The sequence below is a fragment of the Pseudomonas viridiflava genome, from assembly GCF_003702045.1.
GTDB classification, from domain to species: Bacteria; Pseudomonadota; Gammaproteobacteria; order Pseudomonadales; family Pseudomonadaceae; genus Aquipseudomonas; species Aquipseudomonas viridiflava_C.
On record NZ_RBTP01000069.1, the window covers coordinates 57,672 to 170,040 of the forward strand.

110 protein-coding genes, 1 other RNA gene and 1 pseudogene (2 of these 112 only partly in view) are annotated in these 112,369 nt (G+C 59.7%); 52 read left to right on the top strand and 60 right to left on the bottom strand.

Annotated elements, in window-relative coordinates:
* A protein-coding gene (locus ALP40_RS20945) for an inorganic triphosphatase (RefSeq protein WP_122210092.1) crosses the window boundary here: on the top strand, positions 1-1,275 show its 3' portion. 93 nt of this gene lie to the left of the window's left edge; 1,275 of the gene's 1,368 nt are visible here — the last part of the coding sequence; the start codon falls outside the window, past its left edge; its stop codon occupies positions 1,273-1,275.
* A gap of 145 nt (positions 1,276-1,420) precedes the next feature.
* On the opposite strand, the gene ALP40_RS20950 is transcribed toward ALP40_RS20945, so the two are convergent.
* Complete coding sequence (locus ALP40_RS20950; protein WP_122210093.1) at positions 1,421-1,888, bottom strand: Lrp/AsnC family transcriptional regulator; 468 nt, start codon at positions 1,886-1,888, stop codon at positions 1,421-1,423.
* 127 nt (positions 1,889-2,015) lie between these two features.
* On the opposite strand from ALP40_RS20950, the gene ALP40_RS20955 reads away from it, so the two are divergent.
* From ALP40_RS20955 to ALP40_RS20965, 3 genes are all read left to right on the top strand, one after another.
* Positions 2,016-2,363, top strand: coding sequence for a hypothetical protein (locus tag ALP40_RS20955; protein WP_122210094.1), 348 nt, complete (start codon positions 2,016-2,018; stop codon positions 2,361-2,363).
* 110 nt (positions 2,364-2,473) lie between these two features.
* A complete protein-coding gene (locus ALP40_RS20960) occupies positions 2,474-4,258 on the top strand; it encodes a GspE/PulE family protein (protein WP_122210095.1) in 1,785 nt (594 codons plus the stop codon).
* A gap of 140 nt (positions 4,259-4,398) precedes the next feature.
* On the top strand, positions 4,399-4,719 hold the full coding sequence (locus tag ALP40_RS20965; RefSeq protein ID WP_122210096.1) for a DUF2388 domain-containing protein: 321 nt from the start codon (positions 4,399-4,401) through the stop codon (positions 4,717-4,719).
* Positions 4,720-4,773: 54 nt separating this feature from the next.
* Here the strand turns inward: ALP40_RS20965 and gcvH are convergent, their stop codons facing one another.
* From gcvH to ALP40_RS21005, 8 genes are all read right to left on the bottom strand, one after another.
* Positions 4,774-5,160 (bottom strand): glycine cleavage system protein GcvH, encoded by a 387-nt coding sequence (gene gcvH, locus ALP40_RS20970; RefSeq protein ID WP_122210097.1) that lies wholly within the window; start codon positions 5,158-5,160, stop codon positions 4,774-4,776.
* Positions 5,161-5,207: 47 nt separating this feature from the next.
* Positions 5,208-6,290: a glycine cleavage system aminomethyltransferase GcvT gene (gene gcvT, locus ALP40_RS20975; protein WP_122210098.1), complete on the bottom strand. Its 1,083-nt coding sequence runs from the start codon at positions 6,288-6,290 to the stop codon at positions 5,208-5,210.
* Between the two features lie 154 nt (positions 6,291-6,444).
* On the bottom strand, positions 6,445-8,061 hold the full coding sequence (locus ALP40_RS20980; protein ID WP_122210099.1) for an iron ABC transporter permease: 1,617 nt from the start codon (positions 8,059-8,061) through the stop codon (positions 6,445-6,447).
* A gap of 165 nt (positions 8,062-8,226) precedes the next feature.
* Positions 8,227-9,228 carry an extracellular solute-binding protein gene (locus tag ALP40_RS20985; protein WP_122210381.1) on the bottom strand — a complete coding sequence of 334 codons (1,002 nt, stop codon included), beginning with the start codon at positions 9,226-9,228 and terminating at the stop codon, positions 8,227-8,229.
* Positions 9,229-9,444: 216 nt separating this feature from the next.
* Entirely contained in the window at positions 9,445-10,665 is a 1,221-nt protein-coding gene (locus ALP40_RS20990) for a 2-octaprenyl-3-methyl-6-methoxy-1,4-benzoquinol hydroxylase (protein WP_122210100.1), read from the bottom strand.
* Between the two features lie 51 nt (positions 10,666-10,716).
* Positions 10,717-11,904, bottom strand: a complete 1,188-nt coding sequence (gene ubiH, locus ALP40_RS20995; protein WP_122210101.1) for a 2-octaprenyl-6-methoxyphenyl hydroxylase — start codon at positions 11,902-11,904, stop codon at positions 10,717-10,719.
* Entirely contained in the window at positions 11,901-13,235 is a 1,335-nt protein-coding gene (pepP, locus tag ALP40_RS21000) for a Xaa-Pro aminopeptidase (protein ID WP_122210382.1), read from the bottom strand. Before pepP ends, ubiH begins: the two co-directional genes overlap by 4 nt.
* Before the next feature lie 74 nt (positions 13,236-13,309).
* Entirely contained in the window at positions 13,310-13,864 is a 555-nt protein-coding gene (locus ALP40_RS21005; RefSeq protein ID WP_122210102.1) for a YecA family protein, read from the bottom strand.
* A gap of 147 nt (positions 13,865-14,011) precedes the next feature.
* Between ALP40_RS21005 and ALP40_RS21010 the strand changes: the two genes are divergently transcribed.
* From ALP40_RS21010 to ALP40_RS21025, 4 genes are all read left to right on the top strand, one after another.
* Positions 14,012-14,221 carry a TIGR02449 family protein gene (locus tag ALP40_RS21010; protein ID WP_073170818.1) on the top strand — a complete coding sequence of 70 codons (210 nt, stop codon included), beginning with the start codon at positions 14,012-14,014 and terminating at the stop codon, positions 14,219-14,221.
* Positions 14,218-14,547 (top strand): cell division protein ZapA, encoded by a 330-nt coding sequence (locus ALP40_RS21015; RefSeq protein WP_004886792.1) that lies wholly within the window; start codon positions 14,218-14,220, stop codon positions 14,545-14,547. The genes ALP40_RS21010 and ALP40_RS21015 overlap by 4 nt, the downstream gene beginning before the upstream one ends.
* A 30-nt stretch (positions 14,548-14,577) precedes the next feature.
* Positions 14,578-14,756, top strand: a non-coding RNA gene (gene ssrS, locus ALP40_RS21020) — 6S RNA.
* A 103-nt stretch (positions 14,757-14,859) separates the two neighbouring features.
* Positions 14,860-15,471, top strand: a complete 612-nt coding sequence (locus ALP40_RS21025; RefSeq protein ID WP_122210103.1) for a 5-formyltetrahydrofolate cyclo-ligase — start codon at positions 14,860-14,862, stop codon at positions 15,469-15,471.
* A 66-nt stretch (positions 15,472-15,537) separates the two neighbouring features.
* On the opposite strand, the gene ALP40_RS21030 is transcribed toward ALP40_RS21025, so the two are convergent.
* Positions 15,538-15,690 carry a hypothetical protein gene (locus ALP40_RS21030; RefSeq protein ID WP_122210104.1) on the bottom strand — a complete coding sequence of 51 codons (153 nt, stop codon included), beginning with the start codon at positions 15,688-15,690 and terminating at the stop codon, positions 15,538-15,540.
* Between the two features lie 184 nt (positions 15,691-15,874).
* On the opposite strand from ALP40_RS21030, the gene ALP40_RS21035 reads away from it, so the two are divergent.
* The gene (locus ALP40_RS21035) at positions 15,875-16,324 is read left to right on the top strand and encodes an EVE domain-containing protein (RefSeq protein ID WP_122210105.1); all 450 of its coding nucleotides are present in this window, start codon (positions 15,875-15,877) and stop codon (positions 16,322-16,324) included.
* Between the two features lie 6 nt (positions 16,325-16,330).
* Here the strand turns inward: ALP40_RS21035 and ALP40_RS21040 are convergent, their stop codons facing one another.
* A complete protein-coding gene (locus ALP40_RS21040) occupies positions 16,331-16,735 on the bottom strand; it encodes a flagellar basal body-associated protein FliL (protein WP_122210106.1) in 405 nt (134 codons plus the stop codon).
* 142 nt (positions 16,736-16,877) lie between these two features.
* Here ALP40_RS21040 and ALP40_RS21045 point away from each other — a divergent pair, with 142 nt between their 5' ends.
* The 4 genes from ALP40_RS21045 (at position 16,878) to ALP40_RS21060 (ending at position 20,997) form a co-directional block, all read left to right on the top strand.
* Positions 16,878-17,864 (top strand): NADPH:quinone oxidoreductase family protein, encoded by a 987-nt coding sequence (locus ALP40_RS21045; RefSeq protein WP_122210107.1) that lies wholly within the window; start codon positions 16,878-16,880, stop codon positions 17,862-17,864.
* A gap of 66 nt (positions 17,865-17,930) precedes the next feature.
* The gene (locus ALP40_RS21050) at positions 17,931-19,865 is read left to right on the top strand and encodes an S-type pyocin domain-containing protein (protein WP_122210108.1); all 1,935 of its coding nucleotides are present in this window, start codon (positions 17,931-17,933) and stop codon (positions 19,863-19,865) included.
* Positions 19,862-20,140 carry a bacteriocin immunity protein gene (locus ALP40_RS21055; RefSeq protein ID WP_122210109.1) on the top strand — a complete coding sequence of 93 codons (279 nt, stop codon included), beginning with the start codon at positions 19,862-19,864 and terminating at the stop codon, positions 20,138-20,140. Before ALP40_RS21050 ends, ALP40_RS21055 begins: the two co-directional genes overlap by 4 nt.
* Positions 20,141-20,205: 65 nt before the next feature.
* A complete protein-coding gene (locus tag ALP40_RS21060) occupies positions 20,206-20,997 on the top strand; it encodes a hypothetical protein (protein ID WP_122210110.1) in 792 nt (263 codons plus the stop codon).
* A gap of 67 nt (positions 20,998-21,064) precedes the next feature.
* Here the strand turns inward: ALP40_RS21060 and ALP40_RS21065 are convergent, their stop codons facing one another.
* Both ALP40_RS21065 and ALP40_RS21070 read right to left on the bottom strand, forming a co-directional pair.
* Complete coding sequence (locus ALP40_RS21065; protein ID WP_122210111.1) at positions 21,065-21,706, bottom strand: energy transducer TonB; 642 nt, start codon at positions 21,704-21,706, stop codon at positions 21,065-21,067.
* On the bottom strand, positions 21,707-22,399 hold the full coding sequence (locus ALP40_RS21070; RefSeq protein WP_043306748.1) for an energy transducer TonB: 693 nt from the start codon (positions 22,397-22,399) through the stop codon (positions 21,707-21,709). It abuts the gene before it with no gap.
* A 273-nt stretch (positions 22,400-22,672) separates the two neighbouring features.
* Here ALP40_RS21070 and glpT point away from each other — a divergent pair, with 273 nt between their 5' ends.
* On the top strand, positions 22,673-24,022 hold the full coding sequence (gene glpT, locus ALP40_RS21075) for a glycerol-3-phosphate transporter (protein WP_122210112.1): 1,350 nt from the start codon (positions 22,673-22,675) through the stop codon (positions 24,020-24,022).
* Between the two features lies 1 nt (position 24,023).
* Here glpT and ALP40_RS21080 read toward each other — a convergent pair whose 3' ends face one another.
* From ALP40_RS21080 to ALP40_RS21105, 6 genes are all read right to left on the bottom strand, one after another.
* Positions 24,024-24,692, bottom strand: coding sequence for a gamma-glutamylcyclotransferase (locus ALP40_RS21080; protein ID WP_122210113.1), 669 nt, complete (start codon positions 24,690-24,692; stop codon positions 24,024-24,026).
* A gap of 208 nt (positions 24,693-24,900) precedes the next feature.
* Positions 24,901-25,869 carry a CDP-6-deoxy-delta-3,4-glucoseen reductase gene (locus ALP40_RS21085; RefSeq protein WP_122210114.1) on the bottom strand — a complete coding sequence of 323 codons (969 nt, stop codon included), beginning with the start codon at positions 25,867-25,869 and terminating at the stop codon, positions 24,901-24,903.
* Positions 25,869-27,335 (bottom strand): 4-hydroxy-3-polyprenylbenzoate decarboxylase, encoded by a 1,467-nt coding sequence (gene ubiD / locus ALP40_RS21090; protein WP_122210115.1) that lies wholly within the window; start codon positions 27,333-27,335, stop codon positions 25,869-25,871. Before ubiD ends, ALP40_RS21085 begins: the two co-directional genes overlap by 1 nt.
* A gap of 129 nt (positions 27,336-27,464) precedes the next feature.
* Positions 27,465-28,724 carry a transcription termination factor Rho gene (rho, locus tag ALP40_RS21095; RefSeq protein ID WP_083181804.1) on the bottom strand — a complete coding sequence of 420 codons (1,260 nt, stop codon included), beginning with the start codon at positions 28,722-28,724 and terminating at the stop codon, positions 27,465-27,467.
* Between the two features lie 232 nt (positions 28,725-28,956).
* On the bottom strand, positions 28,957-29,286 hold the full coding sequence (trxA, locus tag ALP40_RS21100) for a thioredoxin TrxA (RefSeq protein ID WP_004886824.1): 330 nt from the start codon (positions 29,284-29,286) through the stop codon (positions 28,957-28,959).
* 119 nt (positions 29,287-29,405) lie between these two features.
* Positions 29,406-30,113: a FadR/GntR family transcriptional regulator gene (locus ALP40_RS21105; RefSeq protein ID WP_122210116.1), complete on the bottom strand. Its 708-nt coding sequence runs from the start codon at positions 30,111-30,113 to the stop codon at positions 29,406-29,408.
* 252 nt (positions 30,114-30,365) lie between these two features.
* Here ALP40_RS21105 and ALP40_RS21110 point away from each other — a divergent pair, with 252 nt between their 5' ends.
* The 5 genes from ALP40_RS21110 (at position 30,366) to ppx (ending at position 35,041) form a co-directional block, all read left to right on the top strand.
* Positions 30,366-31,151: a transporter substrate-binding domain-containing protein gene (locus tag ALP40_RS21110; RefSeq protein ID WP_122210117.1), complete on the top strand. Its 786-nt coding sequence runs from the start codon at positions 30,366-30,368 to the stop codon at positions 31,149-31,151.
* Positions 31,152-31,181: 30 nt separating this feature from the next.
* A complete protein-coding gene (locus tag ALP40_RS21115; protein WP_122210118.1) occupies positions 31,182-31,847 on the top strand; it encodes an amino acid ABC transporter permease in 666 nt (221 codons plus the stop codon).
* On the top strand, positions 31,844-32,494 hold the full coding sequence (locus ALP40_RS21120) for an amino acid ABC transporter permease (protein ID WP_181115387.1): 651 nt from the start codon (positions 31,844-31,846) through the stop codon (positions 32,492-32,494). The genes ALP40_RS21115 and ALP40_RS21120 overlap by 4 nt, the downstream gene beginning before the upstream one ends.
* Entirely contained in the window at positions 32,481-33,215 is a 735-nt protein-coding gene (locus ALP40_RS21125) for an amino acid ABC transporter ATP-binding protein (RefSeq protein ID WP_122210120.1), read from the top strand. The genes ALP40_RS21120 and ALP40_RS21125 overlap by 14 nt, the downstream gene beginning before the upstream one ends.
* Positions 33,216-33,538: 323 nt before the next feature.
* Positions 33,539-35,041 (top strand): exopolyphosphatase, encoded by a 1,503-nt coding sequence (gene ppx, locus ALP40_RS21130; RefSeq protein WP_122210121.1) that lies wholly within the window; start codon positions 33,539-33,541, stop codon positions 35,039-35,041.
* Here ppx and ppk1 read toward each other — a convergent pair.
* Both ppk1 and hemB read right to left on the bottom strand, forming a co-directional pair.
* Positions 35,028-37,178, bottom strand: a complete 2,151-nt coding sequence (gene ppk1, locus ALP40_RS21135; protein WP_236438423.1) for a polyphosphate kinase 1 — start codon at positions 37,176-37,178, stop codon at positions 35,028-35,030. The genes ppx and ppk1 overlap by 14 nt on opposite strands.
* A gap of 76 nt (positions 37,179-37,254) precedes the next feature.
* Positions 37,255-38,265 (bottom strand): porphobilinogen synthase, encoded by a 1,011-nt coding sequence (hemB, locus tag ALP40_RS21140; RefSeq protein WP_004886850.1) that lies wholly within the window; start codon positions 38,263-38,265, stop codon positions 37,255-37,257.
* Positions 38,266-38,495: 230 nt separating this feature from the next.
* On the opposite strand from hemB, the gene ALP40_RS21145 reads away from it, so the two are divergent.
* Positions 38,496-39,155, top strand: a complete 660-nt coding sequence (locus tag ALP40_RS21145; RefSeq protein WP_122210123.1) for a DedA family protein — start codon at positions 38,496-38,498, stop codon at positions 39,153-39,155.
* A gap of 153 nt (positions 39,156-39,308) precedes the next feature.
* Entirely contained in the window at positions 39,309-39,977 is a 669-nt protein-coding gene (gene elbB, locus ALP40_RS21150) for an isoprenoid biosynthesis glyoxalase ElbB (protein WP_122210124.1), read from the top strand.
* Positions 39,978-40,132: 155 nt separating this feature from the next.
* On the opposite strand, the gene ALP40_RS21155 is transcribed toward elbB, so the two are convergent.
* From ALP40_RS21155 to ALP40_RS21170, 4 genes are all read right to left on the bottom strand, one after another.
* Positions 40,133-42,043 (bottom strand): FTR1 family protein, encoded by a 1,911-nt coding sequence (locus ALP40_RS21155; RefSeq protein WP_122210125.1) that lies wholly within the window; start codon positions 42,041-42,043, stop codon positions 40,133-40,135.
* 104 nt (positions 42,044-42,147) lie between these two features.
* Entirely contained in the window at positions 42,148-42,780 is a 633-nt protein-coding gene (locus ALP40_RS21160) for a LysE family transporter (protein WP_122210126.1), read from the bottom strand.
* Between the two features lie 67 nt (positions 42,781-42,847).
* Positions 42,848-43,441: a mechanosensitive ion channel family protein gene (locus tag ALP40_RS21165; protein WP_122210127.1), complete on the bottom strand. Its 594-nt coding sequence runs from the start codon at positions 43,439-43,441 to the stop codon at positions 42,848-42,850.
* Entirely contained in the window at positions 43,441-45,351 is a 1,911-nt protein-coding gene (locus tag ALP40_RS21170) for an ATP-binding cassette domain-containing protein (protein WP_122210128.1), read from the bottom strand. Before ALP40_RS21170 ends, ALP40_RS21165 begins: the two co-directional genes overlap by 1 nt.
* Before the next feature lie 46 nt (positions 45,352-45,397).
* On the opposite strand from ALP40_RS21170, the gene ALP40_RS21175 reads away from it, so the two are divergent.
* The gene (locus ALP40_RS21175; protein ID WP_122210129.1) at positions 45,398-45,868 is read left to right on the top strand and encodes a TIGR02444 family protein; all 471 of its coding nucleotides are present in this window, start codon (positions 45,398-45,400) and stop codon (positions 45,866-45,868) included.
* On the opposite strand, the gene ALP40_RS21180 is transcribed toward ALP40_RS21175, so the two are convergent.
* Positions 45,865-46,893 carry an AlgP family protein gene (locus ALP40_RS21180; RefSeq protein ID WP_122210130.1) on the bottom strand — a complete coding sequence of 343 codons (1,029 nt, stop codon included), beginning with the start codon at positions 46,891-46,893 and terminating at the stop codon, positions 45,865-45,867. The two genes, ALP40_RS21175 and ALP40_RS21180, sit on opposite strands and share 4 nt — an antisense overlap.
* Before the next feature lie 216 nt (positions 46,894-47,109).
* Between ALP40_RS21180 and ALP40_RS21190 the strand changes: the two genes are divergently transcribed.
* Positions 47,110-47,784: an FKBP-type peptidyl-prolyl cis-trans isomerase gene (locus ALP40_RS21190; RefSeq protein WP_122210132.1), complete on the top strand. Its 675-nt coding sequence runs from the start codon at positions 47,110-47,112 to the stop codon at positions 47,782-47,784.
* Positions 47,785-47,858: 74 nt separating this feature from the next.
* On the opposite strand, the gene rsd is transcribed toward ALP40_RS21190, so the two are convergent.
* The 8 genes from rsd to ALP40_RS21230 all read right to left on the bottom strand — a co-directional run bounded on the left by rsd (position 47,859) and on the right by ALP40_RS21230 (position 55,452).
* Complete coding sequence (rsd, locus tag ALP40_RS21195) at positions 47,859-48,332, bottom strand: sigma D regulator (RefSeq protein ID WP_122210133.1); 474 nt, start codon at positions 48,330-48,332, stop codon at positions 47,859-47,861.
* 174 nt (positions 48,333-48,506) lie between these two features.
* Positions 48,507-49,034, bottom strand: coding sequence for a disulfide bond formation protein B (locus tag ALP40_RS21200; RefSeq protein ID WP_122210134.1), 528 nt, complete (start codon positions 49,032-49,034; stop codon positions 48,507-48,509).
* Positions 49,035-49,265: 231 nt separating this feature from the next.
* Complete coding sequence (locus ALP40_RS21205) at positions 49,266-50,516, bottom strand: heme biosynthesis protein HemY (protein WP_122210135.1); 1,251 nt, start codon at positions 50,514-50,516, stop codon at positions 49,266-49,268.
* The gene (locus ALP40_RS21210; RefSeq protein ID WP_181115205.1) at positions 50,513-51,634 is read right to left on the bottom strand and encodes a uroporphyrinogen-III C-methyltransferase; all 1,122 of its coding nucleotides are present in this window, start codon (positions 51,632-51,634) and stop codon (positions 50,513-50,515) included. The genes ALP40_RS21205 and ALP40_RS21210 overlap by 4 nt, the downstream gene beginning before the upstream one ends.
* Positions 51,635-51,685: 51 nt before the next feature.
* Positions 51,686-52,462 (bottom strand): uroporphyrinogen-III synthase, encoded by a 777-nt coding sequence (locus ALP40_RS21215; protein ID WP_122210137.1) that lies wholly within the window; start codon positions 52,460-52,462, stop codon positions 51,686-51,688.
* Positions 52,459-53,400: a hydroxymethylbilane synthase gene (hemC, locus tag ALP40_RS21220; RefSeq protein WP_122210138.1), complete on the bottom strand. Its 942-nt coding sequence runs from the start codon at positions 53,398-53,400 to the stop codon at positions 52,459-52,461. The genes ALP40_RS21215 and hemC overlap by 4 nt, the downstream gene beginning before the upstream one ends.
* Positions 53,401-53,626: 226 nt before the next feature.
* Complete coding sequence (locus ALP40_RS21225) at positions 53,627-54,373, bottom strand: LytTR family DNA-binding domain-containing protein (protein ID WP_122210139.1); 747 nt, start codon at positions 54,371-54,373, stop codon at positions 53,627-53,629.
* Positions 54,370-55,452, bottom strand: coding sequence for a sensor histidine kinase (locus tag ALP40_RS21230; RefSeq protein ID WP_122210140.1), 1,083 nt, complete (start codon positions 55,450-55,452; stop codon positions 54,370-54,372). The genes ALP40_RS21225 and ALP40_RS21230 overlap by 4 nt, the downstream gene beginning before the upstream one ends.
* Before the next feature lie 134 nt (positions 55,453-55,586).
* Here ALP40_RS21230 and argH point away from each other — a divergent pair, with 134 nt between their 5' ends.
* Complete coding sequence (gene argH / locus ALP40_RS21235; RefSeq protein WP_122210141.1) at positions 55,587-56,981, top strand: argininosuccinate lyase; 1,395 nt, start codon at positions 55,587-55,589, stop codon at positions 56,979-56,981.
* 134 nt (positions 56,982-57,115) lie between these two features.
* On the opposite strand, the gene ALP40_RS21240 is transcribed toward argH, so the two are convergent.
* Positions 57,116-57,790, bottom strand: a complete 675-nt coding sequence (locus ALP40_RS21240) for a glutathione S-transferase family protein (RefSeq protein ID WP_122210142.1) — start codon at positions 57,788-57,790, stop codon at positions 57,116-57,118.
* Positions 57,791-57,986: 196 nt separating this feature from the next.
* Here ALP40_RS21240 and ALP40_RS21245 point away from each other — a divergent pair, with 196 nt between their 5' ends.
* The 3 genes from ALP40_RS21245 to ALP40_RS21255 all read left to right on the top strand — a co-directional run bounded on the left by ALP40_RS21245 (position 57,987) and on the right by ALP40_RS21255 (position 61,761).
* Positions 57,987-58,262 (top strand): hypothetical protein, encoded by a 276-nt coding sequence (locus ALP40_RS21245; protein WP_122210143.1) that lies wholly within the window; start codon positions 57,987-57,989, stop codon positions 58,260-58,262.
* A 217-nt stretch (positions 58,263-58,479) separates the two neighbouring features.
* Positions 58,480-58,728, top strand: a complete 249-nt coding sequence (locus ALP40_RS21250) for a TIGR02647 family protein (protein WP_122210144.1) — start codon at positions 58,480-58,482, stop codon at positions 58,726-58,728.
* 186 nt (positions 58,729-58,914) lie between these two features.
* On the top strand, positions 58,915-61,761 hold the full coding sequence (locus ALP40_RS21255; RefSeq protein WP_122210145.1) for a class I adenylate cyclase: 2,847 nt from the start codon (positions 58,915-58,917) through the stop codon (positions 61,759-61,761).
* Positions 61,762-61,910: 149 nt separating this feature from the next.
* On the opposite strand, the gene rnk is transcribed toward ALP40_RS21255, so the two are convergent.
* The 3 genes and pseudogenes from rnk to cyaY all read right to left on the bottom strand — a co-directional run.
* Positions 61,911-62,318, bottom strand: coding sequence for a nucleoside diphosphate kinase regulator (rnk, locus tag ALP40_RS21260; RefSeq protein WP_122210146.1), 408 nt, complete (start codon positions 62,316-62,318; stop codon positions 61,911-61,913).
* Positions 62,319-62,457: 139 nt separating this feature from the next.
* Positions 62,458-62,637 (bottom strand): DUF1289 domain-containing protein, encoded by a 180-nt coding sequence (locus ALP40_RS25900; protein ID WP_259640741.1) that lies wholly within the window; start codon positions 62,635-62,637, stop codon positions 62,458-62,460.
* 60 nt (positions 62,638-62,697) lie between these two features.
* Positions 62,698-63,024: pseudogene (gene cyaY, locus ALP40_RS25630) on the bottom strand (iron donor protein CyaY); the annotation flags it as partial.
* A gap of 236 nt (positions 63,025-63,260) precedes the next feature.
* Between cyaY and lptM the strand changes: the two are divergent.
* The 6 genes from lptM to ALP40_RS21295 are packed head-to-tail and all read left to right on the top strand — an operon-like array spanning position 63,261 to position 67,837.
* Entirely contained in the window at positions 63,261-63,410 is a 150-nt protein-coding gene (gene lptM, locus ALP40_RS21270) for an LPS translocon maturation chaperone LptM (RefSeq protein ID WP_122210148.1), read from the top strand.
* A 9-nt stretch (positions 63,411-63,419) separates the two neighbouring features.
* Complete coding sequence (gene lysA, locus ALP40_RS21275) at positions 63,420-64,667, top strand: diaminopimelate decarboxylase (RefSeq protein ID WP_122210149.1); 1,248 nt, start codon at positions 63,420-63,422, stop codon at positions 64,665-64,667.
* Between the two features lie 4 nt (positions 64,668-64,671).
* On the top strand, positions 64,672-65,502 hold the full coding sequence (dapF, locus tag ALP40_RS21280) for a diaminopimelate epimerase (protein ID WP_122210150.1): 831 nt from the start codon (positions 64,672-64,674) through the stop codon (positions 65,500-65,502).
* Between the two features lie 13 nt (positions 65,503-65,515).
* Complete coding sequence (locus tag ALP40_RS21285; RefSeq protein ID WP_122210151.1) at positions 65,516-66,250, top strand: DUF484 family protein; 735 nt, start codon at positions 65,516-65,518, stop codon at positions 66,248-66,250.
* Between the two features lie 2 nt (positions 66,251-66,252).
* Positions 66,253-67,152 (top strand): tyrosine recombinase XerC, encoded by a 900-nt coding sequence (gene xerC / locus ALP40_RS21290; RefSeq protein ID WP_122210152.1) that lies wholly within the window; start codon positions 66,253-66,255, stop codon positions 67,150-67,152.
* Positions 67,145-67,837 carry an HAD family hydrolase gene (locus ALP40_RS21295; RefSeq protein WP_122210153.1) on the top strand — a complete coding sequence of 231 codons (693 nt, stop codon included), beginning with the start codon at positions 67,145-67,147 and terminating at the stop codon, positions 67,835-67,837. The genes xerC and ALP40_RS21295 overlap by 8 nt, the downstream gene beginning before the upstream one ends.
* 78 nt (positions 67,838-67,915) lie before the next feature.
* On the opposite strand, the gene sutA is transcribed toward ALP40_RS21295, so the two are convergent.
* The 4 genes from sutA to glnK form a co-directional block, all read right to left on the bottom strand.
* Positions 67,916-68,239 carry a transcriptional regulator SutA gene (sutA, locus tag ALP40_RS21300; protein WP_122210154.1) on the bottom strand — a complete coding sequence of 108 codons (324 nt, stop codon included), beginning with the start codon at positions 68,237-68,239 and terminating at the stop codon, positions 67,916-67,918.
* Positions 68,240-68,338: 99 nt separating this feature from the next.
* Positions 68,339-68,764: a secondary thiamine-phosphate synthase enzyme YjbQ gene (locus tag ALP40_RS21305; RefSeq protein ID WP_122210383.1), complete on the bottom strand. Its 426-nt coding sequence runs from the start codon at positions 68,762-68,764 to the stop codon at positions 68,339-68,341.
* Positions 68,765-69,006: 242 nt separating this feature from the next.
* Positions 69,007-70,344: an ammonium transporter gene (locus tag ALP40_RS21315; protein ID WP_122210155.1), complete on the bottom strand. Its 1,338-nt coding sequence runs from the start codon at positions 70,342-70,344 to the stop codon at positions 69,007-69,009.
* A gap of 34 nt (positions 70,345-70,378) precedes the next feature.
* Positions 70,379-70,717 (bottom strand): P-II family nitrogen regulator, encoded by a 339-nt coding sequence (gene glnK / locus ALP40_RS21320; protein ID WP_002555808.1) that lies wholly within the window; start codon positions 70,715-70,717, stop codon positions 70,379-70,381.
* Between the two features lie 419 nt (positions 70,718-71,136).
* Here glnK and ALP40_RS21325 point away from each other — a divergent pair, with 419 nt between their 5' ends.
* Positions 71,137-71,403, top strand: coding sequence for an accessory factor UbiK family protein (locus tag ALP40_RS21325; RefSeq protein WP_122210156.1), 267 nt, complete (start codon positions 71,137-71,139; stop codon positions 71,401-71,403).
* Positions 71,404-71,426: 23 nt separating this feature from the next.
* Here ALP40_RS21325 and ALP40_RS21330 read toward each other — a convergent pair whose 3' ends face one another.
* Positions 71,427-71,732, bottom strand: coding sequence for a HigA family addiction module antitoxin (locus tag ALP40_RS21330; protein WP_122210157.1), 306 nt, complete (start codon positions 71,730-71,732; stop codon positions 71,427-71,429).
* A 252-nt stretch (positions 71,733-71,984) separates the two neighbouring features.
* Between ALP40_RS21330 and ALP40_RS21335 the strand changes: the two genes are divergently transcribed.
* Together ALP40_RS21335 and ALP40_RS21340 are read left to right on the top strand one after the other, a co-directional pair.
* Entirely contained in the window at positions 71,985-72,608 is a 624-nt protein-coding gene (locus ALP40_RS21335) for a hypothetical protein (protein WP_122210158.1), read from the top strand.
* Positions 72,609-72,784: 176 nt separating this feature from the next.
* Positions 72,785-74,278: a YifB family Mg chelatase-like AAA ATPase gene (locus ALP40_RS21340; RefSeq protein WP_122210159.1), complete on the top strand. Its 1,494-nt coding sequence runs from the start codon at positions 72,785-72,787 to the stop codon at positions 74,276-74,278.
* Positions 74,279-74,764: 486 nt separating this feature from the next.
* On the opposite strand, the gene ALP40_RS21345 is transcribed toward ALP40_RS21340, so the two are convergent.
* A complete protein-coding gene (locus ALP40_RS21345) occupies positions 74,765-76,741 on the bottom strand; it encodes a methyl-accepting chemotaxis protein (RefSeq protein WP_122210160.1) in 1,977 nt (658 codons plus the stop codon).
* Positions 76,742-76,922: 181 nt separating this feature from the next.
* On the bottom strand, positions 76,923-77,843 hold the full coding sequence (locus tag ALP40_RS21350) for a LysR substrate-binding domain-containing protein (RefSeq protein WP_122210161.1): 921 nt from the start codon (positions 77,841-77,843) through the stop codon (positions 76,923-76,925).
* Between the two features lie 155 nt (positions 77,844-77,998).
* Here ALP40_RS21350 and ALP40_RS21355 point away from each other — a divergent pair, with 155 nt between their 5' ends.
* Entirely contained in the window at positions 77,999-79,381 is a 1,383-nt protein-coding gene (locus ALP40_RS21355) for a NorM family multidrug efflux MATE transporter (protein ID WP_122210162.1), read from the top strand.
* Between the two features lie 3 nt (positions 79,382-79,384).
* Here ALP40_RS21355 and ALP40_RS21360 read toward each other — a convergent pair whose 3' ends face one another.
* The gene (locus ALP40_RS21360; protein WP_122210163.1) at positions 79,385-81,058 is read right to left on the bottom strand and encodes a bifunctional diguanylate cyclase/phosphodiesterase; all 1,674 of its coding nucleotides are present in this window, start codon (positions 81,056-81,058) and stop codon (positions 79,385-79,387) included.
* 206 nt (positions 81,059-81,264) lie between these two features.
* On the opposite strand from ALP40_RS21360, the gene rep reads away from it, so the two are divergent.
* Together rep and ALP40_RS21370 are read left to right on the top strand one after the other, a co-directional pair.
* Complete coding sequence (gene rep, locus ALP40_RS21365; protein ID WP_122210164.1) at positions 81,265-83,274, top strand: DNA helicase Rep; 2,010 nt, start codon at positions 81,265-81,267, stop codon at positions 83,272-83,274.
* Between the two features lie 52 nt (positions 83,275-83,326).
* The gene (locus ALP40_RS21370) at positions 83,327-83,896 is read left to right on the top strand and encodes a xanthine phosphoribosyltransferase (RefSeq protein WP_122210165.1); all 570 of its coding nucleotides are present in this window, start codon (positions 83,327-83,329) and stop codon (positions 83,894-83,896) included.
* 6 nt (positions 83,897-83,902) lie between these two features.
* Here the strand turns inward: ALP40_RS21370 and ALP40_RS21375 are convergent, their stop codons facing one another.
* Positions 83,903-85,222 carry a sigma-54-dependent Fis family transcriptional regulator gene (locus ALP40_RS21375; RefSeq protein ID WP_122210166.1) on the bottom strand — a complete coding sequence of 440 codons (1,320 nt, stop codon included), beginning with the start codon at positions 85,220-85,222 and terminating at the stop codon, positions 83,903-83,905.
* 278 nt (positions 85,223-85,500) lie between these two features.
* Here ALP40_RS21375 and ALP40_RS21380 point away from each other — a divergent pair, with 278 nt between their 5' ends.
* Genes ALP40_RS21380 through ALP40_RS21390 form a run of 3 tightly spaced genes read left to right on the top strand, consistent with a single transcriptional unit; the run spans position 85,501 to position 88,476 of the window.
* Positions 85,501-86,385, top strand: a complete 885-nt coding sequence (locus ALP40_RS21380) for an MBL fold metallo-hydrolase (protein ID WP_122210167.1) — start codon at positions 85,501-85,503, stop codon at positions 86,383-86,385.
* Positions 86,386-86,411: 26 nt separating this feature from the next.
* Positions 86,412-87,665, top strand: a complete 1,254-nt coding sequence (locus ALP40_RS21385) for an FAD/NAD(P)-binding oxidoreductase (protein WP_122210168.1) — start codon at positions 86,412-86,414, stop codon at positions 87,663-87,665.
* Positions 87,658-88,476: a sulfite exporter TauE/SafE family protein gene (locus ALP40_RS21390; RefSeq protein WP_122210169.1), complete on the top strand. Its 819-nt coding sequence runs from the start codon at positions 87,658-87,660 to the stop codon at positions 88,474-88,476. Before ALP40_RS21385 ends, ALP40_RS21390 begins: the two co-directional genes overlap by 8 nt.
* Positions 88,477-88,535: 59 nt before the next feature.
* On the opposite strand, the gene ALP40_RS21395 is transcribed toward ALP40_RS21390, so the two are convergent.
* From ALP40_RS21395 to dadA, 6 genes are all read right to left on the bottom strand, one after another.
* A complete protein-coding gene (locus ALP40_RS21395; RefSeq protein WP_122210170.1) occupies positions 88,536-90,458 on the bottom strand; it encodes an acetyl-CoA hydrolase/transferase C-terminal domain-containing protein in 1,923 nt (640 codons plus the stop codon).
* 171 nt (positions 90,459-90,629) lie between these two features.
* On the bottom strand, positions 90,630-91,052 hold the full coding sequence (locus ALP40_RS21400; protein ID WP_122210171.1) for a cytochrome c5 family protein: 423 nt from the start codon (positions 91,050-91,052) through the stop codon (positions 90,630-90,632).
* A 184-nt stretch (positions 91,053-91,236) separates the two neighbouring features.
* The gene (locus ALP40_RS21405) at positions 91,237-91,785 is read right to left on the bottom strand and encodes a cupin domain-containing protein (RefSeq protein ID WP_122210172.1); all 549 of its coding nucleotides are present in this window, start codon (positions 91,783-91,785) and stop codon (positions 91,237-91,239) included.
* Positions 91,786-91,909: 124 nt separating this feature from the next.
* Positions 91,910-92,983 (bottom strand): alanine racemase, encoded by a 1,074-nt coding sequence (gene alr, locus ALP40_RS21410; RefSeq protein ID WP_122210173.1) that lies wholly within the window; start codon positions 92,981-92,983, stop codon positions 91,910-91,912.
* Positions 92,984-93,061: 78 nt separating this feature from the next.
* A complete protein-coding gene (locus tag ALP40_RS21415; RefSeq protein ID WP_122210174.1) occupies positions 93,062-93,415 on the bottom strand; it encodes a RidA family protein in 354 nt (117 codons plus the stop codon).
* Entirely contained in the window at positions 93,387-94,688 is a 1,302-nt protein-coding gene (gene dadA / locus ALP40_RS21420; RefSeq protein ID WP_122210175.1) for a D-amino acid dehydrogenase, read from the bottom strand. The genes ALP40_RS21415 and dadA overlap by 29 nt, the downstream gene beginning before the upstream one ends.
* 157 nt (positions 94,689-94,845) lie before the next feature.
* On the opposite strand from dadA, the gene ALP40_RS21425 reads away from it, so the two are divergent.
* Positions 94,846-95,334, top strand: coding sequence for an Lrp/AsnC ligand binding domain-containing protein (locus tag ALP40_RS21425; protein WP_122210176.1), 489 nt, complete (start codon positions 94,846-94,848; stop codon positions 95,332-95,334).
* A 9-nt stretch (positions 95,335-95,343) separates the two neighbouring features.
* On the opposite strand, the gene ALP40_RS21430 is transcribed toward ALP40_RS21425, so the two are convergent.
* A complete protein-coding gene (locus ALP40_RS21430; protein WP_122210177.1) occupies positions 95,344-95,697 on the bottom strand; it encodes a YkgJ family cysteine cluster protein in 354 nt (117 codons plus the stop codon).
* Between the two features lie 106 nt (positions 95,698-95,803).
* On the opposite strand from ALP40_RS21430, the gene ALP40_RS21435 reads away from it, so the two are divergent.
* Positions 95,804-97,117 carry an FAD-binding oxidoreductase gene (locus ALP40_RS21435; protein WP_122210178.1) on the top strand — a complete coding sequence of 438 codons (1,314 nt, stop codon included), beginning with the start codon at positions 95,804-95,806 and terminating at the stop codon, positions 97,115-97,117.
* Positions 97,118-97,123: 6 nt separating this feature from the next.
* Here the strand turns inward: ALP40_RS21435 and ALP40_RS21440 are convergent, their stop codons facing one another.
* Positions 97,124-97,375, bottom strand: a complete 252-nt coding sequence (locus ALP40_RS21440; RefSeq protein ID WP_122210179.1) for a DUF1127 domain-containing protein — start codon at positions 97,373-97,375, stop codon at positions 97,124-97,126.
* Between the two features lie 289 nt (positions 97,376-97,664).
* On the opposite strand from ALP40_RS21440, the gene ALP40_RS21445 reads away from it, so the two are divergent.
* On the top strand, positions 97,665-99,086 hold the full coding sequence (locus ALP40_RS21445) for a PLP-dependent aminotransferase family protein (protein WP_122210180.1): 1,422 nt from the start codon (positions 97,665-97,667) through the stop codon (positions 99,084-99,086).
* A 70-nt stretch (positions 99,087-99,156) separates the two neighbouring features.
* Positions 99,157-100,737, top strand: a complete 1,581-nt coding sequence (locus ALP40_RS21450; protein WP_122210181.1) for a phospholipase D family protein — start codon at positions 99,157-99,159, stop codon at positions 100,735-100,737.
* On the opposite strand, the gene ALP40_RS21455 is transcribed toward ALP40_RS21450, so the two are convergent.
* Positions 100,734-101,879 (bottom strand): MFS transporter, encoded by a 1,146-nt coding sequence (locus ALP40_RS21455; protein ID WP_122210182.1) that lies wholly within the window; start codon positions 101,877-101,879, stop codon positions 100,734-100,736. The genes ALP40_RS21450 and ALP40_RS21455 overlap by 4 nt on opposite strands.
* Positions 101,880-102,303: 424 nt before the next feature.
* Positions 102,304-103,797 carry an aldehyde dehydrogenase gene (locus ALP40_RS21460; protein WP_122210183.1) on the bottom strand — a complete coding sequence of 498 codons (1,494 nt, stop codon included), beginning with the start codon at positions 103,795-103,797 and terminating at the stop codon, positions 102,304-102,306.
* Between the two features lie 242 nt (positions 103,798-104,039).
* Here ALP40_RS21460 and ALP40_RS21465 point away from each other — a divergent pair, with 242 nt between their 5' ends.
* The gene (locus tag ALP40_RS21465; RefSeq protein WP_122210184.1) at positions 104,040-104,399 is read left to right on the top strand and encodes a cupin domain-containing protein; all 360 of its coding nucleotides are present in this window, start codon (positions 104,040-104,042) and stop codon (positions 104,397-104,399) included.
* Between the two features lie 109 nt (positions 104,400-104,508).
* Here ALP40_RS21465 and rpmG read toward each other — a convergent pair whose 3' ends face one another.
* Together rpmG and rpmB are read right to left on the bottom strand one after the other, a co-directional pair.
* Positions 104,509-104,664, bottom strand: coding sequence for a 50S ribosomal protein L33 (rpmG, locus tag ALP40_RS21470; RefSeq protein WP_004887154.1), 156 nt, complete (start codon positions 104,662-104,664; stop codon positions 104,509-104,511).
* 11 nt (positions 104,665-104,675) lie between these two features.
* A complete protein-coding gene (gene rpmB, locus ALP40_RS21475; RefSeq protein ID WP_002551514.1) occupies positions 104,676-104,909 on the bottom strand; it encodes a 50S ribosomal protein L28 in 234 nt (77 codons plus the stop codon).
* Positions 104,910-105,273: 364 nt separating this feature from the next.
* Between rpmB and ALP40_RS21480 the strand changes: the two genes are divergently transcribed.
* Positions 105,274-106,860: an ABC transporter substrate-binding protein gene (locus tag ALP40_RS21480; RefSeq protein ID WP_122210185.1), complete on the top strand. Its 1,587-nt coding sequence runs from the start codon at positions 105,274-105,276 to the stop codon at positions 106,858-106,860.
* Positions 106,861-107,116: 256 nt separating this feature from the next.
* On the opposite strand, the gene radC is transcribed toward ALP40_RS21480, so the two are convergent.
* On the bottom strand, positions 107,117-107,791 hold the full coding sequence (radC, locus tag ALP40_RS21485; RefSeq protein WP_122210186.1) for a RadC family protein: 675 nt from the start codon (positions 107,789-107,791) through the stop codon (positions 107,117-107,119).
* Between the two features lie 133 nt (positions 107,792-107,924).
* Here radC and coaBC point away from each other — a divergent pair, with 133 nt between their 5' ends.
* The 4 genes in view from coaBC to argB are tightly spaced (at most 52 nt apart) and all read left to right on the top strand, a layout consistent with a single transcriptional unit that may run on beyond the window.
* Positions 107,925-109,133 (top strand): bifunctional phosphopantothenoylcysteine decarboxylase/phosphopantothenate--cysteine ligase CoaBC, encoded by a 1,209-nt coding sequence (coaBC, locus tag ALP40_RS21490; protein ID WP_122210187.1) that lies wholly within the window; start codon positions 107,925-107,927, stop codon positions 109,131-109,133.
* 6 nt (positions 109,134-109,139) lie between these two features.
* The gene (gene dut / locus ALP40_RS21495; RefSeq protein WP_122210188.1) at positions 109,140-109,595 is read left to right on the top strand and encodes a dUTP diphosphatase; all 456 of its coding nucleotides are present in this window, start codon (positions 109,140-109,142) and stop codon (positions 109,593-109,595) included.
* A gap of 52 nt (positions 109,596-109,647) precedes the next feature.
* Positions 109,648-112,233 (top strand): phosphomannomutase/phosphoglucomutase, encoded by a 2,586-nt coding sequence (locus ALP40_RS25985; RefSeq protein WP_122210189.1) that lies wholly within the window; start codon positions 109,648-109,650, stop codon positions 112,231-112,233.
* A gap of 28 nt (positions 112,234-112,261) precedes the next feature.
* A protein-coding gene (argB, locus tag ALP40_RS21505) for an acetylglutamate kinase (protein ID WP_122210190.1) crosses the window boundary here: on the top strand, positions 112,262-112,369 show its beginning. 798 nt of this gene lie beyond the right edge of the window; 108 of the gene's 906 nt are visible here — the first part of the coding sequence; the start codon lies at positions 112,262-112,264; the stop codon falls past the right edge of the window.

Below are 112,369 nucleotides of genomic sequence, written 5' to 3' on the forward strand. Positions count from 1 at the left end.
GGCTGGGAGCGCCTCGAGCTGTCGAACCAGTATTTCGATACGCCAGAGCGTGAACTGGCCCACGCCAAGGTGGCCCTGCGCATTCGTCGCGATGGTGATCAGATCATCCAGACCCTGAAGACCAAAGGTCAGAGCGTTGCCGGCCTGTCCGAGCGCAACGAGTACAACTGGGACCTGCCCAAGGCCAAGCTGGACCTCAAGAAGCTGGAGGGCGATTGCTGGCCCGAGCAGTTGACCGGGCTGGACAAAAAAACCATCAAGCCGCTGTTCACCACCGATTTCGTGCGTGAAAAAGCCGAGATCGCCTGGGGCCGTGGCAAGGCCAAGGTGGTGATCGAAGCCGCTCTGGACCTGGGCCAAGTGGTGGCGGGCAAGCAAAAGGAAGAAATCTGCGAGCTGGAGCTTGAGCTGCGCGAAGGCGAGCCTGCCGCGCTGCTGGAGCTGGCTGCCGAACTGGCCGCAACCCTGCCATTGATGCCGTGCGACATCAGCAAGGCCGAGCGCGGTTATCGCCTGCTTGACGCCAGCAGCTACTCGCTGAGCCTTGCAGCGCCCGAGTTGACGGCTGAAACACCACTGGACGACGCCTACTCGGCGCTGGCCTGGCACCTGCTGAGCAGCAGCCAGCGTCTGGCCGAGCAATACCGCTTCAATGGCCACTGGCGTTTGCTGCAGGACTGGGTCGAATTGCTCGCCGAACTGCGTGCGCTGACCAGCAGCCTGGGGCAAGCCGCACCACGCGCATCGACCGCGCAACTGCGTACTGCGCTGGACGCCTTGCTCGAAGACTGGCGTCCGCTGGTTCTGGCCGGTCAGGAAGATGGCGACATCCGCGCCGCCGCCCACGAGCAGTTCCTTGAAGAGTTGCAGGACACCCGCTGGGGCGAGTTCTCACTGAACACTTCGCGCTGGTTGCTGGAGCGCAGCTGGGCCGCCGAGCGTAACAACCGTGGCAATCGTCAGGGCGCAGCACTGCTGGCCAGCTGGCTGCCGCGTTTGCTGGCCGACGAAGCCACTGCACTGCAGCTGGGTCGTTATCAGCAACAACCCGAAGACCTGGCCGAGCAACTGCCACGCATCGAGCGCATCCAGTCCTGGCTGCACTGGGCTCGCGGCGCGCTGGACCTGCCGGACCTGGATCGCCTGTATGGCGAGCTGAGAAAACTGGAAGAACTGGCTCATCAGGACATCAGCGACGAAGTGCTGGACGCCCGTGTGCATCAGGCGCTGACCGTGTTCCAGGGTCGTGCGTGGAAGACGTTGCTGCGTCTGTAACAGCGACGCGGGCTTGATTGCCTCCACGCTCTGCGTCCACTGCGGATGTGACGCAGAGCGTCACGGGCTGCATGCCAACGCGGAGCATGGCACGATCATCGACCGTGTTCCGCGTCCGACCGTGAGATGACGCGCAGCATTGTGCTCAACGCAACGGCAAACTCGTTGTGGATTTGATTTCCGATAGCGCTACGGTCGAGTTCACCTCCTGAATCCCGGGCACCAGCGACAGTTTCTCGAAGAAAAACCGCTCGTACGCCTCGATGTCGGAGGTCACGATGCGCAACAGAAAGTCGACCGACCCCATCAGCACATAACACTCCAGCACTTCAGGAAAGCCGCGGATCGAATCCGTGAATTCAGTGAAGTTGGAGCGGCCGTGGGCGTTGAGTTTCACCTCGGCGAAGATCTGCGTGTTCAGCCCGATCTTTTTGCGATCCAGCAGCGAAACCTGACGACGAATCACGCCTTCATCCTTCAGACGCTGAATACGCCGCCAGCAAGGCGATTGCGACAGCCCCACCTGCTCAGCGACCTGCGCGCTGGACAGTGACGCATCCTCCTGCAGCAAGGCCAGAATCTTGCGATCGTACGCATCCAGCTCAATTGACATAAACAATTCTCCATAGCTGTCAGCTGCGCATTAATAAGTCGAAACAAGCCTAATCCAATCCATCATCGACCAGATATTTCTTTTTTTGCATGCAAGAATTTCTCTCACTCGCACAGGAGAACCCGGCATGCCCAATCTCGAAACCGTCCTCACCCCTGCCCATCGTCCTGACCACTGGTCGTCTGCCAGCCATACCTGCTGTGTGCGCTATCAGATCCTGGCTGAGGCGGAGCCTGCGCTGTTGTGCCAAGTGCTGAACCTGTTTGCGATGCAGTACCTGACGCCTTGCCATATCCAGGCCACGCGCCAGAACGAACTGCTGGCCATTGATGTGCAGGTAGATGACCTGAGCTGGCATCGGGCCGGAGTCATTGGTGAAAAAATGCGCAATTTGATCAATGTGTGCTCGGTCGAATTGACCCACAGCGAATCGCTGCAGCCCGCAGAAACGTTCGTTGCGCTGGCGGCTGGCTGAACGCTGGAAAGCCTTTTGGAAATTCCCGGTCGCATAGACGGCCCAACACTGGCACGCTTGGCAGCTAGTCTTGTTCATCTTCCGATGATGAACTGCCTCAAGGAGCGTGCATGGCATCCCTGGCCCCTTCTTCACAGGATCGCTGGCTCGATCTGAACGATGTACTGCGTGATCTGGTCGCCCAAGGCGTGCTCAGTCAGGACGACGCTGAAGCAGCCGTTGCCCAGCGCCGCAGTGCTGCGAACATTCAGCTGCACCCGCTTGAGTTTCTCGCGGCCCAGCAATTCGATGACCTGAAACGTCCCGGTAAAAAGCTTGATCTCGAAACATTGACTGCTTGGCTGGCAAACGCCTGCGGCCAGCCCTACATGCGCATCGACCCGCTGAAGATCAATGTCGCAGCGGTCACACCACTCATGTCCTACGCCTTTGCCCAGCGCCACAAGATTCTGGCCGTGGCGGTGGACCGTGAGTCGGTCACCATCGCCAGCGCGCAGCCATATGTGCGGGCGTGGGAAGCCGACCTTGCCCACGTGCTGAAGCTGCAGATCAAACGTGTGGTCGCCAACCCGGCGGACATTCAGCGGGTCGCGGTGGAGTTCTTCAGGCTGGCGAAATCGGTCAGCGGTGCCAGCGCCACCGAACAGAAAGTCAGCAACATGGGCAACTTCGAACAGTTGCTCAAGCTGGGCGCCAGCGATCAGGAGCCCGACGCCAACGACGCGCACATCGTCAACATTGTCGATTGGCTGTTCCAGTACGCGTTTCAGCAGCGCGCCAGCGATATCCATATCGAACCCCGGCGCGAACAGGGTACGGTGCGGTTTCGGATCGACGGCGTGTTGCACAACGTTTATCAGTTCCCTGCCCAAGTAATCATGGCGATTGTCAGCCGCCTGAAAAGCCTGGGCCGCATGAACGTTGCGGAAAAGCGCAAACCCCAGGACGGCCGGGTAAAAACCACCACACCTGAAGGTGGCGAAGTGGAACTGCGCCTGTCGACGTTGCCGACGGCATTCGGCGAAAAAATGGTCATGCGGATCTTTGACCCCGAAGTGCTGTTGAAGGACTTCGATCAGTTGGGCTTTTCCAGCGATGACCTGCGCCGCTGGCGGGAAATGACCCGCCAGCCAAACGGCATCATTCTCGTCACAGGCCCGACGGGGTCCGGCAAGACCACAACGCTGTACACCACACTCAAGAAACTGGCGACTTCGGAGGTCAACCTCTGCACGATTGAAGATCCGATCGAGATGGTCGAGCCTGCGTTCAACCAGATGCAGGTGCAGCACAACATCGACCTGACCTTTGCCAGCGGCGTGCGGGCATTGATGCGACAAGACCCGGACATCATCATGATCGGCGAGATCCGCGACCTGGAAACGGCCGAAATGGCGATTCAGGCGGCGTTGACCGGTCACTTGGTGCTGTCGACACTGCACACCAACGACGCGCCGAGCGCCATCAGCCGGATGCTGGAACTGGGCGTGCCGCACTACCTGCTCAAGGCGACGATTCTGGGTGTCATGGCCCAACGGCTGGTGCGCACGCTGTGTCCGCACTGCAAAGCACCGATCAACCTGAACGAAAGCGACTGGCAGACCCTGACACGCCCGTGGCAGGCACCGGTTCCGGCCGGGGCGCACCAGGCCGTGGGCTGCGTGGAATGCCGTGACACCGGCTACCGGGGCCGCGCAGGTGTCTACGAGATCATGGTCATGTCGGACGCAGTGAAATCGTTGATCAGCGCTGATCTGGACCTCACCGCCATGCGCCGGCAGGCGTTCAAGGAAGGCACACGCAGCCTGCGCCTGTCAGGCGCGCAAAAAGTTTCTGCAGGATTGACTACGCTTGAAGAGGTATTACGCGTGACGCCGCAAAGTGAACAGCGCTGAAGGCAGTGTTCCAGCGCTTTAAATTCGGGCTGGCGGGGTTGCGCCACGGCTAAAAGTGAACAAGCTGGTACATTTATTGAACTAGTTTGTCACTTTGCCTATCCAACCCGTCAGAACAACCACAGTTGGAGTACCTCACCATGCGTCTCAAGTTTGCTGTCGCCACCGTAGCCTTGCTTTCCATCCCGATGGGTTCAGCGATGGCTGACACCTTCTGGCGTAACGTGATTTCCTCGGGTGCCACCACCGGCTCGACTTACCTGACCTTCAAGGATCACAAGCTGATCGTTGCTGCACAGGATGATGCGGGCAGCTACGTTGCCAGCAACGGCGATATCCGTGGTCCGTTTCTGGAAGCTGCCATCCAGCAGGTCCGTCAGGACAACCCAGGTCTGAAAGCCACCGACATGGAATTGGCCAACGCGATCCTGGAAAAGAACCTGGTTGCTGAAAATCAGTAATCACCGTTCATAAAAAAATGCCGCTCGATTGAGCGGCATTTTTTTGTCCGGGATTTACTCGCCGATGGCGCTCTTATAGCCCGCAGCGTCCAGCAACTTGCTCAGATCGGCTTCAGCGGCAGATGGCTTGAGCTTGAAGATCCAGGCACTGTAAGGCTCGCTGTTCAGACTCTCAGGCGAGTCGCCTAGCGCTTCGTTGGCAGCAATCACTTCGCCAGCCACCGGCGAATAGATATCCGACGCGGCCTTGACCGACTCGACAACGCCTGCAGCATCACCGGCAGCGAAGGTTTTGCCGATTTCCGGCAACTCGACGAAAACGACATCGCCCAGTGCTTCCTGTGCGTGATCCGAGATACCAACGGTGACCGTACCGTCGGATTCCAGACGCGCCCATTCATGGCTTTCGGCGAAACGCAGTTCGGCGGGAATATTGCTCATTTAGTCATCCTCAACATCGGGGTCAGCGGAAAACCCGCCAGATTAGGTTAGATCAGGGCTTTGCCATGACGCACAAACGCTGGCTGCACGACCCGTACCGGATACCACTTGCCGCGGATTTCGACCTCAGCGCGGTCAGCGGTGGCGATTGGAACGCGTGCCAGGGCAATCGACTTGCTTAGCGTAGGGGAGAAACTACCACTGGTGATCTCACCTTCGCCAATTTCTGCGACGCGTACCACCTGCCGGGCGCGCAACACGCCGCGCTCTTCAAGCACCAGCCCGACCAGTTTGGAGGCGATGCCCTCGGCTCGTTCAGCCTCAAGCGCCTCGCGCCCGATGAAATCGCGCTCTGCAGGCTCCCAGGCGATGCTCCAGGCCATGTTGGACACCAGCGGCGAAGCGTTTTCGTCGATGTCCTGACCGTACAGGTTCATACCGGCTTCGAGTCGCAGCGTGTCGCGTGCGCCCAGACCGATAGGGGAAATGCCGGCACCGACCAGATCATTGAAGAAACCGGGAGCCTGTTCGGCAGGCAGCATGATTTCCAGCCCGTCTTCGCCGGTATAACCGGTGCGGGCGATGAACCAGTCGGCGTTGTCGTGACCTTCGAAGGGCTTGAGCTGACGAATGAGATCGGCACGGGAGCTGGACACCAGCTCGGCGATTCTGCTTCTGGCCTGCGGGCCTTGAATCGCCAGCATCGCTATATCGCTGCGCTCAGTGAGTTGAACGTCGAACCCTTCCAGCCGGGATTGCATCCAGGCAAGGTCCTTGGCACCCGTGGCGGCGTTGACGACCAGACGATAGCCGTCGGTCGTGAGGTAGACGATCGTGTCGTCGATGACCCCGCCACGCGTGTCGAGCATCGCGCTGTACAAGGCGCGACCCGAGGTATTCAGCCTGTCGACATCATTGGCCAACAGGTAGCGCAGCCAGGCTTTGGCCTGACTGCCTGCAACATCGATCACATTCATGTGAGAGACATCGAAGACCCCACAGTCACGGCGCACCTGATGGTGTTCCTCGACCTGCGATCCGTAATGCAACGGCATGTCCCAGCCACCGAAATCGACCATCTTCGCGCCCAGCGCGAGGTGCAGGTCAAAGAGGGGGGTACGCTGTCCCATGGGTTTCTCCTTCCGGGCGTGGCGAAGGTGCGGGCAAACACATCACGGCAAGCCCCCCGTTGAATCGGAGTTTGCAGCAAAGACAGCGGACCGAATTGTCTGACAGACCGCACCAATTGCGGCGCATTGTAGCCGCAAGGTGAAGACCCCGCACCTAGCTAATCTGACGAGCCGAGCGCCGAATCAGCCCGATGACGGGCAGCAGGCCAACCAGCACCAGCGTCAAGGCCGGTAGCGCTGCACGCGCCCACTCGCCTTCACTGGTCATTTCGAAGATGCGTACGGCCAGCGTATCCCAGCCAAATGGGCGCATGAGCAGGGTCGCCGGCATTTCCTTGAGCACATCCACGAAGACCAACAAGGCTGCACTCAGCGCGCCAGGGACCAGCAGCGGCAGATACACGTTGAGAAACAACTTAGGGCCACTGACGCCCAGACTGCGTGCAGCTTCAGGCAATGATGGCCGAATGCGCGAGAGGCTGTTTTCCAGCGGACCGAAGGCCACGGCAATGAAACGCACCAGATAGGCCAGCAGCAGTGCCGAAAGGCTCCCCAGCAACAGCGGCTTGCCTGCGCCCCCGAGCCAGCCTGATAGCGGGATCACCAGTTCACGGTCCAGGTAGCTGAACGCAAGCATGATCGACACCGCCAGCACCGACCCCGGCAGCGCATAACCCAGATTGGCCAGGCTCACGCCCGAACGAATTGCAGGGGTTGGCGCCATGCGCCTTGCGAAGGCCAGCACCAGCGCTGCGCTGACGGTGATCAACGCGGCCATACCGCCCAAATACAGAGTGTGAAGAATCAGACCGGTGTATCGCTCGTCCAGGTCAAAGCGCCCCCGCTGCCAGACCCAGACGATCAATTGCAGCACTGGCACCACGAATGCGCAGAGAAACACCAGCCCACACCAGCCAGTCGCCGCCAGCGCCTTGATCCCGTGGAGGTTATAAAGCGCGGTGCCGCGTGGCCGCTCGTTGGTGACACGGCTCGCGCCCCTGGCCCGACGTTCGCCGTACAGCAGAATCAGTACCGCCAGCAGCAACAGGCTGGCCAGTTGCGCAGCGCTGGAAAGGCTGAAGAAGCCGTACCAGGTTTTGTAGATAGCGGTGGTGAACGTGTCGAAATTGAACACCGAGACAGCGCCGAAATCGGCCAGCGTTTCCATCAGCGCCAGCGCCACGCCTGCACCAATCGCCGGACGCGCCATCGGCAAGGCGACGCGCCAGAAGGCCTGCAACGGCGATTGTCCGAGCACTCGCGCCGCCTCCATCAAGCCTTTGCCCTGCGCCAGAAATGCGGTGCGCGCCAGCAGATAAACGTAGGGGTAGAACACCAGCACCAGCACGATGATCACCCCACCGGTAGAGCGCACGCGAGGCAGTCGCAAGCCGCTGCCGAACCATTCACGCAGCAGGGTCTGCACCGGGCCTGAAAAATCCAGCAGCCCGACGAACACGAACGCCAGTACGTAGGCCGGAATGGCAAAGGGCAGCATCAATGCCCAGTCCAGCCAACGCCGTCCAGGGAACTCGCACAAGCTGGTCAGCCACGCCAGACTCACCCCCAGCAGCGTCACGCCTAAACCGACACCCACGACCAGAATCAACGTGTTGCCTAGCAGACGAGTCATCTGGGTTTCGAGCAGGTGCGTCCATATCTGCCGGTCGATGCTTTCCCAGGAAAGCAACAGCACGCTCAGCGGCAGCAGCACCAGCGCAGCAATGGCAAAGACCAGGGGATACCAGCGGCGTTGGGCAGGATGGGCCAAGGGGTTCTCGAAGTCGGTAGAGGAATCATGATCTGGTGATCGTGCCCACGCTCCGCGTGGGCATGCAGCCCGTGACGCTCCGCGTCACATTCGAGAACGGACATAGAGCGTCCTGAGCGGCCTTACCACGCGGAGCGTGGGAACGATCAGAGGTCGAGTATTAAATCAATTCCAGCCCGCGCGATCCATCATCCGAATGGCTTCTGCCTGACGCTTGCCCGCCACTTCGACCGGGATGGTGTCGGCCTTGAACGCGCCCCAACTGGCCACTTCCTCTGACGGCGCCACTTTCGGGTTGGCCGGGAACTCCTGATTGACACTGGAGAAGATCTTTTGCGCCTCAGGACCGGTCATCCACTCAACCAGCGCCTTGGCAGCCTCTGGATGAGGTGCGTATTTGGTAAGCCCGATGCCGGACAAATTGACGTGCACACCCCGGTCGGTCTGATTCGGCCAGAACAGCTTTACCGCCAGGTCCGGGTTCTGCTTGTGCAGGCGACCGTAGTAATAGGTGTTGACGATACCCACGTCGCACTGACCGGCATTGATCGCTTCCAGCACCGCGATGTCATCGGAAAACACATCGGTGGACAGGTTGTTGACCCAGCCCTTGAGGATCTTCTCGGATGCTTCGGCTCCGTGGGTTTCGATCAGCGTGGCCGTCAGCGACTGGTTATAGACCTTCTTGGCTGTGCGCAGGCAGAGACGGCCTTCCCAGTTCTTGTCGGCAAGCGCTTCATAGGTGGTCAACTCGGCGGGCTTCACCCGGTCGGTGGAATAGGCGATGGTCCGGGCACGCAGGCTCAGACCGGTCCAGCCATGCGTAGACGAGCGATACTGCGCAGGAATATTGGCTTCGATGACCGGCGAGATGAAGGACTGGAGAATGCCCATCTGTTCGGCCTGCCAGAGGTTGCCTGCATCGACGGTCAGTAGCAGATCGGCAGTCGCGTTTTCACCCTCGGCCTTGATGCGCTGCATCAGGGGCGCTTCCTTGTCGGTGATGAACTTGATCTTCACACCGGTCTTGGCGGTATAGGCGTCGAACACCGGCTTGATCAGCTCGTCGATCCGGGAGGAATACACCACCACTTCGTCAGCTGCCTGAGCAGTGCTGCCCAGCAGGGCCAGTGTCAAAGCAGCCAGAAGACGCTTGCTTGCCTGCATGAAGGTATCTCGCGTTCGCAAATGAGGCGAAATGGTAGTGAATCCCATTTGCTATCTCAATCGAAGAGGCGCTGGAGCCGTTACCGGATGTTGCAGAACTCGACAAACCGTGGGAGCGAGCTTGCTCGCGAAGGCAGTGGTCGAGGCGCACGGCCTGGATTGGCCGTGCTGAGGATTTCGCGAGCGAGCTCGTGCCTACTAGGATCTCTGAGATTTTTACAACCGCGCTAACTCCGGCAAATCACCCGACAGCCCCAGCGCCTCGCGAACGAACAACGCCTTGGCTTCCGGCAGCTTGTTAACCACCTTGAGCCCGGTGTTGCGCAGCCAGCGCAGAGGCAGTGGATCGGCCTGGAACAAGCGCTCAAAGCCTTCCATCGCCGCCATCAACGCTAGGTTGTGTGGCATGCGGCGGCGCTCGTAGCGGCCCAGCACACGCACGTCCGACAGCAATTCGCCGCGTGCGGCCGCATGGGTCAGCACTTCGGCCAGTACAGCGGCATCAAGGAACCCGAGGTTCACGCCCTGCCCGGCCAGCGGGTGAATGGTGTGCGCAGCGTCGCCGATCAAGGCCAGACCTTTGGCGACGTAGCGCTTGGCATGGCGCTGACGCAGCGGGACGCACAGGCGAGCATCGACCGCCAGCACTTGCCCCAACTGGCCCTCGAACGCCTGTTCAAGCGCCTTGCAGAACATCTCGTCGTCCACTGCCATCAGACGCTCGGCCTCTTTGGGCGTGACCGACCAGACGATGGAGCTCCAATGTTCGCCTTCGCGATCCAGCGGCAGGAAGGCCAGTGGCCCTTCGTCGGTGAAACGCTGCCAGGCAGTTTTCTTGTTGGGTTCGGCTGTGCGAACGCTGGTCACGATCGCGCTGTGCAGGTAATCCCATTCACGGGTCGGCGTCGCCGTCAAACGGCGTACGGTCGAGTTCGGGCCATCGGCGGCCACCACCAGCGGTGCGCGCAGCAGGCGACCGTCAGCCAGGGTCAGCAGCCAGTCATCACCCGAATAGCGCATCTGCTCCAGCCGGGCATTGGCCAGCAGACCAATGTCGCTGTCATGCAGACGGTCGAGCAGCGCATCCTGCACCACACGGTTCTCGACAATATGCCCCAGCACATCGGCATGCACGCTGGACGCGGAAAAGTGGATTTGACCGGTGCCACTGCCGTCCCACACCTGCATGTGGCTGTAAGGGCTGATGCGCCGCGCGGCAATACCGTCCCACACCTCAAGACGCTGAAGAATCCGCTGGCTGGCGGCCGACAGGGCGCTGACACGCGGTTCGAAGGTCGAGTCCACGTCAAACGGCTTGACGCTCAATGGCCCGCCGTCGACCACGATCACATCCAGGCCGCTGCCTTGCAGGGCCAGCGCCAGGGCGCTACCCACCATCCCGGCACCGACAATCAGCACATCTGCACGCGTTTCCATGTTCAAACCATTCCCGCTTGCGGCCGCAGCCATAGGTTGAAAGTGCATGCCTTACACATCGGATCGAGTTCCCAGCCCCATTGCCTGCCGAGCGAACCAGCGCTTGGCGGTGGGCAGCAGATCCAGCCCGAGCAACCCCAGGTTGCGCCCCGTGGTCACAGCCGACTGAGTGCTGCCGAACAGGCGCGTCACTTTATCGGAGAAACCTACGGTCAACTGCTGATCGGCACGCTGACGCTCGCGATAAATCTGCAACGTTGCCAGATCGCCCAGCGCTGCATCGCTTTCAAGCAGGGTTTGCGCGAGCGCATCGGCATCGCGCAGTGAAAGGTTGAAGCCCTGCCCGGCAATCGGGTGCAGGCTGTGCGCGGCGTTGCCCAAGATCACCAAGTGCGAACGCACCTGTTCCTCGGCCTCTACCAGCGCCAGCGGATACACGTGCCGAGCGCCGACCTGGCGCAGCGTACCGAGGCGATAGCCAAACACGCCTTGCAGCTCCTCAAGAAAACTGCGGTCGTCCAGCTCGGCAAGGCGTTGGGTGTCATTACCGCGCCGCGTCCAGACAAGCGCACAGCGGTTTTCCGGTAACGGCAGCAACGCCATCGGGCCATCGTCGGTGAAGCGCTCGAACGCCTGGCCGCAATGGGCCTCGCTCGGCGTGATGTTGGCGATCAGTGCGCTCTGATCGTAAGGCGTCTGCCGCACGTTGATCCCAAGCTGCTCGCGCAGACTGGAGCGGCCACCATCGGCGAGCACAGCCAGATCGCATTCCAGCTCGGTTTCATCAGCCAGTGTCAGGCGGTAGCCATCGGCCAGCGGCTGCATCTTGCGCACCTCGGCCGGCACACGCCAGCTGACCACGTCACGATCCAGCCCCGCCCACAGGCACTGCCCCAGCCAGGCGTTTTCAACGACGTAGCCCAACGCAGGCACGCCTTCTTCGATGGCAGACAGACGCGTCGCGCCGAAGCGGCCACGGTCGGACACCTGAATTTGCAGAATCGGCTCGGCCCGGCGCGAGATCGGCTGCCAGACGCCAAGGCGCTCATAAATGCGTCGCGCGCCGAACGACAGCGCCGAGGATCGGGCGTCGTAGCTGGGCTGGTACGTTTCGCCCGGCGCAAACGGCTCGATCAGAACAATCTTCCAGCCGCGTGCCTTCGCGCCTGCCTGCAGCGCCAGCGCAAGGCTCGCACCAACCAGCCCGCCGCCGACGATAGCAATATTGAAACGGCTCATGCTGCCTGGATCCTTGAGGCGGCCATCAAGGCTTCGATTTCGGCCACTGTCTTGGGCACGCCACCGGAAAGCACTTCACAGCCTTTCTTGGTCACAATCACGTCGTCCTCGATACGCACACCGATACCTCGCCATTTCTTTGCGACATTCAGATTGTCGGGGGACACATAAATGCCAGGTTCAACGGTCAAGGCCATGCCGACCTCCAGCACGCGCCACTCTCCGCCGACCTTGTATTCGCCAACGTCGTGCACGTCCATGCCCAGCCAGTGTCCGGCGCGGTGCATGTAGAACGCTTTGTAGGCTTCATCTTCAATCAACTGCTTCACATCGCCCTGCAATAAACCCAGCTCGACAAGGCCGGCGGTAATGACCTGGACCGTCGCTTCATGCGCCTGGTTCCAGTGCTTGCCCGGGCCGATGGCATCGAAGGCCGCGTACTGGGACTTGAGCACCAGCTCGTAGATGGCTTTCTGCTCCGGCGAGAACGTGCCGCTGACCGGGAACGTACGGGTGATATCACTGGCGTAGCAGTCTATTTCGCAACCGGCGTCGATCAACACCAGATCGCCGTCTTTGAGCGCGGCGTCATTCTGCTGGTAGTGCAGAATGCAGGCGTTGCGGCCCGATGCGACGATGGACCCATAGGCGGGCATCTTCGCGCCGCCCTTGCGAAACTCGTAGTCCAGCTCCGCTTCCAGCGAGAACTCATGCAGCCCGGCAAGGCAGGCCTGCATGGCGCGTACGTGAGCGCGCGCAGAAATCTCCGCGGCGCCACGCATCACCTTGATCTCGGCCGCCGATTTGTAAAGACGCATGTCATGCAGCAGGTGATCGAGCGCGACAAACTCGTTCGGCGGCTGAGCGCCCAGATGCGCCTTGGAGCGGATCACGTTGACCCATTCCATCAAGTGGCGATCGAATTCGGGGTGGCTGCCCATCGCCGAGTACACGCGATCCCGGCCTTCGATGAGGCCCGGCAGGATGTCATCGATGTCGCTGATCGGAAACGCGTCGTCTGCACCAAAATCACGAATGGCGCCTTCCTGCCCTGCACGCAGTCCGTCCCACAGCTCGCGCTCGGGGTTGCGTTCGCGGCAGAACAGCACGTACTCGCCGTATTCGCGTCCCGGAATCAGCACCACTACGGCCTCAGGCTCGGGGAAGCCGCTCAGGTACTGAAAATCGCTGTCCTGGCGATACACGTGCTCGACGTCCCGATTGCGAATCGCCACGGCCGCAGCGGGCAGGATGGCGATGCTGTTGGGCTCCATTTGAGCCATCAGGGCTTTGCGGCGGCGGGCGTATTCGGACTTCGGTATAGAGATCATCAGCAACGTGAGTCCTGAGGGCGCGCATCGACCGAAGGGCAGTCAGCCCTGATCGATGACGCGAAAGTGAACAATCAGTGCAGCGACGGCTTGGGTTCGGCAGCCGCTGGCTTGTTGCATTCAGTGAACAGCAACAACGGCGCAACGCGCAGGTATTCCATCACTTCCATGTAGTCGGTTTCGCCGTCTTCGGACTCTTCCAGCGCGTCCTGTACCTGAGCGATGGCCGCCAGATCCTGGAGGACTTCGGTCGCTTCGATGCTCAGTACCTTGTCACCGGCTGCCAGACCGAAGCCCGACAGGAAGCCCTGGCACCACTGACCCAGCGCGGCAGCACGCTCAGCCAAGGGCTCGTCATCGCCCGGCAGCAGCAAAACGACGGTCATGTCATCGCTGGTGAGTTCGCCCTTGACCATTTCCTGCAGACCCACAAGGGCCTGACGAACGTTGTCTTGCGGCTCGGTTTCCAGCAGCACCGAAGCGTCGGCAAACCAGCCTTCGTTGTCGAAGCCTGCGCCTGCGCAACTGCGGCCCAGCAGCAGGCCATGAAGTTCAGCGGGGGAAACCGGGTGGCCACTGCCGTTGAGCAAGGTGGCGAATGCTTTGTACGGAGAATTCTGAATGGGCATGGGTAGCTAGTCGCCAAACGGCGCAGTGTCTAGAATGAAGGCCTTGTATCCTAGACTATCCGCGCGACAAGATCATCAACGCGGCGGTTTGGGCTTTGCCATGATCAATACCCATGCCATTCATCAGAAAGTACTCAGTGGAAAACAATGGAAGACACCGACCTGCAAGCGCTGATGAAACGCGTGGAGCTGCTACTCAAGCACGCCGAGCAACTTAAAGCCCAAAACGCACTCCTATTAGCTCAGGAAAAATCCTGGCGCGAGGAACGCGCCCACCTCATTGAAAAGAACGAAATCGCCCGGCAGAAGGTCGAGTCAATGATTTCGCGCCTCAAAGCTTTGGAGCAAGACTCATGAGTAATGGCAACAGCGTGACCGTTCAGATCCTCGACAAGGAATATTCCATCATCTGCCCTCAGGAAGAGCGCACCAATCTGGTCAGCGCTGCCCGCTACCTGGATGGAAAGATGCGTGAAATCCGCAGCAGCGGGAAAGTCATCGGTGCCGACCGCATCGCTGTGATGGCCGCCCTCAATATTACCCACGACTTGCTGCACAAGCAGGATTTGCCTGACGTACAGGCCAGCGGATCGACGCGCGAACAGGTTCGCGATCTGCTCGACAAAGTCGATCTGGTGCTGGCAACCGACACGCCCGGCACACCGGATTCAACACGGGGCTGATTATTTCGGGGCATTTCTGTATACTTGCGCCGCTCCCTGGAGTGCTTGCCAGTCGGTCATGTCCCTGAGCCGATACGCACAACCACGGGGGTTGCACGTTGGGGTTGGTGTGCATGTCCGCTCGACGGAAAGCCTTAAAACCTCCTGCAATCTCCACCTTGAACTTTCGGGTTCAAGGGCTACACCGACAGCGGTTCGTCGGGGAGTCCTCATTCAATCCATTGCCAGTCACGCTGTCTGGCGATGAAGATCCTGCCTTGATACCCACCTCAAGGATCAATCTTTCGGATCAGCCTGCATGACCTTTCGCTCATGACCAGCGCACCTTCGCTCACACGCCCGCAATTGCGTCGCCAATTGCGCAAAGCCCGTCGATCCCTCAGCCGTAGCCAGCAACGTGAAGCCGCCCGTGGCCTGTATCGCCAATTGGCGCAGCATCCGCTATTCCGGCGCGCCCGACATGTTTCGCTGTACCTGCCGATGGACGGTGAGATCGATCCGCGCCTGTTGCTGCGTGCGGCGCAGCGTCGCGGCAAGGCGACGTACCTGCCCGTTCTAAATGCCTGGCCGAGGACTCGCATGGTTTTCCAGCGCGTACGGCCAGGCGAGAAATTCAAACCCAACCGTTTTCGTATTCCCGAGCCGCGCATCAACCGCGCAAAGCAGCGCCGGATCTGGGCACTCGATCTGGTGCTGATGCCATTGGTGGGCTTCGACGACGAAGGGGGACGCCTGGGCATGGGCGGCGGCTTCTATGACCGCAGCCTGGCGTACAGGGCGCGCAGAAGCACATGGCGCAAGCCGGTGCTGCTTGGGCTGGCCCATGAATGTCAGAAGGTGGAGCGATTGGCGCAGGCCAGTTGGGACGTCCCATTGCAGGGTACGGTGTCGGATAAACGCTGGTATCTGGCTCAGGCACTCTGACCGGTCGGGCTTCGTTGCGAAAGCGTGCTGACGGTCAGAGCAGGATGGGGTGTATCAACGGAGAGATCAGTGCCGACCGGGCACTTTCTGTTGTTGCTGGGTAATCTCGACAGGGATGTCCGCTTTACCTGTCCACAGGCTCTGCGCATAACCGGTTGTCACGACACCCAAGCCAAACAATACAACCAAAATCCAGAGTAAATCAGGCTTGCGTTTCATTGACTGCCCTCCTTAGGCAAATCAATACGATGTCAGCATCGGTTTTGTGTGAGCCGTGCAGCAGCGTGGTGCTTAAAGGGCGGCATTTTGCGATAACGTGATCGAGTACGCAAATACTGGCACCCACCGACTGTCGGTTTGTCATCAAACTTACATGAACTTATTTCTTCAGGAGCAACCATTCATGGCCTACTGGCTGATGAAGTCCGAGCCCGACGAGCTCTCGATCAGCGACCTGCAGCGTCTCGGCGAAACCCGCTGGGACGGTGTGCGCAACTATCAGGCGCGCAACTTCATAAGGTCCATGACGGTGGGCGACGCATTCTTTTTCTATCATTCCAGTTGCCCCGAGCCCGGCATTGCGGGAATCGCGAAAATCATCAAAGCCGCGTACCCGGACCCGACAGCGCTCGACCCCGACAGCCATTACCACGATGCCAAGGCCACTCCCGAGAAGAATCCGTGGAGCGCCGTTGATGTGGCGTTCGTGGAGCATTTCGGCAAGGTTCTCGGCCTCGGCTACCTGAAGCAGCAAAGCCAGCTGGAACAACTGCCTCTGGTGCAAAAGGGTAGCCGACTTTCGGTCATGCCGGTGACCGCCGAACAATGGGCGGCGATTCTGGCACTGCGCTGACCAGGCTTACTGGACGATGAAGTTGTTGAACAGGAGGTCTTCAACGACCGGCTTGCCCTCTTCGTCGTTCATGACGCGCTGAACCTGCTTGAGCGCTTCCTGACGAATGTTCTCTTTCGCTTCGGCGCTGCTCATGCTGTCCACCGTCTGCTGCGTGAACAGCGACACCAGTTGGTTGCGGATCAGCGCGTCATTGCGCTTCACGGCCGCTTCAGCGTCGGCACCGGCGACGCGCAGCGCAATGTCAGCCTTGTAGACGCGCAGCTTCGGACCGCCGTCGAGCGCATAGTTGCCCACGAACGGCGGCGTTAGCGACACATACGCCGCCTTGGGCGGACCTTCTTCCTTGGCTTCTTCCTGCGCCATGACAGGCAACGACAAGGCCAGCAACATCAGAATCCACGCTTTCACAGTCCACTCCTTAATACGATTCGCCACACAGCTTATACAGCCGGTACAGCTTATGTGTACTTATCAGGCCGAGTCATGCTCATTGACCCGCACACCCGCTTAACTGACTTTATCGGCCATCTCTGGAAAAGGAATAGCCCCGATGAAAGCCCTCTTGTGCAAAGCCTTCGGCCCCGCCAGTACGCTGGTGCTCGAAGATATCCCTGCTCCTGACGTCAAGAAGAACGAAATCCTGCTCGACGTCCACGCCGCCGGGGTCAACTTTCCGGACACACTGATCATAGAAGGTAAATACCAGTTCAAGCCGCCCTTCCCCTTTTCACCAGGTGGCGAAGCAGCCGGCGTGATCTCGGCCGTCGGGGAAAAGGTCACTCACTTGAAAACCGGCGACCGCGTCATGGCCCTCACCGGCTGGGGCAGCTTCGCCGAGCAGGTCGCCGTGCCGAACTACAACGTGCTGCCGATCCCTGAAAGCATGGACTTCACCGTTGCCGCCGCCTTCAGCATGACCTATGGCACCTCGATGCACGCCCTCAAGCAACGCGCCAACCTGCAGCCCGGCGAAACCCTGCTGGTGCTCGGCGCATCCGGCGGCGTCGGCCTGGCTGCGGTGGAAATCGGCAAGGCGCTGGGTGCACGCGTCATCGCCGCTGCAAGCTCGGCAGAGAAACTTGAAGTCGCCAAAAACGCAGGCGCCGACGAACTCATCAACTACACCGACACCAGCCTCAAGGATGAAATCAAACGCCTCACCAACGGCAACGGCGCCGACGTGATCTACGACCCGGTCGGCGGCGACCTCTTCGACCAGGCCATCCGCGCCATCGCCTGGAACGGACGCCTGCTGGTCGTCGGCTTCGCCAGCGGCCGCATTCCCGAACTGCCGGTCAACCTGGCCTTGCTCAAAGGCGCTTCGGTCGTGGGGGTGTTCTGGGGTTCCTTTGCACAGCGCCAGCCGCAGGATAACGCCGCGAACTTCAAGCAGCTGTTTGCGTGGTTTGAAGAAGGGAAGTTGAAGCCGCTGGTGTCGCAGGTCTATCCGCTGGAGCGGGCTGGTGAGGCGATTGATGCGTTGGGGGGAAGGCGGGCTGTGGGGAAGGTGGTGATAAGCATGAAAAACCAAATTTAAAATATTTATATACATCGGGAGTGCATAAAAAACCAAACAACATAGCCATACAGAAAGGAGAACTGTATGGCTATCAGAAAAAAAAGACAGACCAATTTATTAAAGGACACAACTACCGGGACTGTAAACATTAGTCACGGCAGCTCGTCAAAACCGCAAAATACAGGCTTTTTCGGGAGCAGTTTCACCAATACGGGTTCCTCTAGCCGTAAGAGACGACGCAGGCGACTGCATGCCCGCGCACTGCAGGCTGCCCAAGCAATAGCTGAGGCCGAAGCCATCGCACAGGTCGAGCGGCAAGCTCAGGAACATGCGCAGAGCCTGGCAAGAGCGCAACATGAACGTGAACAACGCGTAAAAGCCGAAGAAACAGCGAGAGCACACGCAGAAGCTGTTATACGCGCCCAAGCCGAGAAAGAACAAGCATACCGACACACCATAAACTTGTTGACCAATTCTTTTCGAATTGAAAGTCAGGATATAGCACGACACTACACAACAAAGTCTGCGAGTTTATCCGAGTCGATAGCGCAGGAGATTGGCTTCGTTGATTCGCAACGGGTTCCCCATACTGGGCAGCAAGCACTCGATCTCATCCTTCACGAGAAAGCGCAGATCAACTACTTGATCGCCATGAAGAGTGCTGATCGGGACGCAATAAATAATGCACTTACGGCAAGTGGTACAGGCGTAGGCAACCCGGATTCAGGCCAGTACAAACATTTTCTGGAAGCCCATAGCAACGGTGATGCGAATCTTTCACATCAGCTTCATCGACGATGGATAGACGCCTATACGCAGACCCAACAGTCGCAGTTGCTTTCACAAGCTATCGCATTACTCGAAGAACGATCTAACCAACTCTCCACACAGCATGCCGAGTTATCGCACGCCTTCAGATCGGCCAGGGAGACAGAGGAGTCCGTCTCCGCGAAACAGGCCAACACTCTCTGGAAGGCCGTAGCACCTCCAGCGCTGTCGGCAACCACTGCTGGGATCGAAACGGTACAGACAAGGGCGGCCCAACTGGCGAAGGAATATTTTGTTCGAATCGCTTCAAAGGCACTCACACGCAATGCAGGTCTCGCGCTAGCCGCTTATGCGCCGACCCTGGGCGATGCCGAGCGGCCTTCGCCCGTAGTCGGCACGCCCCTTTCACAGCTCAATTTGCCTGAAACGCTGGACCTGGCTTACGTCGCCAGTGTGGGCGGTGCCATTGATGTACCTCATCGACTGGTCGAATCCACCGATAGTGAACGCTCGCTCACGCAGTGGACGGCAACCGATGGAGTAAAACTCGGCACGAAGGTTCGTGTACGAACATTCACCTACAACGCCCAGAACAACACCTACGAATTTATCCGAGACGGTGAATCCACACCGGCACTGATCTGGACCCCAATAGCACGACCGGCTGACAGCTCGACTGTCTCGCCTGTGAATCCACCAGCGCTGCCTGCTGATCCGGGCAGCGCCGTGTATCCGGTCGCTCCCGAGCTGGAGACGTACCCGGCGATCGATCGAAACGATCCTGATGACTACATTCTCGTATCGCCGATTGACTCAGGGCTGCCAGACACCTATCTGCTATTCAAGGACCCGAGGTCGATTCCGGGGGTGGCGAGCGGGTATGGCGGACCGGTTGATGCAAACTGGCTGAAAGACCCTGCGAAGGGTGAGGGAGTACCCATTCCATCAAGTATTGCGGAGCAACTCAGAGGTCAGAAATTCAATAGCTTTGACGGGCTACGACGGGCAATTTGGTTAGCTGTATCCAATGATGCGGAGCTAAGCAGACACATAGGGGCGGCTAACCTGAGAGAACTTTCGCAACACCGCGCTCCCTACGCACCTGTAGCCGACAGTATGGGTAAGCGTATCAAATATGAAATTCATCATAAGCATTGGATCAGTCAAGGTGGGCAAGTGTACGATCTGGACAATCTGATCATTATGACTCCGAAAGAGCACATTGATACTCACAGGACACTAAAACCATGAACCGAAAGTCAAAACTTGAAGAGTACACCGAAGCTGAGTTCACAGCACTTGTGAACGAACTGTTCATCGGACCCGACGGTGTAAGTGAAGACGAAGAGGAGCAGTACCTTATTGACCTTGCTCTTTACATTGAAGAAATCACTGAGCATCCTGAAAAGACAGACCTTTTATTCTACCCACCCGCAGATCGAGAAGACAGCGCCAACGGCGTCATACAGGAAATCAAGGCATGGAGAGCGCAGAGTGGCAAGTCGGGGTTCAAACAGACCGACTAAACCAATACCACACACTATCCACTATTGATTTTCAGCAACAATAACAATCAAAAAGGAATTGAATCATGGAAGAATTAAATCATCACCTGCAACAACTACCTAATTTTTTGCAGGCTGAACTTGCCGCTCACGTTGGCAGATTGAGCGGACTTGAATACATAGGGATTACTGAGCGATACATACATACAGCTTTTCACCTGATTAACAGCAAACGAGCACCGTTGCAGCAAGCACACATCGATAACGTACGTTTCATGTGGGGTGATGTACGCTCTACAAAGCTCGACATGGAAAACAAAGCCTTGTTGCGCAGCTTGCCGGGGGGTGGCCAGACCGACTTCTACTCCATGACGGTCGATGCTGATTTTCATCTGCAGAGCATTCGCTTTCTAAACGAGTTCAAAGCAGGCCTCGAATCGTTACACAGCAGGCTTAAAGAGCAGCAACGCCAGCATGCCGTGCTTGTTGCTCAAGAAGCCGCACGCCGCGCAGCCGAAGATGCTGCTCGGGCACGAATGCAGGCGGAAGAAGCCGCCCGGCGCATGGCAGAAGAACACGCCGCGCAGCAGCGTGCCCGAGAGGCCGCACTGCAGCTCGCGCAACGCCAGATTGAAGAGGCAGCGCGCGAAGTTGCACATAGAAAAGCCGAGGAAGCATTAAGGCTGGCATCAGAATCAGTACGTACAGCGGAAGCGATGCTGGGGCCTGAGGCAACAAAGCATATAGGTGTTGCCCTGAACGCACTCAAAAATGCCATTGAGTTTGCCGTTTTAGAATGCTCAAACGCACTGAGTGCTCAAGGCGTATCCAATGCTGAGCATTTTGAAGCCGTAGGAAAAATGAAAGTATTTGATTAACTGACAGCCGCAGCCGCCAGTTCAAGATTCCGTCGCCCGAACTGGCGTCACGGTCCAGCAGCTTCCTTTAAAATGACTGCCGAACACGCTCCGGCAAATAGTCCACATATCGCCGCCCAGGATTATCCCGACAACTCGCGATTACCGTCGGAACCGCCTGGAGCAAATCGCGCACCAACGCATCGCGTTCGTCCGGAGACAGAAACAGTTGTACGACGGGGCCGCTGGACAGGTAACGCTCAGTCCTGAGAAATACGTCCAGCTCGTAAGGCGCATGCGTTCCAAGCGAGTCCTTTTGCCTTGACTCACGATTGATCTGACTGCACATCACCTTCCTGAGATCGGCGTTTTCATCCAGCGGAGGACGAGAAGGCGCCGCTTCAGCGAACTGATAGGTCACGGTCACGTTTTCGCCTTCCGGATGGGAAGCGGGAGGCTCCCACGCCTCGAAGCGCCACTGCTCGACGACGTGTTTGGCGGCAGCAATAATGGCTGGGTCGGTGGTGTTCAGAACCTCAAGGAACCGAACTTCTCCGCTGGCCTTGATGAATACCCTTACGCTGACATCGACGCCGGACACTGCTGTAAGGCGCAGGCTGCGCGGGTATTCAATATCAGGCATATGACGCGGGACGGGATAGGAAGGCAGACCGTGTGCGACGCTGGCCAGACTAAGCAGCAACCACGCCGCGTGGAGTTTGAGCCTCATTCAGCGAGCCTCCTGCGTCAGCCCAACGGTGAAACCTGACTCAGCTGTCCCGACCAACACCGCCTTGATCGATGCAGGCAGGTAGTCGCCGTAGCGGTGATCAGGATTGTGTTCACAGTGGCTGACAATCATCGGGATCGAATCACTCAACTGCTCAAGCAACGCCTTGCGCTCGTGCTCTGTATGGCGATGCGCAACATGGCCACTGAACAGCACTTGGCCGGTGTACCAGAACACATCAACTTTGCTCAATGATTCGTCGGGGGAGTCCTGCCGGACGGACTGCACTTCGTGATTGAGGTAGCCGCAGCGAATGTCGCCCAACCCTACACTGACCTCGGTATTGAAACGTCGGTACCCGTGGGAACCAAAAATCACCGGTACGGTGATGCTGGTGAACGGCGGCGCGCCGACGGTGCCGATCCAGGGTTTATAGCGCCATTGCCTGAGCGTTTGCTCGACAGACGACGTCATGAGCGGATGCCCACTTTCAATCGCCTTTGCTTCATGCACTGAGCCGTCGGACTTGATCACCAGTTGAGCACGCACCTTTCCGGCGTAGCGGGCTTTCACCAGTTCAACAGGAAACGCTGGCTGGGGCGTGTACATCGGCACCAGAAACGCTTCTGCTGCGTAAATCGGCAGCGCCATCAACGCCATTGAAACCACCAGAATAACCACAATCCACTTCATCAAAACCCCTGCTCATCGCGACTTAACTGCCTGCATGGCATCCATGTCGCGATACTAGAAGGGGCCTCTATAAACATATAAGGACACGATTTCTTATACGGCCGTAGGACCTGTCCTATTCGCTTACTGAATCGTTAAACCTCTCTGACGTTCACAAAACAACATGCGTAACCTCCCGTTTCTCGCCGTTTTTCAGTCAAAAGGCACTGCTTTTTTCTGTAATGAAAATGTAATATTCGCTTTCGCAAAAAAATAAGAACCCGGAGAGTCTCTATGTTTGCGTTTTTCCGCCCTGCCAGGCACAAGGCACCCCTTCCCGAAGAGCAAGTCGACAGCACGTATCGCCGCCTGCGCTGGCAGATCTTCGCGGGCATTTTCATTGGCTATGCAGGTTACTACCTGCTGCGCAAAAACTTCTCGCTGGCGATGCCTTATCTGATTGATGAGGGTTACACCCGTGGTCAGCTGGGCGTGGCGATGTCGGCGATTGCGATTGCCTACGGCCTGTCGAAGTTCTTGATGGGGATCATCTCCGACCGGTCCAACCCACGTTACTTCCTGCCGTTCGGCCTGCTGGTGTCGGCCGGGGTGATGTTCATCTTTGGTTTCGCGCCGTGGGCGACGTCCAGTGTCACGATCATGTTCGTGCTGCTGTTCATCAATGGCTGGGCGCAGGGCATGGGCTGGCCGCCGAGCGGACGAACAATGGTGCACTGGTGGTCGCAGAAGGAACGCGGCGGCGTGGTGTCGGTGTGGAACGTGGCGCACAACGTCGGCGGTGGCCTGATTGGTCCGCTGTTTCTGCTGGGCATGGGCTGGACTAATGACTGGCATGCGGCCTTCTACGTCCCGGCTGCCGTGGCGTTGCTGGTGGCGGTCTTCGCGTTCGCAACCATGCGCGACACGCCGCAATCAGTGGGCCTGCCGCCTATCGAGCACTACAAGAACGATTACCCGGAAGGCTACGATGCCAGCCATGAAGAAGAATTCAGCGCCAAGGAAATCTTCGTCAAATACGTGCTGCGCAACAAATTCCTGTGGTACATCGCGATGGCCAACGTGTTCGTCTACCTGCTGCGCTACGGCGTGCTGGACTGGGCACCGACCTACTTGAAAGAAGCCAAACACTTCACGGTCGACAAGACCTCATGGGCTTATTTCCTGTACGAGTGGGCCGGTATTCCGGGCACGCTATTGTGCGGCTGGATGTCGGACAAGATCTTCAAGGGCAACCGCGGCCTGACGGGCATGGTGTTCATGTTTCTGGTGACCATCGCCACGCTGGTGTACTGGCTCAATCCTGAAGGCAACCCGACGGTCGACATGATCGCGCTGGTGTCCATCGGCTTCCTGATCTATGGCCCGGTGATGCTGATCGGTCTGCAGGCGCTGGAACTCGCGCCCAAGAAAGCAGCCGGGACGGCGGCGGGCTTTACCGGCCTGTTCGGCTATCTGGGCGGTTCGGTCGCGGCAAGTGCTGCGATGGGCTACACCGTAGACCACTTCGGCTGGGACGGCGGTTTTGTGCTGCTGATTGGCGCATGCATTCTGGCGATGGTGTTTCTGGCCCCGACACTGCGTCACAAGCAGGTCGCCAGCACCTCGCGTGAAGCCAAAGCCTGATTCAGGCGGTTGCTGACTGGCAGCGCTTGAGCCGCGCCTCCAGATGCAAATCTGGCATGGCGTGGCTGCGCAGGGCGATGACGGTCTGCTCAACATAATCGCGGGTGGTCCCATACCGCCCGCTTGCGCTGGCCAGCACCTGGCTCAGCACGCTATCCGGCAGATTGCCCGCGTAGCTGGGCAGATGACGCTCCAATACAAATCCCAATGCCTGGACCTGCCTGCCATCTTCGAGACGGCAGTTGAGCCAGTGCGGGCGGTAGGAGGGATAAGGCATCTCGCGCTGCCACAAGGCGAGCAGCGAGTCTTCAAGGCATTCGTCCGGGAGTCGATAGGCGAAGCCGGTGCAGGAGCCGCCTCGGTCCAGACCGAACACCAGGCCCGGTACTTCGGGCGTGCCACGATGCTCATGGGACCACAGGTACAAGCCACGGTGATAACCATGTACGCGACCGCGTTGACGCTCGACGGCGGTGCATTCGGGTCGCCAGATCAGCGAACCATAAGCGAACAGCCAGACCGGCCCGCCCTTATGGCGCTGCATGGTGGTGGCCATTGATGCGAGCAATTGCTCACGCGTCAGTTGCGGGCCAAGATCGATGACAGGTGGATACGTCAGGCCCAGGCCGTCGTGTACCGCGACGGCCAGTTCGTTGATTGGGTTCTCCATTTGCCTCCCTGACAGTCTGACTGCCAGTCTTTACCGAGCCCCGCTGAAACGCTCATGGGCGAGCGGCATCAGGGTGTCGTGGTGCGTTCACAGCGGCAGGCCGACGACCTGCATTGCCAAAAGGCATCTGGCGATGATTTGACATTGCCAGATGCTATAAGCGGGTTGAAGCAATTTATAATCCAACTACCTGACCGTCAGTCAGGTGTCACGGACGTGGCGCGTAGGCAAACACGTCTGCACGCATTTGATGAGCGTCCATACCGGCAGCGACGAGCGCATCGAGCGTGCCGTAGATCATCGCGGGCGAGCCGCTGCCGTAGACATGCACCGCCGACAGATCCTTGATGTCCTCACAGACCGCTTCGTGCAGCATCCCGCAGCGCCCTTCCCAGCCGCACAGATCACTGACGACCTTGTGCAGGAACAGATTGGGCAGTTGTGCCCATTCATCCCAGTGCGCAATCTCATAGAAATCGTCGGGACGCCTTGCGCCCCAGTACAGGTGCACGGGATGGTCGAAACCTTTGGCCCGACAATGCTCGATCAGACTGCTCATCTGCGCCATGCCGGTGCCTGCCGCGATCAGCACCAGCGGCCCGTCAGGCAGCTCGGCCAGGTGGGTGTCGCCAAACGGCAGTTCGACCTTTGCCATCGCGTTGCGCTGCAACTGCTCGATGAGGTTGCGCGCACTGTCTTCACGCACCAGCACGTGCAGCTCCAGATCGCGACCCCGATAGGGCGCGGAGGCGATGGAGAAGGCAGACTTTTCGCCGTTCTCGCGCTCGATCATCAGGTATTGTCCGGCGTGGTAGCGCGGCGGCTTGCCGGCCGGGGCGCGCAGCCCCACACGCCAGACATCGCCACCCACTTCGACGCACTCGCTCAGTTGGCAGGCGACGCTGCGCACCGGCAGCTCACCCTTGGCCAGCACGCCATCCCACAGCACCACACAATCTTCCAGCGGCTCAGCCAGACAGGTGTAGATCTCGCCGTGGTCATGCTCTTGATCCGCCTGCATGACCCGGCCTTCCACCAGCAGCGCCGAGCAAACGTGGCAATTTCCGTTGCGGCAGCTCTGTGGGCACTCATAGCCCAGGCGTTGCGCAGCGTCGAGAATCCGCTCGCCCGGCAAGGTATCCAGCACTGCGCCCGAGGGTTGCAAGGTTACGCGCATCACTTGATTCCCAACTGATCCCAGATTTCGTCGACCCGACGTGTAGTGGCCTCATCCTTGATGATCGCCCTGCCCCATTCGCGAGTGGTTTCGCCCGGCCACTTATTGGTCGCGTCCAACCCCATCTTGGAGCCCAGACCGGACACTGGCGAAGCGAAATCCAGGTAGTCGATAGGCGTGTTGTCGATCATCACGGTGTCGCGCTTGGGGTCCATACGCGTGGTGATCGCCCAGATCACGTCGTTCCAGTCGCGTGCATTGATGTCGTCGTCGGTCACGATCACGAATTTGGTGTACATGAACTGCCGCAGGAACGACCACACGCCCAGCATCACGCGCTTGGCATGGCCAGGATACTGCTTCTTGATGGTCACGACGGCCATGCGATACGAGCAGCCTTCGGGCGGCAGGTAGAAATCGACGATTTCCGGAAATTGCTTCTGCAGGATCGGCACGAACACCTCGTTCAGTGCGACGCCCAGAATCGCTGGCTCATCAGGTGGACGGCCGGTGTAGGTGCTGTGGTAGATCGGCTTGATGCGGTGCGTGATGCGTTCGACGGTGAGCACCGGAAAGCTGTCCACTTCGTTGTAATAGCCCGTGTGGTCGCCATAAGGCCCCTCATCGGCCATTTCACCGGGATGGATCACCCCTTCAAGCACGATCTCGGCGCTGGCGGGCACTTGCAGGTTGCTGCCCCGGCACTTGATCAGCTCGGTGCGCGAACCGCGCAACAGGCCGGCGAAGGCGTATTCGGAGAGGCTGTCCGGCACCGGGGTCACGGCGCCCAGAATGGTGGCCGGGTCTGCACCCAGCGCCACGGCAACCGGATAAGGTTCGCCCGGATGCTTGGCGCACCAGTCACGAAAATCCAGCGCGCCGCCACGATGGCTGAGCCAGCGCATGATGATCTTGTTACGGCCAATCACCTGTTGGCGATAGATGCCCAGGTTCTGGCGTTCCTTGTTCGGCCCCTTGGTGACCGTCAGGCCCCAGGTGATCAGGGGCGCTACGTCGCCCGGCCAGCAGGTCTGGACTGGCAACATGCCCAGGTCGACGTCATCGCCTTCGATCACGACTTCCTGGCAAGGTGCATCCTTGACCACCTTGGGGGCCATTGCGATGACTTTGCGGAATATCGGCAACTTGGACCAGGCGTCTTTCAGCCCCTTGGGCGGCTCGGGTTCCTTGAGGAAGGCCAAGAGCTTGCCGATCTCGCGCAATTCGCTGACCGCCTCGGCGCCCATGCCCATTGCCACGCGCTCGGGCGTGCCAAACAGGTTGCCCAGCACCGGCATGTCGAAACCCACCGGCTTTTCGAACAACAGGGCAGGGCCCTTGGCACGCAAGGTGCGATCACAGATCTCGGTCATTTCAAGCACGGGCGAAATCGGCATATGAATGCGTTTCAACTCTCCGCGCTGTTCAAGCTGCTGTACGAAATCCCTTAGATCTTTGAATTTCATTAACCCGGCCACTTATCCAAATAGACCCACATCCTACCTGCTCTGAGCACTCAAGGCAGCTAATGAGCCGAACGGCAGCCAAAAAAAATGGCACCCCGAAGGATGCCATTTCTTGAACCGACCCGTCTGTTACTTGCGTTTCATCGACAGGAAGAATTCATCGTTGGTCTTGGTCTGCTTGAGCTTGTCGATCAGGAATTCGATCGCAGCGACTTCGTCCATCGGGTGCAGCAGCTTGCGCAGAATCCACATACGCTGCAGTTCGTCATCAGCGGTCAACAGCTCTTCGCGGCGTGTGCCGGAACGGTTGATGTTGATGGCCGGGAACACACGCTTCTCTGCGATCTTGCGATCCAGAGGCAGCTCCATGTTGCCCGTACCCTTGAACTCTTCGTAGATGACTTCATCCATCTTCGAGCCGGTTTCCACCAGCGCGGTGGCGATGATGGTCAGCGAGCCGCCTTCTTCGATGTTTCGTGCAGCACCGAAGAAACGCTTTGGCTTCTCCAGGGCGTGCGCATCGACACCACCGGTCAGTACCTTGCCGGAGCTCGGGATGACGGTGTTGTAGGCACGGGCCAGACGGGTGATGGAGTCGAGCAGAATAACGACGTCTTTCTTGTGCTCGACCAGGCGCTTGGCCTTCTCGATCACCATTTCGGCAACCTGTACGTGACGGGTTGGCGGTTCGTCGAATGTCGAGGCAACCACTTCGCCGCGCACGGTGCGCTGCATTTCGGTTACTTCTTCCGGACGCTCGTCGATCAGCAAAACGATCAAGTGCACTTCCGGGTTGTTACGCGTGATGTTCGACGCGATGTTCTGCAGCATGATGGTCTTGCCCGCCTTCGGCGGAGCAACGATCAGGCCACGCTGGCCTTTGCCGATCGGTGCGCACAGGTCGATGACACGACCGGTGAGGTCTTCGGTGGAGCCGTTGCCGGCTTCCATCTTCATGCGCACGTTCGGGAACAGCGGCGTCAGGTTTTCGAACAGAATCTTGTTCTTGGCGTTTTCCGGGCGGTCGTAGTTGATTGTGTCGACCTTGAGCAGAGCGAAGTAACGCTCACCTTCCTTCGGAGGACGAATCTTGCCAACGATGGTGTCGCCGGTGCGCAGGTTGAAGCGGCGGATCTGGCTCGGAGAGACATAGATGTCATCCGGACCGGCCAGGTAAGAAGCGTCTGCAGAGCGCAGGAAGCCGAAGCCGTCCTGTAGGATCTCCAGCACGCCATCACCAGAAATTTCCTCGCCACTTTTAGCGTGCCTTTTGAGCAGGGAGAAAATCACATCCTGCTTGCGCGAACGGGCCATATTTTCTATGCCCATCTGTTCGGCCATTTCGAGCAGATCGGTAATCGGCTTTTGCTTGAGTTCAGTCAGGTTCATATGGGAATGACGTAATCGTGTATGGAGGGGGAAATTAAGCTTTTGGCTTAATGAGGCCGCGCCGCAGAGAAGGCGACAGGATCGCGTACTAAATCGAAAGGAGAGCGTCGGCGACGGCTAGCAGGGGGCAACGGAGAAGCCGTTGCGGGGCCGAATGTACCACTCGATTTTCAAGGAGTCTAGTACGACACCCGAAAAAAAGCCCCGCTAATTAGCAGGGCTTTGGGACACTTCAGATGTTGGCGTCGAGGAAGGCAGCGAGCTGCGACTTCGAAAGAGCGCCTACTTTAGTGGCCTCGACGTTGCCGTTCTTGAACAGCATCAGCGTCGGGATACCACGAACGCCATGCTTGGCCGGGGTTTCCTGATTTTCGTCGATGTTCAATTTGGCAACGGTCAATTTGCCTTCGTACGTGCTGGCGATTTCGTCCAGAACCGGGGCAATCATCTTGCAAGGGCCACACCATTCAGCCCAGTAGTCGACCAGTACAGGGCCTTGAGCCTTGAGTACATCGGCTTCGAAGCTGGCGTCGGTGACGTGTTTGATCTTGTCGCTACTCATGGATGTCTCCGAGTTCGTAGGCTAAAAAACGACGCTCATCATAGCGGGCCTAATGACATTCAGGAAGCGAAGGATCATTGAGTCTAGCTATGATGGCTTATGACTAAGGTTATAGCTCATCACTGACTCGAAGGGGAAACGAAAACGATGCCCGTGCGCAGCGCAGCGCCTCTGACGTGTTCCTGCATGGCTTTTTGCGCAGGTCCGGAGGCGTGCCGGGCCAGCGCGCGAAGGATCTTGCGGTGCTCCTGCCACGTCTCCATCACCCTCGCCGCCCTGATGAACGGCATCTTCTGGCTCTCCAGAAAAATATCGGCGCCTGCGGTCACGATCCCCAGCATCGCCTGATTGCCACTGGCGACCAGGATGTGCCGGTGGAATTCGAAATCAAGACGTGCGGCCGACTCGAAATCCCCGGCACGCAACTCCAGACGCATCGCCTCGACGTTGTCTTCCAGCACATCCCGTTCGTCGGCGGTCAGCGTCACAGCGGCCAGCCCCGCAGCGAAGCCCTCCAGCGCATAACGCAGTTGAAACGTATCAGCCGGAGAAACCTGAGCCTCGAACGGCCAGGAAAACCCACCCGTGCGCTGTTCTGGTTCAGAAAGGGCCTGCACGAAGACGCCTTTGCCAGGCTGCACACTGATGATGCCCAGGGCGCTGAGCGACGAAAGCGCCTCGCGCAGCGATGCACGACTGACCCCCAGCAAAACGGCCAGATCACGCTGCGAAGGCAGGCTGTCGCCAGGTTTGTAGCCCTGCTCGGCAATCAATTTACGGATGGCCCTGAGGGCGGATTCCGGTACGGCGAGCGAAGTATGCGGCATCACTGTTCAGGCCAGTCAGTCCAGTAAAAATCCCTTTTATCGTCATCCCGAGCATTCGGCAAGCGGCGCCCAGCGCTGGGGCGGCGGGGCTTTCAGACGCGCTAAAGCAGGGCATGCGCAAGATCAACTGTTCAGACCAGTAAGACCAAAAAATGCCTGTACCCCTTGAGTTATGGCCCGCTCAAGACGAGTGGCATGGGCTGTGCACTGGGTTAACGGCCAACACCTTACCGTTCCGTCCGGAGAGTTCTCATGACCAAGCGTTACAGCGCACTGCTTACTGCCTTGTTTGCCAGCCTGATGCTGAGCCAGGCGCCAGCTCAGGCCAATGGCCTGGAAGACGTCGTAGCGCGCGGCACTTTGAAGGTCGCCGTTCCACAAGACTTTCCGCCTTTTGGCTCTGTTGGCCCGGACATGAAGCCACGCGGTCTGGACATCGACACCGCACAACTGCTGGCCGACAAGTTGAAGGTCAAACTTGAGCTGACGCCGGTCAACAGCACCAACCGCATCCCGTTCCTGACCACCGGCAAGGTCGATCTGGTAATTTCGAGCCTGGGCAAGAACCCGGATCGCGAAAAGGTCATCGACTTCTCCCGCGCCTATGCACCTTTCTACCTGGCCGTGTTCGGTCCGCCTGATGCACCGGTCAAGGAAATTGCCGACCTGAACGGCAAGACCATCAGCGTGACCCGCGGCGCGATTGAAGACATCGAGCTGTCGGCTGTTGCGCCACAGGGTGCAACCATCAAACGCTTCGAAGACAACAACTCCACCATCGCCGCCTACCTGGCAGGCCAGACCGACCTGATCGCCAGCGGCAACGTCGTCATGGTCGCCATCAGCGAGCGCAACCCCAAGCGCATCCCGGCCCTGAAAGTTAAACTCAAGGACTCGCCCGTGTATGTCGGCGTGAACAAAGGCCAGCCGGAGCTGCTGGGCAAGGTCAACGAAATCCTGAACGCCGCCAAGGCCGACGGAACGCTGGAAAAGGCGTCCACCACCTGGCTCAAGCAGCCACTGCCAGCCGATCTCTGATCGCCGTTTTCTGATTCACAGGGTTTGCCAATGGCTTATCACTTCGACTTTGCACCCGTTCTGCAGAACATAGATCTGCTGTTGCGCGGGGCATTATTCACACTGGAATTGACAGCCATCGGCACCTTGCTGGGCGTTAGCCTGGGGATAGTCGGTGCCGTCGTGAGGGCCTGGAAAATCCAGCCCTTCGCGAGAATTTTTGCGGTGTACGTGGAGTTGATCCGCAACACGCCGTTTCTGGTCCAGTTGTTCTTTATATTCTTCGGCCTGCCCTCATTGGGCATGCAGATATCGGAATGGCAGGCCGCCGTGCTGGCGATGGTGATCAACCTGGGGGCCTATTCGACGGAGATTATCCGCGCAGGCATCCAGGCCATTCCAAAGGGGCAGATTGAAGCATCGGCAGCCCTGGCGATGAGCCGTTACGAAACCTTCCGCTATGTCGTGCTGGTGCCAGCTTTGCGCAAGGTCTGGCCCGCGCTGAGCAGCCAGATCATCATCGTGATGCTGGGTTCGGCGGTCTGTTCGCAGATCGCGACGGAAGAGCTGAGCTTTTTCGCCAACTTCATCCAGTCGCGCAACTTCCGCTCGTTTGAAACCTACATTGTTACCACGCTGATCTACCTGTGCATGGCCCTGCTCATCCGGCAATTGCTGGCCTGGATCGGGCGTCGCTACATCTCGAGGAGCAGCTGATGGACTTTACCCTTTGGGACATCGTGCGCAACCTGCTGACCGGCCTGCAATGGACGGTGGCCCTGTCGCTGGTGGCATTCATCGGCGGCGGCCTGATCGGCCTGCTGGTGATGGGCATGCGCACCTCGGAGAAATCCTGGCCGCGTGTGGCAGCCAGCTTATATATAGAGCTGTTTCAAGGCACACCGCTGTTGATGCAACTGTTTCTGGTGTTCTTCGGCGTGGCGCTGATGGGGATGGACATTTCCCCGTGGGCCGCCGCTGCACTGGCGCTCACGCTGTTCACCAGTGCCTATCTGGCCGAAATCTGGCGAGGGTGCGTCGAGTCGATTTCCAAAGGTCAGTGGGAAGCCTCTGCCAGCCTGGCCCTGACGCCTTTCGAGCAGATGCGCTACGTGATCCTGCCGCAGGCGCTTCGTATTGCCGTCGCCCCAACGGTCGGCTTTTCGGTGCAGGTGGTCAAAGGCACGGCGGTGACCTCGATCATCGGCTTCACCGAACTGACCAAGACCGGCAGCATGCTGGCCAACGCCACCTTCGAACCTTTCATGGTCTACGGCTTCGTTGCCTTGGGCTATTTCATCCTTTGCTATCCGTTGTCGCTCTGTGCGCGTCATCTGGAAAGGAGACTGCATGCCTCTGCTTAGAATTTCCGCCCTGCACAAATACTACGGCGATCATCACGTGCTCAAGGGCATCGATCTGACTGTCGAAGAAGGCCAGGTGGTGGCGATCATCGGTCGCAGCGGCTCGGGCAAGAGTACGCTGCTGCGCACGCTCAACGGGCTGGAGTCGATCAACGACGGCGTGATCCAGGTCGATGGCGAGTACCTGGACGCGGCCCGCGCCGATCTGCGCACGCTTCGGCAGAAAGTCGGCATGGTGTTCCAGCAGTTCAACCTGTTCCCGCACTTGAGCGTGGGCGAAAACGTGATGCTCGCGCCGCAGATCGTGCAGAAGGTGCCAAAAGCCGAAGCGGCCAAACTGGCGAGGAAAATGCTGGAGCGCGTGGGGCTTGGCGAGAAGTTCGATGCCTTTCCGGATCGCCTTTCGGGCGGGCAACAGCAACGCGTGGCGATTGCCCGTGCGCTGGCAATGTCCCCCAAGGTGCTGCTGTGCGACGAGATCACGTCGGCGCTGGACCCGGAACTGGTCAGCGAAGTGCTCAGCGTCGTGCGTCAACTGGCGGCGGACGGCATGACCCTGATCATGGTCACCCACGAAATGCGCTTCGCCCGGGAAGTGGGCGACAAACTGGTGTTCATGCACCAGGGCAAGGTACATGAAGTGGGCGACCCGAAAGAACTGTTCGCCAACCCGAAAACCCCGGAACTGGCCAACTTCATCGGGACTGTGGAACACGCGTGATACACATCACCAGCGGACAAGAAACGCCTTATCGTCATACACCCGTTTTGCTGGTTATCACGTGGGAGCTTGCTCGCGAATACGCCGGTGCAGACTTGAAGGAGGACAGGGCGTTTGAACCATCGCTTTCGTGAGCACGCTCACTCTCACGGGATTATGCAGTTCGTGACGCTCTGCGCGAGGTTAAGGGACGAACGCGAAGTCGGTGAGTGCTCACAGAGCGAGATTAATACCGGGTATTTCCGCCGCCCGGGCAGCTTCGCGTTGGCGGCAGAGGTGGATCGTGGCACGATGGCGCGGTTATCGAACGGGATTGCCAGACCATGCCGCACTCTAAACCCAAGAATCTTTCACTGATCGCCGCTATCGACCTGGGCTCCAACAGCTTCCATATGGTTGTGGCAAAAGCCAATCAGGGCGAAATTCGCATTCTTGAGCGCCTGGGCGAGAAGGTGCAGTTGGCAGCCGGAATTACCGAAGAGCGCCAGCTCACTGAAGAATCCATGCAACGGGGCCTCGACTGCCTCAAGCGCTTCGCCCAACTGATCAACGGCCTGCCACTTGGCGCCGTGCGGATCGTGGGCACCAACGCCCTGCGTGAAGCCCGCAACCGCAACGACTTCATTCACCGCGCCGAAGAGATCCTCGGCCATCCGGTGGAAGTCATTTCGGGCCGCGAAGAAGCCCGCCTCATCTACCTGGGTGTGTCTCACACCTTGGCAGACACCCCAGGCAAACGCCTGGTGGCCGATATCGGCGGCGGCAGTACCGAATTCATCATCGGTCAGCGTTTCGAGCCGCTGCTGCGCGAAAGCCTGCAGATGGGCTGCGTGAGTTTCACTCAGCGCTACTTCCGCGACGGCAAGGTGACACCTGCGCGCTACGCTCAGGCCTACACCGCCGCTCGCCTGGAAATCATGAGCATCGAGCACGCGCTGCATCGCCTGAAATGGGATGAAGCCATCGGCTCGTCCGGCACCATTCGCGCCATCGGCCTGGCACTCAAGGCCAATGGCTACGGCGCAGGCGAGGTCAATGCCGAAGGGCTGGCCTGGCTCAAGCGCAAGCTGTTCAAACTGGGTGACATCGAGAAGATCGACTTCGACGGCATCAAGCCTGACCGCCGTGCAATCTTTCCCGCAGGCCTTGCGATTCTGGAAGCGATTTTCGATGCCCTAGAACTCAAGCGCATGGATCACTGCGAAGGTGCCCTGCGTGAAGGCGTGCTGTATGACCTGATGGGGCGACATCATCACGAAGACGTGCGCGAGCGTACGCTGACGTCGTTGATGGAGCGTTACCACGTCGACATGGAGCAGGCAGCTCGCGTTGAAGCCAAGGCCTTGCACGCGCTGGAACAGGTCGCCGACAGCTGGGACCTGCAACACGAAAGCTACGCCGAGCTGCTGAGCTGGGCCGCCAAGGTGCATGAAGTGGGTCTGGACATCGCTCACTATCACTACCACAAGCACGGCGCCTACCTGATCGAGCACTCCGACCTGGCCGGTTTCTCACGCGAAGACCAGCAAATGCTCGCGCTGCTGGTGCGCGGTCATCGCCGTAACATTCCCAAGGACAAGTTCGCCGAGTTTGGCGATGAAGGCATCAAGCTGATTCGCCTGTGTGTGTTGCTGCGCTTTGCGATTCTGTTCCACCACATCCGTGGCACCCAAGAGATGCCACGTGTGGTGCTGCGTGCAGACGGTCCGAACCTGGATGCGGAATTCCCGTCCGGCTGGCTGGAAAACAACCAGCTGACTCAGGCCGACTTCGCGCTCGAAGCGGAGTGGCTGACCCGAGTCGGCATCGTCTTCAGCGTACGCTGAGGACCGGGTTGCTCAGGCGCTCCAGCAGGGTCGCCTGGGCGCTTCGAGCGTTCTGGTTGCCGGTCGGCGTACTGCGCACGTAACGCCCGTCAGACTGCAACAGCCAGCTGTGGGTGTTGTCGGTCAGATAGCTTTCCAGCTCCTTCTTCACGCGCAGGATCAGCTTTTTGCCTTCCACCGGGAAGCAGGTCTCGACGCGCTTGTCGAGGTTGCGCTCCATCCAGTCGGCACTCGACAGGAACATCTGCTCGTCCCCGCCATTGAGGAAGTAGAAGACGCGCGTGTGCTCCAGGAAGCGACCGATGATCGACCGCACATGGATATTGTGCGAAACCCCGGCGATGCCCGGACGCAGGCAGCACATGCCGCGCACCACCAGATCGATACGCACCCCTGACTGACTGGCCTTGTACAGCGCGCGGATGATCTTGGGATCGGTCAGCGAGTTGAACTTGGCGATGATGTGCGCAGGCTTGCCATCGACCGCGAACTGCGTCTCGCGGGCGATCATGTCGAGCATGCCTTTCTTGAGCGTGAACGGCGCATGCAGCAGCTTCTTCATGCGCAGCGTCTTGCCCATGCCGATCAACTGGCTGAACAGTTTGCCGACGTCTTCGCACAGCGCGTCGTCGGAGGTCAGCAGGCTGTAGTCGGTGTACAGACGAGCGTTGCCAGCGTGGTAGTTGCCTGTGCCCAAATGCGCGTAACGCACGATCTCGCCCGCCTCACGGCGCAGGATCAGCATCATCTTGGCGTGGGTCTTGAAGCCGACCACACCGTAGATCACCACCGCACCTGCCGCTTGAAGACGGCTGGCCAGTTGCAGGTTGGACTCTTCGTCGAAGCGCGCCCGCAACTCGATCACTGCCGTGACCTCTTTGCCGTTACGTGCCGCATCGACCAGCGCATCGACGATTTCCGAGTTTGCGCCACTGCGGTATAGCGTCTGACGGACGGCCAGCACGTGCGGGTCTTTAGCGGCCTGACGCAACAGATCGACGACCGGCGTGAAGGACTCGAAAGGATGCAGCAACAGAATGTCCTGCTTGCTGATCACACTGAAAATGTTTTCGCTGTTCTGCAGCAGCTTCGGAATAGCAGGCGTGAACGGCAGGTATTGCAGCTCTGGATGGCTGTCCAGACCGGTAATACTGAACAGGCGCGTCAGGTTGACTGGCCCGTTAACCTGATACAGCTCGGACTCGGTCAGGTTGAACTGCTTGAGCAGGTAGTCGGACAGGTGCTTGGGGCAGGTGTCCGCCACTTCCAGACGCACCGCATCGCCATAACGACGCGAGAACAGCTCGCCACGCAGCGCGCGTGCAAGGTCTTCCACGTCTTCAGAGTCCAGCGCCAGGTCGGCGTTACGTGTCAGGCGGAACTGGTAGCAGCCTTTGACCTTCATGCCTTGGAACAGGTCATCGGCGTGAGCGTGAATCATTGACGACAGGAACACGAAATTGTCGCCAGGGCCGCAGACGTCTTCCGGCACCTTGATGACGCGTGGCAGCAGACGCGGTGCCGGAATGATCGCAAGGCCCGAGTCGCGACCGAAGGCATCGATGCCTTCCAGTTCGACGATGAAGTTCAGGCTCTTGTTGACCAGCAACGGGAAGGGGTGCGTCGGGTCCAGGCCGATCGGGGTGATGATCGGCGCAATTTCGTCACGGAAATAACGGCGGACCCAGGCCTTGAGCTTGGCGGTCCAGTGACGACGGCGGATGAAGCGGACCTGGTGCTTTTCCAGTTCCGGCAAAAGAATATCGTTGAGGATCGCGTACTGGCGGTCAACGTGACCGTGAACCAGTTCGCTGATCCGGGCCAGCGCCTGATGCGGCTGCAAGCCGTCGGCTCCAGCCTGCTCACGGGCGAAGGTGATCTGTTTCTTGAGGCCCGCGACACGAATCTCGAAGAACTCATCGAGGTTGCTGGAGAAGATCAGCAGGAACTTCAGCCGCTCAAGCAACGGATAGGACTCATCGAGCGCCTGCTCCAGAACCCGTATGTTGAACTGCAATTGGGACAGTTCGCGATGAATGTACAGGCTGCTGTCGTCCAGATTCGGAGCGACGACGGCAGGCACCGCAGCAGCAGGTGCCTCGATGGCCGGGACCACCTCGATGTCAGGGTCAACCATAGGTGCAGTCTCCTGAATATCGACTTCAACAGCGGCTTCGATGAGTCCTTCGGTATTCATGAATGTTCCTGTGAGGCTATTGCCCTTTCAGCAGTTGAGCAGCGCGAACGGCAAAATACGTGAGAATGCCGTCAGCTCCTGCGCGTTTGAAGGCGGTGAGGGATTCCAGAATCACCCCTTCACTCAGCCAGCCGTTCTGGATTGCAGCCATGTGCATGGCGTATTCGCCACTGACCTGATACACAAAGGTCGGCACCTTGAACTCATCCTTGACCCGATGAAGGATGTCCAGGTACGGCATACCTGGCTTGACCATCACCATGTCCGCGCCTTCAGACAGATCGGCAGCCACTTCATGCAGCGCTTCATTGCTGTTGGCCGGGTCCATTTGATAGGACGCCTTGTTAGCCTTGCCCAGGTTCAACGAAGAACCTACCGCATCGCGGAACGGACCGTAATAGGCACTGGCGTATTTGGCAGAGTAAGCCATGATCCGCACATTGACGTGCCCGGCCAGCTCCAGCGCTTCACGGATGGCCTGAATACGCCCGTCCATCATGTCGGACGGCGCAACCACCTGAGCACCGGCATCGGCATGGGACAACGCCTGTTTGACCAACGCATCGACCGTTATGTCGTTCTGCACGTAGCCTTCTTCATCAAGAATGCCGTCCTGGCCATGCGTGGTGAACGGGTCGAGCGCTACGTCAGTGATGACGCCCAGCTCGGGGAAGCGGTCACGCAACGCACGTGTGGCGCGCTGGGCAATGCCTTCCGGATTCCAGGCTTCAGCACCATCCAGGGATTTCTTTTCAGGGGGGGTGACCGGAAACAGCGCCAGCGCAGGAATGCCCAGCGCGACCCAGCTTTCGGCTTCCTTGAGCAGCAGATCCACGCTCAAGCGTTCGACGCCCGGCATCGAGGCCACGGTTTCACGACGGTTTTCACCATCGAGTACGAATACGGGAAGAATCAGATCGTCGACGGTGACAACGTTTTCGCGGACCAGCCGACGGGAAAAGTCGTCGCGGCGATTACGGCGCAAACGAGTGAGAGGAAACAGGCGGTTAGCGGGGGTAAAGCTCACGGCGAGACTCCTGAGCCCGCATACGCGGGCAAGCGCGACAGTTATAAGCCGCCATTATGACCAATGTGTGACAGTCGTGGTTCGACCTGCGACTGCAGGTCGCAGCGGCGTAACTGGAGACAAAGGACCATTGTGGTTGCAAGAATCTTTAACGTCGAGACACATATGGACACTTTCATGATTGCGTTGGGCGCGTTAGGCTGCGCGTTCATTTCGCCAGCATCCAGACAATGCTCCAGAATTTCTTGAATGAGTTTGGCTACTTCGCCCTCTTCCTCGGCACCTTCTTTGAAGGCGAGACCATTCTGGTTCTTGCTGGATTTCTTGCGTTCCGCGGGTACATGGACCTCAACATTGTCATCCTGGTGGCGTTCTGCGGAAGCTACGCGGGCGACCAGTTGTGGTACTTCATGGGGCGCAAGCACGGCCGCAAACTGCTTGCGCGAAAACCTCGCTGGCAACTCATGGGCGACAAAGCGTTACGGCTTGTGCGCAAGCACCCGGACATCTGGGTGCTGAGCTTCCGCTTCGTCTACGGCCTGCGAACCGTGATGCCGGTGGCCATCGGTCTGTCCGGTTACCCGCCAGGACGCTACCTGCTGCTAAACGGCATCGGCGCCGCAGTGTGGGCCGCAGCGCTGGGCTCGGCGGCGTATCATTTCGGCGCGGTGCTGGAAGGTCTGTTGGGCAACGTCAAGAAATATGAGCTCTGGGTACTCGGCGCCCTGATCCTTCTTGGCCTGGGTCTGTGGCTGCGTCGCCGTATCAAGAATGCCCGCATCGCTCGCGAAGCCCGTGCAGAGAGACAATGCTGCGCGTCGGCAGCCGCGTCCGACCTGGACATGCCGGTCGAAGTCCCTGTCGACCTCAAGAAAAAATCCGACGACTGAATACTCCCGTTTTCTCCGGGCGCAGGCCAAACCGCCTCGCCCGGATGCTGCGCCCTTTCCCGCCTGATCCCTCCCCCGGCAAGACCCGACACTGAACAGATGACGCTCAATGTGTTCCATTGGTAGATGCGTCATGACCAAGGAGTCGAAATCATGCAAAAGAAAGTGGCTGTGATCCTGTCCGGCTGTGGCGTCTATGACGGTGCCGAAATTCATGAAAGCGTGTTGACCCTGCTGCGTCTCGATCAGCGCGGCGCACAGGTACAGTGTTTCGCGCCAAACATTGCGCAGCACCACGTCATCAATCACCTGACGGGCGAAGAAATGCCCGAAACCCGCAACGTGCTGGTCGAATCGGCACGTATCGCGCGCGGTGAAGTGAAAGACCTGCTTGAGGCCGACGTCAACGACTTCGATGCGTTGATCGTGCCGGGCGGCTTTGGCTCGGCCAAGAACCTGTCGGACTTTGCATACCAGGGCCAGGCCTGTCAGGTCAACGCAGCACTGCTTGCATTGGCAGAGGCGTTTGCGCTGGCAGGCAAACCCGTCGGGTTGATGTGCATCACCCCGGCTCTCGCAGCAAAGATCTACGGCCCGGGCGTGATCTGCACCATCGGTAACGACCCCGAGACAGCCGCCGCGATCACTAAAATGGGCGGTGAGCATCAGGACTGCGACGTATCAGAAATCGTGGAAGACGAGGCTCGAAAACTGGTCAGCACCCCGGCCTACATGGTCGCCAAAAGCATCAGCGAAGCGGCCGCAGGCATCAACAAACTGGTTGATCGCGTGCTGGAGCTGACTCAGGAGCAGGAGGCGTGAGAATCATAAGCCTCATCTGACCGCTCCGGACCCAAAACTGTGGGAGCGAGCTTGCCGGCGAGGCGTTTTTTCAGCCAGCCCATCAGTGGCCGGCCTACCGCTATCGCCGGCAAGCCGCCTCCCACGGGCTTTGTGTTCCGCCAGCTGCCGCCGTTTTAGCCCGGTCTCTGCGCAGCCACCTCGAGCCTGCGTTTCTCCGCCAGACGACTGCGACCGTACAGCACCGCAATGGCTGTCAGCGCGATGGCCTGCGCACCCAGCGAATAGGCGTCGGCATGAATGCCCAGCCAGTCGAACTCGAAGAACGGCACTGGCCGCGTACCGAACACCCCGGCTTCCTGCAACGCCTTGACGCCGTGGCCGGCAAACACCACCGAGAGCGCACACAGCAGGGCTGCGTTGATACCGAAGAATAGCGTCAGTGGCAACTTCGCCGAGCCGCGCAGGATGATCCACGCAAGCCCCACCAGCAGCACCAGCGCCGTCGCGCCGCCCGCCAGTACCGCGTTATGTCCGGCAGGACCGGCCTGAAGCCATAGGGTTTCGTAAAACAGGATGACCTCGAACAGTTCACGGTACACCGAGAAAAACGCCAGCACGGCGAAGCCGAAACGCCCTCCGCCACCGACCAGACTGCTCTTCACGTAATCCTGCCAGGCCGCAGCATGACGACGATCATGCATCCAGACGCCCAGCCACAGCACCATCACGCTGGCGAACAGCGCCGTGGCGCCCTCCAGCAGCTCACGCTGCGCGCCGCTTACATCGATCACATAGGCTGCCAGTGCCCAGGTCGCCAAACCGGCCAGCAGCGCAAGCCCCCAGCCCACGTTGACGCTGCGCACGGCCGATTGCTGTCCGGTATTACGCAGGAACGCCAGAATCGCGGCCAGTACCAGAATCGCTTCAAGCCCTTCACGCAGCAGAATCAACAGACCCGAGATGTAGCTCAGGGACAGACTCAGACCGTCGCTGCCCAGCAAGTCTGCCGACTGCTTCAACTTTGCCTTGGCCGCTTCCAGCTTCTGCGCCGCCTGGGCGACAGGCAGGCCGTCCTGCAACGACTGACGATAGGCCATCAGGCTTTTTTCAGTGTCCTTGCGAACCTCGGCATCGACGTTGTCCAGCGAGCTTTCGACCAGCTCAAAACCCTCCAGATAGGCGGCAACCGACAAATCGTAAGCCTGTTCACGGTCACCGGAGCGATAGGCCGCCAGGCTCTTGTCCAGGGTCACGCTGGTGTAGTCGAGCAACTGCGCAGGACCGCGCTGAACCTGAGGCGGTTGGGAACGCTGGGCGCGGAATGTTGCGGCAGCCTCAGAGCCTTCGACCGCCTGGATCTCGGCTGGCGTCTGACGCGCCAGGTCCGCGAGGTTGAATGTTTTGGTCGGATTGGCACTCGGCTGCGCGCTGAAGCTGGCGATGTAGGTGGCAATGTCCCAGCGCTGGCGATCATCCAGTTGATCGGCAAACGCAGGCATGTCGGTGCCCGCAATGCCCTGGCCCGTGGTGGTGTAAAGGCTATAAAGACTCAGACGGTCCAGACGCGCGACATCGCGCAGGTTTCCCGGCGCAGGTTCAAGCCCAATACCGGCAGGGCCATCACCGGCGCCGGTGTCGCCGTGGCAGACCGAGCAATGCTGCGCATACAGCGGCGCACCGCGAGCAGGATCAGGGGTGATTGCCGGTGCCTGGCTGACCTCATAGGCCAACGCCAGTTTCGCGCCCAGTTGCCTGGCCTGGCGAGCCACTAGCGCGCCGTCCTGCCGCTCGTCCACACCCTTTTTGAGGGTGGCAGCAGCCTGCTCCAGCTCTGCACGTTCGGTGCGCTGGGGTAGCGCGACCATCAGACCCTGGAGCACATGCAATGCGTCGAGCTGCTTCTGATACCCAGCGCTGTCGATAACTTTGCCGTCCACCACCGTCGCGGGATAGTCCGCGCTGAGGTAATCCAGCACATGCAGCGCTTGGGCCGCCCCCTCTACGGGATCGGCAAGCGCACCGAAGCTGCACAGCAACAGCATGGACGTCAGCAGCCGGACGAGTGAACGAGAAAGCAGGTGCATTGGTGAATCTCAATAAGAATGCGATGCGCTGCATTGTTCACGTCAAATTGATGCTACTCAATACTCCGGGCGTTTTTTTGTTACAGCGTTTTACGATATGCCCATTACGCCGTACCGCGATGCAACGTCGCGAGAAAACCCGCAGCGCCCACGAACAGGCTGGCAAAGGTCCGATTCAGGCGGCGCTGCTGAAGTGGCGTCTTCAATGTACGGAGGATGCGAGACGCAAGCCCGGTGTAGCCCGCCATCACAATCAAATCCACCGTCACCATCGTTGCGGCGATGATCACGTACTGCATCAACAACGGTGCGGCCGGGTCCACGAACTGCGGCAGGATCGCCAGCATGAACACCATCGCCTTGGGATTGCTGATATTGACCAGAAAACCACGCAGGACCAGCCTGGAGGGACTGCCGACCGGCCGAACCGCCGACCCTTCGGAAAGATCGACAGGCAGCGCTCGCCACTGCTTGATGCCCAGATAGACCAGATACGCCACGCCAAACCACTTGATCAACGTGAACGCAAGCTCGGACGCTGCAAGCACGGCGCCCAGCCCTGCTGCGACAATCGCGATCTGCGACGCCAACGCGATCTGTAAGCCCAGCGCATTCCAGTAACCGCGCAGGAACCCGTATTGCACGCCGCACGACATGGAGGCGATAGCGCCTGCACCCGGAGAAAGACTGATTATCCAGCAGGCTGCCAAAAAGCCCAGCCACGTTTCAAGCGCCATCACGCACCTCAAGCAGAGTCGAATGCTCGCTAAATTAGTGCGTAACGGCCCGTGTGACTAATGATTTCTAATCCTGCTCGTCTTGCGGGGTCGAGAGGTGGGCCTGAGGATACAGTTCACTGCCGCGCCAGCGGCGAACCGATTTCTGGAAGAACTGGCTGTTGGGCACCTGGACCAATGCGCCGCCGGCTTCCGGTGTTTCGATCAAGGTCGTGAACATCAGATTGATCGCCACCACACGGCCTTTCACGCCAGGCTTGTCCAGCGTGTCGACCAGCTCGACCAGATCGCCGATGCGGAACGGTCCGATGGTAAAGATCAGGATGGCGCACAGCAGATTAGACAACACGCTCCACATGGCAAAGAACGCCACGGCGGCGACCGCTACAAAGCCGGACAACGCCGTCCACAACACCGTGGCTGAAACGCCGAGCCGCCCCAGCACAAAGACGAAGGCACTGCCCATGATCAGCCAGCGCAGCCCGCCGCGCACCGGCACCAGAAGCTCGGGCGGCAATGGGTAACGCTCGCCCAGCCCGGTCAGAAAACGTCCAACGACCCGCTGCAACACATAACCCGCCAAGAGAATCAGCAGGATTTGCGCGCCCAACAGAATCGGTTCCACCCAATACGCAGAAACAGGCAAACCCAACATCTCCATCACGACAAGGCTTCCAGCTCGGCCTGCATCGACTCCAGCAATTCCAGGGCCTGCATCCAGGCGTCTTCCAGCTCGGACTCGCGCACTTTCAGTTTTGCCTGATCGGCCAACAGTTCGCGCAGCTTGTCTTTGTTGGCCGCCTCGTAGTTGGTGCTATTGGCCAGGGCTTCTTCCACCTTGGCGAGTTTTTCGTGCAACGTGCTCAGATCACGTTCCAGCTTGTCGGCCTCGCGCTTGTGCGGAGCCAGTTGCTGGCGCAATGCAGCAGCCTGCTGACGCTGGGCTTTCTTGTCGGTTTTGTCGGCGTTGACCGGCGTATTGCTCACCGGCGCGTTGCGCAGTCGATAGTCAGCCAACCAGCGCGTGTAGTCGTCCAGATCGCCATCGAACTCCTGAACGCGGCCGTCAGCCACCAGCAGGAAGTCGTCGGTCGTACTCTTGAGCAAGTGGCGATCGTGAGACACCACCAGGACAGCGCCACCGAATTCCTGAAGCGCCATCGTCAACGCCAGACGCATTTCCAGATCGAGGTGGTTGGTGGGTTCGTCGAGCAGCAACAAATTGGGTTTTTCCCACGCGATCAGAGCCAGCGCCAGACGCGCCTTTTCGCCTCCGGAGAAATTCAGTACCGGCTCGTCCAGACGTGCGCCACGGAAGTCAAAACCGCCGAGAAAATCACGCAGGGTCTGCTCGCGCTCGGTCGGCGCAAGGCGTTGCAGGTGCAGCAGCGGCGTAGCCTTGGCGTCCAGCGAATCGAGCTGATGCTGGGCGAAGTAGCCCACGGTCAGGTTCTCGCCGCGTACCAGTCGGCCGCTCTGAGGGGAGAGCTCGCCTGCCAGGTTCTTGATCAGCGTCGATTTGCCTGCGCCGTTAGGACCCAGCAGACCGATGCGCGCACCCGGCGTCAGTTGCAGCTTCACTTTTTCCAGAACAGTCTTGTCGCCGTAGCCCAAACGCGCTTCGGACAGGTCCAGCAGCGGGCTGGATATTTTGTCGGACTCACGGAAAACGAAGTTGAAAGGCGAGTCCACGTGCGCAGCGGACAACTCTTCCATGCGCTCCAGCGCTTTTATCCGGCTCTGGGCCTGACGCGCCTTGGTGGCCTGGGCCTTGAAGCGCGCAATGTATTTTTCCATGTGCGCGCGCTGCACCTGCTGTTTCTCGTAGGCCTGTTGCTGCTGGGCCAGACGTTCGGCACGGGCGCGTTCGAAGGCGCTGTAGCCACCCCGGTAAAGCGTGATCTTGCGCTGTTCGACATGAGCGATGTGGTCGACCACGGCGTCGAGAAAATCCCGGTCGTGGGAAATCAGCAGCAACGTGCCCGGATAGCTTTTCAGCCAGTCTTCGAGCCACAGAATTGCGTCGAGGTCCAAGTGGTTGGTCGGCTCATCGAGCAGCAACAGGTCGGAAGGGCACATCAAGGCCTGCGCCAGGTTCAGGCGCATACGCCAGCCACCAGAGAAGCTGCCCACCTCGCGTTCCATCTGCTCGTTGGTGAACCCCAGGCCCGCCAACAACTTGCGGGCACGCGCATCGGCGGTGTAACCGTCGGCACTGTCGAGCTCCGAGTGCAGACGAGCCTGAGCGGCCCCGTCCTGCGCGGCTTCGGCTTCGGCCAGCAGACGCTGAACCTCACGCAGACGCACATCGCCATCAAGCACGTAGTCCACGCCCAGGCGCTCGAGCGTGTCGACCTCCTGGCGCATGTGAGCGATGCGCCAGTCAGCCGGCAACAGACAGTCACCGGCATCAGGCGTAAGCTCGCCGCGCAGCAACGCGAACAGGCTGGATTTACCGGCGCCATTGGCACCGATCAGACCGGCTTTATGGCCGGCGTGCAGGGTCAGCTCGGCGTCTTCTAGCAGACGTTGCGGACCACGCTGTAAGGTAAGGCTTTGAAGTCGAATCATAATGGCGGCGGAGTCTACCAGCTTCGTCCTGAACAGGTGGATCACTATGCCTACAGACCTGTGGAGTTTCACCCTGGATTTTTACGCCCGACCGGGTGTGGAACAGGCATGTCTTGAGCTGCAAGCCAGCGGGGCCGACGTATGCGTGGTGCTGTGCGGGGTATGGCTGGGGCTGCGCGGTGTCGAATGCAATGCTCAACGATTGTCTGAAATCGGACAATTGGCAACGCCTTGGCAGAAGGATGTGGTGCGGCCCTTACGGGAATTGCGCACTCAATGGCGAGCGGCGGCGCAAGATGACGCGGTGCTGAGCGACTTGCGAGTAAGGGTCAAGGCGCTGGAACTGGACGCCGAGCAAACGCTGCTGAACCGACTTGAAGCCCTGACCGAAAGATGGCCTATCACAAAGCGGCGAGACATTTCGGCGTGGCTTTACGGGATTGACGAAACCAGGGCCGAAAAAAACCGCGATGCGCTGCATGTGCTGCGCATCGCGGCTGAGGTGACCGACGCTTAGGAAGCGCTGGTCGGTGTAGCGCCATTGGCTGCCGAAGGTGCAGGCGCGGCCGATGGGGTTGCAGGTGCCGGCGCGGCTGCTGGCTTGACCGCAGGCGTCGCGGTCGCTGCAGGTTTGGCGGCTGCAGGTTTCGTAGCGGCAGGTTTGGCCACGGACCTGGCGGCTGGCTTGGCAGTCGCAGGTTTGGCGGCTGCCTTCACAGGCGCTTTGGCAGGCGCCTTGACGGCAGGCTTGGCAGCGGCGGTGGCTTTAGCGGCTGGCGCCTTGGTGGTTGCAGGCTTCGCAGCAACAGGCTTGGCGGGCGCTTTGGCCACTGCTGGCTTAGCGGCAGCGGTTTTCGCAACAGCGGGTTTGGCTGCAGTCGGTTTGGCAGCGGCAGTCTTGGCAGCCAATGGCGCTTTGACGGCTGGCTTGGTAACGGGCTTGGCGGCAGCCTTGGCCGGTGCTTTGGCAGCAGCGGGTTTGGCCAAAGGCTTGGCGGCGGTTTTGGCTGGAGCCTTGGCCGCAGGTGTTTTGCTTGCAGGTGCTTTGGCAGTAGAAGGCTTAGCAGCAGGCGCCTTGGCGACCGCAGCCTTGGCAACAGGCTTGGCGGCCGCCGCTTTAGGGGCGGAAGCAGGTTTGGCGTCACGCGTGGTGAGGATCTTGCCAACCGCCTCTTTGACGCGGCCAATACCTTGGGCAAGCTTCAGACTTTCCTGCGCATCACGCTTGAGGTGCTGAATATAGGTGCGGGTTTCAGTCTGACGGTCCTTGAGCGCATCCAGCAGCTCTTCCAGTTCAGACACGGCACTTTTGGCCTTGGTCTGCGCCTTAGCCTTACCGACCGTGGCGGCATCCTGCAATTTGGTGCGGGACTTGTGCAGTTTTTCCTGCGCCTTGCCGCGTTGTTTTTCAAGCTTGGCGAGCAGTTTCTCGGCATCAGCCAAAGCTTGGGAACAGGCGTCTTCCAGATGTTCAAGCAAGCTGCCCGATAGTTGTTGGAGCAAATGCAACGGAGTATTTACTGGCTTCTTTTTGGCCGACATGACTTACCTCCTGGCTGACGAAATTGCGGCTCATACTAGACTTCTGCTCGCACCGCCGCTAGGGCATCTTGACACCATGAATGACGCCCTGTTGCATACTGCCAAAAATGATTGTCGGCCCCGTTTCGGAGCGTTTGCAAAATTCACCTCACAAGACCCATCACCCCAGACGCTTGCACTGGCATAATCGCTGACTTCCCAGGCCGGAGAGCATCCATGTCGCGCTACCTGTTAACGTCGTTGTTTCTCTTGCTACCGCTGGCTCAGGCGACTGAAAACCCGCCCAATACCGACTCTCACGACCTCGCCTACAGCCTGGGCGCAAGCCTGGGTGAGCGCTTGCATCAGGAAGTGCCGGACCTTGATCTGAAAGCGTTGGTGGACGGGTTGAAGCAGGCTTATCAAGGCAAGCCGCTCGCACTCAAGCAGGAGCGCATCGATCAGATTTTGCGTGAGCACGATGCTGCGATGGCGCAGGCCGAAACCACGGGCACGGACGCGCCTACCGAAGCAGCGCTGAGTGCAGAAAAGCGTTTCATGGAAAGCGAAAAAGCCAAGCCGGGCGTGAAAACGTTGGCTGACGGCATCCTGATGACTGAAATCACGCCAGGTACGGGGCCAAAACCGGACGTCAATGGCCGAGTCGAGGTCAACTATGTGGGGCGCTTGCCGGATGGCACCATTTTCGACCAGAGCAAACAGCCGCAATGGTTCAGGCTCGACAGCGTCATCAGTGGCTGGACCAGTGCGTTGCAGGGGATGCCGACCGGGGCGAAATGGCGGCTGGTGATTCCGTCGGACCAGGCCTATGGCGCAGAAGGCGCAGGGGACCTGATCGATCCGTTCACCCCGCTGATCTTCGAGATCGAGCTTATCGCCGTCTCGCAGTAACCCGCCTCGCAGAAACGCGAAAGGGTGCAAAAGCACCCTTGGCAACAACAGATTACGGCAGTAACGGAAACCGGTCAGGCCTGAGCCGTGACCTCTTCCTTGTGGGAGTTGTGCAGCACTTCGATCAGGCAGTCTTCCAGTTCGAAACGCTCATGCAGCAACTGACCCAACTGGTTGAACTCCTTGGCAACCACCGTGCAATCCGAGCAATCGCCCTTGTCGCAGCGGTCGTTGAAGGCCAGTGCGAATTTGGTGATGACATCCAGACGCGGGTAGATCGTGTCAGCCAGCTCAAGACCGCGCTCATCGTTGAACGCCTTGGCTTCGTTGCTGAGCTGTTCGTAAACCTCGAAGTGTCCGGCCGAAACGTAATCGACCAGGATCTCGCAAAAGCGCTGCAGCCCCGCGCGATCGGCCGCCAGTGCAGCAGGTGTGTCGCCCAGTGCGTCGTAGGCCTCGATCAGTTCATGGCGGTCCTGTAACCAGCGGTCAATCAGGAGATTGACGCCACCCCAGCGTTCCTGAGCATTCTGACAACTTTCCAGCATGATGTTCTCTCTTCCCTTCAGGGGCATGCGGTCCTGTGCCGGCCTTAAAGATTTTCAAGGACCTGGCCTCATAAAAGCGTCAGGACAGCATACTTCCAATGACGCGTGCGGCTCAGATTATGCCCGCTCGACTAGGCCATCAAGGTACGCAGGAGATAAAGTTCATACAAGCGTTTAATCGTCGGCCCGACTTCCGGCAGCTATCCACAGGCTCAACTCGCTCAAAAGGGGATACAACGGCAGCAACGCCAGCCCCACAAATGCCAGCAGGCTCCACTCGGGAAGGCTGAGTCCGAACAGTGACCAGGTGACTTGCGCGCAGAAAGCCGCCTGACCTCGCAAACCCTCATTCCAGCTGCCAAGCGACACGCTGGCGAACAGCCGTTCCAGCGACGCGACCAGCGGAATCAACTGATCGGCAGAGGCTGTCTGCAACCAGACCTGAGTCCCCGCCATCACCGCTCCCGCCAGCGCGATCAGCAGCAACGCCCCGCAATACCGACACCAGCCAGCAGCGGCAGGAGAGTGACAGGCCGCAGCAAGTGTCAGAACGCCGTAGCTGACCATTGCAGCCCGCTGAGTCAGACACAGCGCACACGGCTCAAGCCCGACGACTCGCTGAAGGTAAAGAACAGCGGCAATGATCAATGCACATGTCAGGCATGCCAGAAAGAACAACGAACGCGTGCGGGCCAGATGCATGACAGATCCGTAACAAAAAAACGAGACGTTAACGGTAGAGGAAAGGGCTCGACGCTTTCAAGGCAACGCCGTACAGATACGTCGCCACAAAACAAGGAAACAACATACGCACCAGCGAGGCTTTTTGACTGAGCGGTGTAGGACCATTCCGGCCCACTCAAGCTTGCGTTAAAACCAGACATTTCAGGCGAAAAAAAGCCCTGCGGACAGGGCTCTTTTTTCGGTTTCGACTCAAGCGCCGGTCAGCGCTGGCAACGGACGCGTCAGAATGCGTTCATCGAGCAAACCCAACCCTTCCTGAAAAAGCTGGTTGCTGCGGTCCGTCTCACCCAGTTGCGCAAGCAGGCGCGCCAGCTCTGCGCAGGTTTCGGGGTTGCGCTCAAGACGCAGACTGCTTTCCAGGTAATCACGCGCCTTGCCCCACAGTCGGCTTTGCAGGCAGATGCGACCCAGACTCAGCAGCAGGCTGGGATCGCGCGGATGATGCTTGAGCCAGCCCTCGGCCGTTTGCAACTGTTTGGCCGGATCACCGCCGCGCACCAGGCCGTACAACCGCGCCAAATGACTGTTGTAATCGCGCTTGAGCGCCGCACGCAGAACTTCTTCAGCTTGCGCGTCAGCGTTCAGACGACGCAATTGGTCGGCATACGCCAGCACCAATTGAGGCTCCTGACGTTGCGCCGAAGACAAACCTTGCCAGGCTTTCTCAAGCGAAGGCAGGCCGGTCAGTGCGCTTTCGCCCTCACCGCCCTCGCGGTAGGCCGCCAGCGTCAGGTTTTCGCCCCAGGCACGGCGTTCCAGCTCTGCGAGTTCCTGAGGCGGCAGTACCTTATCCTTGCGCAGCTCGGGCATCAGACGAATAAGTGCGGACCAATCGCCACGCTGCTGATAGAGCCGCTGCAACTGACGCAGCACCTGGGGGTTGTGAGGGTGACGTTCGTGCATGGCCTGCAGCGTGGTCAATGCGCCGTCGGTGTCACCGCGATCCTGCTGAAGCTGGGCGTGATTCAACGCAATGGCCAGCTCGGCCTGCGGCTGGCGGATTAGCGCACGCTCCAGCAGATTGTCACAGTCTTCGTAGTGACCTTGCTCGTTGGCCGCACGTGCCGCGCCGATGTAGTAAAGAAGCGGATGAGCATCGGCCTCTGCGGCGCGGTGCAGGTGACGTTGCGCGCTAGACCAGCGCCCTTCGGCAAGGTCCATCTGACCCTGCTCGATTGCAATCTGGATGCGGCGCCGACGATTGCGGCGCGACCAGGGATTGACCACCCCGCCGGACGTTGTCAGCAGATTGATCACCAGACGGACAAGCAAAATCACCAGCAGAAAGACGATCAACAGCGCCAGCGTCGCCCACAGGCTCGATTCATATCGAAAGTTCTGGTACGCAATCAACACGTACCCGGAGTGCTCGGCAATCGCGACGCCGACCAGCGCCGCAATGCCAATGGCGATGAACAGCAGTACGTAAAGACGCTTCATGGACTGGTCCCTCGCAACGCCTCAGCAGGCTGACCCGACGCATGACGACGCTCAAGGTAGGCTTGCACGGCACTCAGGCTCGGTGCCAGATCAGGCGTCTTGACTGCAACCGGCTGCGCGGCAATGACCTCGAGGCGCTCACCCAGCAGTTTGTTTTGCGGGTCGTCCTCGCTGAAGTTGGCTTGCAGAACGTTCCTGGCCTCTGAAAGCGCCTTGGCATAAACCTCAGGCTCGCCGTTGAGCGCGGCCCACTGCGCCTGCTCCAGCGTCAGGCTGAGGGCCAGACGGACCTGCGACAAACTCTGGCCTGCCAGCACCGGACGGATGTCCTTGTCGGCGTTGAAATCGACACGGAAGTAATGCGAAATCTGGTCCCACCAGCGCGTCCACTGACTGTCTTCGCCTTGGGCAGTGTCCATGCCTGGTAGCGTGTCACCCTTGTCTTCGTACTCGGGGGCCAGCTTGTTGAGTTGCACGGCCTGATCGCGCAGCGCAGCCAGTTGCAGGAACAACCCGGTGCGGTCCGGCTGCTCGACACTGCGCAGCGCACCCAGGCTTTTGGCGAGCTGCTCACGCGCCGCAAACGAACCCGGGTCATCCTGTTCACGCAGAATCTCGTCGGCGCCTTCTACAAGCGCCTCGGCACTGTTGATGTCCTGCAATGCGGAGAGACGCAGACTGGCCAGACGCAACAAGTGTTCGGCCTCGGCCAGACGCCAGTCCTTGCGGCTGGCACCCAGAACGGTTTCCAGACGCTGGCTCAGACGTTGCTGGTCGCCCTGCAGTTGCGCAACCAGTCGGCGACTGTCCTCGAGCTGATCGGCGGGCGGGAACTGAGCAAGACGAGCATTGAGCTGCTGATCGCTCTGGGCGAGCGCCAGGGTTTGCACCGCGATGTCCTGAACCTCGCCGCGCTGCTGCTGGTGGCCAGCCTGCAACATCCGCAGTTGCCAAACGCCCCAGCCTGCCACGGCGACACCCGCAATCCCCAGCAGCAATGCCAGAATCACCAGCCCACCGTTGCGATTGCCCGAACGCTCCGGGCGCACAGGGTCTGGCGTGGATGCCGATGGTTTCACTACCGATTCTTCGTCTTTAGGCAAGGCTGTTTCGCTCACGTATCCCATCCTTTGCATGTTGGCGTAATAGCGTAAACGACAAAGAGTCGATCAATACGCCTTGAAGGCAGGCTGAGGTTGATCCCGCAACGCTGCCAGCAGTGCCCCGGCGCTCGCGCCGTGGCAATCAATAACAGTCAGAGCCCCTGCTGCACGAGCCATCTCGGCAACGCGGGGACTGGGTACAAACAACGGCAGACCGGCCAGATCCGGCCAGCGATCACCTGCCAGCCTGAGCAGATGTTCAAAACCCTGCCCACTGCTGACCACCAGCCCGTTCAAGCGTTCCAACTCGACACGCTGCGGCAATGCCCGCGCCGGGTACTCTGGCAGATAACGGCGATACAGCGGCAGGTATTCAACAATGACGCCTTTTTCACGTAAACGCTCGGCCAGCAACTCGCGTCCTTCGTCACCGCGCATGATCAATACACGACTGCCCGACTGAGCAATCGCCGCCTGCAACGTTGGCAAATCCAGCAGCGCTTCGCTGTCATCGCCGCGTTCGGGCCAACTGACATCCAGACCATAGTCGAGCAGTATCTGCCCGGTGGCGGCGCCGACGCTGAACCACGGCTGAATGGGTGGCTGGGGCCACACCTCGTCGATCAGCTCGATGGCCAGACGCGCAGCGGGCTTGCTGACGACGATGACAGCACAATAATTGAGCAACTCGAAGATGACCGAGCGTTGCGCAGGCGTCAACGCCAGAGGCTCGGTTTCAAGAAGAGGCAGGCTGCTGCTGAAGATACCGGCATCAGCCAGCACCTTGGCCAGGGCTGCCGATTCCTCGGCAGGACGGGTCAGCAGCAGACGCCAGGCACTCATTCGTCAGAGGCCTCGCCATAGACGGCCTTGAGGATTTTCGCCGCCCCCTGAGCCAGAAGCGCTTCAGCCACTTCGACACCCAGCGCCTGAGCAGCGGTTTGCGAAGCGCGCGCCTCGGCCCGCAACAACACACTGCCGGATGGATCGCCGACCAGACCGCGCAACCAGACCTGATCGCCCTCCAGTACGGCGTAGCAGGCGATCGGCACCTGACAGCCACCGTTGAGGTGCTTGTTCAGCGAACGCTCGGCAATGACGCGCACAGCGGTGTCTTCGTGGTGCAAGGGCGCAAGCAGCGCGTGAATTTCGGCATCGACACTGCGGCACTCGATACCCACGGCACCCTGACCGCCAGCGGGCAGGCTGTCCTGGACGCTGATCGCTGACGTGATGCGCTCTTCAAAGCCCAGTCGGATGAGGCCGGCGGCAGCCAGAATGATCGCGTCATACTCGCCCGAATCCAGCTTGGCCAAGCGCGTATTGACGTTGCCGCGAAGGAAATGAATTGTCAGATCGGGACGACGTGCCAGCAGTTGGGCCTGACGACGCAGGCTGGAGGTCCCGACGATGCTGCCGGAGGGCAAGGCTTCCAGACTGGGGAAGGTGTTGGATACAAAGGCATCGCGAGCATCTTCACGTTCACAGATACAGAACAGACCCAGCCCTTGAGGGAAGTCCATTGGCACGTCTTTCATCGAGTGCACGGCGATGTCGGCTTCGTTTTCCAGAAGCGCCGTTTCAAGTTCTTTAACGAAGAGACCCTTGCCGCCGATTTTTGCCAAAGGCGAGTCCAGCAGCTTGTCGCCGCGACTGACCATCGGCACCAACGTCACGATCAGGCCTGGGTGAGCCTGTTCAAGCCGGGCCTTGACGTACTCGGCCTGCCAGAGGGCCAGAGCACTTTTGCGGGTGGCGATGCGGATTTCGCGAGAAGACATTGAACGATCCGTACTGGGTAAATGCGACGGATAATAACAGCTCAAGGGGGCTTGCTTCAGCGTTGACCGAAAAGTAGCACCAAGCCGCTTGCCCATGCAGGGCATCAGTTCACGCGTTGAAAGGTACGGAACGGGGTTGTTCGCAGAGAACCGGAATACCCGAGGCCTGGAATCTGGCGCCAGTGCCACGGCTCGGCCTTCGCGAGCAAACCATCGCGGTGATTGTTTACAACTGTTGCATCATTTTGCGAACGCCAGCCACATGACGACGACTGACGATCAGAGCATCACCATTGAGGCCTTTCAGAAACAACTGAAAATGCCCGAGCGGTGTGCGCTGCAAACGTTCGATACGCTCGCGAGCGACCAGCGCGTTGCGATGGATGCGCACGAATCGATCACCGAATTCGTCTTCCAGCGCCTTGAGCGGCTCATCCAGCAGCACTTCACCGCCTTCGTGACGCAGGGTCACGTACTTATGGTCGGCGATGAAAAAGATCACCTGATCCAGCGGAATCAGCTCGATACCTTTGCGCGTGCGCGCACTGATGTGAGTCCGTGGGCCGTTACCGCTTTCGGCTGCGGGTCTGGTCATGGCAGCCAACTGCACGCGGTTGGGCCGCTCGGCCTTTCTCAGTGCTTCGACAAGATGCTCGGGACGCACAGGCTTTACCAGATAGCCGACGGCACTGACCTGAAAAGCATCCAGCGCGAACTCGTCATGCGCCGTACAGAAAACCACGGCGGGAGGCGCTTCGCGCTCGCACAGTTTGGCGGCCACCTGCAGGCCGTCCATACCCGGCATGCGGATATCCAGCAGCACGACATCAGGCTTGAGATTATCAATCAGCGCCAATGCTTCATCACCATTTGTGGCGCTGGGTTCTAATACCCGGTAACCCTCGATTTCGCCGACCAATCGGCTCAGTCGCTCGCGGGCCAGGGGTTCGTCATCAACGATCAGGACATTCATATAGCTCTGGCTTCCTGCGTGAGTCTCGCACAAGGATAGCGTAGACAGGTGTAGTGACGACCGTCACGGCGCTCCACGCTCAGACTGGCGTACGGGCCAAAAAGTGCCGTAATGCGAGCGTCGATATTCGTCAGGGCCTGTTGAGTACCGTTGGAAGTCTGCCGAGTGGCAACTTCTTCATAGGGATTGCTGACACGCAATATGAACTCTCCCTCTCTATAGTCTGCTTCGACTGTTACTACACCCCCTTCAACTCGCGGGGCAATGCCATAGATCAAAGCGTTTTCAAGTAATGGCTGCAAGGTTAGCTGGGGAATCGGCAAGTCATCGGGAATTGCGCTGACTCTCCAGTCCAACTGTAGACGCTCGCCGAGACGATATTGCTCAATCGATAAATATCGTTTTGCCAAAGCCAGCTCTTCACCCCACGTTACAAGGCTGCCGGGCTTGGCCAGGCTGGCACGAAAAAGGTCGGAGAGGTCCAGCACAGCCTGCTCGGCCTTCAACGGATTGGTAGCCACCAGGCTGGCGATGCTGTTGAGCGTATTGAATAAAAAATGCGGCCGGATTCTCGCCTGCAGCGATTCGATCCTGGCCCGAAGCTCGCCCTGCTGCTGTTTGCGCCACTGACTCTGCAGATAAAAGTAGCGCAACATCAGCGCCGACATGATCAAGGCAATCAGCGAATAGCGGATGTAACGGTCCACCATCCCGCCCACCGTGATTCGTCCCGTGAGCTGGCACACATCCGTAACCGCCGTGCATAACAGCGTCAGCCCCACCACCAGCAAACAACCGAGCAGCCCTGCCAGACCGGGTGAAAGCCGGGCCAGCCAAGGGCGCAGCCCGCACAGCAAGGCGGCGGACAGCAGCACGATCCATTGCACGAACAGCGACATCAACGCCAGTCGCACCCAGTTGAAGCTCTCTCGCATCGGCTCGACCAGCACAAGGACAAGCACCAGCAGCTCGGCCAGAACGACGAGCACGAGCAAAGCTTGCGGCAGGCACAGTTCGGGAAGGAAGAAATCTTTGCCGGGAGCACGCCCGGCGTCGGGCTTTACAGGTTGATCTCGCATCGGCTCAGTCTCGGCCCTGACAGGGACAGCGGCAAGACATCCGGAAATAAAAAAGCATCAAGCCTGTTATCATCATAACCGCCTTTGTGCCACGTATCGGGCACGTCACTTTCCGTAAAGCAACGAGCGAATCCATGAGCACCGACAAGACCAACCAGTCCTGGGGCGGCCGCTTCAGTGAACCCGTCGACGCGTTCGTCGCGCGCTTCACCGCCTCCGTCACCTTCGATCAACGCCTGTACCGCCACGACATCATGGGCTCCATCGCCCACGCCACCATGCTGGCCAAGGTGGGCGTCCTGACTGACGTCGAGCGTGACACGATCATCGACGGCCTGAACACCATTCAGACCGAGATCGAGGCGGGTACTTTCGAGTGGCGCGTCGATCTGGAAGACGTGCACATGAACATCGAAGCGCGCCTGACCGATCGTATCGGCATCACCGGTAAAAAGCTGCACACCGGTCGCAGCCGCAACGATCAGGTGGCCACGGACATTCGCTTGTGGCTGCGCGATGAAATCGACCTGATTTTGAGCGAAATCACGCGCTTGCAAAAAGGTTTGCTGGGCCAGGCAGAACGCGAAGCCGACACCATCATGCCGGGCTTTACCCATTTGCAGACTGCGCAGCCGGTTACTTTTGGTCACCATATGCTGGCCTGGTTCGAGATGCTGAGCCGTGATTACGAGCGACTGGTGGATTGCCGCAAGCGCTTGAACCGCATGCCATTGGGCAGCGCTGCACTGGCAGGCACCACCTACCCGATCGACCGCGAACTGACCTGCAAACTGCTGGGCTTCGACGCCGTGGGCGGCAACTCGCTGGATGGCGTGTCGGATCGCGACTTCGCCATCGAATTCTGCGCTGCTGCCTCTGTGGCGATGATGCACCTGTCCCGTTTTTCCGAAGAACTGGTGCTCTGGACCAGTGCGCAGTTTCAGTTCATCGATCTGCCAGACCGTTTCTGCACCGGCAGCTCGATCATGCCGCAAAAGAAAAACCCGGACGTTCCTGAGCTGGTCCGTGGCAAGACCGGTCGCGTATTCGGCGCTCTCATGGGCCTGCTGACATTGATGAAGGGCCAGCCGCTGGCTTACAACAAGGACAACCAGGAAGACAAGGAGCCGCTGTTCGACGCTGCCGACACCCTGCGCGACTCCCTGCGTGCGTTTGCCGACATGATCCCTGCGATCAAGCCTAAGCACGCCATCATGCGTGAAGCGGCCTTGCGTGGCTTCTCGACAGCGACCGATCTGGCGGACTACCTGGTTCGCCGTGGCCTGCCGTTCCGCGATTGCCACGAAATCGTCGGCCATGCGGTGAAGTACGGTGTGGATACCGGCAAGGACCTGGCTGAAATGAGCCTGGACGAACTGCGCCAGTTCAGCGATGAGATCGAACAGGATGTGTTTGCTGTGCTGACCCTTGAAGGCTCGGTCAATGCACGCAACCACATCGGCGGCACCGCCCCGGAACAAGTACGCGCCGCAGTCGTTCGCGGACAGGAACTGCTGGCGGGTCGCTGATACTGGATTAAGGCCATCCCCTGTAGGAGCGGACCGCCCCCCCGGTCCGCTCCTACAGCCGACATCGTGCCCGCGCCACATGCTTATCGCGACGTTGTGGTGAGCGCGGAGCACAATCTGGTGTTCAATCAGAGCTACCCTGCCTGACGCCCATCGGGCCTCACACGCGCCATGAATGCGGGCCAGTCGGCTTCTTTGTCTGCTGCGACTCGCTGCACATTCGGATTCATGGCCAGCCGCTCCAGCAAGGCTTGCGCCTTGGGCATGTCCCCCAGAAAATCCTCGTCAAACAACCGCTCGCCTACCTGCTGCGCGAGATCGATGCTGTACAGGAAATACACATCTGCCACGCTGAACCGCTCGCCCGCCACGTAAGGCGCAAAGCGGGCGCGCTGGGCCAGAGCGGCAATGCCTTTGACCAGATCACGACGGGCCTTGGCTTTCAGGTCAGGCGGCGTCGGCCTGCCGCCGAATATCACTTCGGCGTAGCACACCCGCGCAGGCAATTCGATGTACAGCTCGATTTCCTTGGCGATAGTCCACACCTGAGCGCGCGAGAACGCGTCAGCGGGCAGCAATGGCCGCTCCGGGCAGATTTCCTCGATGTAGCGCAGAATGACATCCGTCTCACTGATGAAGCCTTCGGTCGTACCCAGCACCGGCACCTTGCCCCGTGCGCTGACCGCCAGCACATGAGGGCTCTGGCAACCGAACAGCGGCACTTCTTCGAATGGCATCTGCTTTTCCAAGAGCGCCAACTTGACCATATTGAAATAATTGCTTGATGCAAACCCGTAAAGCTTCAGCATCGCTGGCCTCCCTGACCCTGCCTGTTAACGCCATTCGTCAACTCCCCGAAGCCTATCCATCTACGTTTCCCCACCCATGACTTAAGTCATTTTTTTGATGGTGAAAGACCCGTCCTACGCATCCTTTCTGCATATCCCACAAATGCCCTGATCCACAGAATCCGGTTAAACTGCCTGCCTTACTTGAGGAATCACCATGACTGACGCCATCGACAACGACGAAGAAGAGTTCACCGCTTCGACCCTGATCGAAGCCATCGAAAACCAGATCGAAGCCGACAACCCGCCAGCGGCCAAGGCCACGTTAAACAAGCTGACACTGGTCGGTTACGAGCGTGAAGACATCCTTGAACTGATGGCTCACGTACTGGCCATCGAGATCGACGCCATGCTGGAGCAGGACCGCGCGTTCAACACCGATTGGTACGAAACCGCCCTGCGCGCACTGCCCGAGTTGCCGCCGGAAAAATAACCGGCACGTTGCTTCAAACCGCTCAGATATATGCTGCAAATTCTCCAGACGCTGGACTACACTGCGAAAGCCCCGCTGCCGCTAAATCCTCCGGGGCTCTCACGCCAAGCCGGCTTCAGCGGTCATCCAGAACCGACGAGCGCAGCACGGACACGTCGATTCCAGAGCACACCCGCAGCCTGCGAGGTCGTACTACTACAAAAAGTCTGGAGCACCTATGTCGTATACCCCTGAGCTGGTTGCCGAACTGGAAATCCTTGCACTGTTCAATCTGGGCAATACCCAGGAAGGCCTGAAAGTCCATCACGTGGCGGCCCCCACAGCCATTGCAGCTGCAAAAAGACTCTTTGAAAAAGGCCTGACGACCCAGGTCGATGGCGGTTACCTCACAAGCCTGGGGCTTGAAGCCGCTGAACACGCCCAGTCGTTACTGACCATTCTGAACGTATCCAAAGAAGCCGCCTGAGTGCCCCAAGGGCTTGCGCACAAAAAATAGCGTGGCAAGCCCTTCATTTATCGCGGTACAGGCCGATATAAAAAATTGGCGCCAGAATAACAACCCGACCGAACCTGCCTTCTTTCGGCTGCAAATCTTCTTCGCCATCTTGCTCAGTTAATCCACGCCTGCACAGGCCAGATGCCTTGAGTTGTGATGACGCGTAATCTTGAAATCCGCCCCGACCTGGATGAGGGTATCGACCGTAAGGTTCTCAGCCAGCTGCGTAACCGCTTCCTGACTCTCAATGACGGGCGGTACGCCCGTGCAATGGAAGGAATGTCGACGCGCCAGCAGACCGTCCTGACCCTGCTGCCGCTGTTCTTCCACGTCAATCACCCACTGTTGCCCGGTTACGTCTCCGGCACTACGCCTGCCGGTGTCTCCCATTACGAACCCGATGCGCAGGCACTGGCCGAAGCACAGCGGATGACACGCTCGTTTTCCTACAGGGTCCGACACGGCAATCCGCCCCAGCCGATTCACGGGCTGTTTCTGATGGGCAGCCTCGGCACGCTGGCACAGGCCGAGCAGAGCGACATGGACGTGTGGGTCTGCCATGACAGCGCGCTCGACGAAGAGGCCATCGCCGAGCTGCGTAAAAAATGCCAGGCGCTGGAAACCTGGGCCGCGACGATGGGCGCCGAGGCTCATTTCTTTTTGATCGACCCGGAACGTTTCAGGGCGGGTGATCGCGACACGCAACTCAGCTCCGAGGACTGCGGCACAACCCAGCATTACCTGCTGCTGGACGAGTTTTACCGCACGGCCATCTGGCTGGCCGGGCGCACGCCGATGTGGTGGCTGGTGCCCGTCTATGAAGAGCAGGGCTACGAGGCGTACACCCACACGCTGCTGTCCAAGCGATTCATTCGCGCAGACGAAGTCGTCGATCTTGGGCCGATGGCGCAAATCCCGCCTGCGGAATTCGTGGGGGCGGGCTTGTGGCAGTTGTTCAAGGGCATCGAGTCACCCTACAAATCCGTGCTCAAACTGCTGCTGATCGAGGTGTACTCAAGTGAACATCCCAGAGTCCAATGCCTGAGTCTGCGTTTCAAGCAGGCGGTGTTCGCCAATCAGCTGGACCTGGACGAGCTCGACCCTTACATGGTCGTGTACCGACGCATCGAAGAACACTTGTTGGCCCGCAAAGAGGCCGAACGCCTGGAGCTGGTGAGGCGCAGCCTGTACCTGAAGGTCAACAAGAAGCTCACCGGCCCGGCCCGCCAACGCAGCAACAGTTGGCAGCGTCAGTTGCTGGAGCGTCTGACCCAGGAGTGGGGTTGGGATGATCGCCAACTGGCGCTGCTCGATAGCCGCAGCCAGTGGAAAGTGCGTCAGGTGGCGCATGAGCGTCGCGCACTGGTCAATGAGCTCAATTACAGCTATCGCTTCCAGACGCAGTTCGCCCGGTTGCAGAGCACCGCTGAAGCCCTCGACCCACGCGACCTGACCATTCTGGGGCGTCGCCTGTACGCAGCCTTCGAACGCAAGGCGGGCAAGGTCGAGTTCATTAACCCGGGCATCGCCCCGGATCTGGCCGAGGATACGCTGACGCTGGTGCATTCGCCCGACAAGCGCGAGCCCGGCAAACATCAGTGGGCGCTGTACAACGGCAACCTCGGCATTCACGAACTGGCCAATTTTTCGCCGATCAAACGCAGCCGCGAGTTGCTTGAGCTGTTGGCGTGGTGTCATCGCAACAATGTGATCGACGCCACCAGCCGCCTGGCGCTGCACCCTGGCACCAGCGACTTGAGCGAGTTCGAGCTGTTCAATCTGCTAAGCGCGCTGCGACATACCATTGAATTGCCGCTGCCCGAAGTCAGCGACGAAGCCTTGCTTCAGCCTAGTGAGCCCAAAGAAATACTGCTGCTGGTCAACGTCGGTATCGACCCGCTCAAGCATCACCGCGAGCTGAACATCCTGATGACCACGGAGCGAACCGACTCGCTCAGCTACGCCGGCGTTCGGGAAAACCTGGTGCTGACCTTGGATCAGGTCACGCTCAATACCTGGAATGAAACGCTGGTCACTCGTTACGACGGGCAGCATGCCCTCCTCGACTGCCTGAGCGAACTGCTTGGCAGCTTGCCGCAGGGTGCCAGTCAGCCGAAGATCCATGTCCGCTGCTTCTGTCACAACCGTGCGCCGGCCATCGCGCAGCGGGTCGAAGAACTGGTCAGCACTGCGCGCCTGCTGCTCGCCCGACAGCTCAATCACCGCTACCTGATTCAGGTGCAGCAGCAATATCACGTGCTGGAAATCGCGCCCGGCCGAGTGGGCCATGTGGTGGTCAACAGCCTGCCGGGGCTCTTCAAATACCTGGGCGAAGAACTGCCCCGGTACAGCCCGCTGCACCTGGATCCCCACGCACTGGACAGCCACGATCTGGCCTTGATTCTGCCGTTCGGGCAGCCGGAATGCATTCAAGTGTTCTACCGAATCAACGAGGCGGACGCGGACCTGTATGTGCTGGACGAGCACAATTCGCTCTGGCATCAGCGCCTGCCCTATCACGATGAGCAGAGCCTGTTGATGCCACTGCAGCGCTTCTTCCATTCGCTGGTTTATCGCCGTGGCGCATCACTGCCGCTGGACGACCCCAGCGAGCCGGTTCTGCTGGAAACCCTGTACTACCAAGTGATGCCGTCCGGCACTTCACGCGCACGCCGCATCGAACCGCGCATGGCGCCCACTGCGGCGGACAAGCCGTTCTATGACGTGCAGGCCATTATCGAGGAGTCGTCACCGGGGCAACTGAACGTCACGCTGTATTGCGATAACAGCGAGTTTTCCGAACTGGAATATGGCGATCAGTTGTACGACGCGGTGGCCAAGCAGATCCTCGGCAAGCGCCTGGAGCCCAAGCGCTATCGCTGCTACATCACCGACCTGGACCTGTCGGGCCTGCTCGACGACGGGCACGGCCAGAGCATCCTGTTCCTGCGCCACAAGGCCGAACTGGAAAAGCTGCTCAATGAGGCGATGGAAGAGGCCTGAGGCTGAGGTCGTTGAGCCTGATCACTCCTCACGATTTGCGCAAGCCGACCCAATGGGACGCAGAGCGTCCCGGGCTGCATGCCAACGCGGAGCATTTGGCACGATCACGCTCGATTGTGTGGGTTGCAGGTTGCTTGATAAGAGGCAACTTACTGATACTCGCCCGCCGCTTCCGGCTGATACTCGACCGCGAGCAGTGTCAGCTTGAGGGTCTTGCCGCCTGGGGCGGGCCAATCGATGTGTTGGCCGACCTGCAAGCCCAGCAGCGCCGAGCCCATTGGTGCCAGCACTGACACCGTCCCCTCAACACCCGCATCCTGCGGATAAACCAGCGTGAGGTGGTAATCCTTGCCGCTGCTTTCTTCGCGGCAATGGACACGCGAGTTCATGGTCACCACACCGTCTGGCACTTCATCGTGGCCGACCACCTGTTCGGCACGATCCAGCTCGGCCTGCAACGCCTGAATGCCGGGGGTGGACTCGTCCATGCTGTCGATCAGATTCTCGAGACGTTGCACGTCAAGCCGGGTGAGGATGAGTGAAGGGGCAGTGTTCATGGTCTGGGCAGACTCCTTTTTCCGCGCGTTATAAAAGCAAAACCCCGCCGAGCCGGGCGGGGTTTTGATAGGCCACTCTAAAAAGAGAAGCAGGTTCTGACACTAACACAGCGTAATAAATACACAACCCGACGAGACGTCAGCCAGCGGCCTGACCCGTTTGGGCCTGCGAACGGCGCCGATCGGCCTCATGGCGGATCTGGCGGCGGCGATCATCATCGGCCGAACGCCACTCGCGGATGTCTTCAACATGACGAAAACACCCCAAGCAGACCTTTTGTTCATCCAGCCGACAGGTGCTGATGCACGGCGATGGCACGGCAGGACTGACATTGCTGAACAGCGGTTTGGGCGGCCTGACCGCGGCAGGCTGAGGGTTCTGGCCGAAATCCAGCTCGATGCCAGCCTGATCAAGCGTCATGCGGGCAAGCATCTCGCTCAGCAGTTCATCGCTGGTGTCACAGACCCAACGACTTTCGACTTCGTCATAATCGAAGTGGAAACCGCCAGAGCGCGCCGCCAGCCAGAGCTGACGCAGTGGCTCCTGACGACTGAAGATCAGTTGGGAGCCGTTTTCGAACTTGACGGTCAACACGCCGGCCGAGTTTTCAAGGTCCACGTCCAGACCACTCTCATCAAACACATCTTCCAGGTTTTGCTGGGTGGCATCGACCAGGTCATGGAAGCGGGCTTCGGTCAAACTCATTGCGGGAACCTCGAAAATGTCTACTGAAAGCGCAGTGGGGCAAGATACGGACGCCACCTGCCAAATGCAAAGCATACCCGTCATTGACCGCATCCGAACGCAATAATCCGGCGTATCCGGCCATTGCCTGCACAATCGCGTCAAAACCCCGCCAGACGGGAGGAGCCTCGCATAGGCAAGCCGCCGGGTGGTCGGTATACTCGGGCGCAATTAATGCTTTTACAAAGGATTTCGCCATGAAGCGCCTGATCTCTTCGCTTGCTGCGCTCGTCGCGGTCGCTTGCCTTGTTACAGCCTGTGGTCAAAAAGGCCCGTTGTACCTGCCGGATGACACCAAGTCACCCGATGAACAAGCCAAATCGCACACGACGCACAAGCATCTTTAAGGGAATCCCATGGACGCTTTCAACTACCGCGACGGTGAGCTGTTCGCGGAAGGAGTAGCTTTGTCTGCCATTGCCGAACGTTTCGGCACGCCGACTTATGTCTACTCACGCGCTCATATCGAAGCGCAGTACCGCGCCTATACCGACGCGCTGGACGGCATGCCCCACCTGGTGTGCTTCGCCGTCAAGGCCAACTCCAACCTGGGCGTACTCAATGTTCTGGCACGCCTCGGCGCGGGCTTCGACATCGTGTCCCGTGGCGAGCTGGAACGCGTCCTGGCAGCAGGCGGCAAGGCTGACAAGATCGTGTTTTCCGGCGTCGGCAAGACCCGTGAAGACATGCGTCGCGCTCTGGAAGTTGGCGTGCACTGCTTTAACGTTGAGTCCACCGACGAACTGGAGCGCCTGCAGACCGTCGCCGCCGAGCTGAACGTGTGCGCACCGATCTCGCTGCGTGTAAACCCGGACGTCGATGCGGGCACTCACCCGTACATTTCCACAGGCCTTAAAGAAAACAAGTTCGGCATTGCCATTGCAGACGCTGAAGACGTTTACGTGCGCGCCTCGCAGTTGCCGAACCTTGAAGTGATCGGCGTTGATTGCCACATCGGCTCGCAGCTGACCACGCTCGAACCGTTCATTGACGCACTGGATCGCTTGCTGGATCTGGTCGATCGTCTGGGCGATTGCGGCATTCACTTGCACCACATCGATCTGGGCGGCGGGCTGGGTGTTCGTTATCGCGATGAAGAGCCACCGATGGCAGCGGACTACATCAAGGCCGTGCGCGAGCGCCTGGCCGGTCGTGATCTGGGCCTGCTGTTCGAACCGGGGCGCTTCATCGTTGCCAACGCAGGCGTGCTTCTGACCCGCGTTGAATACCTCAAGCACACCGAACACAAAGACTTCGCCATCGTCGATGCGGCCATGAACGACCTGATTCGTCCGGCGCTGTATCAGGCCTGGATGGACGTCACGGCGGTGCGCCCGCGCGACGGTGCTGCACGCCCGTATGACATCGTTGGCCCGATCTGCGAAACCGGTGATTTCCTGGCCAAGGGCCGCGAGCTGGCACTGGCCGAAGGCGATCTGCTGGCCGTGCATTCGGCCGGAGCCTATGGTTTCGTGATGAGTTCGAATTACAACACGCGTGGTCGCGCTGCCGAAGTCCTGGTTGACGATACACACACCTTTGAAGTGCGTCGTCGGGAAACCGTGGCCGAGCTGTTCGCTGGCGAAAGCCTGTTGCCGGAGTAATCCCATGCTGCTGCGTTTTACCAAAATGCACGGGCTGGGTAACGACTTCATGGTCCTGGACCTTGTCAGTCAGCACGCGCATATTCTGCCCAAGCACGCCAAACAGTGGGGCGACAGGCACACCGGCATCGGTTTCGATCAGTTATTGCTGGTCGAAGCGCCGAATAACCCGGATGTGGATTTTCGCTACCGTATCTTCAATTCCGACGGTTCCGAAGTTGAACAGTGCGGCAACGGGGCGCGGTGTTTCGCCCGTTTCGTACTCGACAAGCGCCTGACCGCCAAAAAGCAGATCCGCGTCGAAACCAAGAGCGGCATCATTGAGCTGGATATCCGTAACGACGGACAGATCAGCGTCAATATGGGCCCGCCACGGCTGGTTCCGGACGACATCCCGTTCCAGGCCACGGCCCAGGCGAACAGCTACACCCTGGATGTGGATGGACAGAGCGTTGAGCTGGCCGCTGTCTCGATGGGTAATCCCCATGCGGTACTGCGTGTGGATGACATCAATAACGCCCCGGTTCACGAACTGGGCCCGAAGATCGAACATCACCCGCGCTTTCCGGCTCGGGTTAACGTAGGGTTCCTGCACATCGTGGATCGTCAGCGCGCGCAGTTGCGTGTCTGGGAACGCGGTGCAGGAGAAACACAGGCGTGCGGTACTGGCGCTTGCGCAGCAGCAGTGGCCGCCATCACCCAGGGCTGGATGATGTCGCCGTTGCTGATCGACCTGCCCGGCGGGCGACTGTCCATTGAATGGGCAGGCCCAGGGCACCCTGTGATGATGACTGGCCCGGCCGTCAGGGTCTACGAAGGCCAGGTTCGTCTTTAAGTGAGCAAATACGATGACCGATCAGCCTCCGGCTTCAACCGGCACCCCCAGCGAATCGCCTGCCGATAGCGCAGCGCCCAACCTTGAAGCAGAGGCGGTCATTGCCTTTCTGCTGCAACACCCGGACTTCTTCGCCGAACACGATGAGTTGCTGGTGTCGATGCGCATTCCGCACCAGCGTGGAGACACCGTCTCGCTGGTCGAGCGTCAGCTCAAGCTGCTGCGCGAGCGCAACATCGAAATGCGCCACCGTCTTTCACAGCTGATGGACGTCGCCCGCGACAATGACCGACTGTTCGAGAAAACCCGTCGCCTGAACCTCGCCCTGATGGACGCCACCAGCCTGGACGAGATCGTGATTGCGGTGGAAGACAGTCTGCGTCAGGAGTTTCAGGTGCCGTTCGTCAGCCTCATTCTGTTCAGCGACAACCCCATGCCGGTAGGCCGCTGGGTCAGTGTCGCCGAAGCGCAGAAGAACATTGGTGGGCTGATCGGCGAAAAGGTCGTGTGCGGCGCGCTGCGCGAGCATGAACTGGCCTTCCTGTTCGGTGCCGAGCAAAGCAAGGAAGTCGGCTCGACGGCCATCGCCAGCCTCAACCACCTTGGTTTGCATGGCGTACTGGCCATCGGCAGCCGCGATCCACAGCATTACAAAAGCTCCGTCGGCACGCTGTTTCTCAGCTACATCGTCGATGTCCTGAGCCGTCTGCTGCCACGCTTTGCGCATTCGTTGCGTTCGGTCCGCTAGTCATGGAACAGCATCTGGACGCCTACTGCACCCACCTTCGCAGTGAGCGACAGGTGTCACCTCATACGCTGGAAGCCTATCGGCGTGATCTGGACAAGGTGTTGGCGTTCTGCAAAAAGGCACAGCTTTCAAGCTGGACCGCACTGGACATCCAGCACCTGCGCAGCTTCACCGCCCGCCAGCACCAGCAGGGCCAGTCGTCGCGCAGCCTGGCGCGCATGCTCTCGGCCGTGCGGGGCTTTTACAAATACCTGAACCGCGAAGGCGTATGCGAGCATGACCCGGCAAACGGCCTGTCTCCGCCCAAAGGCGAGCGGCGTCTGCCCAAGACGCTGGACACCGACCGGACCTCGCAACTGCTGGACGGCGGCGTCGAAGAAGACTTTCTGGCTCGTCGAGATCAGGCCATTCTGGAGCTGCTCTACTCCTCAGGCCTGCGCCTGTCCGAACTGACGGGTCTGAACCTGGACCAACTCGACCTTCGCGACGGCTTGGTGCAAGTGCTCGGCAAGGGCAGCAAAACCCGCGTACTGCCTGTAGGCAGCAAGGCTCGGCAGGCGCTGGAAGCCTGGTTGCCGCTGCGAGCGCTGGCCAATCCCCAGGACGATGCCGTATTCATCAGCCAGAAAGGCACCCGCTTGGGACCGCGAGCGGTACAAAATCGGGTCAAGGCCTTCGGCGAGCGTGAGCTGGGGCAAAACCTGCACCCGCACATGCTGCGTCACTCTTTCGCCAGTCACCTGCTGGAATCATCCCAAGACCTGCGCGCCGTGCAAGAGCTGTTGGGCCACGCCGACATCAAGACCACGCAGATTTATACGCACCTGGATTTCCAGCATTTGGCTACTGTCTATGACAGTGCCCACCCACGAGCCAAACGCAAAGGATCTGTAGATGATTAAGCTGGTGACTTTCGATCTGGACGATACCCTCTGGGACACCGCGCCTGCGATTGCGGGCGCGGAGGCGACGCTGCGCGACTGGCTGGCCGAACATGCCCCAAAGCTCGGCCCGGTGTCGGTGGAGCACCTGTGGGAGATTCGCTCGCGCCTGGTGGAAGCGGACCCGTCATTCAAGCACCGAATCAGCGCATTGCGTCGACGGGTGCTGTTTCATGCCCTGGAACATGCCGGCTATGACACCGACGAGGCGCAAGACCTGGCCGATCAGGGTTTTGAAGTGTTCCTGCAAGGGCGTCATCAAGTCCATATCTTCCCCGATGTGCAGCCCATGCTGGAAATTCTCGCCAAGACGTTCACCTTGGGCGTGATCACTAACGGCAACGCCGACGTGCGCCGTCTGGGCCTGGCTGACTACTTTTCCTTCGCCTTGTGCGCTGAAGACCTGGGCATCGGCAAGCCGGACCCGGCGCCCTTTCTGGAGGCCCTCAGACGCGGCAACGTGGACGCCAGCGCTGCGGTACACGTGGGCGATCACCCCAATGACGACATCGCCGGGGCGCAGCGCGCAGGCATGCGTGCCATCTGGTACAACCCACAGGGCAAGGTCTGGGAAGCTTCTCGACTGCCCGATGCGGAGATTCACAATTTGTCTCAATTGCCCGAAGTCCTTGCGCGCTGGGCCTGAAGACGGGCGCCCCTCAACACGCAGGCAAGAAAAAGCCCGCAGCGACGGCGGGCTCATTCTCATACGACATCTGCTGCCTTAGATAGGGCGGCTGCCGTATTTGTTGTCAGGCTTCTTGGGCGGATCGGCGACCACGTTGGCCTCCACTTCCTGCACCTTGCCACCACGCGCCAGGAATTCTTCCATCGCACGTGCCAGAGCATCACGCTCTTTGTTCTTGGCTTCTACGCTGGGCAGCTCGTCGACCGAAACTGCAGCTTTGGCCTTGCCTTTGGCAGCCGGTGCCGAAACCTCGGCATCATCTACCTCGGTAGCGTCGTCTTCGGGAGCCGCGGCAAGTTCCTCACCGCCCTCCTCGTCTTCCAGATCGTCTACCAGATCGTCGTTGTCGTCGTCGCTCATGTTCTACCTCATGACTTGCGAAAGCAGATTAGTTATAGCCCAACAGCCTCAAGAGTCTAAGGCTGCCGGAAAAAATTCAATAACCACTGACCCCAGCGGTTATATCCATTCACCCTGAAGAGTGGCCAGGACGTTACGAGAACCACCCTCATCTCGATGTTCGCCCAGGTAAACGCCTTGCCAGGTGCCCAGCGCCAGTCGCCCCGCCGATACCGGCAACAGCAACTGGCAGCCCAGCAGGCTGGACTTGAAGTGCGCGGGCAAGTCATCAGGCCCTTCATCGTTATGTTCATGGCCGGCCACGCCCTGAGGCACCAGCCGGTTGAAAAAACGTTCGAAGTCACGACGTACCGCCGGATCGGCATTCTCGTTGACGGTCAACGAGGCCGAGGTATGTTGCAGCCACAAGTGCAGCAGACCGACTCGACAATCCCGCAGCTCAGGCAAGCCTGCCAGTATCTCGTCGGTGACCAGATGGAACCCGCGAGGCCTGGCCCGCAGGGTAATTCTGGATTGATGCCACATACCGTTCTCCGCACCTTCGGCGCGCATTCTAACTCGCCTGAGAAAAAAGCAAAGCGCGCAATAAACCGGCTTCCCTGCAAGCTAACGAAGACTGCCGTAACGACGTTACATGCACTGCGTCACGGTGCCGAAAACATTGACGCGGGCAAAGCACTGACAGCAGAAATTCGCGGTTTATCCACAAACGTCAGACAAAAAAATGCCCGGAAAACCGGGCATTCGTTTTTTCAGCGCAGCGGCCTTTACAAGTTGTAGCCACGCTCGTTGTGTTGTGCAAGGTCAAGACCGACAGACTCTTCCTCTTCAGTGACACGCAGGCCCATGACCGCATCCAGCACCTTAAGGATGATGAAGGTCACAATGGCGGTGTACACCACGGTGAACGCGACGCCTTTGAACTGAATCCAGACCTGAGCGCCGATGTCGGTCACCGTGCCGAAGCCGCCCAGTGCAGGGGCTGCAAAGACACCGGTCAGGATCGCGCCGACGATGCCGCCGATACCGTGAACACCGAAGGCGTCCAGGGAGTCGTCGTAACCCATTTTGCGCTTGAGGCTGGTGGCGCAGAAGAAGCAGATCACGCCTGCCGCCAGGCCGATGATCAGTGCGCCCATCGGGCCAACCGTACCGGCTGCCGGCGTGACCGCTACCAGACCTGCAACCACACCCGAGGCGATGCCCAGAGCGCTTGGCTTACCGTGGGTCAGCCATTCAGCGAACATCCAGCCCAGTGCAGCAGCAGCGGTGGCGATCTGGGTAACCAGCATCGCCATACCGGCAGTGCCGTTGGCCGCAGCAGCAGAACCTGCGTTGAAGCCGAACCAGCCTACCCACAGCATCGCAGCGCCGATCAGGGTGTAACCCAGGTTGTGCGGCGCCATCGGGGTGGTCGGGAAGCCTTTACGCTTGCCCAGTACCAGACAGGCCACCAGACCGGCTACACCGGCGTTGATGTGTACAACGGTGCCGCCTGCGAAGTCCAGAACGCCCCAGTCCCACATCAGACCACCGACGCCGCCCCAGACCATGTGGGCGATGGGCGCGTAGACCAGGGTGAACCAGATGCCCATGAAGATCAGCATCGCGGAGAACTTCATGCGTTCTGCGAAAGCACCGACGATCAGGGCCGGGGTAATGATTGCAAAGGTCATCTGGAAGGTGACGAACACCGCCTCAGGGAACAATGCCGCAGCGCCGGTAATGCTCGATGGCGTAATACCCGCCAGGAACGCCTTACCCATGCCGCCGAAGAAGGAGTTGAAGTTGACGACGCCAGCCTCCATACCGGTGGTGTCAAACGCGATGCTGTAGCCGTAAACGACCCACAGGATGCTGATCAGGCCGGTGATGGCGAAACATTGCATCATCACGGACAGGATATTTTTCGAACGAACCATGCCGCCGTAGAACAGCGCCAGGCCCGGAATGGTCATGAACAGAACCAGAGCGGTTGCCGTCAACATCCATGCGGTGTCGCCGGAATTGAGTACAGGTTCGGCCACTGGGTCAGCCGCCAGGGCAAGACCAGGTACTGCAAGGGACAACAGGGCTCCTAGCCCTGCGAATTGACGCAGAGTCATATTGTTTTCTCCTGGGGCGTTGGGGTTTGGCGGCTTAAATTGCGTCTGTATCGGTTTCGCCGGTACGGATGCGGATAGCCTGTTCCAGATTGACCACGAAGATTTTGCCGTCACCGATCTTGCCGGTGTTGGCGGCCTTGGTTATGGCCTCGATGACGCGATCCAGATCCTTGTCATCGATGGCAACGTCGATCTTCACTTTTGGAAGGAAGTCGACGACGTATTCAGCACCGCGGTACAACTCAGTGTGACCCTTCTGACGCCCGAAGCCTTTGACTTCAGTGACGGTGATGCCCTGCACGCCGATTTCGGACAACGACTCGCGTACGTCATCCAATTTGAACGGCTTGATGATGGCAGTGACTAGCTTCATGAAAACTTTCTCCCGAATTGGTGGACTTGCCCCAGGAAAACAAACCCGACTCAAGTCTAAGCGCAGTGTCTGGCTTTGTAACGCGTCGGTCGCCTGATCGGGCCAGACCAACACCAGAAAACCGCTTCTGACGAAACACTTCCCCGCTCCGCCTGCCGCACTGCATTCGTCACAGCGACTGCATCAGTGCATGGGTCACAAGCCACTAAGCAGAAAGCTTGCCATCTCGTGAATATTCATCAAATACAGGTCCTTGGGCCTGATTAGCGCGGCTGGGAACCGCCATTGCCAACAAGAACGCACAAGCGTGGTGCATGAGTGCACGCCCACATGCGCCATAACCGCGCACGCCTGCCGCCTCGAAATGACTATAGGCGCTGCGTGCTACACTGCCGCGCATCTGATTCAGGAAAACCACCATGCTCGCGCCTAAAGCTTTCCTCGACGCCCTCAGCGGCCACGCTTCCCGCCTGTTCAACGGCGAAACCCCTATACCCCGCAGCGAATTCGAAACCCAGTTCAAGGCCCTGCTGCAAAGCGGCTTCAGCAAACTGGATCTGGTGAGCCGGGAAGAGTTCGACAGCCAAATGGCCGTCCTCGCCCGCACCCGCGCCCGTCTGGAAGCGCTGGAGGCCAAAATGGCTGAGCTCGAAGAGAAGATGGGGCCGGTTGAGAAGGCCGAGTAAAGGGTCAACTCGGGTTCAGGTGGTCAGGCACAGCGGGCCAGACGCCTGACCTGATCGCGAATCTGTGCACCCTTCTCGATTTCTGCCCTGCGCAAGTCATAAGTCAGCTGCAGGTTCAGCCAGAACTCGGGGCTCGTCTCAAGGCATACGCCCAGACGCAGCGCTACATCCGCGCTCACGCCCCTTCGCTGTAAAACGATGTCATTGACTGTCGGTGTTGATACATTCAGCGCCCGAGCCAAGGCAGCCGCAGTTAGCCCCATGAGCTCAAGGTACTCTTCTTTAAGAACCTCGCCGGGATGGACGGGGCGCATTCCATTTTTTGTCATTGCTGCACCTTTTGGTCATCAATGTACGAGGATCGAGTGTTCATCCGTGAGACGGTTGTCGTCCAGTGTGCTCCTTCCGGCGTATGTGTAAGACTTCGCTTTCTTTGGTTTCTTTGCTTTTAACGGTCCTTAGTTAGCTTCCGTATCCTCTCGCTTGAGAGTCGAATGATATGGATGACATTTTTTACGGGCCGAGCAAGACTCTACATCGGACTGGCCCAATGACTCGTTTCGCATACAACGGACGTAAAAATGCCCTATAAATGCTTCATTTTTCGCTGGCTGATCGCGGGAGCGCTCTCGCTCTGCATTGGCACACCCGCTCTCGCCGAAGGCCTGACGCTCCGCTCCGGCAAGTACGAGCAACTGCTGCTCGCTGTCACGCCCGAAGGACAAATCGAGGGGTTTTATGCCGAAGAGCGCGGTACAGGCACTACGTTCAGTTGCGCGTTCTACCTGCAAGGCAAGGTCGAGTCAGGGAAAGCCAGCCCGGTATCTTCCTGGCTCGATGAGGTTTATCCGGGAACCGTAGAGCCGTCCATCGATGGTGTGGTTCTGACCGTCGAACAAGGCCAGCAACATCCAGGCTGCATGAACGTGCTGATGCCGGACATCGCGACAGGCCTGGACCTGAGCGAGACGGTGAGCAAGAAGTGGATCGGGCTGGTCACCGTTGCGGTCGACAAAGCCTGGCTACAGAAAACGCCGGATGCCAAGTCCACTCGGGGCGCTTACATCGTGAAGGGTGACGTGGTGGGCGTGCTGGCGTTCAAGGATGGCGCGGCGAAGGTTGAGTTTGTCGATGGCGACAACCGTTCGTTTATGGGGTGGATTGGTCAGGATCAGTATGCTCGGGTGAAGATGCCTAGAGGCTGAAATGCTCTGGCTACAGTACTGGGCTCAACGAAAACCACGCATGTTGAGCTCAGCGGAAAGGTTGCACTTGAACCCTTTCAGCCATTCCCGTTAACACTCTGTATCCATTCCCCACCTGCCCTCCCTCCTCGAATGACGCACGATAACGCCCCGTCGCTCATATCAAGGAATGATCCATGTCGCTGGCCATTGTCCATAGTCGTGCCCAGGTCGGGGTTGAAGCCCCGGCGGTTACTGTCGAAGCGCATCTGGCCAACGGCCTGCCCACGCTGACGCTGGTGGGGTTGCCCGAGGGGGCGGTCAAGGAGAGCAAGGACCGGGTGCGCAGTGCCATTCTCAATTCCGGGCTGGATTTTCCGGCGCGGCGTATCACGCTCAATCTGGCGCCTGCCGATTTGCCCAAGGATGGCGGTCGATTTGATCTGGCGATCGCGCTGGGTCTGCTGGCGGCCAGCGGGCAGGTGCCGTTGACGGCGTTGCAGGATGTCGAGTGTCTCGGGGAGCTGGCGCTGTCGGGCGGGATACGGCCGATTCAGGGTGTGCTGCCCGCTGCGTTGGCGGCGCGTGCGGCGGAGCGGACGTTGATCGTGCCGGCGGTGAATGCCGAAGAGGCGTGTCTGGCGTCGGGTTTGCGGGTCATCGCTGCGAATCATCTGCTGGAGCTGGTGGCGCATTTCAACGGACGCACGCCCATTACGCCTTATCAATCCAGCGGGTTGTTGCATCAGTCCAAACCTTATCCGGACCTCAGCGAAGTGCAGGGGCAGACGGCTGCCAAGCGTGCATTGGTGGTGGCTGCGGCCGGGGCGCATAACCTGCTGTTCAGCGGCCCGCCAGGCACCGGCAAAACGCTGCTCGCCAGCCGTCTGCCCGGTTTGTTGCCGCCGCTGGATGAGTACGAAGCGCTGGAAGTCGCAGCGATTCAGTCGGTCGCCAGTCAGGTTCCGCTGACGAGTTGGCCCCAGCGTCCATTCAGACAACCCCATCACTCGGCATCAGGACCGGCGTTGGTTGGTGGTGGCAGTCGTCCTCAGCCCGGCGAGATCACATTGGCGCACCACGGCGTTCTGTTCCTGGATGAGTTGCCGGAGTTCGACCGGCGCGTGCTGGAGGTTTTGCGCGAGCCACTGGAATCCGGCCATATCGTGATTTCCCGCGCGCGGGATCGGGTGCGGTTTCCAGCGCGTTTTCAGTTGGTCGCGGCGATGAATCCGTGCCCGTGCGGTTATCTGGGTGAGCCGACGGGCCGCTGCCGCTGCTCGACCGAGCAGGTGCAGCGTTACCGCAACAAACTGTCCGGCCCGCTGCTGGACCGTATCGACCTGCACCTGACCGTCGCACGTGAAACCACCTCGCTCAATCCCGGCCCGCAGACCGGTGACACCACTGCCAGTGCAGCCGCCATCGTCGCACAGGCCCGCGACCGACAGAATCGACGTCAGGGCTGCGCCAATGCGTTCCTCGACCTTCCGGCATTGCGGCAGCATTGTGCGCTGTCGAGTGTGGATGAGACGTGGCTGGAAACCGCATGCGAGCGTTTGACGCTGTCACTGCGCTCGGCGCATCGGTTGTTGAAAGTCGCGCGGACCCTGGCGGATCTTGAGCAGGTGGAGGCGATCAATCGTGGTCATCTGGCGGAGGCGTTGCAGTATCGGCCTGTGAGTAATTAGTACAGGCAAAATCAAAAGCTGGCCAGTCCCAAGCGCTTGTCAGTACGGGAGGAATCGGCCGACAGCCAAAACGGATATCCGCCGCCCCACAGCCTTGATTTCAACGGCAAGCTAAGCTTTTACCTGATGCCATTTGACGCCGTGTACAGCCGGTTTCTGATAGTGATGAACTTGAGTTCTATCGTGACGATCTACGCAAGAGGCTTCAAAAGACAAATCGGGATGTCTGGATGTACCGAGCAACCCTTGCCATGCTGCTGATCTGTTCAGGAGCGTTCATTTGCAGCGCCCTGCAGTATCACCCTCCACAAATGCTTACTGTGGCGTCCGCCATTTCGCCCACGGGTACGCCATTGGCACCGTTCATTACTGTGCAATTCGAGCCTGAAGGATAGAGCCTGCTTTTAACGCTCGAAACGGACACCTAAAGAACATGCCGGTGCAAAGCACCGGCATGTTCACATCAGGAATAACGCAAGTTACACCTCACCGAAACCGATCAACCTCTTTACGCAACTCACCCGCCAACGAATTCAGCTCTTCAGCCGTAATGGCCAGATTTGAAACCACTTGGCGCTGCTCACTGTTGGTCATTGCAATGCTTTGCAGGTTGCTGCTGAGCATGGTGGCGGTGCTGCTCTGCTCTTGGGTCGCGGTGGTAATGGCTGCGAACTGATGGCCGGCGGAGCGGCTTTGTTCGTCGATCTGGGCCAGGGCCGAGGCAACCTTTGAGTTGAGCGACAGGCCTTCCTGCATGAGCACGTTGCCTTGTTGCATGGTGCTGATGGCGTTGCCGGTTTCCTGCTGGATGCTGGCGATCATGACGGAGATTTCGTCGGTGGCCTTACGGGTACGCGAAGCCAGGCTGCGGACTTCATCGGCGACCACGGCAAAGCCGCGTCCTTGCTCACCGGCGCGTGCGGCCTCAATGGCGGCGTTGAGGGCCAGCAAGTTGGTCTGGTCGGCAATCGAGGTGATCACACCGACGATGCTGCCGATTTCCTGCGAGCGCTGGCCCAAGGTGTCGATCACGGTCGCGGTGCTGCTCAGCGAGGTGGCAATTTGTTGCAGCGACGAGGACGCTTCCTCCATCGAGGTACGGCCAATGCGGGTCTGTTGTGCGTTTTCCTGCGCCAACCGCTCGGTGTTGCCCATGTTGTCGGCAATATTCATCGACGTTGCACTGAACTCTTCAACCGCGCCGGCCATGCTGGTGATTTCGCCGGACTGCTGCTCCATGCCTTCGTAAGCACCACCGGACAGGCCGGACAAGGCGTGGGCACGGGTGCTCACTTCCTGAGCGGCGGTGCGGATGTGCGACACCATCGAAGAAAGCGCTTCGCTCATCTTGTTGAAGCTGCCCGACAACTGACCGATTTCGTCGTTGCTGGTGATGTTCAGGCGCACGCTCAGGTTGCCCGCACCCAGTTCGTCGGCCTGGCGGACCAGTTCGGAAAGCGGACGCAGTTTGCTGCGCAGCAGCCAGATGGCGCTGATGACGGCAATGAGCATGGCCAGCAGGCTGCCGATGGCCAGCTGGGTGCCGACGTCCCAGGTCACGGCGCTGATTTCATCGCCAGGCATGCTGGCAATGACGGTCCAGGGGCCGCCCGAAAACGGCTGGCCGACGCTGTAGAAGTCTTGAGCACCGTCATTCCAGAACTGCGCCTTGCCCGGTTTGCTGGCCAGATCGGCCACCGCTTTGGCCGCGCTTTCAGGGGACTGAATGCCGGCAGGCGGGACGAGCCAGGCGCCTTTATCGTCCAGCAACGCCAGCGAACCAGTGGTGCCGATGCGAAAGTTCTTCAGGTCATCAAACTGGGTTTTTTGCGCGTCGGTGTAGTCGAAGCCCACGAACAGCGCGGCGATGATCTTGCCGCTGCTGTCGCGAACCGGGCTGTACTGGGTCATGTAATAGCGGTCGAAAAGCACCGCTTTACCGACATAGCCTTGGCCGGACATCAGGCGTTCATACGCGGGGGCCTTGCGATCCAGCAGCGTGCCAATGGCGCGAGTGCCGTCCTGCTTGCTCAGCGAGGTGCTGATGCGGATGAAGTCATCGCCGCTGCGCACGAAAATAGTGGCCACACCGGCAGTCAGCCGACGGAACTCGTCCACTTCGGTGAAGTCATTATTGAGCGCCGTATCACGCAGGAACAGGCCGGGGGTCTGAGTCCCCGCCACCGTGACCGGTTTGTCGCTCTGCAGCGTCAGGCCGACAGAAAAGCGTTTTTCGAACAACCCGCTCAGGCGCTGCGTGCTGTCACGCAGGGTGCTGTGAAAGGTGTTCAACTGATCGGCGAGCAGCCGTGCTTCACTGGACATGTGCTCTTCGCGAATGACCAGATTGGACGCGTCCAGGGACCTCAACGCGAACAGCGTGCTGCCACTGATGACAACTGCCAGGATTACTGCCAGAGCGATACCGAGTTGCGTAGCAATCCGGGTACGAGGCTTGGACATAGAAGCTCCATACCGAATGATTCGGGCCGCTCCCTGGCTCATCATTCAGCAAACGTTAGTTGGGTGTTAGTCCGTCTTGGGCAGACGGTTCTCAGGCAGTGCTTCGGCCACCCAAGATGATACTTGAGTCATTCAGGTGGTCATTGGTAAACGATGGCATTTTCGCACTACGCGAGGTTAATTAGTGCAAAATTTCAACTAACGGTAGCTCCATCGCGTTAACTTCTGCCTGTAAAAAGTCGCTGAGACGCCGCAACCGCTCTACACCGGGCCTTGTACGCGGCCACACCAAGTAATAATTTTCTCCGCTGGCAACCGCCGTTCGCCACGGCAGGCTCAATCTCGCCTGCGCAACGTCCTCAGCGACCATCAGCAAATCCCCCATCGACACGCCATAACCCCGCGCCGCAGCAATCATTCCCAGTTCAAGGGTGTCGAACACTTGGCCGCCCTTGAGCGAGACCTTGTCTGTCAAACCCATCCGGTGCAACCAGGTCCGCCAATCGCGACGATCCGGGGTGGGGTGAAGCAATTCGGCCTTGGCTAGACGCTCGACATTCCACGGAGGGTCTTGCAACAGAGTCGGAGCGCCCACGGGGATCAGCCATTCCGGAAACAACAGGGTCGCTTCCCAGTCAGCCGGAAAGTGACCATGACTGAGCAGAATCGCGCAGTCGAAGGGCTCCTGCGCAAAGTCCACGGCGTCGATGTCCATCCACGCGCTGGTCAGTTGCACATCGTTGCCCACCTGCAAATGACGAAAGCGGCTGAGCCGCGCCAGCAACCAGCGCATCGTCAATGTGGACGGTGCCTTCATGCGTAAAACGCCTTCTTCCGTCTGCAAGGTACTGCACGCCCTCTCCAGAGCCAGAAAGCCGTCCCGCACCCCCGGCAACAACGCCCGAGCCGATTCCGTGAGTTGCACATTACGGCCGTTACGCTGAAACAGACGGCAGGCGAAATGCTCTTCCAGGGTGCGAATATGGCGGCTGACCGCACTTTGGGTAATGGACAGTTCTTCCGCCGCACGGGTGAATGAGGCGTGCCGGGCCGCAGCTTCGAATGCACGCAGCGCATAAAGAGGAGGGAGACGACGAGACATGCGCTGCGTTCCTGAGGTGTAGATCGGCCACTGTACTGCAAATGCTCGCATGAGTTTAAGTCATGCTGAGCATCGATTTTATCGCTTTGTGCTTATTGCGTTAAATGCCGAGAATTGGCGGCTCATCCGTTCCTCTTCCGTAGAGCATCGCCACCATGCAACAGCCCGCCCTCAAAGAACTCTGGATCATCCTGCGCCTGGCCGGGCCGCTGATTGCCTCGCAGATGGCTCATATGCTGATGGTGTTCACCGATACCGTTATGATGGGCAAGATCGGCCCCGAAGCCTTGGCGGGCGGCGGCCTTGGCGCGGCCACGTACAACTTCATCTCGTTTTTCTGCGTAGGAGTGATGGCGGCGGTTGGCACCCTGGTGTCGATACGTCATGGGGCCGGTGACACCGAGGGCGCTACCCGATTGACCCAAGCCGGGCTCTGGCTGGCCTGGGGCATGGCATTGGTGGCGGCGCTGATTCTGTGGAATCTGGAACCTATCCTGCTGCAGTTCGGCCAGGCCGAAGCCAACGTACACATGGCGGCTCAATTTCTGATCACCCTCCCACTGGCGCTGCCCGGCCTGCTCAGTTTCATGGCCCTGCGCGGCTTCACCAGCGCGCTTGGGCGGGCGCGGCCGGTGATGATCATCAGCCTGATCGGCGCCGTCGCTAACTACGCGCTCAATTACGTATTGATTCACCAATGGTTCGGTTTGCCCAACCTGGGCCTGATGGGCATCGGGCTGGTCACGGCCATCGTCACCAACTGCATGGCACTGGCGCTTGCCTGGCACGTCGGGCGGCACCCAGCCTACGCGGCGTACCCGATTCGCAAAGGGTTGTCGAAGCTGTCACGCAGCCATCTGGCCGAGCTGTGGCGTCTGGGTCTGCCCATTGGCGGGACCTATGCGGTGGAGGTCGGGCTGTTCACGTTCGCCGCGTTTTGCATGGGCGCGATGGGCAGCACCCAGATGGCCGCTCACCAGATCGCGCTGCAGACCGTTTCAATGGCCTTCATGGTGCCGGTCGGGATTTCCTACGCGGTCACCATGCGCATCGGCCAGCACTATGGCGCAGGCAACATGCTCATGGCCCGCACCGCCGGGCGTCTGGGGATTGGTTTCGGCGGCACCGTGATGCTGCTGTTCGGTCTGCTGTTCTGGCTGGCACCGCATCAGATCATCGGGCTGTTTCTCGACATCAATGACCCGGCGTTCGCCGAGATCGTTGTGATGGCCGTCCAACTGCTGGCCATCGCGGCCTGGTTCGAATTCTTCGACGGCACGCAAACCATTGCAATGGGCGCGATTCGTGGTCTCAAGGACGCCCGCACGACCTTTCTGGTCGGTCTGATCTGCTATTGGCTGATCGCGGCACCTGCCGCATGGCTGCTGGGTTTTTCCGCCGACGGTGGCGCGCCAGGCGTATGGTGGGGGTTGGCGCTGGGCCTGCTCTGCTCGGCAGTGGCATTGACCGGTGCCTTTGAGTGGAAAACCGCAAGGCTGTTGCGCAAACAGCCTGTCGGCGAAGCCGTGCCGGGCTGAACCTCAGGAGGATGCCGGGTAGCTGGAAGCCTCGCCGCGGCCTGCGTCCGATTTCAGCCAGGCGACCAGTTCCGGCAGTGGCAACGGTCGACTGATCAGATAGCCCTGCACCTGATCACACGCGAAACCGCGCAACAGCGCAAGCTGTCCGGGGGTTTCAACGCCTTCGGCCACCACATCCAGACTCAGGTTGTGCGCCAGATTGATCATGGCGTGCACCAGCTTGCGGTTCTCCTCGCGGGTTTCCATTTCGCTGACAAAACTCTTGTCGATCTTGAGCAGCGCGATCGGCAGGCTGTTGAGGTGCATGAACGACGAATAGCCGGTGCCAAAGTCATCCAGCGAAAAGCGCACGCCCAGCCTTCCAAGGGCGTCCATCGTCTGCCGGACCTGGTCGCTGCGGCGCATCACAGCGGTTTCGGTCAGTTCGAACTCCAGCCAGTGGGCGTCGACGTTGTGCTGGACGATCAGGCGATTGAGAGTCGCCAAAAGCTGGCTGTCCTGAAACTGCCGGAACGACAGGTTGATTGCCATGTGCAGCGGCGCAAAACCCTGTTCACGTAGCGCCTGCATGTCGCTCAACGCGCGAAAAATGACCCAGTAACCCAACGGCACGATCAGCCCGCTCTGCTCGGCAAGCGGCACGAATTCGTTAGGCGACAGCAGCCCTCGCTCGGGATGGCGCCAACGCACCAGCGCTTCCAGGCCCACGACCCGGCCCGTGCTCAGGCACAGGCGCGGCTGGTAGTGCAGCTCCATCTCGTCCCGTCGCAGGCCACGGCGCAGCTCGCCTTCCAGATCGGCCAGGCTGCGGGCGTTGCGGTTGATGCGTTCGTCGAACAGATGGAAGGTGCAGCCGTGCAGGCTTTTGGCCTGGCGCATCGCGATGTGCGCGTGCCACATCAGCGAGTCGGCGCCCGCACCGGCTCGTGAATGCGCGATGCCCAGGCTGCAGCCCAGCAGCAGGCTTTCACCGTCCACCCAATAAGGCTCGGACAGCGCGTCGGTAATGCGCTCTGCGACTTCGATGGCGCGCTCTGCGGCTTGCCGGGTATCAATCAACAGCGCGAACTCGTCGCCGCCCAGTCTGGCGATCTGGTCACCTGCCTGAAGTTGATTCTTGACCCGCGCCACCACCTGCAGGATCAGCCGGTCACCGGCCTGATACCCCAGCGAGTCGTTGGTACGCCGAAAATTGTCCAGGTCCAGATGCCCAAGCGCCAGGTCGCCGCCATCCGCAAGGCGCGAGGCGAGCATGGCCTGAAAACCCTGCCGATTGGCGATGCCGGTTAGCGTGTCCTGCCCCGCCAGCCGCTGAAGAGTCTGCTCCAGGCGATTGCGCTCACGAACATGCCGCAGGCACCGACGCAGGGTATCGTCAGTCAGTGCGCCGCGTACCAGCCAGTCATTGACACCGGACAGTCCGACGAGCGGCTCCTCTTCAAGCAGCACCACCATCGGCAAGGTGCAACTGCCAGTAGGCGGCTGCAAGCCAGGGGTCGTGAGCAGTACCGTGTTGCGGTCGTTGCCGTATTGGGTGCTGAACGCCTGCCAATCGGCACCGTGCAGCAGCGTTACCGCAGCGCCCGGATCGTTCAGACAGCCGCTCAGCAGCGTCTGCCAGTACGGCTCTTGTGCGAGCAAAAGCAACCGCAAGGGTTCGACAGGCGTAGGCAATCTAACTTCCTAAGTTCAAAGGAAAAAACGATGGTCGCGCTCTCTCGGGAACGCGACGAATACACTTCTCTTCGCGCCGCGGCGCAAATGTAACAAAAACGAAGAAATTAGATAGCGGTTACGACCTTTCTACGATGATCGCCGCATGAAACCTGCGGGCCTGCTAAAATGCCCGACCTTTTCGCAAGCGACGTTTTCAGACCCCCATGTCCCGACTCAATCCCCGGCAACGGGAAGCGGTGAACTACGTCGGCGGCCCTCTTTTGGTGCTCGCCGGTGCAGGCTCCGGCAAAACCAGTGTGATCACGCGCAAAATCGCGCACCTGATCCAGAACTGCGGCATCAAGGCTCAGTACATCGTCGCCATGACCTTTACCAACAAGGCCGCACGCGAGATGAAAGAGCGAGTCGGTACGCTGCTGCGCGCTGGCGAAGGACGCGGCCTGACGGTGTCGACGTTCCACAACCTGGGCCTGAACGTCATCCGCAAGGAGCACACGCGGCTGGGTTACAAGCCGGGCTTCTCGATCTTTGACGAGACTGACGTCAAGGCGCTGATGACCGACATCATGCAGAAAGAGTATTCGGGCGACGACGGCGTCGACGAAATCAAGAACATGATCGGTGCGTGGAAAAACGACCTGATTCTGCCCGCCGAAGCGCTGGAAAACGCACGCAACCCCAAGGAACAGACTGCCGCCATCGTTTACACCCACTATCAGCGCACGCTCAAAGCGTATAACGCGGTGGACTTCGACGACCTCATCCTGCTGCCGGTGAAGCTGTTCCAGGAACACGCCGACATTCTGGAAAAGTGGCAGAACAAGGTTCGCTACCTGCTGGTGGACGAATATCAGGACACCAATGCCAGCCAGTACCTGCTGGTCAAACTGCTGATCGGCACGCGCCATCAGTTCACCGTGGTGGGCGATGACGACCAGTCGATCTACGCCTGGCGTGGCGCACGGCCCGAAAACCTGATGCTGCTCAAGGACGACTACCCGTCATTGAAAGTGGTGATGCTGGAGCAGAATTACCGCTCCACCAGCCGCATCCTGCGCTGCGCCAACGTCCTGATCTCCAACAACCCGCACGAATTCGAGAAGCAGCTCTGGTCCGAAATGGGCCACGGCGACGAGATCCGGGTGATCCGCTGTCGCAACGAAGACGCCGAAGCCGAGCGCGTCGCCGTGGAAATTCTCACCCTGCACCTGCGCACCGACCGGCCTTACAGCGACTTCGCCATCCTGTACCGCGGTAACTATCAGGCCAAGCTGATCGAGCTGAAACTGCAGCATCACCAGATTCCGTATCGGCTCTCGGGTGGCAACAGCTTCTTCGGCCGTCAGGAAGTGAAAGACCTGATGGCCTACTTCCGCCTGCTTGTGAACCCGGACGATGACAACGCCTTTCTGCGGGTCATCAACGTGCCGCGTCGGGAAATCGGCTCGACCACGCTGGAAAAGCTCGGTAATTACGCCACCGAGCGCAAGATTTCGATGTACGCCGCCACCGACGAAATCGGCCTGGGCGAGCATCTGGACAGCCGCTTCACTGATCGCCTGCAACGCTTCAAGCGCTGGATGGACGGCGTGCGCCAGCAATGCGCGCAGAACGACCCTATCGCCGCGCTGCGCAGCATGGTCATGGACATCGATTACGAGAACTGGCTGCGCCAGAACAGCTCCAGCGAGAAAGCCGCCGACTACCGGATGAGTAACGTCTGGTTCCTGATCGAAGCGTTGAAAAATACGCTTGAGAAGGACGAAGAAGGCGGCATGACCATTGAGGAAGCCATCGGCAAGCTGGTACTGCGCGACATGCTCGAACGTCAGCAGGAAGAGGAAGACGGCGCTGAAGGTGTGCAGATGATGACCTTGCACGCCTCCAAGGGCCTGGAGTTTCCTTACGTGTTCATCATGGGCATGGAAGAGGAAATCCTGCCTCACCGCTCCAGCATCGAAGCCGACACTATCGAAGAAGAGCGCCGCCTGGCCTACGTGGGCATCACCCGTGCGCGCCAGACCCTGGCCTTTACCTTCGCCGCCAAGCGCAAGCAGTACGGCGAGATCATCGACTGCGCACCAAGCCGCTTTCTGGATGAGCTCCCGCCTGACGATCTGGCCTGGGAAGGCAACGACGATACCCCGACCGAGGTCAAGGCGGTGCGCGGCAATACGGCGCTGGCAGATATACGGGCAATGCTGAAACGCTGACCGGTACAAGAATCGATCATTTATTGCGCAATGGCGCAGCCAAGGAACCGAAGTGGAAGCACTGCACAAGAAGATTCGCGAAGAAGGCATCGTATTGTCCGACCAGGTCTTGAAGGTCGATGCGTTTCTCAACCACCAGATCGATCCGGCATTGATGAAAGCCATCGGCGACGAGTTCGCCCGGCTGTTCGCCGATTCGGGCGTCACCAAAATCGTCACCATCGAAGCCTCGGGCATCGCGCCTGCGGTAATGGCGGGCCTGAACATGGGCGTGCCGGTGATCTTCGCCCGCAAGCATCAGTCGCTGACCCTGACCGAAAACCTGCTGTCGGCGTCGGTGTACTCCTTCACCAAACAGGTCGAAAGCACCGTCGCCATCTCGCCGCGTCACCTGAGCAGCGACGACCATGTGCTGATCATCGATGACTTCCTGGCCAACGGCAAAGCCTCACAGGCCCTGATTTCGATCATCAAGCAGGCGGGCGCAACCGTTGCCGGGCTGGGTATCGTGATCGAGAAGTCCTTCCAGGGTGGTCGCGCCGAGCTGGACGCACAGGGCTATCGCGTCGAGTCACTGGCTCGGGTCCAATCGCTGGCTGACGGCGTCGTCACCTTCAAATAACGCTGCTCAGTTCAACACACCGAGCGTGCGCAGCCGTCGATACAGGGTGCGCTCGCTCAAGCCCAGCTCTTTCGCCAGCTCGCTGCGCGAGCCCTGAAATACGCGAAGCGCGTGGGCCAGCTTGTCCAGCCCGTCGTCCTGACGGCGATGGGGCATGCGCCCCGCGTCACCAGGCCCGCGCACATCGTCCGGCAGGTCCTGCACGCGAATCACGCCGTCATCCGTGAACAATCGAGCGCGTTCGAGAATATTGCGCAATTCACGGATATTGCCGGGGTAGCTGTACAGCCGGAGCAGCTTCATGGCTTCGGGGTCTATACGCGGCGCAGCACCTTGGGCGTTGCGTTGCAGCAGGCTGTCGATCAGCAACGCCAGGTCGTCGGTGCGTTCGCGTAGCGCGGGCAGGCGGATCGGGAAGGCGCTGATGCGATAGAACAGGTCCTGCCGGAAACTGCCCTCGGCCACCATGTCCTTGAGCGGTTTGTGGGTGGCGGTCACCAGCCGAAAATCCGAATGCACCGTTCTCAGGCTGCCCACCGGCCGAAAGCTGCCCGACTCGATCAGCCGCAGCAGTTTGACCTGCATGGCCAACGGCACTTCGCCAATTTCATCGAGAAACAGCGTGCCGCCATGCGCCGCTTCGGCCAGGCCGATCTTGCGTTGCAGCGCACCGGTGAACGCGCCCTTCTCGTAGCCGAACAGCTCGCTCTCCAGCAACGATTCCGTCAGCCCCGTGCAGTCCACCACCACCAGCGGGCCTGCGGATCTTGAGCTGCTGGCATGCAGCGCACGCGCGAACAGCTCTTTGCCGGTGCCCGACTCGCCTTGCAGCAGCACGGGAATCTGCGCGGGCGCAGCGCGTTGCAGCGCCGCCAGAACCTCCTTGAACGCAGTTGAACGACCCACCAGCCCATGCTGTTGCGGCTGAACCGAAGCCACTGCCACGGAGCTCAATCGTTCGACATAAGCAATGACCTCGCCCTGACCGTCCAAGATCGGACGCAGTTCGACATCCACATGCTCGGGGCCACGCGGGGTATGGTGAATGTGCAGCAAACGCTCAGGAAGCCTGGTTTCATAAGCCTTGCGCATGGGGCAATGCTCGCCGGCCTGGTCACAAGGCACGGCGTATTGATGCGACACCCGATAGCATTTCTCGCCCACATGCGGCACGCCCTCGACCCCGAACTGACGCTGGTAGGCAGTGTTGGCAGCGATGATGTTGTAGTCGGTGTCCAGAACGATGGTGGGGCGCGCATCGTGCTCAAGGTAGGACACCAGTGACTGCATGCGGCTGCCGGGAGCGTCGGTGGCGATGAGGGACATGAAGCTTCCTGTTCGAGTCAGCGTAAGTGCTGCACAGCTTATCTCATCGCCCTGCCATTGACTGCCATTTACTGCCAACGCTCTGCCAAAAACTGGCAGCTCACGCCCCTATAGACCGCGTACGTCTCTATGGCCCAAACCCATAAGGTGTCCGGTTTTATAGGGGTTTGGCGCATTTACGATTCGTTGGCATGTTACTTGTTACATCTATCACTAACTGCCAACCGCCTTGCCTGCCAGCGCGGGTTTCGAGCGATTTACAGCCAGGAGATTCGAAGATGATCATCGGTGAAACGCTATACGTCGAAGCGCTGTTCGACAGCCAGACCTGGACCGTCAGCTATCTGGTGATGGACCTGCCCAGCAAGCAGTGCGCAATCATCGACAGCGTGCTCGACTACGACCCCAAGTCCGGCCGTACCCGCACAGAGTCTGCAGACCGGATGATCGCGCGCGTGCGGGCCTTGCAGGCCTCGGTGCAATGGATTCTGGAAACCCACGTGCATGCCGACCATCTGTCTGCAGCGGCTTATCTGAAAGATAAACTTACCGGGCAGATTGCCATTGGCCGGCACATTACTCAGGTTCAGGAGACGTTTGGCGAGCTGTTCAACGCACCCGCCGACTTCGCCCGCAACGGCAGCCAGTTCGATGTGCTGCTGGACGATGGGGCGACATTCGCCATTGGCTCGCTGAAAGCAAAAGCCCTGCACACCCCCGGGCACACCCCTGCCTGCATGAGCTATCTGGTCGAGATCGGCGGACAAACCGTGGCATTTGTCGGCGATACGCTGTTCATGCCCGACTACGGCACCGCCCGCTGCGACTTCCCCGGTGCCAGTGCGCGTACCTTGTATCGCTCGATCCGCAAGCTTCTGGACCTGCCACCGCAAACTCTGCTGTTCATGTGCCACGACTACCTGCCCGATGGCCGGGAACTCAAGTACATGACCACCGTGGCCGAACAGCGCGCCAGCAACATCCATGTGCGCGACGGCATTGATGAAGACGCCTTCGTCAGCATGCGCGAAGCCCGCGACGCGACGCTGGAAATGCCGGTGCTCATGCTGCCCTCGGTCCAGGTCAACATGCGCTGCGGCCACTTTCCGGAGCCGGAGGAAAACGGCGTGCGCTACCTGAAGATCCCGCTTAACGCCCTTTGAGCCCAGCCCTTTTTGGAAGACCTGTCATGAATGCCCCAGCAGTAACCTGTCAGATTCTGATCGTCGGTGCCGGTGCCGCCGGTATCTCTACGGCGGCAAGCCTGCTTGCCCGCGATAAAAACCTGAGTATTACCCTGATCGACCCAGCCGAAACGCACTATTACCAACCCGGTTGGACGATGCTCGGCGCAGGTATTTTCACGCCCGAAACCACAGCCCGCAGCATGGCATCGCTGATACCCAAGGGGGTGAACTGGATCAAAGCGGCGGTGGCGACCTTCGAACCGCAGGACAACCGCGTGACTCTGCAAGACGGCCGCACGCTGGGTTATCAACAACTGGTGGTCTGCCCCGGCCTCAAGCTGGACTGGGCAGCCATTGACGGGCTGGTGGAAACACTCGGCGCCAACGGCGTGACCTCCAACTATCGCTACGATCTGGCGCCCTACACCTGGAAGCTGGTGCAAGACCTGAAACAGGGGCGTGCGCTGTTTACCCAACCGCCGATGCCGATCAAATGCGCGGGAGCGCCGCAGAAGGCCATGTACCTGTCTTGCGACCACTGGCGCAAGGCCGGTCGACAGGACCAGATCAAGACGCAGTTTTTCAATGCCGGAGCCGTGCTGTTCGGGGTCGCGGACTACGTTCCCGCCCTGATGCGCTATGTCGACCGCTACAACATCGACCTCCAGTTCAGCCACAAGCTGGTGGCAGTCGATGGGCCCGGCAAACGGGCAACATTTGTCCGCACCGGGCCTGAAGGCGTGAGTGAAACCGTCGAGCAGAGCTTTGAGATGCTGCACGTGGTGCCGCCACAGACCGCGCCGGATTTCATTCGCTCAAGCCCGTTGGCGGATGCGGCGGGTTGGGTGGATGTGGATCCGGCCACGCTTAGGCATCGACAGTTCACCAATGTGCACGGCTTGGGTGACGCCACCAACACCAGCAATGCCAAGACCGCGGCAGCCGCTCGAAAGCAGGCGCCCGTGGTTGCCCATAACGTACTGGTCGCGTTGGGTCGCCTGGCCGACCTGGTTATCTACGACGGCTACGGCTCATGCCCGCTGACGGTCGAGAAAGGCAAAATCGTACTCGCCGAGTTTCTGTATGGCGGCAAAGTCGCGCCGAGCTTTCCGCTCTGGCTGCTCAACGGACGTCAGCCAACCCGACTGGCGTGGTGGCTGAAAGAACGTGTGCTACCGCCCCTGTACTGGCACGGCATGCTCAAAGGCCGCGAGTGGCTGGCCAAACCTGAAAGGGCTGCTGCTGAACATGGATGAGCATCAACTGTTGGGCGCGGGCCTGGGTGCGATCATTGGTGCAGTGCTGGCATTGACCGGCGCAGGCGGCGGCATTCTTGCGGTGCCGTTGCTGGTGTTCGGGCTGGGGCTGTCGATTGTCGAGGCAGCGCCGGTCGGTTTGCTGGCAGTAGGCATGGCAGCGGGCGTAGGCGCCATACTGGGCTTGCGTCAGGGCATTGTTCGTTATCGTGCAGCGGCTTATATCGCCGGGATCGGGGTGTTGCTGGCGCCCTTCGGGCTGTGGCTGGCGCACCGCCTGCCCAATGCACCGTTGGCGCTGATTTTCTCAGGCGTGCTGCTGTACGCCTGCGTACGCATGTTGGTCCGGGCACAACGCGAACTGCGCGACGGAAAACCCGCCCCACGCGCCGCCGTGCTGCCTTGCGTACTCAACCCTCTGCAAGGTCGCCTGCGCTGGACCATGCCCTGCCTGCGCGCGCTGACGATGACTGGCATAGGCTCGGGACTACTGTCCGGCCTGCTCGGCGTGGGCGGTGGTTTCGTGATAGTGCCTGCACTGACGCGTTACACCGACCTGGACATGAAAAGCGTCATGGCGACCTCGCTGGCAGTGATCGCACTGGTGTCGACCGGCAGCGTCATCAGCGCCTCGCTGAGCGGTGTGATGCACTGGAGCATCGGGCTGCCGTTTGCACTGGGTGCGATGATCGGCCTGCTGGCGGGCAGGCAAATATCGCGCTACCTGGCAGGGCCGCGCTTGCAGCAATTGTTTGCTGCCTGCGGAATTGTGGCCGCTGGCCTGTTGGTGATGTCGGTGCTGCAGGGCTGATAATCCTGCCCATGCTCTGCGTCACATCCCGGAGCGTACCGCGCAGAAGCGGGGAACGATCATTGGGCGGTATTCTGCAATCCGGCCAGCAGCAGCCTTTGATACAGCTCCTCTCGTAAACCCTGCGGCTGGTCGAGTTGCATGCGCTGTAAGTGTTCGGGATAGGCCTCGGGTTCTGGCGCGTCCAGGGTCGCTTTGCCCAGTTCCAGAATCTCGGTGACCTTGAATTTGCCTTTGAGCCAGTTCAGCGCCCTCAATAAATCACGTTCCTCTGGCGTAAAGTCGCAGCCCAGCGGGTATTCGGTAAACAGCGATGGATGACGCGTTGCGATGTCCTTCAGGCGTTCCGGCGTGTTCTGGGTAAAGCGAGGGTCCAGACTGAAGTGCTTCGGCAGCTTACCGGCCTTTTGCGCCTGCTCGATCAGGCCAGGCTGAAAGCGCGAATCGCTGATGTTCAGCAGGCGCTCGATCACCGTTGCATCGGTCTGACCACGCAGGTCGGCGATGCCGTACTCGGTCACGACGATGTCACGCAGATGCCGGGGAATGGTTGTGTGGCCGTATTCCCAAACGATATTGGAGCTTGTCTCGCCACCCGATTCCCGCCAGCTGCGCAGCATCAGAATGGAGCGGGCATCTTCAAGTGCGTGCGCCTGGGCCACGAAATTGTATTGCCCGCCCACGCCGCTGAGCACGCGCCCATCTTCCAACTGATCGGCCACCGCCGCGCCCATCAGGGTAACGGTGAACGCGCTGTTGATGAACCGCGCATCACGGCGTTGCAGACGCTTGAGTTCTTCATGGCCATACAGTTCGTTGATGTAGCTGATGGCGGTCATGTTGAATTGCGCCAGACGCTCAGCGGGCAGCTCGCGCAGTCGCTCGTAGAAACTGGTCGGGCCGAGGAAGAAGCCGCCGTGCACCACGACGCCATCGGGGTGGGCGTTTTCATCCAGCGTGCCCATGTTGGCCAGCCGTTGCAGCTCTGCGTCGGGATAGACCTTGCGCCGAATGATCCCGGCATCGGCCAGCACCAACAGCCCGTTGACGAACATTTCACTGCACCCGTAAAGACCGCTGGCAAACGGCTGCATTCCGCCCTCACGATCGATCAGGGTTTGCCAGTTGCTCATGTTCAACTCGGCCAGCAGCGCACGCCACGTGTCATTGTCCGCCTGGCGCGCCAGCAGCGCGCCGGTCAACGCATCGCCCATTGAGCCGATGCCGATCTGCAAGGTGCCACCGTCACGCACCAGCGTGCTGGCGTGCAGGCCGATCAGATGGTCCTGATAGCCCACCGGCATGTTGGGCGTTGAAAACAACGTACTGCGCTCCTCCTCGTCCAGCAACAGGTCGAACGCCACTTCGTCCAGCTCGGAGTCGCCGGGCATATACGGCAGGTCGGCATGCACCTGCCCCAGCATCAGAATGGTCTCCCCCGCTGCACGGCGCTTGGCGATCATGGGCAGCAGGTCCAGCGTCACATCGGGGTTGCAACTCAAACTCAGCCTGCCCGGCCGCTGATCGTCACGGGCCACCAGTTGCGCCACCAGATTCAGACCGCTGGCGTTGATGTCCCGGGCGGCGTGGCTGTAATTGCTGCTCACGTAATCCTGCTGGGCAGACTCGCTGTTGAGCAGGCTGCCCGGTTGCATGAAGAACTGCTGAACGCGAATGTTGCCTGGCAGGCTGTCACGGCGCAGTGCCGTCAGGAAATCGAGTTCGGGATAATCACCGAAAATGCGCTCCAGAAACGGTTCCAGAAAGCGCGCCTGCAAGCCCTCGCCAGGCGTGGGTCGGCCCAGGCTCAACGCGGTATAGATCGTCAAACGCCGTTCGGGCAATTCACTGATCCGTTGATACAGCGCGTTGACGAATCGATTGGGCTTGCCCAACCCAAGCGGCATGCCGAGGTGGATATGCTCGGGCAACTGCGACAGTACGTGATCGACGGCGTGCTCAATGGAACAGGACTGCGGCATCCCAGCTCTCCTGAATGGTTATTGGATGCAGCTTGGACAGGTGCGGGCAGGAAAGTGCTGCGTGGCGTGTGATTTGATCGTTGCAGGCTCTGCACTCCGCGTTGCACACCGGCCCTCACGGAAGGAATGCGGTGATGACCGTTCTCATCTCACGCTCCAGCGTGGGCACGATCACTTCAAACCCGACATCGTCTGAATGGCAGCCTTGAGGTCTTCATCCGAGCAATCGCCGCATGTCCCTTTGGGCGGCATGGCGTTGATGCCGGTAATGGCTTTGGCCAGCAGGCCGTCGAGGCCACCCTCTTTCTGGGAACGCTCGGTCCAGGCGACCGTATCACCGATTTTCGGCGCGTTGGGCATGACGCCGCTGTGGCAGACCTGGCAGTGCTTGGCAATCACGTCGTCCACCGATCGGGTAGCGCCACTTGCCTGCGAGCCCGCCACCTGCACGCCAGGACATTCTTTGCCTTGAACACAGACCTGCCCGACGGGTTCGAGGCGTCTGGCGATCTCTTCATTGCTTGCCGCCTGAGCGTTAAACACCCAGAAAGCCAACGCGGCAGCGATGGCCGGAAACGTGTTTATCAGGTTCACACTTAGCACCCTCAAGGTGACGGAGTCACGCCTGCGGGGACGGGCTGGCAGGCCGAAAAAGTATAGCCCTCGGCTGCCCTGGCCGACACGCGCCTGCAGTCAGAAGGCGTGTTCGGCGACGAACACGAGGGACAACGCCAATGCCGCAAAGCGCCTGAAAACAGGGGCCGCAGGTCAGTTGCGGTTAGAAATTGGCGGGCGTGGCTGCGCTGATTAGTCGCGCTGGGACGTCGAACGGATTGCGAAAACGATGCGGGCGAGTGCTTTCAAAGTAGTAGCTGTCACCGACGTCCAGCGTGTAGGTGTCCAGACCAACTACCAGCTCAAGACGTCCTTCGACGACAATCCCGGTTTCCTCACCTTCATGAACCAGCATTTCTTCACCCGTGTCGGCACCGGGCGGGTAGGTTTCCGTCAGAAAAGCGATGGCGCGGCCCTGATGCGATTTGCCGACCAGTTTCATGGTCACTGCACCGTCCGAGATATCGATCAATTCACTGGCTTTGTAAACCACTTGAGCCGCATTTTGGGGTTCGATTTCTTCGGAGAAGAATTCGACCATCGACATCGGAATCCCGCCAAGCACCTTGCGCAGGGAGCTGATCGAAGGGCTGACGCTGTTTTTCTCGATCATGGAGATAGTGCTGTTGGTCACACCGGCCCGTTTGGCGAGTTCACGCTGGGAAAGGCCTTTGAGCTTGCGGATCGATTGCAGTCGTTCACCCACGTCCAATGCGGCATACCCCCAGATTTAGTCAGGCCAAGTCGTTATGAGCGCCATGATGGCACAGCGTTCAATATTTACAACACTCGACCGGCGACCGGGTATTTCGGGGCGTTGACGATAAAACGCAGGCTTAGCCTTCTGAGTAGACGCGCGGAACGCGGCGCAGATTGCAGAATATCTGGTACGGAATCGTGCCTGCCTGAGCGGCCACGTCACTGGCCAGCACTTGCTTGCCCCACAGCTCGACACGGCTGCCAAGACCCGCTTGCGGACATTCGGTCAGGTCCACACTGAGCATGTCCATCGACACGCGTCCGACCAGCCTGGAAGCATGGCCATCAATGAAAACCGGTGTACCCGAAGGCGCGTGGCGCGGATAACCGTCGGCGTAGCCCATTGCTACGACGCCGATACGTGAAGGACGGTCTGTCACGAAGGTGGCGCCGTAGCCTACCGGCTCACCCACGGCCACCTCGCGTACGCTGATGATTTTCGACTCCAGCGTCATGACCGGCTGCAAACGATCCGCCAGCGCTTGCGACTCGTTGAACGGCGTGGCCCCGTACAGCATGATGCCAGGGCGCACCCAATCGCTCTTGATCGCTGGCCAGCCCAGTACGGCAGGCGAGTTCTTCAGGCTGGTTTCTGCGGACAACCCCTGACGGGCGGCCTCGAAAACCGCCACTTGATCGTCACTGGCCGAACAGCCCAATTCGTCGGCACGCGCAAAATGGCTCATCAGCACGATGTTGGCCACCTTGCCGGTTGCCAACAGACGCTCATACGCGGCGCGATACTCGTGCGGGTACAAGCCAACCCGGTGCATGCCCGTGTCGAGCTTCAGCCAGACCGTCAACGGTTTGCTGAGACGCGCCTGCTCGATAGCTTCCAGCTGCCACATCGAATGCACTACCGTCCACAGATCGTGCCGGGCGATCAATTCCAGTTCGTCGGCCTCGAAAAAACCCTCCAGCAGCAGGACGGGCGCGGAGATACCGGCCGCACGCAACTCCAGCGCCTCTTCGATGCAGGCCACTGCAAAGCCATCTGCCAGGGTTTCCAGCGCCTGAGCGACACGCACGGCACCGTGACCATAGGCATCGGCCTTGATCACGGCGAGCGCTTTGGCACCGGCGCTTTCGCGGGCCAGCTGATAGTTGTGACGCAGGGCTTGAAGATCGACGAGGGCGCGAGCTGGACGCATGGGAACGGTATTGCCTGAAGAGGTGTGTTAAAAAAAAGGCCCGACGCCGAGGGTGCGTCGCCGGGCCAAGGAAAAACGTTACGGCAGTGCAGCGACGACCGAGAGCTCGACCAGAATTTCCGGCTCGCACAGCTTGGCTTCCACGGTGGCGCGCGCAGGTGCCACGCCTTTTGGCAGCCATTTGTCCCAGACACTGTTCATGCCGGCAAAATCGGCGTCAATGTCTTTCAGGTAGATGGTCACCGACAGGATGCGGGTCTTGTCAGTACCGGCCAGACCAAGCAGGCGCTCAATGCTGTCCAGCGTCTCTTTGGTCTGCTTCTCGACACCGGCGGTCATGTCATCACCCACTTGGCCCGACAAATAAACGGTGCCGTTGTGGACAACGATCTGACTCATGCGCTCATTGGTGAGCTGGCGCTGGATTGACATGCTTGGCTTTCTCCTGGGTACTGCCGTAACGGGAAATATCAAGGCCTTCGGCGCTGATCTTGGGTGTTTCATGGGCCATCAGGTCGGCCAGCAAACGGCCGGAACCACACGCCATTGTCCAACCCAGCGTACCGTGGCCGGTGTTGAGGAACAGGTTGCGCAACGGCGTGGCACCCACGATCGGCGTGCCATCCGGCGTGGTGGGACGCAGCCCCGTCCAAAAACTGGCCTGGGCCAGGTCGCCGCCCTGAGGATAGAGGTCGCCGACGATCATCTCCAGTGTTTCGCGCCGACGCGGATTGAGCGACAGGTCGAAACCGGCAATTTCGGCCATGCCGCCAACCCGGATACGGTTGTCGAAGCGGGTGATGGCGACCTTGTAGGTTTCGTCGAGGATGGTCGACGTCGGTGCCATGTTCGGGTTGGTGATCGGGATGGTCAGCGAGTAGCCCTTGAGCGGATAGACCGGCGCCTTGATGCCCAGCGGCTTGAGCAACTGCGGCGAATAGCTGCCCAGCGCCAGCACGTAACGATCGGCGGTTTCCAGCTTGCCGTCGATCCACACACCATTGACGCGGTCGCCTGCGAAATCCAGACGTTCGATGTTCTGCCCGTAACGGAACTCAACACCCAAGGCTTCGGCCATTTCAGCCAGACGCGTGGTGAACAGTTGGCAGTCGCCGGTCTGGTCGTTGGGCAGGCGCAGCGCGCCACTCAGAATGCCGGTCACGCCCGCCAGCGCCGGCTCGACCCGGGCAATGCCTTCGCGGTCGAGCAGCTCATACGGCACGCCGGACTGTTCGAGGACGGCGATGTCCTTGGCAGCGTTGTCCAGCTGCGCCTGGGTGCGGAACAGCTGGGTCGTGCCCAGGCTGCGGCCTTCGTACGCGATGCCGGTTTCCAGGCGCAACTCATCGAGACAGTCACGGCTGTACTCGGACAATCGCACCATGCGCTCTTTGTTCACGGCGTAACGGCTGGCCGTGCAGTTGCGCAGCATTTGGGCCATCCACAGGTACTGGTCGATGTCAGCCGTGGCCTTGATCGCCAGCGGAGCGTGACGTTGCAGCAACCACTTGATCGCTTTGAGCGGCACACCAGGCGCGGCCCACGGAGAGGCATAGCCTGGGGAAACCTGACCTGCGTTGGCAAAACTGGTTTCCATTGCAGCAGCAGGCTGACGGTCCACGACGGTGACCTCAAAGCCTGCCCGCGCCAGATAATAGGCACTGGTGATGCCGATCACACCGCTACCAAGGACCAGAACGCGCATGTTGTTGACCTCATCGCGGATATCCGCTGACGTTTTGAAGTTTTAAGCAAGGATGTGCCCAGTATATTGAGCATTGAGCAGTGCTTTTAACTGTATAAATGCTTATATTCGGTGCAAATCAACGGCAAAGAACATTTTCGTAGAGGGGATTACTCACGTGCGCACCGAGCACCAGTCAAAACGTGAGCTGGACAAGATCGACCGCAACATTTTGCGCATCCTTCAGGCCGATGCGCGCATCTCGTTTACCGAGCTGGGCGAACGCGTAGGGCTGTCGACCACCCCTTGTACCGAGCGGGTTCGAAGACTTGAGCGCGAGGGCATCATCATGGGTTACAACGCCCGCCTGAACCCGCAGAGCCTCAAGGCCAGCCTGCTGGTGTTCGTCGAGATCAGCCTTGATTACAAATCCGGGGACACCTTTGAAGAGTTCCGCCGCGCCGTGCTCAAGCTGCCCCATGTATTGGAGTGCCATCTGGTGTCCGGGGACTTCGACTACCTGGTGAAAGCACGGATTTCGGAAATGGCGTCGTACCGCAAATTGCTCGGCGACATCCTGCTCAAACTGCCGCACGTGCGCGAATCGAAGAGTTACATCGTAATGGAGGAGGTGAAAGAGAGTCTGAATCTTCCGATCCCGGACTGAGCGAAAAGGCTAGACCAGTACCTGCCGGGTCGAGGCGATATAGTCATGCACCTGCTTTTCGACGCGAGGATGAATCAGCTCCACGGGGCGTCGCCCATTCGGGCATGGCAGGGTTTGGGTCGTGCCGAACAGGCGGCAAATCAACGGGCGCTCGTCGTACACCGTGCAGCCTTGAGGCCCCAAATGTACGCAGTTCAGCTCATTCAGCGCAGCGTCCTGCTCGGCGGCGGTCTTACGCGGCAGGCGGGCCATTTCTTCGGATGAAGTAGTCACCGGCCCACAGCAGTCATGACAGCCCGGAACGCATTCGAACGACGGAATCTGGCGGCGCAGCTCGCGGATTTTATGAAGGTTGCAGCTCATTGAAACAATCACCCTGACACAATGCCTGGATTTTGCCTCAGTTGGCAGGCTCAGGACAGCAGCTTATCCTCACCCCACCTCACGACGCCGCCAACAGGACCTTTTCATGAACGCCCGCGTTCAGCACGCCGCCCAGCAAGCCTCGCACACTGCTTCGTACTACGCCGCCAGCAGCCACCCGCAGCCGGATCATCCTGCACTGCAAGGCGAGGTGAAGGTTGATGTGTGCGTGGTGGGCGGTGGGTTCTCCGGGCTTAACACGGCGATCGAACTGGCCGAGCGCGGATTGAGCGTGGCGTTGCTGGAAGCGCGCAAGATCGGTTGGGGCGCCAGCGGGCGCAATGGCGGCCAGTTGATCCGCGGTGTCGGTCACGACGTCGAACAGTTCGCCAATGTGATAGGCAGCGACGGCGTGCGCCAGCTCAAACTGATGGGCATCGAAGCAGTCGACATCGTGCGTCAGCGGATCGAACGACATGGCATTGATTGCGCGCTGAAATGGGGTTACTGCGACTTGGCCAACAAGCCGCGTGACATGACCCACCTGGCCGAAGACGCCGATGAGTTACGCAGCCTGGGGTATCAGCATGAGCTGAAGCTGGTGGCGCCCGATCAGATGCGCAGCGTGGTGGGCTCGGACCGTTATGTCGGCGGCCTGATCGACATGGGTTCCGGGCATCTGCACCCGCTGAATCTGGCCTTGGGCGAGGCCGTAGTCGCACAATCGCTGGGCGTGCAGTTGTTCGAACGGTCTGAAGTGACACGCATCGACTACGGCCCGCAGGTCAAGGTACACACCACACAGGGTTCGGTGCTGGCGAAAACGCTGGTGCTGGGCTGCAACGCTTATCTGAAAGACCTTAACCCGCATATCAGCGGCAAAGTGTTGCCCGCTGGCAGCTACATCATTGCGACCGAGCCGTTTAGCCAGGCGCAGGCCACTGAACTGCTGCCGCAGGACATGGCCGTCTGCGACCAGCGCGTGACGGTGGATTACTACCGGCTGTCCGCCGACCGCCGTTTGCTGTTTGGTGGTGCCTGCCATTACTCGGGCCGCGATCCGCAAGACATTGCCGCCTACATGCGACCGAAGATGCTGGATGTTTTTCCGCAACTGGCCAATACGAAGATCGATTATCAGTGGGGCGGAATGATTGGCATCGGGGCCAATCGCCTGCCACAGATCGGGCGGCTCAAGGACCAGCCCAATGTGTTTTATGCGCAGGCCTATTCCGGCCACGGCCTGAACGCCACGCATCTGGCAGGACGCCTGTTGGCCGAAGCCATCGCCGGGCAGCACAGCGATGGTTTCGAGTTGTTTGCCAGCGTTCCGCACATGACTTTTCCGGGCGGCAAACACCTGCGCTCGCCGCTGCTGGCGCTGGGCATGCTCTGGCACCGCCTGAAAGAGTTGCGCTGAAACGCCTCAACGCCTCCAGAAGGCCTTCATCGCCTCGGCCCGGGCCTGCTGGAAATCGATACCGATGTCACGAAGCTGGTCGTCCGTCAGCTCCAGCAATGCGCGGCGGGATGTCCAGCGATGACGATACAACGCCCAACGGCTCATACCCTTCGGTACACAAGCCTGATCGGCAGCAGCGGCCTTTATTGCCGATGGCTGAACCTCATCCAGTTCCTGGCTGTAAAACGCTAATCGTACGTCGCTGAACCCGTTCATTGTGGTTCCTCCATCGGGTAGGTATCCATCGCTCAACACACGCCAGCCATCACACAGATCGGAAAGCGCATCGCCGACAAGCCGCCTCCCACAGTGCGTTGGTTACAGCAATATCTGTGTATAACGCTGAGTGCGTGAGCGTGACCCCATGATGAAGGGGATTACCAAACCAATACAGATTCAAAATCTTCTTATATTTTCCATACAGAAGATTCAAAACTCCTTCTGAATGCTATATTTTCACGCCATCTGTATGGCCCTGAACTAAGCACTCAACCAAGAGTAAGCCATGACCCTGTACGTCAACCTTGCCGAGTTGCTCGGTTCGCGGATCGAAAAAGGCTTCTACCGCCCCGGCGACCGCCTGCCCTCGGTGCGCGCCCTCAGCGTCGAACATGGCGTGAGCCTGAGCACCGTGCAGCAGGCGTACCGGGTGCTGGAAGACAGCGGGCTTGCCACACCCAAACCCAAGTCGGGCTATTTCGTGTCGGCCAGCCGCCAGGCTCCCGCGCTGCCTGTGGTCGGGCGACCGGTTCAACGGCCTGTGGACATCTCTCAGTGGGATCAGGTGCTTGAGCTGATTCGCGTCTCACCTCTGGAAGCGATCACGCAACTGGGGCGCGGGATGCCGGACGTTTCCAGTCCCACCCTGAAACCGCTGATGCGCGCGCTGGGCCAGTTGAGTCGTCATCAGGACATGCCCGGCCTGTATTACGACAACATCTACGGTGTCCATACACTGCGCGAACAGATCGCCCGCCTGTTGCTGGATTCCGGCTGTAACCTGACCGCCAATGACCTGATCATCACCAGCGGTTGCCACGAAGCTCTGTCAGCCAGCATCCGCGCCGTCTGCTCGCCCGGCGACATTGTGGCGGTGGACTCACCCAGCTTTTTCGGCGCCATGCAGACCCTCAAGGGCCTGGGCATGAAGGCAATGGAAATCCCGACCGACCCACTGACCGGCATCAGCCTGGAAGCGCTGGAACTGGCCCTGGAGCAGTGGCCGATCAAGGCCATCCAGCTGACGCCCAGTTGCAACAACCCGCTCGGCTACGTCATGCCCGAGGCGCGCAAACGGGCCTTGCTGACACTGGCACAACGCTTCGACGTGGCAATTATTGAGGACGATGTGTATGGCGACCTGGCATACACCTACCCTCGTCCGCGCACCATAAAATCGTTCGACGAAGACGGCCGTGTGCTGCTGTGCAGTTCGTTTTCCAAGACACTGGCGCCCGGCCTGCGGATCGGCTGGGTGGCGCCAGGCCGTTATCTGGAGCGGGTGCTGCACATGAAATACATCAGCACCGGGTCGACTGCGCCGCAGCCACAACTGGCCATTGCCGACTTCATCCAGGGCGGGCACTACGAACCTCACTTGCGGCGTATGCGCACGCAGTACCAGCGCAGTCGTGACGTGATGATCGACTGGGTGATGCGGTACTTCCCCGCTGGTACCCGCGTCAGCCGCCCGCAAGGCAGCTTCATGCTGTGGGTCGAACTGGCCGAGGACTTCGATACACTGCGCCTGAACCGTGTCTTGCTGGATAAAGGCGTACAGATCGCGGTGGGCAGCATTTTTTCCGCGTCTGGCAAATACCGCAATTGCATGCGCATGAACTACGCTGCCAGGCCGACGCCGAAAATCGAAAGTGCGGTACGCATCGTCGGCGAAACCATCGTGCAACTGCTTGAGCAAGCCAATTGATGTGGGCAAATTTTTTTCGGTTTTGCGGGTCTTATCGCCAAGCCAAACCCATCCATTTGTGGATATCCATTTGAAGAATTCATGGGCCTCGCCCTTTTCCTTGCTGGTTGCGCTGTGCGTCAGCGGTTGCGCACATCAAGCCCCGCTCGGTGAGCCAAGCCAGGCCATGCCGTCTTCCGACTCAGCCTTCGGCCGGTCGATTCAAGCGATGGCACGTCCCCACGAAGGGCGCTCGGGCTTTCGCCTGCTGCCCGACAGCAGTGATGCGTTCAAGGCGCGTGCGGAGCTGATCCGAAACGCAAAAACCAGCCTCGATCTGCAGTACTACATCGTCCACGACGGCCTGAGTACCCGCGCATTGATCGACGAGTTGCTCAACGCAGCCGACCGTGGCGTGCGCGTGCGCATCCTGCTGGACGACACCACCAGCGACGGCCTGGACCAGGCCATCGCTACCCTCGCCGCCCACCCGAACATCCAGATTCGCCTGTTCAATCCGCAGAACCTGGGGCGCGAAACCGGCATCACCCGCAGCCTGGGGCGGCTCATGAACCTGTCGCGTCAGCACCGGCGCATGCACAACAAACTGTGGCTGGCGGACAACAGCGTGGCCATTGTCGGCGGGCGCAATCTGGGAGACGAATACTTCGACGCCGAGCCCAATCTGAATTTCACGGACATCGACATGCTGAGCGTCGGACCGGTCGCCGAGCAGCTCGGCCACAGCTTCGATCAGTACTGGAACAGTACGCTGAGCAAACCTATCGATGACTTCATGTATTTCCTGCCCGACAACCAGGACTTGGCCCAAGCCCGTCAGCGGCTTTCAGCCTCTCTGGAACAGGCCCATCAGCAGCACAAGGCGCTGTATGAGCGGCTGATGGCTTATAAGACCGAACCGCGCATGAAGACCTGGCTCAATGAGCTGGTCTGGGCCTGGAACCAGGCGTTGTGGGATGCACCCAGCAAGGTGCTGGCTCAGGGCGAGCCTGATCCGCACCTGTTGCTGACCACACAATTGGCCCCGGAACTGCTGAAGACCAGCAAGGAACTGATGCTGATTTCGGCGTACTTCGTGCCCGGTCAGGAAGGACTGCTGTACCTCACCGGCCGTGCCGACGCGGGCGTGAACGTCAGCCTGTTGACCAATTCGCTGGAAGCCACCGACGTGCCCGCCGTACACGGCGGCTATGCGCCCTATCGCAAGGCCCTGCTGGAGCATGGCGTCAAACTGTTCGAACTGCGCCGCCAACCCGGTGATACGGAAACCATGCGCGGCAGCGGCCCGCACTTGTTCAAGAAAAGCCAGTCGCTGGTCAGTTCCGAGTCCAGCCTGCACAGCAAAGCGATGATTTTCGACCGCCAGAAAGTCTTTGTCGGCTCCTTCAACTTCGACCCACGTTCGGTCTTGTGGAACACCGAAGTCGGGGTGCTGGTCGACAGCCCGCAACTGGCCGAAGAGCTTCGCGAACTGACGCTACAGGGCATGGCACCCTCTCTCACGTACGAGGCCAGGCTGGAAGACGGCAAAGTAGTGTGGGTGACCGAGGACAACGGCGTCATCCACACCTTGCACACCGAGCCTGGCGACTGGTGGCGACGCTTCAACGCCTGGATGAGCAAAGCGATTGGCCTGGAACGAATGCTCTAGGCCTGCGCAGTGCTCATGCCGAACGCGCCGCGCTTCATCGTCAGGATCAACAACCCGAACGCCCCTGCGGCCATCAGCAGCGGCAAGGCGTCGATACTGACCCATTGACTGCCAGCTCCCGCCGCCAGAGGCCCGAGCAGGCAGCCAATGCCCCAGAGCTGAGCCACATGCGCGTTGGCGCGGACCAGCGCATCGTCGCGATACCGCTCACCGATCAGAATCAACGACAGGGTGAACAGCCCACCAGCACTGGCGCCGAACAGCACCCACAACGGCCAGATCACTACTGTGTTGACCAGCAACGGAATGGCCAGGCTGGACAGCATCAACGCGGCCGCGCAACCGGTGAACAGTGTGCGGCGCGAGATCCGGTCCGCCAGCAGCCCGATCGGCAATTGCAGCACGGCGTCACCCACCACCACGGCGCTGACCATCATCAACGCGATTTCAGGCGTAAAGCCATGCCGGATGCAGTAAATCGGCAGCAGCGTCAGGATCAACGCCTCGAACGCTGCGAACAGGGCAACGGCACCCGCGATGGCAGGCATGCCGCGACAGAACCCCAGCAGATCGGCAAAGGTCACGCTTGCGGACTCTGTCGATGGCGCGCCGGTTCGGCCCAGCAGGAGCAGCGGGGAGCACGTCATGAGCAGCACGCCGATCCAGAAGCCGTAGTCCGCTTCAGTGCCGATCACCCCCAGCAACAAGGGGCCTGCGAGTTGGCTCAGTGCGTAAGTGCTGCCGTACAACGCGACGAGCCGCCCGCGCAGGCGCTCGATCACCAGTTGGTTGATCCAGCTTTCACCCAGCACGAAAACGATGGTCAGGATCATGCCTAGCATCAGGCGCAAGACCAGCCAGACCGGGTAGTAGGGCAGCAACGCCAGAGCACCGACCGACATCGCCCCGCTCCACAGGCACAGCCGCATCAGATTGGCCGTTCCGAAACGCGAGGCCAACGCACTGGCAACCCCCGCGCCAACCAGCACACCCACTGCCGGCATCGCCGCCATGACGCCGATGGCGAAGGTGCCGTAACCCCAATCCGCGAGCCGCAATGACACCAGCGGCATGCTGACGCCGATGGCCAGACCGACGCTCAAGATCGACGCCAGAACGGCAAAATAAGTACCCCAACGCATGTCCATGTTCCTGCGGGTGAAAAATTAAAGCCAAAAGCTGATCGTGCCGATGCTCTGCTGGCGAACGATCATCAAAGAATCCGACGCCAGGCTAAGCAAAAGAGGCTAGCGGAAGACAAATCCAGTGGGAGGCCCCACCACGTCTCGACGTAGCGTTGTCGCGCAGCAAACACCGTGACAGTGGGAGCGGACTTGTCCNNGAAAAGGCCGGTACATTCGACACAGATGCTATGGCTAAATTTTGCATTCGCGGACAAGTCCGCTCCGACTGTGTTTGCGGCACGACAGCCCTACATCGAAACGTGGCGGGGCCTCGTACAGGTTTGTGTCTATCCAGCAAGATTTGCGTATGACGACAAGCAAATAGGATGGAGCGATCATGCGCCCCCGCACTGGACGGGGACGCTTCAGGACCGCGGCAGCCTTACAGCTTGATCCAGGTGGATTTCAGCTCGGTGTATTTGTCGAACGCGTGCAGCGACTTGTCGCGACCGTTACCCGATTGCTTGAAGCCACCGAACGGCGCCGTCATGTCGCCGCCGTCGTACTGGTTGATCCACACGCTACCGGCACGCAACGCCTTGGCGGTCAGGTGCGCCTTGGAGATATTGGCGGTCCAGACCGCAGCGGCCAGCCCGTATTGCGTGTCGTTGGCGATCTTGATCGCTTCTTCCGCCGTCTCGAAGGTCAACACCGACAGCACAGGGCCGAAGATCTCTTCCTGAGCGATTTTCATGGCGTTGTTGACGCCATCGAAGATGGTTGGCTCGACGTAAGTACCACCGCTTTCCTGCAGAACGCGCTTGCCACCGGCAACCAGCTTGGCGCCATCCGCGTGACCAGCCTCGATGTAGGACAGCACGGTGTCCATCTGCTGAGTATCGACCAATGCGCCGACATTAGTGCCAGGGTCCAGCGGGTTGCCCGGCTTCCACCCCTTCAGGGCTTCGATCACCAACGGCAGGAAGCGATCCTTGATGGAGCGCTCAACCAACAGACGCGAACCGGCCGTGCAGACCTCGCCCTGATTGAAGGCGATGGCGCTGGCAGCGGCATGGGCCGCAGCTTCCAGGTCCGGCGCATCGGCAAACACGATGTTCGGGCTCTTGCCGCCAGCTTCGAGCCAGACGCGCTTCATGTTCGACTCGCCCGAATAGATCATCAATTGCTTGGCAATTTTAGTCGAGCCAGTGAACACCACGGTGTCCACGTCCATGTGCAGCGCCAGAGCCTTGCCAACGGTGTGGCCGTAGCCCGGCAATACGTTGAGCACGCCCGCAGGAATACCGGCCTCGATGGCCAGCTGCGCAATACGAATGGCCGTCAGCGGCGACTTTTCCGAAGGCTTGAGGACCACAGAGTTACCAGTCGACAACGCAGGCCCCAGCTTCCAGCAGGCCATCATCAAGGGGAAGTTCCATGGCACGATGGCCGCGACCACACCGACCGGCTCGCGCGTCACGAGGCCCAATTGGTCATGCGGCGTCGCGGCAACTTCGTCATACAGCTTGTCGATGGCTTCGCCGCTCCAGCTCAGCGCATTGGCGGCACCCGGGACGTCGACACCGAGCGAATCGCTGATCGGCTTGCCCATGTCCAGCGTTTCGAGCAGCGCCAGCTCTTCAGCGTTCTGTTTGAGGAGACCGGCAAAGCGGATCATGGCCGCCTTGCGCTTGACCGGTGCCAGGCGCGACCAGACGCCAGAATTGAACGTGCTGCGCGCGCTGGCTATGGCACGCTCGGCGTCGGCGGCATCGCAACTGGCAATTTTGGCAAGCAATCGGCCGTCAACCGGGCTGATGCAATCAAAGGTCTCGCCGGACGCAGCGGCGGTGTACTCACCTTGAATGAAGGCACGGCCTTCGATTTTAAGGTCTTGGGCACGCTTCTCCCAGTCGGCACGAGTCAGGGTGGTCATGCAGGTGTCATCCTCTAGTTGAACAGGCGTGTGTCATGATTGATTAAAGACACAATTCCAAATTTCAGGGCAGCCGACACCCTAAACCAGCCGAGTGGCAAATCCAATATATTTGACACCCGTAACGCTTAAAGCCGCTATTTGTTGATTTTATTAAACATCTAGTCCGTTTTTTAACCGGGCACTATTACCCGCCGCGCCCGTCAAATCCGCATGACATCAGCCTCAGGAACCTGCCAAACATGAGCATCGAACGCATTGTCGACTTCAGCGAAGCCAGCACCGCTGCTGAGCACTATCGCCCGGCACCGGAAAAGGTTTTCAAGGGCGATCCGCAACAAACGATCTACAACCATTACAACAGCCCGTGCGGACAGATGAGCGCGGGCGTCTGGAATGGCGAGCCCGGTCAGTGGCAGGTCAACTACACGGAGCACGAATACTGCGAGATCGTGCAGGGGGTGTCGGTGTTACGTGATGAACAAGGGAACGCCAAGACACTGCGGGCCGGTGACCGGTTCGTGATCCCGGCAGGCTTCAAGGGCACGTGGGAAGTGCTGGAAGCATGCCGCAAGATTTACGTGGTGTTCGAGGCCTCATAAAAGCGTACGGGCCGCACTGAACTGCTCACCGGTCAGGCCCGCACGCCCCAAAAAACAGGCACAAAAAAGCCCGCGATTAAGCGGGCTTTTTTGCAGGAGACAGAATCAATTACTTGATTTTGCCTTCTTTGTACATCACGTGCTTACGTACAACCGGATCGAATTTTTTGATTTCGATTTTATCCGGGGTAGTACGTTTGTTCTTGTCGGTGGTGTAGAAATGGCCTGTACCAGCGCTCGACACCAAACGGATCAATTCACGCATGATTCTCTCCCTTAAATTTTGCCGTCGCGACGCAGTTCAGCGAGCACAACTTCGATGCCACGCTTGTCGATGATACGCATGCCTTTAGCAGATACGCGCAGACGAACAAAACGCTTCTCGCCTTCAACCCAGAAGCGGTGATGCTGCAGGTTTGGCAGGAAACGACGACGGGTTTTGTTGTTTGCGTGGGAAATGTTATTCCCGGTTACCGGACCCTTACCGGTAACTTGACAGACTCTCGACATGCCTCAGCCCTCTAAAACCACATGCCCAACCCGGCATGGGTTGGCCGCTTAATCTCTCAGTCATTTGGCGCCAGGCGCCGCGTTTCTTTAAGGGTCTTACCGGCTACACCTACAGTGAAGGAACCGGGCCCCTAGAAAAGAGCGCTGCTTTATACCAGAAAGCCTTGCGCGCAACAACAGGCAATGCACTCTACAGCAAATGAGCAGGCCCTGCGCGGCAGATGAATCAAGGGGTGCAGGGCGTACGGGTAAATCGACCGCTCGTCGCACTGTGGCGATTGTTCTGCGCCAGCACATGGTCTAGGGTTAGTCCCTCACCAGACTGCGCCGGCAGATGGGGCCCTTTCTGAACAGGAATAACGCCATGCGCCTTGCTGCACTCCCCTTTTTGCTCGTCCCGCTATTGCTCCCGATTGCCGCTCAGGCGTCGAGCCTTGCGGTTTGCACCGAAGCCAGCCCTGAAGGCTTCGACGTGGTGCAATACAACTCACTGACCACCACCAACGCCTCGGCCGATGTGCTGATGAATCGTCTGGTGGATTTCGATGCACAGAGCGGCAAACTGGTGCCGAGCCTGGCCGAAAGCTGGACCGTGTCCGATGACGGACTGACTTATACCTTCAAGCTGCGCTCGGGCGTGAAGTTTCATACCACTGACTATTTCACGCCCACGCGCGAATTGAACGCCGACGATGTGGTGTTCAGCTTCAAGCGCATGCTCGACCCGCAGAATCCGTGGCACAAGGTTGCCCAAAGTGGCTTCCCGCATGCGCAGTCCATGCAGTTGCCCGCGCTGATCAAGGCGATCGACGCATCTGACGCCCACACGGTGACGTTCACCCTCAACCGAGCCGACTCGACCTTTCTCGCCACCCTGAGCATGGGCTTCGCCTCGATCTACTCAGCCGAATACACCGCACAACTGTTGAAAGCCGGCACACCCGAGAAACTCAACAGCCAGCCCATCGGCACCGGACCGTTCGTGTTCAAGCGCTTCCAGAAGGACGCCGTGGTGCGTTACGAAGCCTTTAAGGACTACTTCGCAGGCAAGTCCGATGTCGACACGCTGGTATACGCCATCACCCCGGACGCCAACGTGCGCTTGCAGAAGATCCGCCAAAACGAATGCCAGATTGCGCTTTCGCCCAAGCCGCTCGATATCCAGGCGGCCAGCAAGGATGCGTCGTTGAAAGTGGAGAAAACCGAAGCCTTCATGACAGCCTTCGTGGCGATCAACAGCCAACATCCGCCGTTCGACAAGCCGCAAGTGCGTCAGGCCGTGAACCTGGCGTTCGACAAGACCAACTACCTCAAGGCGGTGTTCGAAGGTACTGCCGAAACGGCCAAAGGCCCGTACCCGCCCAACACCTGGAGCTTCGCCAAAGACCTGCCCGGCTATCCGCATGACGTGGCCAAAGCCAAGGCGTTGTTGGCCAAAGCCGGTTTGAAGGACGGTTTCAAGACCACGATCTGGACACGTCCATCCGGAAGCCTGCTGAACCCGAACCCCAGCCTGGGCGCGCAACTGCTGCAGGCTGACCTGAAGCAGATCGGCATTGATGCAGAAATCAGGGTCATTGAGTGGGGCGAGCTGATTCGTCGCGCCAAAGCAGGCGAACACGACCTGCTGTTCATGGGCTGGGCGGGGGATAACGGTGATCCGGATAATTTCCTGACGCCTCAGTTCTCCTGTGCAGCCGTGCAATCGGGCACCAACTTCGCCCGTTATTGCGACAAGACACTGGACACGCTGATCAGCGACGGCAAATCCACCAGCGATCAGGCCGCCCGCAGCAAGCTCTACCACCAGGCACAGACGCAGATCCAGCAACAGGCCCTGTGGATTCCCCTCGCCCACCCGACCGCCGCCACACTGGTGCGTAAGGATGTGACGGGTTACCAGGTCAGCCCGTTCGGCCGACAGGATTTCTACAAGGTTCAGGTCAAGTAACGCTATCGCAGTCGATCGTGCCCATGCGCCGCGTGGGTATGCAGCCCGCGTCGCTCCGCATCACACTCGAGAGCGGACGCGGAGCGTCCTGGACGGCGTTACCACGCAGGAGCGTGGGAACGATCATAAGGCGCTGAAACCCGCTTCTGCCCGCAGGGCGTGGGAGCTTTCGCAGGTTACGACGGCAGCGATGGGCTGCGCAGCGGCCCTTGGGTGCATCTGATCTATCGCATGTACTGGACTTCGCGTTTGTCCTCTACATCAACCCCCGTTCCACCATTGATAACGGCTCGCCATCGCCCACGATCACATGGTCCAGCACCTGAACATCCACCAGCGACAAAGCCTCCTTGAGGCGTCTTGTCAGGTCGATGTCCGAACGACTGGGATCGGTGATGCCGGAGGGGTGGTTATGGCACAGGATCAGGCTCGCAGCGTTGTGGACCATCGCGCGCTTGACCACCTGCCGGGGATGCACGTACGCCGAATTGATCGTTCCGCGAAACAGTATCTCGAAGGTCATGACACGATGCTTGTTGTCCAGAAACAGGCAGCCGAACACTTCATGGGGCTCGTGACGCAGCAGCGCCTTGAGGTAATTGCGAACCTGAAGGGGGTTTTCCAGAGCAGAATCACGGCGCAACGATTCGGCCATATGCCGACGCGCCATTTCCATCACGGCCTGTAACTGAGCGAACTTTGCAGGCCCAAGCCCCAGTTGCGCAGTGAAGTCGTCCAGGTTCGCATCCAGTAACGGTCTGAGCCCGCCAAACTGATTCAACAGATGACGAGCCAGGTCTACAGCGCTTTTTCCGGACACACCGGTGCGCAAAAAGATGGCCAGCAACTCGGCGTCGGAGAGGCTGCCTGCACCCAGCTCCAACAAACGTTCCCGTGGGCGTTCGGCCGCGGGCCAACTGCGAATACTCATAGCACTTCCCTGTGGTTGAGCACCTGTTCCGGTGCGGTCGCTGTGCTATCTTAGCCCATCTTTTTTGCACGACGATCTGGCCTGGGGAGGCGTCCTGGCCGTCGCGTTAACACTTGACCAAAAAGGCAGGCCTATGCAGCGGCTGTATCGAAAACGCATCGTTCTGGGCGTCGGCGGCGGCATCGCAGCCTACAAGAGCGCCGAGCTGGTACGCCGGTTGCGCGACCAGGGTGCGGAAGTCCGTGTCGTCATGACACGCGGCGGGGCCGAGTTCATCACGCCCCTGACCATGCAGGCCCTTTCAGGCCACCCGGTACACCTTGACCTGCTCGACCCGGCCGCCGAAGCGGCAATGGGGCACATCGAGCTGGCCAAATGGGCAGACCTGATCCTCATCGCACCGGCAACGGCCGACCTGATCGCCCGCCTGGCACAGGGCATTGCCAACGACCTGCTGACCACCATCGTGCTGGCGACGGATGCAACCGTAGCCATCGCCCCGGCCATGAATCAGGCCATGTGGCGCGATGCGTCGGTGCAAGCCAATACCCGCTTGCTGGAAGAGCGCGACTTCCGGGTGTTCGGCCCGGCCTCCGGCAGCCAGGCCTGCGGCGATGTGGGTTATGGCCGCATGCTGGAACCCAACGAGCTGGCGCAGTGCGCTGCCGATTGTTTCCAGCGCCTGAGCCTGACCGGCAAACACGTGCTGATCACCGCAGGCCCGACCCAGGAAAACATCGACCCGGTGCGCTACATCACCAACCACAGCTCCGGCAAGATGGGGTTTGCGCTGGCTGAAGCCGCCGCGGAGGCCGGCGCTCGCGTCACGCTGATCACCGGCCCCGTCAACCTGCCGACGCCGGATCGCGTTTCCCGTATCGATGTAGTTAGCGCGCGAGACATGCTGGCGGCCTGCGAAGCAGCGATTCCATGCGACCTGTTCATCGCCTCGGCTGCGGTTGCGGATTACCGCCCGGAAGTCATCGCGCCTCACAAACTCAAGAAAGATCCTACCAACGGTGACGGTCTGTTGCTGCAGATGGTCCGCAACCCGGACATTCTCGCGACGATTGCCACCCGCCCGGATCGCCCGTTCAGTGTCGGTTTTGCCGCCGAGACCGAGCATCTTCTCGACTATGCTGCACGCAAGCTCAAGGACAAGAACCTCGACCTGATTGTCGCCAATGACGTGGCCAACCCCAGCATTGGTTTCAACAGTGAAGAGAATGCGTGCAGCGTGATCGACCGAGCGTTGCACGCAACGCTTTTTGCCCAGACCAGCAAGGCCAAGATTGCCCGTCAGCTGGTCACCTTTATCGCCGAACGCATGAATCAGGTTTAATTACGAATGCACGCTCTACAAGCCAAGATCCTCGACCCTCGCATTGGCAGCGAATTTCCGCTTCCGGCCTACGCCACCGTGGGCTCCGCCGGCCTGGACCTGCGCGCCATGCTCAAAGAGGACACCGTTCTCGAGCCTGGCCAGACATTGCTGATCCCGACAGGCCTGTCGATCTACATTGGTGATCCGGGCCTGGCCGCAATGATCCTGCCCCGCTCGGGCCTGGGTCACAAACATGGCATCGTGCTGGGCAATCTGGTGGGTCTGATCGACTCTGATTATCAGGGCGAACTGATGGTGTCCTGCTGGAATCGCGGCCAGACTGCCTTCAAGGTTTCGATTGGCGAGCGTATCGCGCAGTTGGTGCTCGTGCCGGTGGTACAAGCACATTTCGAACTGGTTGAAGAATTTGACGAAAGCCAGCGTGGCGCAGGCGGTTTCGGCCATTCCGGCAGTCACTGACGGCTGTTGAAACGTCACACCGATTCAAGGAGTGAAGCGTGGGGAGAGGTCGTTGAAAGGCAGTCAGCACAGCGCGTCAAAGCAACCCGTATCGGCCGCCTACCCGCTGCCCGCTGCGAGCCTGCAAGCTCTTTCCCCCGGCCTGATTCCCGCTGCGCTGGGGCTGGTCATCGCCGTCGCCGTTGCTTGGCTGGGCGTATCGAGCAATCCGGATGACCAGGATCGACTGACGCAGGCCTTGGGCAGCATTCAGGCCCAGGCCGTCAATCTGGCGCTCAAGCAGATCAGCGCCGACACCCAGGCCGCTGCGTCTGGCACGCTGCTGGTTCAAGCACTGCAAGGCAATGATGCTTCTGTGCTGATGGCTGCGCAGGATCGCCTGACACGTTGGGACGGCCTGGCAGGTGCGCGATTGAACCCCAAGGGCTTTGCCGACGTGGACCCCTCGGGCCCACTGCCGGTCACCTATGCCACACTCGACATGCTCAACAAAGCCGCACGAGGCGAAGCCGTCGCTCCCGAGGCGCGCAAGGCTGGCGAGCGCTGGTTGATCTACAGCGCAGCACCCGTGCGCACCGGCCCCGAGCAGCCGGTCAGCGGCACACTTTTGCTGGCCTTCGACCCACAACGCCTGCTCAATGCACTGCCGACGCTTCCCGACAATGCCGGAAAGATCGTGCTTAAACAGCAATTCGGCAACGGTCCGGGGCAGGTCTTTCTGGAGCGTGGCCATGCCGACGGAGGCAAGCCGCAAAGTTTTGATACGGGCTATCCGGGCTGGAAGCTTGAATTCACACCCGGGCCGACCTCGAAAGCTCCACTCTCAATCCTGTGGTTACTCCTGGCTGCATTCATCGCCGCAGCCGGTGTAATACTCGGAATTTATAGAAATGAAAGGGCGTTGCAGCAACTCATTTGCGCCGACGCTCGTCAGCTGGATCAGTTGCTTCAAGAACTCTCGAGCGGAAAAGCCGTCAAACCGTTCGGCTTGAGCCTTCCCGCCCTTGGCGGCCTGGCTCAGGCCCTGGCCCGTGTTTCGCTTCGTGAGCCACCCCATGCACCGTCTGCGCGGGTCACGAACCAGGAAACCAGCGCACCCATGACGACAGGCAGCGCGTCTCCCACCATCGCTGCCTCAGGCACCGATTGGGCAGATCCGCTGTTTCAAGATACCGATATTCTCGATATCGACCTTCTCGACGAAAACCAGGACTTCCTGAGATCGGAGCATCGCATCGCTATGAACAGCCCAGCATCCGTGGCACCCAAACTCCCTGACACTATTTTCCGCGCTTACGACATTCGCGGTGTGGTCGGGGACACCCTCAGCGCTGAGACCGCTTACTGGATCGGCCGCGCCATTGGCTCCGAGAGCCTTGCGCAAAACGAACCCAACGTCAGCGTTGGCCGCGATGGCCGTCTTTCCGGCCCAGAGCTGGTTGAGCAGTTGATTCAAGGCCTGCACGACAGTGGCTGCCATGTCAGCGACGTCGGACTGGTGCCAACGCCTGCGTTGTACTACGCAGCCAACGTGTTGGCTGGCAAGACCGGCGTCATGTTGACCGGCAGCCACAACCCGAAGGATTACAACGGCTTCAAGATCGTCATCGCTGGCGATACGTTGGCCAACGAACAGATTCAGGCGCTGCACGAGCGCATCAAGACCAACAACCTGACCTCGCAGAAAGGCAGCATCACCAAAGTCGACATCCTCGATCGCTACTTCAAGCAGATCAAGGACGACATCGTCATGGCACGCAAGCTTAAGGTCGTGGTCGATTGCGGCAACGGCGCAGCAGGCGTGATCGCGCCACAGTTGATCGAGGCACTGGGTTGCGAAGTGATTTCCCTGTTCGCCGAAGTGGACGGTAACTTCCCGAACCATCACCCGGATCCGGGCAAGCTGGAAAACCTGCAGGACTTGATCGCCAAGGTCAACGAAACCGGCGCCGATCTGGGCCTGGCCTTCGACGGTGACGGCGACCGCGTCGGCGTCGTGACCAACAAGGGCAACGTGGTCTACCCGGACCGCCTGCTGATGCTGTTCGCCCTGGACGTGCTCAAGCGCAACCCGGGTGCCGACATCATTTTCGACGTCAAATGCACCCGTCGTCTGACACCGCTGATCAGCGAACACGGTGGTCGTCCGGTCATGTGGAAAACCGGTCACTCGCTGATCAAAAAAGAAATGAAGAAAAGCGGCGCCCTGCTCGCGGGTGAAATGAGCGGCCACATCTTCTTCAAAGAGCGCTGGTTCGGCTTCGACGACGGCATCTACAGCGCGGCACGCCTGCTGGAAATTCTCAGCCAGGAATCGACCTCCGCCGAAGACCTGTTCGAAACTTTCCCGAATGACATTTCGACGCCTGAGATCAACATCAAGGTGACGGATGTCACGAAGTTCAGCATCATCGAAGCCCTTGAAAAAGACGCCCAGTGGGGCGACGCCAAACTGACCAGCATCGACGGAGTCCGCGTAGACTATCCGAAAGGCTGGGGCCTGGTTCGTGCGTCCAACACCACGCCGGTTCTGGTGCTGCGCTTCGAAGCTGAAACCGACGCTGAATTGCAGCGCATCAAGGATGTGTTCCACGCCGAGCTCAAGAAAGTTGCGCCGGACCTCGATCTTCCTTTTTGATTGCTTTCCCTTTTGACTGGAGCCCTGAATGACCCTCGAACGTGATGCCGCCTCTAATGTAGCCAAGGTCCTTTCCGAAGCGCTGCCTTACATTCGCCGCTTTGTCGGCAAGACGCTGGTTATCAAGTACGGCGGC

Excerpts from the sequence above, each read along its gene's own strand:
- gcvT (WP_122210098.1), bottom strand. The coding sequence starts at position 6,290 with ATGGGACAGCGTACCCCCCTCTTTGACCTGCACCTCGCGCTGGGCGCG.
- ALP40_RS20990 (WP_122210100.1), bottom strand. The coding sequence starts at position 10,665 with ATGGAAACGCGTGCAGATGTGCTGATTGTCGGTGCCGGGATGGTGGGT.
- ALP40_RS21110 (WP_122210117.1), top strand. The coding sequence starts at position 30,366 with ATGACCAAGCGTTACAGCGCACTGCTTACTGCCTTGTTTGCCAGCCTG.
- dut (WP_122210188.1), top strand. The coding sequence starts at position 109,140 with ATGCACGCTCTACAAGCCAAGATCCTCGACCCTCGCATTGGCAGCGAA.
- ALP40_RS20965 (WP_122210096.1), top strand. The coding sequence starts at position 4,399 with ATGCGTCTCAAGTTTGCTGTCGCCACCGTAGCCTTGCTTTCCATCCCG.
- ALP40_RS21080 (WP_122210113.1), bottom strand. The coding sequence starts at position 24,692 with ATGGAGAACCCAATCAACGAACTGGCCGTCGCGGTACACGACGGCCTG.
- ALP40_RS21035 (WP_122210105.1), top strand. The coding sequence starts at position 15,875 with ATGGCCTACTGGCTGATGAAGTCCGAGCCCGACGAGCTCTCGATCAGC.
- hemC (WP_122210138.1), bottom strand. The coding sequence starts at position 53,400 with ATGTCTTCTCGCGAAATCCGCATCGCCACCCGCAAAAGTGCTCTGGCC.
- ALP40_RS21255 (WP_122210145.1), top strand. The coding sequence starts at position 58,915 with ATGACGCGTAATCTTGAAATCCGCCCCGACCTGGATGAGGGTATCGAC.
- lptM (WP_122210148.1), top strand. The coding sequence starts at position 63,261 with ATGAAGCGCCTGATCTCTTCGCTTGCTGCGCTCGTCGCGGTCGCTTGC.
- elbB (WP_122210124.1), top strand. The coding sequence starts at position 39,309 with ATGCAAAAGAAAGTGGCTGTGATCCTGTCCGGCTGTGGCGTCTATGAC.
- ALP40_RS21385 (WP_122210168.1), top strand. The coding sequence starts at position 86,412 with ATGAATGCCCCAGCAGTAACCTGTCAGATTCTGATCGTCGGTGCCGGT.
- trxA (WP_004886824.1), bottom strand. The coding sequence starts at position 29,286 with ATGAGTAGCGACAAGATCAAACACGTCACCGACGCCAGCTTCGAAGCC.
- dapF (WP_122210150.1), top strand. The coding sequence starts at position 64,672 with ATGCTGCTGCGTTTTACCAAAATGCACGGGCTGGGTAACGACTTCATG.
- ALP40_RS21200 (WP_122210134.1), bottom strand. The coding sequence starts at position 49,034 with ATGCATCTGGCCCGCACGCGTTCGTTGTTCTTTCTGGCATGCCTGACA.
- ALP40_RS21390 (WP_122210169.1), top strand. The coding sequence starts at position 87,658 with ATGGATGAGCATCAACTGTTGGGCGCGGGCCTGGGTGCGATCATTGGT.
- ALP40_RS21060 (WP_122210110.1), top strand. The coding sequence starts at position 20,206 with ATGGAAGAATTAAATCATCACCTGCAACAACTACCTAATTTTTTGCAG.
- ALP40_RS20960 (WP_122210095.1), top strand. The coding sequence starts at position 2,474 with ATGGCATCCCTGGCCCCTTCTTCACAGGATCGCTGGCTCGATCTGAAC.
- ALP40_RS21065 (WP_122210111.1), bottom strand. The coding sequence starts at position 21,706 with ATGAGGCTCAAACTCCACGCGGCGTGGTTGCTGCTTAGTCTGGCCAGC.
- ALP40_RS21430 (WP_122210177.1), bottom strand. The coding sequence starts at position 95,697 with ATGAGCTGCAACCTTCATAAAATCCGCGAGCTGCGCCGCCAGATTCCG.
- ALP40_RS21125 (WP_122210120.1), top strand. The coding sequence starts at position 32,481 with ATGCCTCTGCTTAGAATTTCCGCCCTGCACAAATACTACGGCGATCAT.
- ALP40_RS21170 (WP_122210128.1), bottom strand. The coding sequence starts at position 45,351 with ATGATTCGACTTCAAAGCCTTACCTTACAGCGTGGTCCGCAACGTCTG.
- ALP40_RS21030 (WP_122210104.1), bottom strand. The coding sequence starts at position 15,690 with ATGAAACGCAAGCCTGATTTACTCTGGATTTTGGTTGTATTGTTTGGC.
- ALP40_RS21055 (WP_122210109.1), top strand. The coding sequence starts at position 19,862 with ATGAACCGAAAGTCAAAACTTGAAGAGTACACCGAAGCTGAGTTCACA.
- ubiD (WP_122210115.1), bottom strand. The coding sequence starts at position 27,335 with ATGAAATTCAAAGATCTAAGGGATTTCGTACAGCAGCTTGAACAGCGC.
- rsd (WP_122210133.1), bottom strand. The coding sequence starts at position 48,332 with ATGCTGGAAAGTTGTCAGAATGCTCAGGAACGCTGGGGTGGCGTCAAT.
- ALP40_RS21455 (WP_122210182.1), bottom strand. The coding sequence starts at position 101,879 with ATGCGTTGGGGTACTTATTTTGCCGTTCTGGCGTCGATCTTGAGCGTC.
- ALP40_RS21350 (WP_122210161.1), bottom strand. The coding sequence starts at position 77,843 with ATGTCTCGTCGTCTCCCTCCTCTTTATGCGCTGCGTGCATTCGAAGCT.
- ALP40_RS21480 (WP_122210185.1), top strand. The coding sequence starts at position 105,274 with ATGCGCCTTGCTGCACTCCCCTTTTTGCTCGTCCCGCTATTGCTCCCG.
- gcvH (WP_122210097.1), bottom strand. The coding sequence starts at position 5,160 with ATGAGCAATATTCCCGCCGAACTGCGTTTCGCCGAAAGCCATGAATGG.
- ALP40_RS21045 (WP_122210107.1), top strand. The coding sequence starts at position 16,878 with ATGAAAGCCCTCTTGTGCAAAGCCTTCGGCCCCGCCAGTACGCTGGTG.
- ALP40_RS20950 (WP_122210093.1), bottom strand. The coding sequence starts at position 1,888 with ATGTCAATTGAGCTGGATGCGTACGATCGCAAGATTCTGGCCTTGCTG.
- ALP40_RS21165 (WP_122210127.1), bottom strand. The coding sequence starts at position 43,441 with ATGGAGATGTTGGGTTTGCCTGTTTCTGCGTATTGGGTGGAACCGATT.
- alr (WP_122210173.1), bottom strand. The coding sequence starts at position 92,983 with ATGCGTCCAGCTCGCGCCCTCGTCGATCTTCAAGCCCTGCGTCACAAC.
- ALP40_RS21340 (WP_122210159.1), top strand. The coding sequence starts at position 72,785 with ATGTCGCTGGCCATTGTCCATAGTCGTGCCCAGGTCGGGGTTGAAGCC.
- ALP40_RS21085 (WP_122210114.1), bottom strand. The coding sequence starts at position 25,869 with ATGCGCGTAACCTTGCAACCCTCGGGCGCAGTGCTGGATACCTTGCCG.
- ubiH (WP_122210101.1), bottom strand. The coding sequence starts at position 11,904 with ATGAGCCGTTTCAATATTGCTATCGTCGGCGGCGGGCTGGTTGGTGCG.
- coaBC (WP_122210187.1), top strand. The coding sequence starts at position 107,925 with ATGCAGCGGCTGTATCGAAAACGCATCGTTCTGGGCGTCGGCGGCGGC.
- ALP40_RS21050 (WP_122210108.1), top strand. The coding sequence starts at position 17,931 with ATGGCTATCAGAAAAAAAAGACAGACCAATTTATTAAAGGACACAACT.
- ALP40_RS21105 (WP_122210116.1), bottom strand. The coding sequence starts at position 30,113 with ATGCCGCATACTTCGCTCGCCGTACCGGAATCCGCCCTCAGGGCCATC.
- ALP40_RS21465 (WP_122210184.1), top strand. The coding sequence starts at position 104,040 with ATGAGCATCGAACGCATTGTCGACTTCAGCGAAGCCAGCACCGCTGCT.
- xerC (WP_122210152.1), top strand. The coding sequence starts at position 66,253 with ATGGAACAGCATCTGGACGCCTACTGCACCCACCTTCGCAGTGAGCGA.
- rpmG (WP_004887154.1), bottom strand. The coding sequence starts at position 104,664 with ATGCGTGAATTGATCCGTTTGGTGTCGAGCGCTGGTACAGGCCATTTC.
- ALP40_RS21010 (WP_073170818.1), top strand. The coding sequence starts at position 14,012 with ATGGAAGACACCGACCTGCAAGCGCTGATGAAACGCGTGGAGCTGCTA.
- ALP40_RS21225 (WP_122210139.1), bottom strand. The coding sequence starts at position 54,373 with ATGAATGTCCTGATCGTTGATGACGAACCCCTGGCCCGCGAGCGACTG.
- ALP40_RS21025 (WP_122210103.1), top strand. The coding sequence starts at position 14,860 with ATGACCAGCGCACCTTCGCTCACACGCCCGCAATTGCGTCGCCAATTG.
- ALP40_RS21440 (WP_122210179.1), bottom strand. The coding sequence starts at position 97,375 with ATGAACGGGTTCAGCGACGTACGATTAGCGTTTTACAGCCAGGAACTG.
- ALP40_RS21375 (WP_122210166.1), bottom strand. The coding sequence starts at position 85,222 with ATGTCCCTCATCGCCACCGACGCTCCCGGCAGCCGCATGCAGTCACTG.
- ppk1 (WP_236438423.1), bottom strand. The coding sequence starts at position 37,178 with ATGGTTGACCCTGACATCGAGGTGGTCCCGGCCATCGAGGCACCTGCT.
- ppx (WP_122210121.1), top strand. The coding sequence starts at position 33,539 with ATGCCGCACTCTAAACCCAAGAATCTTTCACTGATCGCCGCTATCGAC.
- ALP40_RS21245 (WP_122210143.1), top strand. The coding sequence starts at position 57,987 with ATGACTGACGCCATCGACAACGACGAAGAAGAGTTCACCGCTTCGACC.
- dadA (WP_122210175.1), bottom strand. The coding sequence starts at position 94,688 with ATGCGCGTTCTGGTCCTTGGTAGCGGTGTGATCGGCATCACCAGTGCC.
- ALP40_RS21285 (WP_122210151.1), top strand. The coding sequence starts at position 65,516 with ATGACCGATCAGCCTCCGGCTTCAACCGGCACCCCCAGCGAATCGCCT.
- ALP40_RS21005 (WP_122210102.1), bottom strand. The coding sequence starts at position 13,864 with ATGCCCATTCAGAATTCTCCGTACAAAGCATTCGCCACCTTGCTCAAC.
- ALP40_RS20955 (WP_122210094.1), top strand. The coding sequence starts at position 2,016 with ATGCCCAATCTCGAAACCGTCCTCACCCCTGCCCATCGTCCTGACCAC.
- ALP40_RS21380 (WP_122210167.1), top strand. The coding sequence starts at position 85,501 with ATGATCATCGGTGAAACGCTATACGTCGAAGCGCTGTTCGACAGCCAG.
- ALP40_RS21395 (WP_122210170.1), bottom strand. The coding sequence starts at position 90,458 with ATGCCGCAGTCCTGTTCCATTGAGCACGCCGTCGATCACGTACTGTCG.
- ALP40_RS21205 (WP_122210135.1), bottom strand. The coding sequence starts at position 50,516 with ATGAAGCGTCTTTACGTACTGCTGTTCATCGCCATTGGCATTGCGGCG.
- ALP40_RS21015 (WP_004886792.1), top strand. The coding sequence starts at position 14,218 with ATGAGTAATGGCAACAGCGTGACCGTTCAGATCCTCGACAAGGAATAT.
- radC (WP_122210186.1), bottom strand. The coding sequence starts at position 107,791 with ATGAGTATTCGCAGTTGGCCCGCGGCCGAACGCCCACGGGAACGTTTG.
- ALP40_RS21240 (WP_122210142.1), bottom strand. The coding sequence starts at position 57,790 with ATGCTGAAGCTTTACGGGTTTGCATCAAGCAATTATTTCAATATGGTC.
- ALP40_RS21435 (WP_122210178.1), top strand. The coding sequence starts at position 95,804 with ATGAACGCCCGCGTTCAGCACGCCGCCCAGCAAGCCTCGCACACTGCT.
- ALP40_RS21070 (WP_043306748.1), bottom strand. The coding sequence starts at position 22,399 with ATGAAGTGGATTGTGGTTATTCTGGTGGTTTCAATGGCGTTGATGGCG.
- ALP40_RS21250 (WP_122210144.1), top strand. The coding sequence starts at position 58,480 with ATGTCGTATACCCCTGAGCTGGTTGCCGAACTGGAAATCCTTGCACTG.
- ALP40_RS21180 (WP_122210130.1), bottom strand. The coding sequence starts at position 46,893 with ATGTCGGCCAAAAAGAAGCCAGTAAATACTCCGTTGCATTTGCTCCAA.
- pepP (WP_122210382.1), bottom strand. The coding sequence starts at position 13,235 with ATGATCTCTATACCGAAGTCCGAATACGCCCGCCGCCGCAAAGCCCTG.
- rnk (WP_122210146.1), bottom strand. The coding sequence starts at position 62,318 with ATGAACACTGCCCCTTCACTCATCCTCACCCGGCTTGACGTGCAACGT.
- rep (WP_122210164.1), top strand. The coding sequence starts at position 81,265 with ATGTCCCGACTCAATCCCCGGCAACGGGAAGCGGTGAACTACGTCGGC.
- glnK (WP_002555808.1), bottom strand. The coding sequence starts at position 70,717 with ATGAAGCTAGTCACTGCCATCATCAAGCCGTTCAAATTGGATGACGTA.
- ALP40_RS21175 (WP_122210129.1), top strand. The coding sequence starts at position 45,398 with ATGCCTACAGACCTGTGGAGTTTCACCCTGGATTTTTACGCCCGACCG.
- ALP40_RS21295 (WP_122210153.1), top strand. The coding sequence starts at position 67,145 with ATGATTAAGCTGGTGACTTTCGATCTGGACGATACCCTCTGGGACACC.
- ALP40_RS21155 (WP_122210125.1), bottom strand. The coding sequence starts at position 42,043 with ATGCACCTGCTTTCTCGTTCACTCGTCCGGCTGCTGACGTCCATGCTG.
- ALP40_RS21335 (WP_122210158.1), top strand. The coding sequence starts at position 71,985 with ATGCCCTATAAATGCTTCATTTTTCGCTGGCTGATCGCGGGAGCGCTC.
- ALP40_RS21445 (WP_122210180.1), top strand. The coding sequence starts at position 97,665 with ATGACCCTGTACGTCAACCTTGCCGAGTTGCTCGGTTCGCGGATCGAA.
- ALP40_RS21145 (WP_122210123.1), top strand. The coding sequence starts at position 38,496 with ATGCTCCAGAATTTCTTGAATGAGTTTGGCTACTTCGCCCTCTTCCTC.
- ALP40_RS21345 (WP_122210160.1), bottom strand. The coding sequence starts at position 76,741 with ATGTCCAAGCCTCGTACCCGGATTGCTACGCAACTCGGTATCGCTCTG.
- ALP40_RS21230 (WP_122210140.1), bottom strand. The coding sequence starts at position 55,452 with ATGCGAGATCAACCTGTAAAGCCCGACGCCGGGCGTGCTCCCGGCAAA.
- ALP40_RS21160 (WP_122210126.1), bottom strand. The coding sequence starts at position 42,780 with ATGGCGCTTGAAACGTGGCTGGGCTTTTTGGCAGCCTGCTGGATAATC.
- ALP40_RS21215 (WP_122210137.1), bottom strand. The coding sequence starts at position 52,462 with ATGAGTGCCTGGCGTCTGCTGCTGACCCGTCCTGCCGAGGAATCGGCA.
- ALP40_RS21460 (WP_122210183.1), bottom strand. The coding sequence starts at position 103,797 with ATGACCACCCTGACTCGTGCCGACTGGGAGAAGCGTGCCCAAGACCTT.
- lysA (WP_122210149.1), top strand. The coding sequence starts at position 63,420 with ATGGACGCTTTCAACTACCGCGACGGTGAGCTGTTCGCGGAAGGAGTA.
- glpT (WP_122210112.1), top strand. The coding sequence starts at position 22,673 with ATGTTTGCGTTTTTCCGCCCTGCCAGGCACAAGGCACCCCTTCCCGAA.
- ALP40_RS21315 (WP_122210155.1), bottom strand. The coding sequence starts at position 70,344 with ATGACTCTGCGTCAATTCGCAGGGCTAGGAGCCCTGTTGTCCCTTGCA.
- ALP40_RS21305 (WP_122210383.1), bottom strand. The coding sequence starts at position 68,764 with ATGTGGCATCAATCCAGAATTACCCTGCGGGCCAGGCCTCGCGGGTTC.
- rpmB (WP_002551514.1), bottom strand. The coding sequence starts at position 104,909 with ATGTCGAGAGTCTGTCAAGTTACCGGTAAGGGTCCGGTAACCGGGAAT.
- ALP40_RS21325 (WP_122210156.1), top strand. The coding sequence starts at position 71,137 with ATGCTCGCGCCTAAAGCTTTCCTCGACGCCCTCAGCGGCCACGCTTCC.
- sutA (WP_122210154.1), bottom strand. The coding sequence starts at position 68,239 with ATGAGCGACGACGACAACGACGATCTGGTAGACGATCTGGAAGACGAG.
- ALP40_RS21355 (WP_122210162.1), top strand. The coding sequence starts at position 77,999 with ATGCAACAGCCCGCCCTCAAAGAACTCTGGATCATCCTGCGCCTGGCC.
- argH (WP_122210141.1), top strand. The coding sequence starts at position 55,587 with ATGAGCACCGACAAGACCAACCAGTCCTGGGGCGGCCGCTTCAGTGAA.
- rho (WP_083181804.1), bottom strand. The coding sequence starts at position 28,724 with ATGAACCTGACTGAACTCAAGCAAAAGCCGATTACCGATCTGCTCGAA.
- ALP40_RS21190 (WP_122210132.1), top strand. The coding sequence starts at position 47,110 with ATGTCGCGCTACCTGTTAACGTCGTTGTTTCTCTTGCTACCGCTGGCT.
- ALP40_RS21115 (WP_122210118.1), top strand. The coding sequence starts at position 31,182 with ATGGCTTATCACTTCGACTTTGCACCCGTTCTGCAGAACATAGATCTG.
- ALP40_RS21415 (WP_122210174.1), bottom strand. The coding sequence starts at position 93,415 with ATGTCAATCCAGCGCCAGCTCACCAATGAGCGCATGAGTCAGATCGTT.
- ALP40_RS21330 (WP_122210157.1), bottom strand. The coding sequence starts at position 71,732 with ATGACAAAAAATGGAATGCGCCCCGTCCATCCCGGCGAGGTTCTTAAA.
- ALP40_RS20985 (WP_122210381.1), bottom strand. The coding sequence starts at position 9,228 with ATGCAGGCAAGCAAGCGTCTTCTGGCTGCTTTGACACTGGCCCTGCTG.